This is a genomic window from Georgenia sp. SYP-B2076, from assembly GCF_003991205.1.
Lineage (GTDB): Bacteria > Actinomycetota > Actinomycetes > Actinomycetales > Actinomycetaceae > Georgenia.
In genome coordinates this window covers 113746-215691 of record NZ_RXOZ01000036.1, presented here as the reverse complement: position 1 = coordinate 215691, position 101946 = coordinate 113746, and the positions used below count along the sequence as shown (strand labels likewise).

The following is a 101946-nucleotide window of genomic DNA, read 5'->3' as shown; positions in this document are numbered from 1 at the left end:
GACCGCGAGGAGCGCCCGGACATCGACGCCGTTTCGGGCGCGCCGGCCGAGCCCGACCGGGGCTGACCGGCCGCCGGCCGCACGGCGCGGGCGCCGCACGGCGCGGGCACGCCCCCGTCGTCCGCTCCGCCGTCAGACCAGCGGGCGCACCAGGCGCCAGTACCCCTGCAGCACCTTCTGGAGCGGCTGCGCCGCCGCCGGCAGGTCCATCGCGACGGGGTCGAAGGTGTCCGAGAGCAGCGGCGTCAGCTCCCGGTCGGGCACGGTGCGCTCCGCCTGCACGAACGCCCGGCGACGGCGGATCCAGCCCGGGTGGCGCAGCACCCAGCCCCACGAGCGCAGCTTCTGCCTCGCCCAGCCCTGCGAGGCCGCCACCGCGAGGAGCGCGACCTCGAAGGCGAGCAGCGGCGGGGCCAGCAGCAGCAGCGTCTTGACCTCGTGGCAGGTGAGCAGGAAGAGCAGCCGGTTGCGCTCGACCAGGTACATCTTGAGCGGCGAGCGGCCGAACTCGTAGTGGTGGCGCACCCGCGCGGCGGCCAGGACCTCGACCCGCAGGCCCTGCTGCCAGCACCGCCAGGAGAGCTCCAGGTCCTCGAGGTAGGCGAAGAACTCGTCGGGGAAGCCGCGCAGGTGGGTCCAGACCGAGCGGCGCATCACCAGGGTGGCGCCGCTCGCGGAGGCGACGTCGGCCCGGTCGGGGACGAGGGCGGCGTCCTCGTCCATGCGCCCGGCCCAGCTCAGGCCGAGCACGTGCAGGGGGTTGCCGGCGGAGTTGACCTTGTCGGGCCGGTCGGCGAGGAGGACGAGGGCCCCGGCGATGCCGACGGACTCGTCGGCGGCGCGCTCGACGAGCAGGCGCAGGCAGTCGGGCTCGACCTCCGCGTCGGAGTTCACCATCGCGATGAACGGGGCGCGGCTCTCCCGCGCGCCGAGGTTGACCCCGCCGGCGAAGCCGAGGTTCTTCTCGGGGCGCACGACCCGCACCCCGGGGCGTCCCGTCACGTCGGCGACCGCCGACGTCGTGCACCCGTTGTCGACGAGGACGATCTCCAGCGACACCCCGGTCGAGGCGAGCACGGCGTCGACGGCGGCGCCGAGCCACTCCTCCTCGCCGTAGGCGAGCATGATCACGCTGAGCTGAAGGGTCATCGTTCCTCCGAGGAGTGGCGGCGGGGCGCGCCCGCCCAGCCGCGCATGGTGCGGCGGAGGGCGGCGGCGAAGAAGAGCAGCGCGGCGGCGGAGCCCGTGCACAGGGCGACGGCGACGGTGGTGGTCGTGGCCAGCGGCAGGAAGAGGGTCGCCACGGTGACGGCGATCCCGAGCCCCCAGCCCCACGCGACGAGGGCGTCGACCTGGTGCGCGAGGAGGCCCTGCACGAGGAGCTGGGCGCCCATGAACAGACCGCCGGACAGCGCGATGAGGGTGATGTCGAGGCGGGAGATGTCGAACTCGGGCCCGTAGACCAGCTGCATCGCCCAGCGGCCCAGGACCGCCACGCCGAGCACGCCCGCGCCGCCGAGGGCCGCCGTCGCCAGGGCGCCGGCACGCACGGAGCGGCGGAAGTCCTCGACGCGGCCGGTGGTCACGTGCGCGGCGAGCGAGGGCAGGTAGACGGCCTGCACGGCGGCGAAGAGGAACAGCGGGATCCGGGCGATGGTCACGGCCGCGACGAACTGGCCGGTGGTCGCCTGCTCCGCGGCCGAGGAGATGGCCGCGATCGCCAGCGGCCCGGCGTTGGCGAGGAGTTGACCGCTCACCGAGGTGACGACGAGCGGGGCGAGGGGCTGGCCGGCGGTGCCGGCGGGTGCGCCGCCGTCGGCCGCGGCGGCGGTGCCGGGGGTGCGCTCGGCGGTTCCGGCACCCGCCGAGGCCGCCGCGCCCTGGCCCCGGCCGAGGAGCTCGCGCAGCGGGATGGTGGTGAGCGTCGCGATGAGGGGGCTGGCCACCAGGACGGCGCCGTAGAGCACGGGCGAGGCGGCCGGCGCGAGGAAGACGAGCGCGCTCAGCACGATCCGGGCTCCGCCGTCTACGGCGAGCTGGGTGCTGTACCGGCGGAAGCGGCCGGTGCCCGCGAGGATGCCGCGCGCGTAGTACTCCAGCGCCTGCGCGGCCAGCGCGAGGACGAGGACGACGACGAGTCCGCGGGAGCCGCCGAGGAACGTGTCCGAGATCGGGACGATGCCCACCAGGGCCACGACGGCGAGGGCGAGCACCGCGCCGACGGCGTAGCGGGTCACGCGCGGCAGCGGCGGGCGCCGGAGAGCCCCCCGCGCGCGGGCGGCCGAGATCTGCCGCCCGACCTCCTGCTCGAGGGGCATGAACAGGCCGATGCCGACGGCGTTGAGGATCGTCCAGGCCACCGAGACGGGTGCGGCGAGGGCGGGGCCGAGGTCGCGCCCGGACAGGCCGAGGAAGACGAAGCTGGACAGCCCGAAGATCATGAGGCCGACGGCCACCTTCAGGGCATTGCTGGAGCCGGATGGGGCCTTGGCCTCCGGGTGGTTCACGGGCTGGTCGGGCACGAGGTCGGGATCGGTGGCACTCACGCGTCGTGGTCGAGCAGCCCGAGCAGGTAGGCGCCGTAGCCGGACTTGCGCAGGGGCTCGGCCCGCTCGCGCAGCTCGTCGTCGGTGAGGAACCCCTGGCGCCACGCGACCTCTTCAGGGCAGCCGATTTTCAGGCCCTGCCGCGCCTCGACGGTGCGCACGAACGCGGTGGCGTCGGCGAGGGAGTCGAACGTACCGGTGTCGAGCCACGCGGTGCCGCGGGGCAGGACCTCCACCTGCAGACGGCCCTGCTCGAGGTAGGCGCGGTTGACGTCGGTGATCTCGTACTCCCCGCGGGCCGAGGGCTCGAGGCTCTTGGCGATCTCCACCACGTCATTGTCGTAGAAGTACAGGCCCGGCACGGCGTACGAGCTCCGCGGCTGGGCCGGCTTCTCCTCGAGGGAGACCGCCGTGAAGCTCTCGTCGAACTCGACGACGCCGTACGCCGTCGGGTCGGCGACGTGGTAGGCGAACACCGCCCCGCCGTCGATGTGGCTGAAGCGCCCGAGCGTGGTGCCCATGCCGGGGCCGTAGAAGATGTTGTCCCCGAGCACCAGGGCCGCGGCGTCGTCGCCCACGAAGTCCGCCCCGAGGACGAAGGCCTGGGCCAGGCCGTTGGGCACCTCCTGGACCGTGTAGGAGATGCTGATGCCGAACTGCGAGCCGTCGCCTAGGAGGCGGTGGAACGAGGGGGCGTCGTGCGGGGTGGTGATCACCAGCACGTCGCGGATGCCGGCCAGCATGAGCGTGCTCAGCGGGTAGTAGACCATCGGCTTGTCGTACACGGGCACGAGCTGCTTGCTCACGCCCTGCGTGATCGGGTGCAGCCGCGTGCCGGACCCGCCGGCCAAAATGATTCCGCGCATCCACACAGTCTGGCGCATCTTCAACGTTACGGTTGGGCCCTGGACCAAACGGGAGGTGCGCGTGCACAGGTTGACGGGCGTGGGGCGTGACTACGCATGGGGATCGAGCCGCGCGATCCCGGACCTCATGGGCACTCCCGCGACCGGCCGGCCCGTGGCGGAGCTGTGGTTCGGGGCACACCCGGCGGGCGCCGCGCGGCTGGCGGCGGACGGGTCCGGCGAGGGCGACGAGGTCGGCGAGGGCGCGGACGGCGCCGCGGCGGCCCGGGAGGACTTGACCGCTCACGCGACGAGGGGCGGTGTGCGCGAGGACTTGACCGCTCACGCGACGAGGGGCGGTGTGCGCGAGGACTTGACCGCTCACGCTCGCGGGGCGGGGGGCGCGGCCGGCGGGTCCGCCGTCGGGCTCGCCGAGCACGACCAACCGCCCACCGCCGCGGACCTGCGCGCGCTCATCGCGGCGGACGCGGTGGGCACGCTCGGCGAGGACGTGGTCTCCCGCTTCGGCGCCCACCTGCCCTACCTCCTCAAGCTCATCGCCCCGGAGCGCCCGCTCTCCCTGCAGGTGCACCCGAGCCTGGAGCGCGCGCGGGAGCAGTTCGCCGCCGAGGAGGCCGCCGGGACGCCGCGCGACGCGCCGCACCGCAACTACCGCGACCCCAACCACAAGCCCGAGCTCGTCTACGCCCTCACCACGTTCGAGGCGATGTGCGGGTTCCGGGCGCCGCGCCGCGCGGCCGAGCTCTTCGTCGACCTGGACGTGCCGCTCGCCCGGGAGCTGCACCGCATCCTGCGCTCGGACACGTCGGCGGAGGGCGTGCGGCAGGCGTTCACGACGCTCCTCGCCCCGGCGACCCGCCCGCCGGCCGCGCAGGTGCAGGCCGTCGCCGCCGCCTGCGCCGCCCGGCTGGCCGCCGGCTCGCCGTCCCCGCGCGCGGACGGGACCGTGGTCATGCTCGCCGAGGCCTACCCGGGCGACCCCGGGGTCGTGGCCTCGCTGCTGCTCAACCCCGTGACCCTGCAGCCCGGCGAGGCGCTCTTCATCCCCGCGGGTGGCGTGCACGCCTACCTCTCGGGCGTGGGCGTGGAGATCATGGCCTCCTCGGACAACGTGCTGCGCGCCGGGCTGACGACCAAGCACATCGACGTGGCGGAGATGCTCGAGTGCGTCGACTACGTCGCGGCGCCGCCCATCCGTCCCGCGCCAGAGGTCTTCCACGGGGCCACGCGGGTGTTCTACGCGCCGGTCGACGACTTCGAGCTCTCCATCACCGACCTCGCCGACCTGCCCGACGGCCCCCGGCACCCGCTGCCCGGCCGCGGCCCGCGCATCCTGCTGTGCCTGGACGGCACCGCGGACGTGGCCACCGCCGAGGAGCGCGTCCGGCTCGAGCGCGGGCAGGCCGTCTTCGTCCGCGCCGACGAGGGGCGCGTGTTCGTCCACGGCACCGGAACCCTCGTCCAGGCCGACGTGCCGTAACAGATCGACGATTACCGTCCGTTTTCCTACTACTGTCGTGGTGTGACCGATCATCGGGCAGCGCGCTGGTGGCCCTCCTCTGGGCGGGTCGCGCGACGGCGCTTCATCACCTCCTGCGCCGTGCTCGCGACCGGGCTGCTGATGGCGGTGGGGCCCGCCGGGCCCGCGGCGGGGTCGGCGTCGGCGTCGGCCGAGCTGCCCGCGCCGGCGAGCATCGAGGGTGCCGCGGACACCGAGGGTGCCGCGGACACCGAGGGTGCCGCGGGCACCGCGGGCGCCCTCATGAGCCCCGCCGGTGGCTCGGAGGGCCGGGTGCCCGGCGCGGTGAGCCCGGACCCGGCGCTGACCGAATCCCCGGCACCGAGCGCTGACCCGGCGTCGGGCGGTGACGTCGTGCAGAGCCCTGGTCCGGCGTCGGGCGGCGACGTCGTGCCGAGCCCTGCTCCGGCGTCGGGCGGCGACGTCATGCCGAGCCCTGCTCCGGCGTCGGGCGCTGCCTCGCCCGGGGCCGCCCTGCCCGACGCCACCCCGCCAGCGGCCACCGCGCCCCCCGGCGCAGAGCCGGACCCGAAGGTGAGCGGGCTGATCGTCGCCTACGAGCCGGGCGTCCGGGCGACCGAGGCCAACGGGGCGGTGACCGGCTCGGCGAAGGTGCCGGACGTCGAGCTCGAGCCGGGGGTGTCGCTCGGCCGCGGGCTGCGCACGGTGGAGCTGGCCGAGCCGGTCGCTCTCGGGCGGGCGGAGCAGGTCGCCGCCCAGCTGGCCCGCTCGCCGCTGGTGGCCTGGGCCGAGCCGGACTACGTCGTCACCCTGCCGGAGGACCGCGGCGCCGCCGCCGAGGACGCGCGGCCGCTCTCGCCCGCCGGCACCGTCGGCCTCCAGGCGATCCAGAGCGTGCCGCCGTGGGGCCTGGACCGCATCGACCAGCGGCGCGGCCTCGACGGGCAGTACCGCTACGACACCACCGGCGCCGGCGTCACCGCGTACATCGTGGACACGGGGGTCCGGCCCACCCACGTCGACCTCGCCGGCCGCGTCGTCGGCGGGTTCTCCGCGATCACCGACGGCCGTGGCACCGCCGACTGCGGCGGCCACGGCACCCACATCGCCGGGACCGTCGGGGGCACGACCTACGGCGTCGCCAAGGCCGTCACGCTCGTCCCGGTGCGCGTGCTCGGCTGCGGCGGCGAGGGCACCACCTCCGGGCTCATCGCCGGCCTGAACTGGGTGCTGGCGCACCACCGCGCCGGCGCTCCCGCGGTGGTCAACATCAGCATCATGAGCGAGGCGAGCGCGGCCGTCGACGCCGCCGTGGGCGCCCTCATCGCCGACGGGATCACGGTCGTGGTCGCCTCCGGCAACGACGGCGTCCCGGCGTGCGACGTGAGCCCGGCCCGGGTGCCGGCGGCGATCACGGTCAGCGCGTCCACGCGCGCCGACGCCCCGGCGTCGTTCTCCGACTACGGCGCGTGCGCGGACGTGTACGCCCCCGGCGTGGGCATCGTCTCGGCGTTCGGCGACTCGGACACGGCGCTCGCGGTGGGGGACGGGACGTCGATGGCGGCGCCCCACGTGGCCGGGGCCGTGGCCCGGCTCCTCGACGCGGACCCCGCCCTCACCCCGGCCCAGGTGGCGGGCGCGATCGGCGGCTCGGCCACGACCATCGACTTCCGGCCCGCGGACCCCAGTGACCCGAAGAAGCTGCTGTACACCGCCTCGGCCGCAGGCTCACCCACGCCGGCCGCACCGGACGCGCCGGCCGCACCCGGCGCGCCGGCCGCGCGCGCCGCGCCCGGCGTCCCGGCGGCGCCCGACGCGCCGGGCGTCCCGGCGGCACCGGCGCCGGCGGACACCGGGTTCTTCCTCAACAACAACTTCTCGGGCACCGCCGACGTCCACTTCGCCTACGGCAACGCGGACGACGAGGTCGTCGTCGGCGACTGGGACGGTGACGGCACCGACACCGTGGGGGTGCGGCGCGGGGCGACCTTCTTCCTCCGCAACTCCGCCGGCGGCGGCGTCGCGGACGTCGTCGTCACCTACGGCGACCCGGGGGACGTCGTCCTCGTGGGGGACTGGGACGGTGACGGCGCGGACACGTTCGCGGTGCGCCGCGGCAACCAGTTCCACGTGCGGGACTCGATGACGCCGGGCGTCGCGGACGTCGTCGTCACCTACGGCGACTGGGGTGACGACGTGCTGGTGGGGGACTGGGACGGTGACGGCGCGGACACGTTCGCGGTGCGCCGCGGCAACCAGTTCCACGTGCGGGACTCGATGACGTCCGGCGTCGCGGACGTCGTCGTCACCTACGGCGACTGGGGTGACGACGTGCTGGTGGGGGACTGGGACGGGGGCGGCACGGACACGTTCGCCGTCCGGCGGGGCCACGTGTTCCACCTCCGCAACTCGATGACGTCGGGCGTGGCCGACCTCGTGTTCGGCTACGGGAACCCGGGCGACGAGGTGCTGGTCGGCGACTGGGACGGCGACGGCACGCAGACGCTGGGCGTGCGCCGGCGGTAGCCGGGGCCACGCGCCGACGGCCCAGCTCCGGGCGGCTACCGCCGGCCACGCCGCGGTTGGCTGCCACCACGGGCGGCCGCCGGCGCGAGGTCACCGGTCGTCGTCGAGGTCCTCGTCCCCGTCCACGTCCTCCGCGTCGTCCACGTCGACCTCCACGGCCTCATCGAGGTCGACGTCCTCGGTGAGCACGAGGTCGGGATCGGCGGCGTGGGAGAGCTCGTGGGCCGCGGTCACGAGCGGGCCCCACAGGTCCTCCCCGCCCCGCACACGCTTCGTCTCCTCGTCGATCTCCTCGATGTCCTCGGCCTCGGGGTGGTCGAAGTCGAGCGGGACGACCAGGCGGATCGTCGCCGGTCCGTCGAACCCGTCGACGACGACGTCGAGACCGGTGACCGGGTCGGTGAGGGTCTCGTCGATGATGTCGTCGAACGCCTCGTGCATGTCGCTGTTGAGCATCTCGAGATCAGACATGTACGTCCCCCTTCGCGTTGGCCGGCCGTGGCACCGGCCCGGATCATAGCCTCGCCCACGCGGAAGCCGATCGTCCACCGGCGTCCGCGGGCAATTCTGCCGCCATGTCCGGCGCCGCCGGGGCACTTTCGGACACGTCCGGCACGGGGTTCGGGGACACGGTTTGAGCGGGCTCGGGGGGCTTTCGTTTCTCTCCGGGCGGGATCGGCCTGGGTCTAGCGTCCCGATCTGTAGCGCTGGTGGCCTTTCGGCGGTGCTGGCGGCACGACGACGTGACCCCAGCCGCGACGGCAAGGGAGTGACCGTGACTGACACTCGTGGACGTATCCCCACTTCGCCGCACTCAGCCGGTCGGTGGCGGCGCCGGACCGGAGGGGCTTCCCTGGCCGCCGGCACCCTGCTCGCCGCTCTCGCCGTCGCCGCGCCGGCTCCGGCCGCCCAAGCCCCCGCGGCCCCGGGAGGCGCCCCGGCCGCCCAGGCGCCGGCCGCCCAGGCCCCGGCCGCCGCGGGCGGCGCGCAGGTCGCGGGGCTGATCGTCGCCTACGCGCCCGGCGTCGGCCCGACCGAGGGCCCGGGCGTGGTCACGGGCTCGGCCTTCGTCCAGGACCTCCAGCTCCAGATCGGCCAGGCGATCGGCCTGGGCCTGCGGACGGTGGGGCTCGACGCGCCGATGAGCGCCGAGGCGGCCGAGGCCGTCGCGGCCCAGCTGGAGACCTCACCGTCGGTGCTGTGGGCGGAGCCCGACTACGCCGTCTCCCTGCCGGACGACCTCGGCCCGATGGCGGCGGGCGGCGCCGCGGTCACCGGGGGGCCGCCGGCGGCCGCGCCGGGCGTGGCCTCCGTCCAGGCCGCGGCCCCCTGGGGCCTGGACCGCATCGACCAGCGCAGCGGTCTGAGCACGACGTACGAGTACGACACCACCGGGGACGGCGTCACGGCGTACGTCATCGACACCGGCATCCGCGCCACCCACACCGAGTTCGTGGGCCGCGTGGGCACCGGCTTCTCGGTGGTCACGGACGGCGGCGGCACCAACGACTGCCACGGCCACGGCACCCACGTCGCCGGCACGCTCGGCGGCACCACCTACGGCGTCGCCAAGCAGGTCGAGATCGTGCCGGTGAGGGTCCTGGACTGCAACGGCGCGGGCACGAACGCCGGCGTGATCAGCGGCATCGACTGGGTCGTGAGCAACCACGACGCCGGCACGCCGGCGGTGGCCAACATGAGCATGGGCGGCCCCGCGAGCGACGCCGTCGACGCCGCCGTCCGCACGATGATCGACGACAACATCACGGTCGTCGTGGCGTCGGGCAACGGCGGCACGTCGGCGTGCCAGACCACCCCGGCGCGGACGGCGGAGGCCATCACCGTCAACGCGTCGACGAACGCGGACGCGATCGCGAGCTTCTCCAACAGAGGGTCGTGCACCGACGTGTACGCGCCCGGCGCCGCCGTCCTGTCCGCCTGGGCGACCTCCGACACCGCCAGCCTCGAGGGCAGCGGGACGTCCATGGCGTCCCCGCACGTGGCCGGTGCGGCGGCCAGGATCCTCGAGCGGAACCCGCGCTTCACGCCCGCGCAGGTGTGGACCGCGCTGAGCGCCGCGACGACGGCCGTCGACTTCGTTCCCTCGGACGCGGCGGACCCGAAGAAGCTGCTCTACGCGGCGCCGACGGCGGGGGCCCCCGCCCCGCCCGCGGTCCCCGACGGCGGTGCCACCGGCTTCTTCCTCAACAACAGGTTCACGGGCGCCGCCGACCTCCGCTTCGACTACGGCAACCCCGGCGACCAGGCCCTCATGGGCGACTGGAACGGGGACCGGTCGGACACCCCGGGCGTGCGGCGCGGCGCGACGTTCTACCTGCGCAACTCCAACAGCACGGGGGCGGCGGACGTCGTCGTCGGGTACGGCAACCCCGGTGACGAGGTGCTGGTGGGGGACTGGGACGGCAACCGCACGGACACGTTGGCGGTCCGCCGCGGGAACGTCTTCTACCTGCGCAACGCGCTGACCTCCGGGGTCGCGGACGTGGTGCTGGGCTACGGCAACCCGGGCGACGTGGTCCTGGTGGGGGACTGGGACGGCAACGGCACCGACACGTTGGCGGTCCGCCGTGGGAACCAGTTCTTCCTGCGCAACTCGCTGACGTCGGGGGTTGCGGACGTGGTACTGGGCTACGGCAATCCCGGCGACGAGGTGCTGGTGGGGGACTGGGACGGCAACGGCACGGACACGCTCGCGGTGCGCCGCGGGAACCAGTTCTATCTCCGCAACCTCCTGACGTCGGGGGCCGCGGACCAGGTGCTCGCCTACGGGAACCCCGGCGACGAGGCCCTCACCGGGGACTGGGACGGCAACGGCACGGAGACGCTGGGCGTGCGGCGGTAGGTCTGGCGCGGCGGGCGGCCGGCGAGGGTCCGGCGCGGCCGGCGAAGGTCCGGCGCGGCGGGCGGCCGCCGGCCGCCCGCTGTCGAGCACCCGCGGGCGGCAGCTACCAGCGCAGCTCGACGCGCTCCTCCTCGGCGATCCGCTCGAGCGCATCCGCGGGGGTACCGGGCTCGGCCAGCACGAGGGAGCCGCGCGCCTGCCACACCGCCAGCGCCTGCTCCAGGAGCTTCTCCATGGAGGTGGGGGAGACGAGGACCCGGATCTCCGTGACGTCGTCGTTGTCCTCGACCTCCTGCTCGCCGAGCTCCCCGCTGCCCGCGGACCACGACGCGAGCTCGCCGAAGGTGGCCTCGAGCTCGTCGCTGGTCAGGGCGAGGTCGTCGTCCTCGGGCTCGCTGACGTAGCCGAGGCGGTCCCCGTAGGTCATGAGCTCGGCGGCGGCGTCGACGACGCCGGAAGGCAGGTCCGCGCCGTCCCAGCGCATGGCGAGGGCGGGCAGGGCGACGGCGAGGACCAGGTCGGCCGCGCCGGCGCCGGGCGCCTGGTCCGGGTGCGTCGTGACGACCACGGCGACGTCGTCCTCGACGTCCTCCGCGCCCGGCAGCACCAGCTGGGCCCCGGTGGTCCAGGCCCCGAGCGCCCAGACCAGTGCCCGCCAGTGCACGGGCAGGTCGAGGACCACCTTGGTGCCGGGCTCGGCGTCGGCCTCCTCCACGAGCAGGTTGGCCGCCTTGGTGACCCAGTTGGCCAGGACGCGCCCGGAAAGCTCGGTGCGCTCGCCCCCGACGCCGTACCAGGTCAGGCGGGGGCTGGAGGCGCCGGAACTGAGAAAGGTGTCCAGCAGCTGACCGGGGAGCGTCGCGGGAAAAGTCATGCGCTCGAGCCTATTGGCTGCCCGAGCGACCTTTGGCCGGATGGGGCGTCCGGAGCCCGGCGCGCGGGGTCGAGAGATGCCGGCAGGGGCAGAGTGCGTGGCGACCGGGGCTGCTACACCCGGCTGGCGCCCTGTCCGCGCGAGCGGCGTACCCGGCCCGCGCGCCCGGTGGCCCTGTCCCGCACGAGCAGCGCCCCTGGCGCAGCCGAGTTAGGCGCAAATGCCGGGACGGGGCGTCTGATAAGGGTTCGCAGGCTGCCCTCCTTCGCCATACTGGGCGAAGGCGCTTCAAAAAGGACGCCTCTCCCGTCGCACGTTGACGAGTTTCAGAGCGTCACGGTCCGGACGGCAACGTTGCGAAACCATAACGACACGCCGCACGACACGCCGCAGTGGTGCCCTGGGCCACAATTTCGGCCGGTCTATAGCACTTCCGGGCTTGACTGCCGGGGATGACACGCGTGTAATTCGGTACTAGAGAAATCATGAGGAAGAGGGGGAAACGCCGTGTGGAACATTCTCGGTGAGGGTCCGCTGGTCTCGGGCACGGCCGCCGCCGAGCATGTCGTCGACTCGGACGTCCTGCACCTGCTCCACGCGGTGGACGACGAGGACGAGGGCGTCCTCGGCTGGCAGGAGCGCGCCCTGTGCGCGCAGACGGACCCGGAGGCGTTCTTCCCCGAGAAGGGCGGCTCCACCCGCGAGGCCAAGCGCGTGTGCACCTCCTGCGAGGTACGTTCCGCGTGCCTGGAGTATGCGCTGGCCAACGACGAGCGCTTCGGTATCTGGGGCGGCCTGTCCGAGCGCGAGCGTCGCAAGCTCAAGCGCCGCGCGGTCTGAGGCGCCCGCCCTATGGCGGCACAATTGCCTGTGGCTTCTCCCCTCCCGGTTCATCCCGCACGACCCTCCACGCTCGCCGTGGTGGTCAGCGCCGGCGTCTCCGCCTACCTGCCCCGCACCCTCGCCGGGATCGCGGGGCAGACCCATGCGCCCGACGTCGTCCTCGTGGTCGACGTGGGGGCGCCCGGGCGTGACCTCGGCACCGGCATCCCCGTCCAGGAGGCCGTGACCGACGCGGGCCTGGAGGAGGTCGCCCGCGTGCGGGTGGTGCGGGCGCCCGAGGCGGGCACGTTCGGTGAGGCCGTCCGCCAGGGCCTGGTCGAGTACGCGGCGCTGATCGAGCGCGCGGCCCGCCGGGCGGCGAAGCGGCCGGGCGGCGTCCTGACGGGGTCGCACGGCGGCTCGCTCTTCGGGGCCGGTGCCACCGGTGCGTCGTGGGCCGGGCTGACCGGCGAGCTCTCGCCCATCACCTCCGGGGAGATGCGCGCCGTGGGGGCCCACGGCACGGAGCCGGACCGCCAGGCGCGGCCCGAGTGGCTCTGGCTGCTCCACGACGACTCCGCGCCCGCGCCCGAGGCGCTCGACCGGCTGCTGCACGCCGCCGAGTCCGGCCGATCGGTGGCCATCGCGGGCGCCAAGCAGCGCGATTGGTCCGAGCCCGACCGGCTCCTCGAGGTCGGCCTGCGCACGACCCGCAGCGGGCGCCGCGTGGCGGACATCGAGCCCGGCGAGATCGACCAGGGGCAGCACGATCACCGCGAGGACGTCCTCGCCGTCGGCACCGCGGGCGCCCTGGTGCGCCTGGACGTGTGGACCGAGCTCGGCGGCACCGACCCCGTCCTCGGGCCCTTCGGCGACGGCCTCGACCTCTCCCGCCGCGCGCGCCTGGCCGGGCACCGCGTCGTCGTGGTCCCCACCGCCGTCGTCTTCCACGCCCGGGCCTCCCTCCTGGGCCAGCGCGGCGGCGGGGTGGTCCGCGGCGCGTCCCTCGCACCCGAGGGTCCCGACCCGCGCCGGTCGTTCCCGGCCCGGCGTCGCGCGCAGCTGCACAACGCCCTCGTGGCCGTCCCCGGCGCGCTCATGCCGCTGCTGGTCGTGGCGTTCCTCGTGCTCGCGCCGGTGCGCGCCCTGTCGCGCGTGGCCACCAAGGAGATTGGTCTCGCGGCCGCGGAGCTGACCAGCGTCCTGGCGGTCCTCGGCCGCCCGCGCGCCCTGTGGTCCGCGCGCCGCCGCTCGCGCCAGGCCCGGCGGATCCCCGCCCGCTCCCTCCGGCCGTTGCAGGCCACGTCGGGCGAGATTCGGCGCGCCAAGCGCGACGTCCGCCGCCAGGCCGCCGCCGCGCGCCGCGCCGCCCAGGCGCCTAGCGAGCTCGAGATCGCCGAGCGCGCCGCGCTGGCCCACCGGCGCCGGGTGACCCTGTCGCTGCTGGCCCTCCTCCTTGTCGTCGTCTCGCTGGCGACCTACCTGCCCGTCGTCCTCAGCGGCGCCCTGACCGGTGGGGCGCTGCTGCCCGCCGACGCCACCCTCGCCGACGTGTGGCGCGCCGCCCGCTCCGGCTGGGTCACCGGCGGCGCCGGCAACCCCGGCCCCGCGGACCCGATGATGCAGGTCCTCGCCGTGGCCATGGTGCTGGTCGCACCGTTCGGTGCGACCGCGAACCCCCTGATATCGGCGCTCGTGGTCCTCGCCATCCCGCTCGCCGGGGTCGGCGCCTGGTTCGCGGCCGGCGCGGCGACCCGCTCCGTCGGCCTCCGGGCCTGGGCGGCGCTCGTGTGGGCGCTCGCGCCGGCCCTGCTGCTCGGGACCGGGCAGGGGCGCCTCGGCGCCGTCGTCGCGCACGTGATGCTGCCGTGGGTGGCCCTGGGGATCGCTCGGGCGGTCGGCGTGGACCGGCGCGACATCATCCTGCCCGGGCTCGCCGGCGCGAAGCGCACCGCGCTCGCCCGGAGCCGGGAGCGCGTGGCCGCGCAGGCGGCGGAGCGGGCGCAGGCGGCAGGGGCCGCGGAGGGTGCAGGGGCCGCGCAGACGGCAGGGGCACAGGCCGCGGGGGCACCGGCGGCAGCGGCCGCGCAGGGCGGCGTTGCCCCGCAGGGCGTCGCCACATCGGGAGCGGTAGCCGTCCCCACGCGCGGCGCCGCGCACGGTGCCTCCGCCGTCGGCGATGCCGACGCTCCCGAGCACGAAGCCTCCACGGCCGGCCACGCCGACCTTTCCCGCACCGACCACACCCGCAGCCACGCCGGCTCCATCGCCGCCGCCGCGGGCGCCGGCCTCGCCCTGGCCGTCGCGGCCGCCGGCGCGCCGGTCCTGCTGCCGGCTTCGGTCGTGCTGGTCCTGCTCCTCGCCGTCGCGGTGCCGCGCCGCCGACTCCTCGTCCTCGCCGTCCCGCTCCCCGCGCTGGCGCTGCTGGGCCCGCTGCTCGTCGAGACCCTGCGCGACGTCGGCGCGGGCAGCTGGCGCCTGCTGCTGGCCGACCCCGGGGTCGCCTATGCCTCCGCACCCGGCGCCCCCTGGCTCGCGGTGCTCGGCTGGCCGGCCCGGCCGCCCGCATTCCCCGGCCTCGACGCCAGCGCCGGCGGCTGGCTCGGCTGGGCCGCGCAGCACGGCATGCTCGCCGGCGGCGCCACCCTTGTGCTCGCGGCCCTCGCCGCGATGCTCCGCGGGACCCGCCGTGGGCGCGCCGTCCGCGTCGGCTGGGTGGTCGCCGTCGTCGGGATCGTCGCGGCCCTGGCCGGTGCACGGACCGACGTGGCCGTGGGCACCGGGCTCGCCGCGGCGACCGAGATGGTGCGCGGGTGGGCCGGCCCCGGCGTCAGCCTCGCGGTGCTCGGCCTGCTCGTCGCGGCGGTCAGCGGCGGCGACGGGCTGCGCGGGGCCCTCGGGACCCGCAGCTTCGGCTGGCGCCAGGTCGGCGCCGCGGCGCTCAGCGTGGCGGCGTTCGCGGGCCCGCTCGTCACGGCCGCCGGCTGGCTGGTGGCCGTGCGCCCCGGGTACCACGCGCCCACCGAGCTCCTCAGCGTCCACGCCCGCGCCGCCGAGGCCGTGCCCGCCGTGGCCGCCGAGATGCAAGCCTCCGGCCTGCGCTCGCGCGTGCTCGCGCTCAAGCCCGTCGGCGACACCGTCCGTGCCGAGGTCTGGCGCGGCCCCGGCGCCCAGCTGACCGGGACGTCCGCCGCCGTGGCGGCCCGCGAGCTGGTCGGCGCCCCCACGGCACGCCCGGCCGGCGAGGCGGCCGCCGCGGGCTCCGCAAGCGCTGCGGGCTCCGCGGGCGCCGCAGACGCCGCGGACGCCGAGCTCGCCCAGGCGGTCGCCGGCCTGGCCGTCGGTGCGGCGCAGGACCCCGCCGCCGTCCTCGGCGAGCACGCCGTCGGCATCGTCGTGGTGCCGCCGGAGGCCACCTACGTGCTGGCCGGCGCCGAGCCCACGACGGCCGCGCGCACCGAGCTGATCTCCCGGCTCGACTCCACCGCCGGCCTCGAGCGGATCACCGAGAACGAGTCCGGCGTCATCTGGCGCGTCGCCCGGGGCGAGGGGGAGGACACAGCGAGCTCCGTGGCCCGTGCCCGCGTGGTCGACGCGGAAGGCGCCTGGGTGCAGGACGTCGCCGCCGGCGTCGTGGAGATCGAGACGGTGCTGCCGAGCGGACCCGAGGGCCGCGCGCTGGTCCTCGCCGAGCGGGCGGACGCCGGCTGGCACGCCTGGTACGACGGCCGGCCGCTGCGCGCCACGACCGACGGGTGGCACCAGAGCTTCGAGCTGCCGGCCCACACCGGGACGTTGACCGTGAAGTACGAGCCACCCCTGGGTGCGGCGTGGGCGTGGGCGCAGGGGATCGTCCTCGGGCTGACCCTGCTGCTGGCCCTGCCAGTCCGACGTCGCCGGGAGGTGCACTGATGCGCGAGAACGAACACGATCCCGAGAACCGTACGGATGCTTCGGAGGTTGAGCGCGCCGACGGCGGCCCGGCCGGCGACGGCGACGCACCGGTCGGCGGTGGCTCGGCGGCTGACCTGGCCACCGAGCCCGTCCAGGGCAGAGCGCATGCCGTCGCGGAGCCGGCGCAGGGCGGTGCCCATGCGTCCACCGAGCCGGCGCAGGGGGGTGCCCATGCGTCCACCGAGCCGGCGCAGGGCGGTGCCCACGCGTCCACCGAGCCGGCGCAGGGCGGTGCCCATGCGTCCACCGAGCCGGCGTCCGGCGATGCCGGGGTCTCCGACGCGGCCGCCGAGCCCGCGCACGAGCACACCGCCTCGGTCCCCGACGTGGCCGCGGACATGGGCGCCCACGCGGGTACGCCGACCAACGAGCCGGAGCCGGAGCCTGCCGAGTCCGGCGCCCGCTCGGTAACGTCGACCAACGAGCCGGGGTATGCCGAGGCTGCCGTCGTGACCGAGCAGGCGGAGCCCGAGCCGGCTCACCAGCCCGCCGCGCCGCCCGCCGCGGCGCCCACCCGGCGCCGGGCGGGGCGCCGACACACAGGCGTGCCCGCCGAGATCCCGCACGAGCCCTCGCCCGACGAGCCCGACGACGAGCCGGACGAGCGCGCCGAGCCCGTCGCCCCGCGCCTCGCGCGCGGGCGGACCGTGCTGCGGCGCGTCGGGGCGACCACCTCCGCGCTGGTCGTGCTCGCCGCCGCCGCGGGCGCCGTCGTCGCCGGGCAGTACTTCGCGCCGCCCGAGGCGACCGCGGTCCCGGCCACCCGCGTCGACGTCCCGGCCGGGCCGGTCTCCGCCGTCTGTGCCGCTCCGCCGGCGCTGACCGCCGGCGCGGGCATGTCCGTGGGACCCGAGGTCGACCCGGCCGCGGTCACGCCCGCGACCCGCACCCAGCTGCTCACCCTGCCCCGCGCCGGCGGCAGCCCGGCCGAGGCCACCTACACCCCGCTCGGCGGCGGCGCGCCGCAGGCGCTCGACCGCGCGGGCCAGGTGCGCGCCGCGCTCACCGACCCGGCCGGCGTCGGCGTCCTCACCGCCCAGCCGGTCGACGGCGTCACCGCCCTCATGGCCGGGGCCACCGTCGCACGGACCGACGCGGGCGACCTGCGCGGTCTCACCGCGGCCGCGTGCCAGGCGCCGGCGTCCACGACGTGGCTGGTCGGCGGCGGGACGGAGCCCGGTCAGAGCGCACAGCTGCAGCTCACGAACCCCGGGCAGACCCCGGCCACAGTCGACGTCACCCTGTGGACCTCGCTCGGGCTGGTCGACGCGCCGCGGCTCAGCGACATCGTCGTCGCGCCGCGCAGCAGTACGGCGGTGCTGCTCGAGGGCGCCACGACCGGGGACCCCCGCCTCGCCCTGCGCGTCGAGGCCTCCGGTGGCGAGGTCACCGCCGCCGTGCAGGACCTTCAGCTGAATGGCGTGGTGCCCGCGGGCATCGACGCCGTCACACCCACCCGCGCCCCGGCGCTCCATCTCGCGGTGCCCGGCGTGGTGCTGGGGGAGTCCGGCGTGGACGACGCCGTGACGTCGGCCGTGCGGCTGGTCAACCCGGGGGAGTCCACGGCGACCGCGTCGGTGCGGCTCCTCGGCGCCGACGGGGAGCAGGCCCTGCCCGGCGCGGAGTCGGTCGCGCTCGACCCCGGCGCGGTGATGGACCTCTCGCTCACCGGCGTCGCGCCCGGCGTCTACGCCGTCGAGATCACCGCGGACAATCCGGTCACGGGCGCCGTCGTGCTCGCCCGCACGGGGCAGGCCGGCGCCCTCGACCCGGACGTCGCGCCGGTCGACCGGGCGTGGACCGCCGCGGCCGAGCCCGTGCGCACCGGGACGTTGATGGTGCCCGGGCTGGGGCAGCTGGTCAGCGCCGCGACCGTCGCGCTGACGAACCCCGCTGCGGACGCCACGACGGTGGAGCTGGTGCCGGTCACCGCGCGCGGAGCCGCGGGCGAGGCTGTCCAGATGCGAGTCCCGGCGCGGAGCACGGTCTCCACCGCCGTCGCCCAGCTCGGGCAGGACGTCATCGCCGTGCAGGTCAGCGCCGAGGACGGGGCGGGCGGCTCGACCGGCTCGGCCCCGGCCGCCTCGGCGGCTGGCGTGGTGGCGGCTGTGGTGCTCACCGCCCAGGCGGCCGATGGCGAGCTCATCTCAGTGCTGCCACTCACGACCGATCCGCACGACGCCCGGTCCGTCCGCGTGGATGTGCGGTAGCGATCAGTACGCATTTGGGCCTCAACGCGATCTCGGATGGGTCCGCGGGGTGTGCGGGAGCCATCGCGCCCGGATCGCGCCACAAACGCCGCTCATGGGGGCACATTTGGCGCCGATTTCGCCTCAGCAGCCACTCCGGCATCGCTTTGCGGCGCGATCCGGGCGACGCCCGGTTCGTCCGTGCGGTTGTGCGGTGACGAACCACAGAGATGTCGCCATAACGCGACTTCAGCGGGTTCGCGGGGACGCACGGCATCGATCCGGGCAGTTCCAAGCCGCAAGGCGACCTCGGGTGGGTCCGCTGGGGGTGTGCAGGAGCGATGGCGCGCGGATCGCGCCACAAACGCCGCTCATGGGGGCACATTTGGCGTCGATTTCGCCTCAGCAGCCACTCCGGCACCGCTTTGCGGCGCGATCCGCGCGGGGCCGGACGGACGAGGACCCCGGGCGGCGGACTGAGGGAGGCCGGAGCCAGGGAAGGAGCTGAGAGCGAGCGCCGGATCACCCGCGAGCGCTTGCCCAATACCGCCGAGACACCTTGCACACCCCTACGTCGCCTGGGCTGGCACACCCCTACGTCGCCTGGGCTGGCACACCCCTACGTCGCCTGGCCTGGCACACCCCTACGCCGCCTGTTCGCCCCGCACCCGGGCGAGCACGTCGCGCGCGGCGCGCACCTGGTCGTCGTTCGGAGCCAGGCGGGCCCCGCGGTAGACGCGCAGCTCCACGTCGGCCCCGCGCCGGCGCAGCACGTCGGCGGTCTCCTCGGCGCGCGAGAGGGGGACCCATGGGTCCTCGCGGGAGAGCCCGAGGAAGACGGGCCGCCCGTCCCAGCGGCTGGTCACGGGTGCCGCCGTCCCGTCCGGCCCGAGGTAGCCGCCGCCGAGGAGGACGGCACCGCCGAAAGCCACCCTGGAGGTGACGATGTGGTGCGCCAGGAGGCACGCGCCCTGCGAGAAGCCCAGCAGCACGGTGCGCGCCGGCGCGAAACCCGAGCGCATGATGTGCGTGAGGGTGGCGAGGACGGCTTCGAGCGACTCGTCGAGCTCGGGCTGGTTGACCTCGAACGGCTCGGTGACCCTCTCGGGGAACCAGTGCCCGCCGGGCGCCTGCGGCGCGAAGTAGGCGGCCCCCGGGTCGGCCACCCGCGCAGCGAGGTCGCGCATGTGGCTGGCGTCCTGGCCGGGCCCGTGGACCGCGAGCACAGCGGTGGTGGCGAAGTTCAGCGACGCGCCCCACCGTTCGATGACCGGCTGCGACGGGTCCATCATGGTCGCCTCCCGGGCGGTGTGGCTGTGCACCGATCGCTCGGTGTGACGGAGGGGCTTCTCGGCCTTCCATCCGATCGGACGAAGATTACCCCTGATTAGGACGAGCGCGGAGCGAAAAAAGTCCTCGGTGCCGGTCCGGTCCGGTCAGGCTCGCCGGGTCCGGGCGGCCTCACTCCTCGCCCGGATACTCCGGGTCGATCTCCTCCGGGGCCCGGCCCAGCATGCCCGCGACCTCCTCGACCAGCACGACGCGCACGAGCAGCTCGATCTCCTCCGGGTCCTCGCACCGGGCGAGCACCGGCCGGCGGTAGACGACGATCCGGTGGGTGAGCCCGGACGCGGAGTCGGCGGGGAAGTACCGGCCGAGCGCGACCGTACGGTGCTCCCACGGCGCCGGGTCCGAGGGCGGGACCTCCTCCACGGCGAACTCCACCCCGTCGAGCTGCTTCGCCCACCGCCGCTCGAGGCGGCGCACGGAGCGCAGCACGACGTCGTCGAACTTGTCGCCGCGCGTCTTCCAGCCCGGCAGGTTCGGCGGCAGAAGTGGGCCGCGCAGGCCCCGGCCGTGCCGGTCGCGGCGGCGCGCCGGGCGGCGCACGGGCATCGCGGACGACGGCGTCCCTGGGTCAGTCACGCCCACGAGGCTAGTCGACCGTCGGGCACCCGCAGCCGGGGCGGGACGGCGCGCTGCAGTGAGTCGCGCGTCTCACGGCGCGGAAGCGCGGGTCCGTGCCCACCAGGCGGTAGCCTGAACCGCTGTGAGAGCAGTCCGCCAGTGCAGCAGGTCAGCCTGCTCCCGAGCCGCCGTGGCGACCCTCACCTATGTCTACGGTGACTCCACCGCCGTGCTCGGCCCGTTGTCCACCTCGGCCGAGCCCCACGCGTACGACCTGTGCGAGGTCCACGCCGAGCGCCTGACCGTCCCGCGCGGGTGGGACGTGGTCCGCCTCGCCACCGACTTCGTGCCGGCGAGCCCCTCCGACGACGACCTCGTCGCCCTGGCGGACGCCGTGCGCGAGGCCTCCCGGACGAAGCCGCAGCGGTCCACGCCGGCCATGCGCCCCGGGTCGGCCGCGCCCGTCACCCACCGCCTGCCCGAGTCCGGCGTCGACGGCGAGATCGGGCGCCGCGGGCACCTGCGGGTGCTCCGGGGCGACGGCGAGTAGATCGCAGACCCGCCTGTCTGGACACGGCCGGGATCGCGCCCGCGCGTAGGCTGGCGGCAGACCCCCAGACCTCAGGAGCCACCGGCATGAGCGAACCCTCCCGCACCAGCACCCCGATCCTCTCGATCGACCCGTGGGTGCGCCAGATCCTCCGGTGCCCCGTCACCGGCGCCCCGCTCGTCGACGGCGTCGGCCCGGACGGCGAGCCCGAGCTCGTCTCGACCAGCGAGGTCAACGCCCTCGCCTACCCCGTGCGCGACGGCGTCCCGATCCTGCTGGAGTCCGAGGCGCGGCACGTCGACAAGGTCGTCGAGGGCGACTGACCCGGCGGGCGCCCCGCGGTGCGCCGCCCGGCGGGCGCTGCCACCCGCCGGCCGCCCGGCGGGCGTTGCGCCCCGCCGGCCGCCCGGCGGGGCGCGTCTCACCGATGCCCACTAACCTGTGACGCGGACCTGACGGTTCGTCACATCGAGCACGGGGAGAGCGCATGTCGGCCAGCGGCGGGACCAAGGCGATCATCGCCGCACTGACGGCGAACATCGGGATCGCGGTGGCGAAGTTCGTCGCCTACCTGCTGACGGGCTCGAGCTCCATGCTGGCCGAGTCGATCCACTCCGTCGCCGACTCCGGCAACCAGGTGCTGCTGCTCGTGGGCGGCAAGCGGGCGGCGCGCAAGGCCTCGAGCGTCCACCAGTTCGGGTACGGCCGCTCCCGCTACGTGTACGCCTTCATCGTGTCGATCGTGCTGTTCAGCCTCGGCGGGTGCTTCGCGTTGTACGAGGCATGGCACAAGTTCGCCGAGCCGCACCCGATCGACTCATGGCAGTGGGTGCCCGTGGTGGTGCTGGTCCTCGCGATCGTCCTGGAAAGCCGCTCCTTCATGGTGGCGATCAAGGAGGCCAACGCCGTGCGCGGGAGCCACTCGCTCATGGAGTACGTGCGGGCCTCACGTGCCCCGGAGATCCCCGTCATCCTGCTCGAGGACTTCGGCGCGCTCGTCGGCCTGGTCTTCGGCCTCTTCGGCGTCGGCATGACGCTGGCCACCCACGACGGGCGCTGGGACGCCGTCGGCTCCGCGGCCATCGGCATCCTGCTCGTGGTCATCGCCATCTTCCTCGCGCGCGAGATGGCGTCGATGCTGCTGGGGGAGTCGGCGCTGCCCGCGCACCACGACGCCATCGAGAAGGCCCTGCGGGGCGAGGGCGTGGACGAGGTCATCCACATGCGCACGCTGCACCTGGGCCCCGACGACGTCCTGGTCGCGGCCAAGGTTGCCGTCTCCGCGAACGACTCGGCCGAGCAGATCGCCCGGGCGATCGACGCCGCCGAGGTGCGCGTGCGCGCGGCCGTGCCGCTGCACCTGCAGATCTACATCGAGCCGGATCTCCTACGCGCCGACGGTGCACCCCGGGCGCGCACGGACAGCGCGACGCACTGAGCACGGGGCCGCGCTGAGCACCCGCCCGCGCTGACCGCACGGCCGCACTGAGCACCCGCCCGCGCTGACCGCACGGCTGCGCTGAGCACCCGCCCGCGCTGACCGCACGGCTGCGCTGAGCACCCGCCCGCGCTGACCGCACGGCTGCGCTGAGCACCCGCCCGCGCTGACCGCACGGCTGCGCTGAGCACCCGCCCGCGCTGACCGCACGGCCGCGCTGAGCACCCGCCCGCGCTGACCGCACGGCCGCGCTGAGCACCCGCCCGCGCTGACCGCACGGCCGCGCTGAGCACCCGCCCGCGCTGAATGCCGCGCGCCCCACCGGCCCGCCCGTGCGCGCCACCGAGCGCCCGGAACACGACGACCGCCAGTCCTCGCCCGCACCTGCACACGCCCCTCGACGCGCCCGCCCCCGCGTCCCACACTGGTTCCCATGGCTACCGACGGATCTGCTGGTGGGTCGCCCGACCCCGGGCCCTCTGACGCCTCGCCCCTGGACGCCGCGGCCGAGGCGGTCCCGTCGGTCGGCGGACCCGCGGAGCTGACGCTCGTCGAGGGCAGGTCGTTCGCGATCAGCGGCCGGGCCGGGCAGATGCGCGGGCGCACCCACGGGCTGGTCTACGACGACCGCCGGCACCTGAGCCACCTCATGATCCAGGTCGACGGCGCCCACGTGGAGACCCTCGCATCCAGCACGCCGACGCCGTCCTCGGCGGTCACCGTCATGCGGCTCCTCGACGGAACCACCATGGCGCCGTCGTCGTGCCTGATCGTGCGCAGGCGGCAGCTCGGCGGGGGGATGCTGGACGACCTCGAGCTGCGCGAGACCGGGCGCCACGACCGCGACGTGGTGCTGCGGCTGTTCGTGGCGGCGGACTTCGCCCATGTCTTCGACGTCAAGGCCGGCAAGCACGATCCGCCCGGGCACCTGAGCGCCCACGACGGCGGATGGCAGATCCTGCCCGCCGGGTCCCTCGACCTGAGCACCCGCTTCCGCGCCGAGCCGGCGCCCCATGCCGGTGATCCCGAGACCGGCATGCTCATGTGGCGCCTCCGTGTGCCGGCCCGCGGCTCGGTGCACGTGCGCCTGCACGTCGTCCCCGTCGCCGGTGGCGAGGAGGCCCCGCTGGAGCCAGCGACGTTCCTGCCGCTGGGCGCCACACCCGAGCGCCGGGCACGGCCGGAGGAGCCGAGCGTCGTCTCCGCGGACCCCCGGCTAGCGCCCTCCGTCGCGAGGGCGCTGGACGACCTGGACGCCTTGCGCCTGACCGACGTGGGTCATCCCGGCCGGTCCATGATCGCCGCGGGCGCGCCCTGGTACATGACCCTGTTCGGCCGCGACTCCCTGCTCACCGCGCTCATGGCGCTGCCCTTCCTGCCGGACCTGGCGGGCGGGGTCCTCGCCGAGCTCGCCGAGCTCCAGGGCCGGAGGGACGATCCCCTCTCCGAGGAACAGCCCGGCAAGATCCTCCACGAGGTGCGCAAGCCCGGGGCCTCAGGAGCCTTCGCCGAGCACAGCTGCTACTACGGCACCGTCGACGCCACCCCGCTGTTCGTGGTCCTCGCCGCGGAGGCCGCCCGGTGGGGCGCGCTCGACGACGCGGCGCTGACCGAGCTGGCCCCCGCGCTCGACGCCGCCGTCGGCTGGATCCTGCGCGAGGCGCGCTCCGAGCACGGCTTCATCGGCTACCGCCGCCGCGGCCGGGAGGGGCTGTCCAACCAGGGGTGGAAGGACTCCTGGGACGGCATCACCTTCGTCGACGGCTCGCTGCCCGAGCCGCCGATCTACCTCGTGGAGGTCCAGGCGTACGCCTACGCGGCGCTGCTCGGCGCGGCCGAGCTCGCCGAGCGCGTCCACCTCCAGCAGGAGCCGCGCGTGCTGCGCGAGCGGGCCGAGCGCCTGCGCGACCGGTTCAACAAGGTCTTCTGGGACGCCCGCGGCTGGTTCGCCCTGGGGGTGGACGGCCGCGGGCGCGTCATCGACTCCCTGACCACGAACCCCGGGCACGCCCTGTGGTGCGGCATCGCCGAGCCGGCGCTGGCCAACGCCTACCTCGACCGGCTGCTCACGGACCAGATGTTCAGCGGGTGGGGCCTGCGGACGCTTGCCAGCTCGATGGGCGCCTACGACCCGCTCGCCTACCACAACGGCTCGGTATGGCCCCACGACACTGCCCTGTGCATCGCCGGGGCGGCCCGTTACGGCCGGTGGGACGTGGTCGACCGCCTGGTCGACGGCGCGCTGGAGACCGCCAGGCTCTTCCGCGGCCGCCCGCCCGAGCTCTTCTCCGGGCTCGACCGCGCCGAGGTCCCCACCCCGGTGCCCTACCCGGCGTCCTGCTCCCCGCAGGCCTGGGCGTCGGCGTCGCTGCTGATGAACGTCCGCAGCCTGCTGGGCCTCGAGCCCACGGCCGACGGCGTAGCGGTGCGCCGCACGGACGTCGAGGGCCTGCCGAACCTGAGCGTCGTCGGCCTGCGCGGCCCGCGCGGTCCGGTGGACGTCCAGCTGTTGTTCGGGACGCTCGCCATCGAGCCGCACGGCAGCGTGCCGGTCGCCGCGCCCGACTAGCCAGGGACGGCCAGCTCCGCCACGGCGCAACCAGGACCGCACGTTCTTGGAACGCCTCGCCAACCGCGTGAGCGCAGGGCGAGGACGACTTGCCGGGCGACCTGGCACGGCGTGACCGCGACGTGGAACCATCGATACCGCAGGGTGATCTCCGTCGTGCCGATGAGGACCGCGTTGTCGCGCCAGACGTCCGCCTCGGTGCGTCCGAACGGATGAGCGAGCTGACCATCAAGTTCGACTCTTACGCCGAGCCCCTCGTAGATGCAGTCGGCGCGAAGCCAGAGATGGTCCACGACCTGCCTGACCTGGAGCACCGAGAGCGGCATGCCGTGGGTCCGCTCGATGTGGTGGTAGCGGTACTCCAGGGGCGACTCGATGCCGCGGTCGACCGCGGCGGCGAGGTCAAGCAGCAGGGCGCGGTGGCGTTGCCGCTTCCGCCTCGCGACCTCGGTAAGAATTTCAGCGATGTCGATGTTTTTCTGAACCGCCGCACACACGAGCCCGACGACGTCGTCCTCGGTCGTCGTCTTCAGGCTGGCCAGGTCCAGCACGGTGGCTATTGGTGAGGTAGCCCGCAGGTGGCCCCACGCCGGTGGCATGCGGTCGCGCACGTGGATGCGGAGGCCGCGTTGTGGTCGCACACGCCGGCTCGACGGGACGCAGACGTGGATGAGCTCCCCGGGCCGATCTCGCAGCCCGTGGAGGAACGCGGCGCTGGAGTGGCTCAGCGCCGCGCCGGACCCGGCGTACAGAAGGGCTGCAGTCGCACTGGTCCGCCATCGGACCGTTCCTGTGTGCACCACGTAGACACCGGGAAAAAGGCGCCGCCACCGGCGGTTGCGCACCTGCCGGCTGATCCAGTCCAGCGTCGCACCGGCGGCGAGGAGCTGTTGCCGGGTGATGACGTCGTACTGGTTCGCGGCGGTGCGGGTGATGCTCGCGATGTCGGCGTTGGTCATGACGCGAGCGTGCTGGATAGGGCGGCGCGGAGTCTTTGCCGCTGTGGACCACCGTGGAGGCGCGGGTGCCTGAGTTCGCTGTGGACAGCATGGCCGGGGCGGCCGGGGCGGCGACGACGCCCACGCCATACGCCGAAGAGTTCGTACGGATAATCCGTACGAACTCTTCGGGTTAGCGCGCGGCGCCCTGTTCGGGGTGGTGCTTGGGTCTAGCGGGCGCGGCATCGTCGGCGCTACGCGCGCATGGAGCGCAGGGTCAGCCGGTGATGCCCGCGACGAAGTCGGGGTTCTCCTGCAGCCACTGCTCGACGGCGGCATCGTTGTCCTTGCCGCCCATCTCGTTGAACATGAGGTTCTCAAGCGAGAACAGCTGCTCCGACGTCATCGTGAACTTGCCGATCCAGCCGGCGACCTCGGGATTCTCCTCGGCGAACCCGCCGTGGCCCATGGTCTTGATCTCCTCGGCGGCGCCCAGCGTGCTCTCGGGGTCCTCGAGCGCCTTGATCGGGAAGGCCTCGAAGGCCCAGTGCGGCTGCCACAGGGTCACGGCGACGTTGGCGCCGGCCGAGGTCGCCGACTGCAGCTCGGCGAGCATCGCGGGGGTCGAGGAGATGAGGTACTCCATCTTGTCCAGCCCGTAGGTGGGGATGACCTTGTCCTGCGTGGCGGCCGTCAGTCCCGCGCCCGCCTCGATGCCGACGAGCTTGTTGCCGAAGAGGTCCGCGTTGTCGGCGAGCTCGGCGAGGGAGTCGATCGGGGCGTCCTCGTTCACGGCGATGACGTTCTTGGCCTCGGTGTACCAGGTGCCAAGGTCCTCGAGCTGGTCGCCGTACTGCTCCTGGTAGGAGGCGTGGGTCAACGGCAGCCACGTGTCGAAGTTGAGGTCGTAGTCGCCCTCGGCGAGCGCGGTGAAGACGACGCCGGCGTCGGCGGTCTCGAGCTCGACGTCGTAGCCCTCGTCCTGGAGGATCTTCTTCCAGAGGTGGGACACGGCGATGCCCTCGTCCCAGCCGGAGTGGACGCCGATGCTGATCGTGTCGTCGGCGGCGCCACCGCTGGCCGCGCCGGCGCCGTTCAGCTGGGAGGGGCCGCACGCGGCCAGGGTGACGGCCAGGGCGGCGGCGGTGGCGAGGACGGCCCCGCGGCGCTTCGTGAGCTTCATCAGGTGTTCCTTTCGTGAGCGCACGAACGCGCTCGAGTGTCGGTTGCGGGCTCGGCGACGGTGCGCCGTCGGGCCCGCGGCGTCAGCGGTAGGCGCGGGTCTTCAGCGCCTGGGCTTCTGGGATGCCGGCCCGGCGGCGGTCCGCCGCCGGGCCCGCGGCGTCAGTGCTCGGCGCGGATCTTCAGCGCCCGGGACACGGGCGAGCGGTCGCCCAGGGCCGCGGTGACGCGGTCGAGGAACATCGCCAGGATGACGACGGACAGGCCGGCCTCGACGCCCAGGCCGATGTCGACGCGCTGCAGGGCCTGGACCACGTCCTGGCCGAGGCCGTCGGCGCCGACCATGCCGGAGATGACCACCATCGACAGGGCCAGCATGATCACCTGGTTGACGCCGGCCATGATGGTCGGCATCGCCAGCGGCAGCTGGATCTGGCGCAGGATGCGCCCGGGGGTGGCGCCGAAGGCGTGCCCCGCCTCGACGACCTCGGAGTCGACCTGCCGGATGCCCAGCTCGGTCATGCGCACGCCGGGGGCGATCGCGAAGATCACCGTGGCGACGAGACCGGGGACCACGCCGACGCGGAAGAGCACGACGGCGGGGATGAGGTAGACAAACGCGGGCATCGTCTGCATGAAGTCCAGGACCGGGCGCACGATCGTGGAGACCGCGTGGTTGCGCGCGGCGAGGATGCCGACCGGGATGGCGATGACCAGCGCGATGAGGCTCGCGACGAGCACCAGCGCGAGGGTCGCCATGGCGTTGTCCCACTGGTCGACGCCGTAGATCACGGCGAACCCGACCAGCGAGGCCAGGGCCAGCTTCCAGCCCTTGGCGAAGTAGGCGATCGCGGCGAGCACGATGGCGACGGCCCAGAAGGGCGGGGTGGACAGCACCAGGGCGAGGAAGTCGTAGCCCCACCCGAGGATGAGTCGGACGTAGTCGAACGTGCGCCCGACGTTGGCGGTGAGCCAGTCGACGACCGCGTCGGCCCAGACGCCCACCGGGATGTGGTAAATGGCCTCGGTCATCGTGCGTCTCCCTTCGCGCCGGCGACGACGGAGGCTGTCGTGGCGTCATAGTCGGTGGTCGCGTCGGCGGACATGCCCGCGGCATCGGCCGGGGCCGTGTTCGCGACGAGGTCCACCTCGCCGTCGTCCGGGGTGCCGGCGGAGGCGGCGCTCTCCCCGGCGGGGGCCATCGCCTCCAGCAGCGCCACGCGCGGGACGACGCCGAGCAGCCGGCCGCCGTCGTCGACCACGGCCAGGGGCAGGCGCGCCTCGGCGGCGGGGGCGAACATCTCCGCGAGGGGCGTGTCGGCCTTGACCGCGGAACGGTCGGGGTGGACGAGCCCGTCGAGCGACTCGGCGCCCGAGCGGTGCGCGGTGAGGAGCTCGTCGTCGTACACGGAGCCGTGGAGGACGCGGCGACGGTCGACGACGTAGGCCGCGGAGGCATGGGCGCCGCGCATCTCGCGCAGGGCGAGGGCGGGGCCGCCGGTCAGCGGCACGGTCACGATCGGCCGGTCCATGAGCGAGCCGGCGGTGAGGACCCGGGAGCGGTCGACGTCGGCGACGAACTGTGTCACGTACTCGTCGGCCGGCTCGGTGAGGATCTTCTCCGCGGTGCCGATCTGGACGATCCGGCCGTCGCGCATGACGGCGATGCGGTCGCCGAGGTACATGGCCTCGTTGAGGTCGTGCGTGATGAAGATGATCGTCTTGCCCAGGGTGGTCTGGAGCTCGACGAGCTGTTCCTGCATCTCGCGGCGGATCAGCGGGTCGAGGGCGGAGAACGCCTCGTCCATGAGCAGGATGTCGGTGTCCGCGGCGAGCGCGCGAGCCAGGCCCACGCGCTGGCGCATGCCGCCGGAGAGCTGCGAGGGCAGGGAGTCCTCCCAGCCGGCGAGGCCGGTCAGGCCCAGCGACTCGGCGGCCTTCTTGCGCCGCTCAGCCTTGCCGACGCCCTGGATCTCGAGGGGGTAGGCGGCGTTGTCGAGCACCGTGCGGTGGGGCAGGAGCGCGAAGTGCTGGAAGACCATGGAGATCTTCTTCCGGCGGATGTCGCGCAGCTCGGACGCGGAGACGTTGGAGATGTCTGCGCCGTCGATGCTGATGGTGCCCGCGGTGGGGGGAAGCAGGCCGTTGAGCGTGCGGATAAGGGTGGACTTGCCGGAGCCCGACAGGCCCATGACGACGAAGGTCTCGCCCGAGTTCACCTCGAAGGAGGCGTCGATGACGGCGGCCGTGCCGAACGGCTTGACCTCGTCCCGGCTCTTGCCGGCCCGCAGCCGCTTGATCGCCTCGGCCGGACGACGGCCGAAGACCTTGTAGACGTGCTCTGCGCGTAGTGCGCTCACGTTCACCTCTTGGATCCGATTGAGCGCGTCAGGCGGCGCCGGTACGAGGCGCACTGCCGTCCACGCGGTGATCGCACGACGGGCTCCAAAATGGGGAGCCACACCCGGGACGGGTGCACGTCCCCCGCCGGGCGCGGCGGCTCTGCAGGGCCGCCGGGGCAGGGGTCATGGGCGATCTATGGAAACTGGACACTCCACCATGGCAAACATGTGGTGATCCCGCTAGCCCCCTCTGCCTGCCGTGTTCAGCGGATCGACATGGGGTATTCGCTGCCCTGCCGCGGATAAGTCCGGGTCTGGGAGGTGAACGAATTGTGACCGGTTTGTGATGTAAAAAGCAGGCGCGCCGGTGAGGTTTGTGGATCGGGTCACTCGCTGTCCGGTGTCGCGTGTGCACGCTCACGTGCGGCGCGAGGCGCGCCCTCGTGCGCGCGGGAGGCGCGCACTCGTGCAGGCGGGCGGCGCGGGCGTCCACGTACGCACGCTCACACGCGTTCCGGGCACCTCGCGTTGCACACCGACACGGCGCCCCACGTCCAGGCTCTTCCCAGCCCCGTCCCGGGGCGCGATCATCGACGACAGGGAGACTCGTGCGCGAACGGCAAGGCGGCCGGTCGGACGGGCCCAAGGAAGGGCGCCGGGGCGGTCGCACCGAAGGCGGTCAGGCGGCGCCGGCGGGTACGTCTCGGAGAAGGGTGGGCAGGGCCATGTACGGAGGCGGAATGGGCTGGGGCTGGGGCGCCATCGCGTTCCTTTTCGGGTTGCTGATGATCGCGGGAATCGTCGTGCTGGTCATCGTCGCCGTGCGCATGCTCCGCGGCGGGGGCGGCGGTGGCGCGATGCAGTGGCAGGGCGGGGCGAACCGGTACCCGCAGGGCGGCCCCATGCAGGGCGGCGTCATGCCCGGCGGGCTGAGCGGGGCGCGCCAGATTCTCGACGAGCGCTTCGCACGCGGGGAGATCGGCGCTGAGGAGTACCAGGAGCGCCGCCGGTTCATGGACGGATAGCGCGACGACGTCCCCACCCGATGGGCGAGTTTCCCCACGAGTGGGAGAGGAGTGCACGACTTGCCGGCAGTTCCGTGCCTCATCTGCCACTCCAGCACCGTTTGTGGGGCAAGTGGGGGCCGCGACAGGCCGGGACGTTCGTCCCATCAGTGAGAAGGAGCCAATAAGTACGGTCGAAGCGTGACTAAATGGGGTCCGAGACCAGCCAGGTCTAGCCGGCGCGACCGTCTGAGTGCGCCGCGCCGCGCCGTCCTCGACCTGCTCGTCGAGCGTGACGAGCCCATGACCGTCGCGCGGGTCGCCGAGCTGCTCGCCCAGCACCCCAACACCGTCCGCGAGCACCTCGAGGGGCTCACCGGCGCGGGCCTCGCCCGGCGTGACCACCTGGCCCCGGCGGGCCGCGGCCGACCCGCCTCCGTGTACACCTACTCGCCCGAGGCGTCCTTCGCGAGCCCCGAGTACGCCGTCCTCGCCCAGGTGCTCGTCTCGTACCTCACCGAGGTGCTTCCCGACGGCCCGACGCTGCGCCACCACGCACGCGAGGCAGGGCGTGCCTGGGGGCGCACGATCGTCGCGCGCGACCCGGAGCACGGCGCCGCCACCTCCCGGCGGGCCGGCGGGCGGGCGGTCACGGGTGCCGTCGAGCACCTGCGGCAGCGGCTGGACCGCGTCGGCTTCGAGCCGGAGGTGGACGACGACGGCGCAACGCTGCGCCTGCACCGGTGCCCCGTGCTGGCGCTGGCGCAGGAGCACCCGCACGTGGTGTGCAGCGCGCACCTGGGCATGGCGCGGGAGATCCTCGCCGCCGAGGACGTCGACGCCGACAAGGTCAGCCTCGAGGCGTTCGTCGAGCCCGGGGCGTGCCTCCTCCACGTCGCGCGGCGCCTGCCGGGCACGGACGACGCCGAGGACGGGCTACGGGTCGGGCCGCTCCGCAGCACGATGAGCGCGGGGGCGCGCCAGTGAACACCGGCGCCCGCGCGGCTGACTCCCCCGACGCGCGCCCGGCTGACTCCACCGACGCCCGCGCGGCAGCCCCCGACGCTACCCGCCCCGCGGCCCCCGACAGCACCCGCCGAACGGGCCCCGCCGGGGTGCGGCCGCTGCGCACGCGCACCGGCTTCCGCCTCGCCTTCCTCCTGCCCGGCGGCGTGGCCCTGCTCTTCGGGCTCGACGCGGCGCTCGGACTGCTGGGGCTCCCGCAGTACCTCGCTCCCGCGCTGGGACTCACGGGCCTGCCCGACGTTCATGGCCCGCTCATGGTGCTCGGCTTCGTCGGCACCGTCATCGCCCTGGAGCGGGCGGTCGCGCTCGGGCGGCCCTGGGGCTACGCGGCCCCGGCCGCCTCCGGGCTGGCCGCGGTGGCGCTGATTGCACCGCTGCCACCGGTCGCCGGGCGGGTCCTGCTCGTGCTCGCGCAGGTCCTGCTGCTCCTCGTCTACCGGCAGCTCTTCGCGCGTCAGCCGGCCGCCGCGGTGACGATCCAGGTCCTCGGCGCCGTCATGGCCCTCTGCTCCGCGGTGCTGTGGGCGGGCGGCGTGCCCGTGCCCGACCTCACGCCGTGGCTGGCCGGCTATCTCGTGCTGACCATCTTCGGCGAGCGCCTCGAGCTCTCGCGTCTCGAGGCCCTCTCCGCGGCCGCGACCCGTACGGCGCTGGGTCTCGCCGTCGCGCTCCTGGGCTCCGCCGTCGTCACCCTGCTCGCGCCGGAGGCCGGCTTCACCCTGGTGGGGCTGAGCCTGCTCGCCATCGCCGGCTGGCTCGCGGCCAAGGACGTCGCCCGCCGCACCGTGCACGCCACCGGCCTGCCCCGCTACATCGCAGCCAGCCTGCTCGCCGGCTACGGCTGGCTCGCCGTCGGCGGCGCGGTCTGGGCCCTGGGCGGGGCGGTGACCGCGGGGCCCGGCTACGACGCCGTCCTGCACGCGGTCATGCTCGGCTACGTCATCTCGATGATCATGGCGCACGCGCCGGTGATCCTGCCGGCCGTGCTGCGCCGGCCGCTGCCCTACCACCCCGTCATGTACGCACCGGTGGCACTGCTGCACGCCTCCCTCGTGTTCCGCCTGGCGGTGGGGGACGCCCGTGACCTCACCTGGGCGGTGCAGCTGGGCGGGACGTTCAACATCGTCGCGGTCCTGGGGTTCGTCGGCGTCGCGGCGTGGGCCGTGCTGACGGCGCCGCGCCGCCCGCCGCCCCGCCGGCCCGGTGTCGGGCGCACCTCGCCCCGCGGGCCCGGTGTCGGGCGCGCCTCGCCCCGCCGGCCCGGCCGCCGACCGACCCGTGACCGGAGCCGACTCGTGACCCTCCCCGTCCTCAGCCCCGACAAGCCCCGCCTGAGCCGGCGCACCTGGCACGAACGCGCCAACGCGGTCGTGGTGGCGTGGTTCGTCGCGGCCTTCGTCGTCGCGGTCGCCCACCGGTGGCTCCCGGGCTCCGCCTGGCTGCTCACCCACATGATGCTGCTGGGCGCGGTCGGCTCGGCGATCCTCATCTGGTCCGGGCACTTCGCCGACACGCTCCTGGGCCGCCCGGCCCCGGGCGGGCAGCGCTTCATGGTCGCGCGTCTGGCGGTGTACAACCTCGGCGCCATCGGCGTCGTCGTCGGGATGTCCACCGGCCGGGGGGCCCTCGTGGACGGCGGCGGGGCGCTCGTCGCGCTCGCGGCCCTCGCGCACGGCGCCGTCATCCTCCGCCAGCGCCGCGGCGCGCTCATGGCCCGGTTCGGCGCGCTGTCGCGGTACTACGTCGCCGCCGTCGCCGCCCTGGCGACCGGCGCGGTCCTCGGGATCTTCCTCGCCCGCGCCGCCACGGACGCCGCCACGCAGGGCCAGCTCTACGTCGCGCACGTGGCCACGATGCTCATGGGCTTCGTCGGGCTGACGGTGCTCGGGACCCTCGTCGTGCTCTGGCCGACGATGCTGCGCACGAAGATGGCCCCCGGCGCCCCGCTCGCCGCCGGCCGGGCGATGTGGCCGCTGCTCGCCGGGCTCGTCGTCGTCGACCTCGGCGCGCTGACGACGCTGCGCCCGCTCGTCCTCGCCGGCGCCGTGGCCTACGTGGCCGGCATCGCGGTGCTCGTGCGCCCCATGGTGACGATCGCGCGGGGCAAGCCGCCGCGGTCCTTCGCCACCTTCTCCGCCGCGGCCGCCCTCGGCTGGTTCGCGTTCTGCGTGCTGACGCTCGGCGTGGTCGTCGCCGCCGCGCCGGGCTGGGCCGACGCGGCCGGGTCCCTCGGCGTCCTGCGCGCGCCGTTCGCCGCGGGCTTCGCCGGGCAGGTGCTCGTCGGGGCACTGAGCTACCTCGCGCCGGTCATGCTCGGCGGGGGACCGCGGGTCGTGCGCGCCGTCAACGAGGAGATGGACCGCGCCGCGGCCGCGCGCGTGGTGACGCTCAACCTGTGCCTGATCCTCTTCCTGCTGCCGCTGCCCTCGCTGGTGCGGGTCACGACGTCGATGCTCGGCCTGGCGGCCCTGACCGGCTTCCTCGTGCTTCTGGCCCGGGCCGGCTGGGCCCGCGTGCGCACCGCGCGCGCGGACGACGTCGTCGCGGGGAGTCTGCGCGTGGGGCCGCCGCCGGTGCGCCGCCGGCTCGGGGGCGCCTGGGGCGTGGGCGCCGTGGCGCTCGCCGTCGTCCTCGGCGTGGCCGGCGACCCGGCCGCCGCGGGCCTCGGCGCCTCCGCCGCCTCCGCGGACGTGGCCGCGACCGGGCAGACGACGACGGCCCGGGTGACCGTCGAGGGGATGCGCTTCACCCCGGACGTCATCGAGGTGCCCGTGGGCAACGCGCTCGTCATCGAGCTGACCAACACCGGCACGGACGTGCACGACCTCGTCCTCGAGACCGGTGCGACCACCGGTCGCCTGAGCGTGGGGGAGACGGCGAGCGTCGACGTCGGCGTCGTCGGCCGCGACCTCGACGGCTGGTGCTCCGTCGCCGGGCACCGCCAGATGGGCATGACGCTCCAGGTCGTCGCCGTCGGCGCGGGGGACGACGGCGGAGCCGCGGCGCCGGGCGGCGCGACGTCGGGCGGCGCGACCTCCGGCGACGGGACCGGGACCCGCGACGCGACCGGCATGGCCGGCATGGGCCACTCCGGCGGCTCCGGCACCGCCGGCGCGCCCGCCGCCGACCTGCTCGACCTCCAGGCCGAGCCCGGGGAGGGCTTCGCGGCCCGTGACGCCGCCCTGCCACCCGCCCCCGCCGCCACGGTGCACGAGATGACCCTAACCGTCGGCGAGATCCAGGCCGAGGTGGCGCCCGGCGTCACCCAGGAACGGTGGACCTTGGGCGGCACCGCGCCCGGGCCCACGCTCCGGGGGAAGGTCGGCGACGTCTTCGACATCACCCTCGTCAACGACGGCACGATCGGCCACTCGATCGACTTCCACGCCGGCGCGCTCGCGCCCGATGGGCCGATGCGCACCATCGCGCCGGGGGAGTCCCTGACCTACCGGTTCACCGCCACCCGCAGCGGCATCTGGATGTACCACTGCTCGACCATGCCGATGTCGATGCACATCGCCAACGGCATGTTCGGCGCCGTGATCATCGACCCGCCAGGCATCCCGCCGGTGGACCGCGAGTACGTGCTCGTCCAGTCCGAGATGTACCTCGGCGCGGTGGGCGGCCCCGCGGACGCCGACAAGATCGCCGCCGAGGCGCCGGACCTGACGGTCTTCAACGGGTACGCGAACCAGTACGACCACGCGCCGCTCGCGGCGAGGGTCGGCGAGCGAGTGCGCGTGTGGGTCCTCGACGCCGGGCCCTCCCGCGGCAGCGCCTTTCACGTGGTCGGCGGCCAGTTCGACACGGTCTACACCGAGGGCGCCTACCGCCTCGGCGGCCCGGGGGCGGGTGCCGGCGGCGACCCGACGGGCGGCGCGCAGGTGCTGCCGCTGGTGGCGGCGCAGGGCGGCTTCGTCGAGCTGACCTTCCCCGAGGCCGGCAGCTACCCGTTCGTCTCCCACGCCATGGTCGACGCCGAGCGCGGCGCGCACGGGCTGTTCCGCGTGACCGACTGAGGCGCCGGCCTGGTGAGGACGGCGCCGGCCCGGTGGACGGCGCCGGCCCGGTGGACGGCGCCGGCCCGGTGGACGGCGCCGGCCCGGTGGACGGCGCCGGCCCGGTGGATAACGCCGTGCCGAAATGCCCGCCTCCACCTACTCTCTGGTCATGACCACCACGACCGTCTCTCCACCCAGAGTCGGGTGGGGCGTGGTGACGGCGGCGATCCTGCTCGCGGTCGTTGCGGTGCCCGCGCTGGGCGCGCTGTACCTGGCCTGGTCCGGGTTCACCGGCTGCGTCCTCGAGTGCGCGCAGCCCGACGTCGGCGTCGGCCTGCTGTGGACGGCGGTCACCGTTGGCCTCCTCGCGGTCCCCGGGGTCGCTGGCGTGCTGGTCTGCCGGGTGCGCCCGCGGTTCGCCTGCGCCGTCGTCGGTGCCATGACGGCCATCGTCGTCGCCTTCGGCTTCGCCGCCGGCCTGATGTGAGGGGCGCGGCCGTCGACTTCGCTCGTTGGCCGCCCCCGATGTTCGGACGTTCGACACGTCGTGGTCAGCGCGCCGCCACCCGGCTCTGCCACCGTCTGTCGCGTGGCCGTCCTCGCTCGGCGGCAGGTGCCGCGGATGGCCGCGGCCATCGCGCGTCGGGCGGCACGATTGACCAGCGGATACGTCCAAAAACTTGAGTCCAGGCCCTAAAGTTTCGGTCAACACGAGACAGGAACCGACTGTGACGAACATCCTCGACGCCCCGGCTCGCCCGACGACCGCCCTTCTCGACGCGCTCGCGGAGATCGTCGGCCCCGGCGAGCTCCTCACCGGCCCCGACACCGAGCCGTTCCGCCGCGACCGGTCCGACGGCACCCCGAGCGGCTCCCCGGCCGCGGTGGTCCTCCCGACGAGCACCGAGCAGGTGGCCGCAGTGGTCGCCGTCGCCGCCGCGCACGGCATCGCGATCGTGCCCCAGGGCGCCCGCACCGGGCTCGCCGGCGGCGCGAACCCCGGCGACGGTGACCTCGTCGTGAGCACGAGCCGGATGACGCGCATCCTCGCCGTCGACGCGGCCGACCGGACGGCCACCGTCGAGGCCGGCGTCCTCACGATCGACGTCGACCGTGCGGCGGCCGGCGTCGGACTGTTCTACCCGCCGGACCCGGCGTCGGTGGCCATCTCCACGATCGGCGGCAACGTCGCCACGAACGCCGGCGGCATGCGCTGCGTGAAGTACGGCGTGACCGGGGACTTCGTGCGCCGGCTCACCGTGGTCCTCGCCGACGGCCGGATCGCCCGCACCGGGCACCTCACCACCAAGGGCGTCACCGGCCTGGACCTGACCTCGCTGCTCGTCGGCTCCGAGGGCACGCTCGGCATCATCACCGAGGTGACCGTGGCGCTGCTGCCCAGGCCGGGCTCGGCCTCCGGGGTCCTCGCGGCGTTCCCGAGCACCACCGCCGTGCTCGCCGCCGCCGACGAGATCGCCCTGTCGAGCCGGCGCCCGAGCGTCCTGGAGTACCTCGACGCCGCGAGCGTCGCCGCGATCAAGGCGCACGACCCGGCGTGGTTCCTGCCCGCCGACGCCGAGGCCGTGCTCCTGGTGCAGTCCGACGAGCAGGGGCGCGCCGTCGTCGACGTCGAGGAGTACGCGGCGATCGCGGAGCAGCACGGCGCCACGCTGGTCGAGGTCGCGCACTACGCCGAGGCGCTCGACCGCCTCATGTCCGCCCGCCGGCTCCTGCACCCCGCCCTCCGGGAGCTGCACGGCGCCATCCTGAACGAGGACGTGGCCGTGCCGCGTTCTCAGCTGTCCGCGCTGCTCCGGGGCATCGAGGCGCTCGCCGACGAGCTCGGCGTCACCGTTGCGACCGGCGGCCACCTCGGCGACGGCAACCTGCACCCGTCCATCTGCTACGACCCGTCCGACCCCGCCGCGGAGGCGGCTGCCGTCCGGGCGCACGGGCGCATCATCGAGCTGGCCGTGGCTCTGGGCGGCACGTTGTCGGGGGAGCACGGCATCGGGGTGCTCAAGCGGGACCACGTCGGCGCCGAGCTGGGCGACGTCGTCGTCGGCCTGCAGCAGCAGGTGAAGCGGGCGCTGGACCCGCGCGGCCTGCTCAACCCGGGCAAGAAGCTCTAGCGGCGCTCCTCGCCGGCGGCGACGCGCTCGAGGAGCACGGCGTGCTCGCGCCGTAGCCAGTCGGCGCCGTCGGCGAGGCGCGCGTCGTGGACGGGCCGGCCGGCGCGCACGTCGGCGAGGTAGCGCCGGTCGGCCCGGACCCGGCGGCGCAGCTGGGCGCGGTCGCCGACCGTGCCGTGCCCGGGGACGACGACGTCGAGCGGGCCGGCGTCCAGCAGGTCCGCGATCAGGTCCAGCGCCCGGTCGTAGTCGCCGAGGGGGTCGGCGGCGTCGTGGTCGGGCAGCGGGATCTCGACGTCGGAGACCATGTCGCCGGCGACGAGCGTCCGGGCGTGGGGCACGAGCAGGGCCGCGTGGCCGGGGGCGTGGGCGCGGTGCTCGAGGACCCGCACGGTGGGCCCGTCCCACGGGAGCGTCGTCGGCCCGGCCGGCAGCGCGGCGACGCGGGCCAGCGCGGTGACGTCGGCGTCCGGCGCGGCATCTCGCGCCTGCGCGACGTTCTCCGCCAGGCGGCCCAGCGCCGTCCGCGCGCCGAGGGACGTCGCGTAGCGGGGCGCCTCGCCGAGGGCGGGACGCCACAGCAGGTGGTCCCAGTGCGGGTGGGTGGAGAAGCCGGCCGTGACGCGCCGGCCCAGGGCGGCCAGCTCGGCGGCGAGCGCGTCGATCTCCGCGGCCGTGACGGCCGGGTCGACGACGAGGCAGCCGCCGTCGGCCCCGAGGACCACGGTCGTCGTCGTCGTGCAGAACGGGTGGGTGGCCACGAGGACACCGTCGGCGACCGCGACCAGGGACGTCATGGGGCGCCAGTGTAGGAGGGCCGTGGGTGAAACAGGGGCGCCCGATGAGTCCGGTGGGTCCGGTGGGTCCGGCCCGTCCAGCGAGCCGGTGGGCCGACCGGGCCCGGTGGGCGCGGCCGCCCCCTGCGCGGCCGCGCCCGTCGCCGCTCAGATGCCGAGCCGGTCGGCCAGCGCGCGGTGGTGGAGGTCGGTGACCCCGGGGTGGCTGCGGAACCACATCTTCAGCGCGTTCAGGCCGTAGGTGTCGTAGATCTTGTTGTGGTCCTGGACCTCGACGCCGGGGGCCGCAGCGGCGAGCTCGGCCGGCAGGTCCCACGGGTGGAAGGTCGTGCCGAGGCCGGGGTTGAAGAAGTACGGCACGCTGATGCGGTCGCCGTCGCCGGGGCGCGAGACCACGCGGTGGTTGGTGGCGCGCAGGTACCCGTCCGTGGCGGCCTCGAGCATCTCGCCGATGTTGACGATGAGGGCGTCCTCGAGCGGCTCGGCCTCGATCCAGGCGCCGTCCTTCTCCACCTGCAGCCCGCCCTTGCCGGGCTCGACGAACAACAGCGTCAGGAACCCGAAGTCCTTGTGCTCCCCGACGCCCTGCCCGTGGTCGGTATCCGGCGCCTCGGGATAGCGAACGATCTTCAGGCGGGCGTCGGGGGCGCGGAAGTCGTCGGCGAGCAGGTCCGCGGGCTGGCCGAGGGCGCCCAGCCAGCCGTGCAGGAGCGTCCGGGCCACGCGTTCGTTGTGCCGCGTCCACTCCTCGACGATCCCGCGGAAGTCGGCCGGCTCGGCCGGCCACAGGTTGGGGCCCTCGAGCACCAGCCACGGTTCCTCGGCCGTGGCGGCGCGCGGCTGCGTCTCCGGGCCGACGTCGACCTGCTCGCGCCAGTCCTGCGCGCCCTTGGTCAGCTCGTCGCCGACCCGGCTGTACCCGCGGAAGTGCTGGCTGTTGATCTTCTCGATCGACAGCTTCTTCTCCTCCGGAAGGGCGAAGAACCGGCGCGCCACCGTCACGAGCTCGTCGCTGAGGTCGCGGGGGATGCCGTGCCCGACGAGGTAGAAGAAGCCAAAGTCCCGGGTGGCGGCGCTCAGGCGCTCCTGGAAGCCGAGGGGGTCGGTCTCGACCTCGCGCAGGTCGATGATCGGCAGGGTGCTGGTTGTCATGGTGGTCATGGTCTGTCCTTCGTGTGTGCGGCAGCGTGGTGGGGCTGGCAATGCGGGTGGGCCGGGCGGTGAGCGGTGGCAGGTCGCCGGGAGTGCACGGACGTGCGGTGCGGGGCGGTGTGTGGCGGGAGGGCGCCGGAAGGCCGGACGGGCGCTGCTCGACGGATGCCGGACGGGCGCTGCTCGGCCGTGACCCGACGGGCGCCGCCCAGCGGTAACCCGACGGAGGTCAGGCGGCGCGGGGCTCAGGCGCCGGTCGACGCCGGTCTCGGCACCGTCCGGGAGCCGGGGCTCCGGCGGTGCCGGAGCGTCAGGCTCCGGGGCGCGAGGCGGGACGCGGGCAGGCGGGTCCTACGGTCGGCGGGGGCGTCAGGCCCGACAACACCGACACGTGGCGAGGCAGTCGAAGGAACGCACGGCGACAGTTGCCGTGTTCCGGACGCCAGATGCCTTGCGCATGACGGCGACCGTAGCAGCCCGTGGCCGCGCCGGGAACACCTCGGCGGCGACGTCCCGATACTTGAGACGACAAGGGACGGGGCCGTGAAGGCCCAGGGCGCCGGTCAGCCCTTCACGCCGGTCGAGGCGATGCCCTGGACGAACACCCGCTGGGCGACGAGGAAGACGAGCAGGGTCGGCAGCGAGGCCACGAGCGCCCCCGCGATGACGACGTTCTGGAACTCGAAGCTCATCGTGTACGACATCAGCCGGTTCAGCGTGAGGACCACCGGGTACATCGCCTCGGAGCGGAGGATGGACAGCGGCCAGAGGAAGTTGTTCCAGGCGTAGACGAACATGAACACCGCGAGGGTGACGACCGCCGGCTTGAGCAGGGGGACGACGAACTGCCAGACGATGCGGAACTCGCCGGCGCCGTCGACGCGGGCGGCCTCGAGCAGGTCGTCCGGGAGGTCCATGATGAACTGCCGCATGAGGAAGATGCCGAAGGCGTTCGCCAGCCACGGGAGCATCACGCCGAGGTAGGTGTCGGCCAGGCCCATGTTCGAGACGAGGTAGTACAGCGGCACCAGCGTCACGACGGGCGGCAGGAACATCGTCGCGACGATCCCCCAGAAGAGCACGTCGCGGCCGCGGAACTGGTGCTTGGCGAAGACGTAGCCCGCGAGGACGCTCGTGACCACCACCGAGAGGGTGCAGCCGCCGGCGATGATCACGCTGTTGAGCAGCGAACGGAAGAACGGCACCTGCGTCATCGCCGTGGTGAGCGGGTCGAGGGTCGGCTCCGCGGGGAAGACGGTCGGCGGGATCTGCACGAACTCCGCGGGGGTCTTGAACGCCGAGATCACCAGCCAGTACAGCGGCAGCAGCGGGAGCAGGACGACGCACGCGAGGAGCACGTACAGGATGACCTGCGTGCCGATCTGCCGCGCGGTGCGGGGCCGCCGCTGGAGGGCGCGGGTGCGGACGGCGACGGCGGTACTCACTTGTCCCTGCCCCTCATGAGGATGCCCAGGACGGCCCCGACGACGACGATCATCATGAACAGCGACACCGCGAGGGCGCTGGACTCGCCGGCGAGGCCGTACTGGAACGCGGAGCGCTGGATCTCGAAGGAGACGACGTCGGTCGAGCCGGCGGGACCGCCCTGGGTGAGCAGATAGATGGGGTCGAAGACCTGGATCGAGTTGATGAAGGTCATGAGGACGACGAAGACGAGCGAGCGCCGCAGCAGCGGGATGGTGATCGACCAGGTGCGCCGCGTGAGGCCGGCGCCGTCGATCTTCGCCGCCTCGTAGAGCTCCTCGGGGATCTGGGTGAGCCCGGCGATCAGCAGGATGACGTAGTAGCCGAGCATCTGCCAGACGTTGAAGATCACCAGGGAGACCAGGGCCCAGCTCGGGTCGCTGAGCCAGGCGGGGGAGGGGATGCCGACCGCGCCCAGCATCGCGCTGAGCGGGCCGTACCCCGGCGCGTAGATGTTGCTCCAGATGATGACGATCGCGACCGTCGGGATGACGTACGTGGCGAAGAGGATGACGCGGACGAGGTTCTTGCCTCGCAGCGTCGGGAAGTACAGCAGCATCGACACCAGCAGCGCGAGCGGCACCGTGATGAGGACGCTGAGCCCCACGTACACGGCCGTGTTGCCGATCGCCTGCACCCGGGCGGGGTCGCTGAGCAGGCGGCGGTAGTTGTCCAGGCCGACGAAGGTCATGTCCCCCATCGGGGTGAACATCGACCACTGGTGGAAGCTGATCACGACCGTCATCACCATCGGGACGACGGTGAAGATCCCGATGACGAGGAGGGTCGGGCTCAGGAAGAGCGCCGACCAGCCGGCCTGCGTGCGTCGCTTGTGCCGGGCGCGGCGCGCCGGGGGGAGGCTCCGGACGAGGGAGCCTTCCCCCACGGACTGAAGCGTGGTCACTGCGGTGTCACGTCCTCGGGGGGTGCGTCACTGGGCGGAGGCGAGGGCGGCGTCGACGTCCTTGTTGGCGGCCTCCATGGCGGCCTTGGCGTCGAGCTGGCCGTTGAGCAGCGCCTCGATCTGGCGCTGGAGCGCGTCGGCCGCGGCGGGGCCGCCGATCACCGTGGGGAACGGCGTGGCGGAGCCGAGCGCGTCGACGTAGGGGGTGAGGAAGTCGGACTCGAGGTCTGCCTTGTGCGCCTCGATGTCGGAGGTGCGCGACGGCAGGATGCCCATCGACACGAGGATGTCGCCCATGGCGGAGGAGCCGGCCTTCCCCGAGTCCGGGCCGTTGAGCCAGGTGAGGAACTCCCACGCCGCCTTCTGCTTGGCGTCGTCGGCGTTGCCGTTGACCATCGTCATCCACGAGTAGGAGATCGAGGAGGACGTGGTGCCGCTGGGACCGACCGGGATCGGGGCGGTGGCGACGTCGCTGAACTTCTCGCCCATGGCGTCCTTGAGTGAGCCCTCCCACCAGTTGGCCATGATGATCATGCCGGTCTTGCCGTTGACGAAGTTGTCGAGGTACGGGCCGGTGGTGTTGGCGTTCGCGGTCGACATCGAGGGGTCGGTCAGGCCCTCGTCGACGAGCCGCTGGTACAGCTGGGCCGTCTCGATGGCCTGCGGGCTGGTGAGCTCGGCCGCGGTGCCGTCCTTGTTGAGGAACGTCCCGCCGTCGGAGGCGAGCAGCGAGAGGAAGGGGTGCACGGCGCCGGAGTTCCAGCTGGTGATGAAGCCGATGCCCTGGCGGCCCTGGCCCGTCGCCTTGATCTTCGTGGCCGCGTCGACGAGCGCGTCCCAGTCGGCGGGCGGCGCGGCGACGCCGGCCTCCGCGAAGATCGCCTTGTTGTAGTTGAGCTGGTAGAGGTCCACCTCGTTGGGGATGCCGTGGACGCTGCCCTGCTGGGAGGCGGCGCCGACGATGTTCTCCGGCCAGTTCCCCGTGACCTCGCTCGAGACGTCCTTGGGCGCCTCCGCGGCGAGGCCGTCGCGGGCGAGCTCGGGGAGCCAGGCGTCGTAGATGCCGGCGATGGTCGGGCCGTCGGGCGAGGCGCCCTGCGTGCGCAGCGTGGAGAGCAGGTTGCCGAACGGCACGGCCTGCACGTCCACGGTGACGTCCGGGTTCTCCTTGGTGAACGCGGCGGCCGCATCGTCGAGCATGCTCACCTGGTCCGGGCCCCAGTGGGTGAGGAAGGTGATCTTCTGGGCGCCGTCACCGCCTCCGCTGCTGCTGGACCCGCCGCCGGAGCCGCCCGAGGAGCAGCCGGCGAGGCCCAGCGCGAGGGCGGCCCCCAGGCTCGTGGCCGCGAGAAGTGCCTTCTTGTTCATGGTTCTCCCTTGGCGAGTGAGGTGCGGGGTGGGGTGGTCTGTCACGGTCCGGCGAGGGCGAACTTCTCGTTGCCGGCGGTCTTGAAGGCCGCCGCGCGCTTCTCCCCGACCAGGCAGCCCTTCACTTCCATCAGGGCCGAGTAGTAGTCGATGAAGCGGAACCCGTAGGTCTCGCCGCGGGCGAAGGCGTGCTCCTGGATGCCCTCGCGCCATCGGGCGTAGGCCTCCTCGGGGATCGAGAAGAACGTGTCGGCCTCGAAGCCCGCCATGTCCTCCCAGTTCTCCGCGTGGAGGATGGTGGGCACGGAGTGCCGCTCGGCGTCGACCTCCTCGATCGGGATCGAGGCGAGGAACGCCCCGCGCAGCGCGGCCTGGGCCGCGCGCTCGTGGTCACGGTGCATGCTGCGCACCCAGTGGGTGATGAGGAGGTCGGGCTTCGCCTCCCGGACCACCGTGGCGACCTGCTCGGCGACCGCCTCGTCGTCCGGGAGGAAGCCGTCGGAGTAGCCCAGCGTGACCAGCTCGGCGCCGATCTTCTCGGCGAAGAACCGGGCCTCGTGCCGCTTCTGCGCGCGGTACACGCTCGGCGCGAGCGTGGGGTGGCCCCGCTCGCCGTCGGTGCAGTCGACGATGATGGCCCGCCCGCCCTCGAGCACCACCTTGGCCAGCGTCGGCCCGGCGGTGAGCTCCATGTCGCCGATGTGGCCGCCGACGGCGACGACGGTCTTCGTCATGGGTCGTCCTCTCTGCCGCTCGGGCGCCTAGTCGAGGGGGGCGCGCAGGATCGAGAAGGTGCGGGTGATGCGGAAACCGGTCCGCTCGTACAGCTTCGATGCGGCGGAGCCCTCGTCCGCCCAGAGGAACCAGGCGCTGTGCGCGCCGAGCGCGGTCATGCGCTCGAGGGTGAGGTGCAGCAGTACCTTGCCCAGGCCCGTCCCCCGGCTGGCGGGCAGCACCCCGAACGGTCCGAAGCGCTCGATGACCGCCTCGTAGGTGCCGTGCATCGCCCAGCCGAGCACGTCACCCGCGGGATCCCGGGCGATGAGGATCCGCTCGAGGGGCATGCCGCCCAGCACGCCCTCGCGGATGGCGCGGGCCCAGTCGGAGCTGAAGGACTCCCCGGCGATCCGGATCAGCGGCACGAGGTCGTCGTTGGTCGGCGTGCCGAGGTGCCAGCCCTCGCCGCGCAGGGCGGCGACCCGGGCGCGGACCTCCTCGGGCATCTGGTAGCCGATGAGCGACAGGTCCATGGCGCTGGGACGCTCGACCTCGGCGAAGCCGAGCGCGTGCAGCAGCCGCTCGGCGGCGGGGTAGCGCGCCGCGTCCAGGCCGGGCAGCACGTAGTTCGGCGTGTAGCTCGAGAAGAGCACCTCGCGGGCACCCTGCGCGCGCAACCAGGCCATGGCTGCCTCGACGAGCCGCCGGCCGAGCCCGGTGCCGCGGGCGGAGGGCACGACGAAGAAGTAGGGGATCCAGCCGGTGCCCGCCTGGAGGTCGTCGCCGTGGTGCGCCACGCGGCGGCGCACGGCGTAGGCGGAGCCGACGACGCGGTCACCCTGCTGGGCGACGAACAGGCCGTCGGGGTCGAAGTTGCGGTCGAGGAGGACCAGGTCGCGCAGTCGCCGCTCCGTCATGCCGTCCTGGGGTGCGCCCTCCGTCCATGCCTCGGCCATGGCCCTGGCATCGCCCGCGGCGAAGCTGCGGAGCGTGACGGGGGCGGCGATCCGGGGCACCCGCGTTCCTTTCGCTGGCGGACGGCGGACCTCGTCGTCCGCAGTTGCAGCGACAGTAGTGTCATCCACGTCACACCGGCAAGTTTTTTCACCCACACTCTTTGGGACGGAGTTCGGTTACATGGCGCACTGGGGCTGCGCCGTCGGCCGCGGGCGACGCCGCAGTCGGCGGCCGTGGGCGACGCCGCCGTCGGCCGTGGTGGGCGGCCGGTCGTCGGCTGCCCGCCGGAGACGACGCGCGTCAGACGGCGCGGGCGCCCCGGGTGACCTCGCGGGTGCGTCGCAGGGCCTCCACCGTGGAGTCGTACCGGCGCTGGGCGACCCCCGCGAAGATGCAGTCCACGACGGCGAGCTGGGCGATCCGGCTGACCATGGCGCCGGCCCGGAAGGTCGTCTCGCGGACCTCCGTGAAGAGCGCGAGGTCCGCGAGCCGGGCCAGGCTCGAGCCCTTGGCGCCGGTGATGCCGACCGTGCGCGCGCCGTTGTCGCGGGCGAGGCGCAGGAACTCCAGCGTCTCGTGCGTCTCCCCGACGTGCGAGAAGGCGACCGCGACGACGCCCTCGACCGGGAGGACCGCGGCCGTCCAGGCCTCGTGCGGCTCCGTCGGCGCGAACACGGTGCGCCCGATGCGGAAGAGCTTGACCTGGAGGTCCTCGGCCACGAATCGGCTGGCGCCGACCCCGTAGAGCAGGATGCGGCCCGCCCCGTCGATCGCGTCGACGATGCGCTCGAGCGCCTGATAGTCCAGCCGTGCGATCGTCTCCTCGATCGCGAGGATCTCGAGCGAGGCGATCTTCTGGGCCATCTCGGCGAGCGACTCGCCCTCGGTGATGTCCGCCCCGTAGCTGGTGCCGCCGAACTGTGCCGACTCCTTGCCGAGCTCGGTCGCGAGCATCATCCGCAGCTGGGTGTACCCGCTGAGGCCTATCGCCCGGCAGAACCGCACCACCGACGCGACGGAGGTGCCGCAGGAGTCGGCGAGATCGTTGATGGTGCTGTCGAGGACGATCGCCGGGTTCTCGCGGATCGCGGCGGCGACCCGGCGGAGCGAGGGCGAGAGGGAGCCGATCGTGGCCTCGATCGTCGACTGGACGCTCACGTCGGCCTCCTCCGTGGTCCCTTGCAGTATCCGCGTCGCTGTGATGAAAATACGTTACAGCAGTGAGCGATCTGGTGGATGACCGTTACATCCGCACCGTCAGGAGGGCGGTATGACGCGAGACGAAGGGCTGACCCTCTGCGTCGACGTCGGGAAGACCCGCTGCCGGGTGGGCGCACTCTCCGCCGACGGTGTCGTCGCGACCGTGGAGGACGAGGGGGCCGCGGGCGCAGCGGCCGGCGACGGCGCCGCCCAGATCTCCGGGCGCGTGCTGGCCCTCGTGGCGCGCCTGTCCGTTCCTGCGCCGTCCGCCGTCGGCGTGGGCGCGGCGGGCGTCCTCACCGACCCGGGCGCCGGTAAGCGGATCGCCCGGGAGCTGGCCGAGCGGCTCCGCCTGCCGGTCGCGGTCGCCTCCGACGCCGTCACGGCCCACGTCGGCGCGCTTGGCGGGGAGCCGGGCGTGAGCCTCATCGCCGGCACGGGCGCCGTCGCGCTGGGCGTCTCCAGGACGGGCGAGCTGCGGCGGGTCGACGGCTGGGGCACGGACGTGGGCGACCTCGGCGGCGGCTCGTGGATCGGCCGCGAGGGCATCCGGGCCGTCCTCGGGGCGGCGTGCGGGCTCGGGCCCCCGACCGCCCTGTTCGCCGACCTGCCGGGCGTCATCGCGCCGGAGACGGACGTCGTCCGGTGGGTCTCGGGCGCGCCGGGTGCTGGGCGGCGGCTCGCCATGGTCGCCCCTGCGGTGCTGCGCCGGGCGGAGGGCGGCGACGCCGTCGCGCTGGAGATCGCCGGGCGAGCCGTGACCCACCTGGCGGACACGGCGCACGCCGCCTCGGACGCCGCGGACGCCTCGGACGCCGCGGGGGCCTCGGCCGTGTTGGACGCCGCCGACGCCGCGGACGCCGCGGCGCGGCGGGTCTGCGCACTCGGCGGGCTCACCCGAGATCCCTGGTTCGCGGCACGCCTGGCCGCGGCGCTCCGCGCACGCGGGCTCGTCCCCGCCGACCCCGCCGGCACGGCGCTCGACGGGGCCCGGGCCATCGCCCTCCGCGCCGACCTGCCCCACGAGAGGTACATCCACCGTGCTCAGTGACGAACCGGCACGCCTGGACAGGCTCCTCCACGAGCTGTCGACGCTGACGACCGAGGCCGCCGGCCCGGGCCGCGCGGATCTTGACACCCTCAGCACGATCGACCTCGTGCGGGAGATGAACGCCGAGGACGCCAAGGTCCCCGCCGCCGTCGGGGCACGGGCCACGGCGATCGCCGCCGCCGTCGACGGCATCGTCGAGCGGATGCGCCGGGGTGGGCGCCTGATCTACGTGGGAGCCGGCACCGCCGGCCGCATCGGCATCCTCGACGCGAGCGAGTGCCCGCCGACCTTCGGTACCGACCCCGGCCTCGTCGTCGGGCTCATCGCCGGCGGCCCCGCCGCCATTCAGCGCGCGGTCGAGAACTCCGAGGACGACGGGGAGGCGGCCGCCGCCGGGCTCGCCGGGCTCGGCCTCACCGCGAGCGACGTGGTCGTGGGCATCTCGGCCTCCGGCCGCACCCCGTACGTCGTCGGCGCCCTGCAGCACGCCCGCGCCGTCGGCGCGTTCACGGTGGCGATCGCCCAGAACGCGGGGTCCGCGATCGGCGCCCTCGCCGACGTCCCCATCGAGGTCGTCGTCGGCCCGGAGATCGTGGCGGGATCCACCCGGCTGAAGTCGGGCACCGCACAGAAGCTGGTCGTCAACATGCTCAGCACGCTCAGCATGGTGCGGCTGGGCAAGACCTACCACGGCATCATGGTCGACCTGCAGGCGACCAACGAGAAGCTCAAGGCGCGTTCGGTCCGCACCGTCATGGGGGCCGCCGGGGTGGGCGCCGACGAGGCCGCGCGTGCCCTCGAGGCGGTCGACGGGTCGGTCAAGCGGGCGATCCTCGTGCTGCTCACCGGCATCGCCGTCGAGGAGGCGCCGGCCGCGATCGAGCGCGCCGGCGGCATCCTGCGCGTCGCGATCGAGCAGAACGGCGGGGCGAGGGCCTGAGCGGCCGGGCCGGCGCCCGGCCTGAGCGGCCCGGCGGCGCGGCCCTGAGCGGCTGGACGGCGCGGCCCTGAGCGGCCCGACGCCCGCGTCACGTCAGCCCTGGCTGTGCCGCTCGAGGAACTCGTAGACCTCGGTGTCGTCCACGCCGGGGAACGTCCCGGGCGGGATGGCCGCGAGGAGGTGCGAGTGCGCGCGGGCGCTGGGCCACGCCTGCGACTGCCACCGGGCGGCGAGCTCCGCCGGGGGGCGTCGGCAGCAGGACGGGTCGGGGCAGGAGGACCGGGAGCGCACCGCGGTCTCCCGGCCCTGGAACCACTTCACGTGCGCGAACGGCACGCCGACGTCGATGGCGAAGTCGCCGTCGCCGGTGCGTTCGACATGCGTGGTGCACCAGTACGTCCCGCGGCCCATGTCCGTGTACTGGTAGTGGGTGGCGTACCGGTCGGCGTTGTTGAACACGGCGCGCGAGGCCCAGAACCGGCACACAGTCTGCCCCTCGATGGCGCCGGTGACGTCGGTGGGGAAGGTGACGTCGTCGTTCTCGTAGGCCTTGTAGATCACCCCGTCCTCGCCGACGCGCATGAAGTGCACGGGCAGGTCCAGGTGCTCGGTCGCGAGGTTGGTGAACCGGTGCGCGGCGGTCTCGTAGGAGACGGCGAAGACGTCGCGGAGGTCGTCGATGGCCAGGGCCTTGTTCGCCTTGGCGTCCCGCAGGAAGGCTACCGACGGCCCTTCCGGCATGAGCAGCGCCGCGGCGAAGTAGTTCGCCTCGACCCGCTGGCGTAGGAAGTCGGCGTACCCGGTGGGGTCGGAGTGGTTGAGCGCGAAGTGGCCGAGGGTCTGCAGCACGATCGTGCGCGGGTCGTGGCCGCCGCGGTCCGCGAGCGGCAGGTAGATGCGGCGGTGGCGCAGGTCGGAGACCGACCGGGTGGCCCGGGGCAGGTCCGCCGCCCGGTGCAGCGTGAAGCCCAGGTGCGCCGTCACCGACGCGACGCCCCGCTCCGTCAGCGGCCCCGCGGTGTGCCCGACGGCGGCGGAAATCTCCGTGGCGAGCCGCTCGATCTCGGCGAAGTAGTTGTGCCGCGCCCGCATCTTGTGGCGCAGCTCGGCGTTGGCCCGGCGGGCCTCCTCGGGCGTGGCCGAGCGGATCGTCGCCCGGCGGGCCAGCTCCTCGTGCAGGCCCACGAGCGCCTCGAGCGCCTCGGTGGGCATCTTCGCGCTCGCCCGCACCCGCGGCAGGCCGAGCGCCGTGTAATGCGGGCGCACCTGCGCCTGGGCGAGGGCGATCTCGAGGGCCGCCCGGTGCGAGGGCGCCTCGTCCTTCATCAGGTCCGCGACGGAGACGCCGAGCTCGCGGGCGATGGTGCGCAGCAGCGCGAGGCGGGGCTCCCGCCGGCCGTTCTCCACCTGGGAGAGCAGCGACGGCGCCCGCTCCACCCGCGCCGCCAGCTCCGCGAGCGTCCAGCCCTTCGCCTGGCGGGCGTGCCGGATGCGCCGCCCAAGGGTGGCCAGGTCCGTCGTGGGCTCCGTCTTCGTCAAAGTTCTCTCCTCGTGAAGATCGCCCAATCTTCACCGAGATTAGCAGTGGTTGTGAGATGAGTCACTGCACCAGGGTGAAGTGACACGGAAGTTAACGGGCCGCGGCCCCCCGACGGAGGAGAGCACGATGACCAGCACGCTCGACAACCCGACCACCACGACCCCGCCCCGCACCCCTGCCGAGCGCATCGCCGCCGAGGCCGCCGAGCTCGAGCGGCAGTGGGCCACCGACCCGCGCTGGGCGGGGGTCGAGCGCACCTACACCGCCGAGGACGTGGTGCGCCTGCGCGGCACCGTCCGCGAGGAGTTCACCCTGGCCCGCCGCGGCGCCGAGCGGCTGTGGGAGCTGCTGCACACCACCGACTACGTCCACGCGCTCGGCGCCATCACGGGCAACCAGGCGGTCCAGCAGGTCCGCGCCGGGCTCAAGGCCATCTACCTCTCCGGCTGGCAGGTCGCGGCCGACGGCAACGTCTCGGGCAACACTTACCCCGACCAGTCGCTCTACCCGGTCAACTCGGTGCCCACCGTGGTCCGCCGCATCAACAACGCCCTCCTGCGCGCCGACGAGATCTCCTTCTCCGAGGGCACCGACCCGGGCTTCGACTGGCTCGCCCCGATCGTCGCCGACGCCGAGGCCGGCTTCGGCGGCCCGCTCAACGCCTTCGAGCTCGCCAAGTCCCTCATCGCGGCCGGCGCCGCGGGCGTGCACTACGAGGACCAGCTCGCCTCGGAGAAGAAGTGCGGGCACCTCGGCGGCAAGGTGCTCGTGCCCACCGCCCAGCACGTGCGCACCCTCAACGCGGCGCGGCTGGCCGCGGACGTCATGGGCACCCCGACGATCATCGTCGCCCGCACCGACGCCCTCGGCGCCAACCTCATCACCTCCGACGTCGACGAGCGCGACGCCGCGTTCCTCACCGGCGAGCGCACCCCCGAGGGCTTCTACCGCACCAACCCCGGCGCCGGCCCCGTCATCACCCGGGCCCTGGCCTACGCCCCGTACGCCGACCTGATCTGGGTCGAGACGTCGACGCCGGACATCGGGCTGGCCCGCCAGGTCGCCGACGCGGTCCACGAGCAGTTCCCCGGCAAGATGCTCGCCTACAACTGCTCGCCGTCCTTCAACTGGAAGGCCCACCTGACCGACGAGCAGATCGCCGCCTTCCAGCGCGAGCTCGGCGAGCTGGGCTACACGTTCCAGTTCATCACCCTCGCCGGCTTCCACCAGCTCAACTACGGCATGTTCGAGCTGGCCCGCGGCTACGCCGAGCGCGGCATGAGCGCCTACGTCGAGCTCCAGGAGAAGGAGTTCGCGGCCGAGGCGGACGGCTACACGGCCACCAAGCACCAGCGCGAGGTCGGCACGGGGTACTTCGACCTAGTCTCCACCGCCCTGAACCCGAACAGCGACACCCTGGCGCTGCGCGGGTCCACCGAAGAGCAGCAGTTCCACTGACGCGTGACGGCCCCGAGAGGACCTCAGACCATGACCACCACCCCGCCCCAGACCCGTCCCGCGCCGACCGTCGCCCCACCGCGGCGCGACCCGGGCTCGCCGCTCCGCGTCGTGGCGCCGAGCGCGCCGAGCGCGCCGAGTGCGCCATCGCCGGCGAGCGCGGCGCCGGTGAGCGTCGCGCCGTCGAGCGCCGCGCCGTCGAGCGCCGCACCGGTGAGCGTCGCGCCGGCCGCCGTGCCCAGCGCGCCGTCGTCGCCGGCCACGGCTCCCCGGCCGGCCCGCGTCGAGGTCACCGGCCCGCCCGTCCCCGGGGCGGAGCAGATCCTGACCCCCGCCGCCCTGGACTTCCTCGCCGAGCTCCACCGCCGATTCTCCGGGCGGCGGGCCGAGCTGCTCGCCCGGCGTCAGGCGACGCGCCGCCGCATCGCCGACGGCGCCGACCCCCACTTCCTGCCCGAGACCGCCCACGTCCGCGAGGACCTCACCTGGCAGGTGGCGCCCCCGGCACCTGGGCTAGTCGACCGTCGGGTGGAGATCACCGGGCCGACCGAGCGGAAGATGGCGATCAACGCCCTGAACTCCGGCGCGAAGGTGTGGCTCGCGGATCTCGAGGACGCCAACACCCCGCACTTCGCCAACGTCGTCGCCGGCCAGGTCAACCTCCGGGACGCCGTCCGGCGCACGATCAGCTTCACCAGCCCCGAGGGCAAGGCGTACGCGCTGCGCGGCGGGGACCTCGCCACGATCGTCGTCCGCCCCCGCGGGTGGCACCTGACCGAGAAGCACCTGCGCTTCGGTGAGGAGGTCATGGTCGGCGGGCTCGTCGACTTCGGCCTCTACTTCTTCCACAACGCCGAAGAGCTCCTGGCCCGCGGCTCGGGACCGTACTTCTACCTCGCCAAGCTCGAGAACCACCACGAGGCCCGGCTGTGGAACGACGTCTTCACCTTCGCCGAGGACCACCTCGGGCTCGGCCGCGGCACCATCCGCGCGACCGTCCTCATCGAGACGATCACCGCGGCCTTCGAGATGGAGGAGATCCTCTACGAGCTGCGCGAGCACTCCGCCGGCCTGAACGCCGGGCGGTGGGACTACATCTTCAGCCTCATCAAAAACTTCCGCGGCCGCGGCCCGGCGTTCGTCCTGCCTGACCGGGCGGACGTGACCATGACGGTGCCGTTCATGCGGGCCTACACGGAGCTGCTCGTGCGCACCTGCCACCGCCGCGGCGCCCACGCCATCGGCGGGATGTCGGCCTTCATCCCGTCCAAGGACCCCGAGCGCGACGCGATGGTCGACGCCAAGCTGCGCGAGGACAAGCAGCGCGAGGCGGATGACGGCTTCGACGGCTCGTGGGTGGCGCACCCCGGGATGGTCGGCTCGGTGCGGGAGGTCTTCGACGGGGTGCTGGGGGAGCGGCCCAACCAGCTCTCCCGCCAGCGGGAGGACGTCCGCGTCACCGCCGCCCAGCTCCTGGACGTCGCCGCCACCCCGGGCGCCGTCACCTCGCGCGGGCTGCGCACCAACGTCTCAGTCACGCTGCGCTACCTCGAGGCGTGGCTGGGCGGGCGCGGTGCCGTCGCGATCTTCGGGCTCATGGAGGACGCGGCCACGGCGGAGATCTCCCGGTCGCAGGTGTGGCAGTGGATCCGCCAGGGCACAGTGCTCGACGACGGACGCCGGGTCACCGCCGAGCTGGCTCGAGAGATCCTCGCGGAGGAGCGACGAGCGCTGCTGGCCGAGGCCGGGGCCGACTCCGAGCGGGCGGCCCGCGTCGAGCAGGCCGCCGACCTCTTCGCCGAGGTCGCGCTGGGGGAGGAGTACCCGACGTTCCTGACCGTCCCGGCGTACGCCTGCCGGGTGGAGTAGCCGGCGCCCTCCCGTCCCGGCGAGGTCCCTCCTCGGCGTGATGTCCCCTGACGACGGCCCCGGGTGAGCGCCCGGGGCCGTCGGGCGCGTGCCGAGAGTCGGACCGTCGTCGTGCGGGTCTGTCCCCAGGCGCGGGCGCGATGTCGGTGCCCGCCGGTAGTCTCATACACATGTTCGATGGGCAGCGTGGCCGGGACCGGGGTGCGGGGCATCCCGGTCCCACCCCTGCCCGCCCGACCTCGGTGGACATCGCCCGCTGGCGGGTGGCGGTGGCGGACCTGGACCGGGACGTGCCCGACGCCGAGCGCGTCGACCAGCTCCGGGCGCTGGAGGAGCTCAAGGCCGCCGCCTCGGCGGCGCAGGCGCGGATCGCGGTGGACCTGGACGCCTCCCAGCGCCGGGCGCAGGCCGCGGCCGGGGTGCCGGCGGCCCGGCGCGGCCAGGGGGTGGGCGCGCAGGTGGCGCTGGCCCGCCGGGAGTCGCCGGCCCGGGGCGGGCGGCTGCTGGGCCTGGCGAAGGCGCTGGTCCTGGAGATGCCGCACACCTTCGCCGCCCTGGCGGCCGGGTCGATCAGCGAGTGGCGCGCCACCTTGCTGGTGCGCGAGTCGGCCTGCCTGAGCGTGGCCGACCGGGCGGCGCTCGACGCCGAGCTGTGGGCCGACCCGCAGGGGCTCGAGCGGATGGGGGACCGCCGGCTGGTCGCCCGGGCCCGCGCCGTCGCCTACCGACTCGACGCCGCCGCGGTGGTGCGGCGGGCACGCAAGGCCGAGGGGGAGCGGGGCGTGAGCCTGCGCCCGGCCCCGGACACCATGACCTACCTGACCGGGCTGCTCCCGGTGGCCCAGGGGGTGGGGGTCTACGCTGCGCTGACCCGGGCGGCGGACGCCCTGCGGGCCCAGGGCGACGGGCGCAGCCGGGGACAGCTCATGGCAGACACCCTCGTCGAGCGGGTCACCGGCCAGGCGCGGGCCGCGGATGTCCCGGTCGAGGTCCAGGTCGTCATGACCGAGCGGACCCTGCTCACCGGCGACGACGAGCCCGCCGCCATCCCCGGCTACGGCACCGTCCCGGCCGAGTGGGCCCGCGAGCTCGTGAAGGAGCGCACCGGCACCCCGAAGGGAACCGGCACGCCCGGTCCCGGTGAGGCGAGGGTGTTGTTGTGGCTGCGGCGGCTGTTCACCGCGCCGGGCACCGGACAGCTCGTGGCGATGGACTCCCGGCGCCGGATCGTGCCGCCCGGCCTGGCCCGATTCGTCGGGGTGCGGGACCAGTTGTGCCGGACGCTGTGGTGCGACGCGGCTATCCGCCACCGCGACCACGTCGTGGCCCACGCCGAGGGCGGGGCGACCACCGCCGAGAACCTCCAGGGCACCTGCGAGGGGTGCAACTACGCCAAGGCCGCCCCCGGGTGGAGGGCGCGCATCCTGCCCGCCGCAGACCAGCGCGCCGGCCCGGGCGGCCACGTGGTGGAGACCACCACCCCGACCGGGCACCGCTACGCCTCCCACGCTCCGGCCCTGCCCGGACACACCAGGCCCGCCCCACGCGCTGCATCATTACTCCCGCGCGAGACCGGCAGCGGCGTCGAACGCGCGCTCGCCGACTACCCCTGGACGGCCTGAACCGACGTGCCGCCGTGGCAGGGCACTGCCGGGCCGCGCGGGGGAACCACTCCGCCGTCCGGCGCTCCGTCGGACGACGGACGGCGGGCCGCCGCCGATAAGGTGCGCGTCATGGCTCCTCCCGTTCTCCTCCCGCTCGGGCTGCCGGAACGGCTGAACGCCTGGCTGAACGACCCCGTGGACCCCCTGTGGGAGCGACCCCCGCCCGGCCCGCGACAGCTGCGCAACGATGTCGTCGGCGCGGCGACCTTCGTGGCCCTCGCCCTCCTGATGACCCTGCTGACCAAGAACATGGGACTGCGCGCCGAGGGCGAGGCGGCGTGGCGCGCCTATGTCGCCGTGGGCCTGATGATCCTGCCGCTGGCCCTCCGACGCCGGTTCCCGCTCGGCGTCCTCGTCAGCTCCAGCGCCGCGTTCGTGGCGCTGTCCTACCTCAGCACCGAGGTGGCCGGCCAGATCAGCTTCCAAGTGGCGTACTTCGCGGCGCTGTACGCCGCCGTCGCCTGGGCCCGCGACCGGCGCCTGCTCTGGATCGCGATGGGGTTCGTGCTGCTGGCGATGACGCTGTGGATCGTCATCACGTTCACGGTCACCTCCGGCTACGCCCAGATGCTGAAGTCCTACGAGGAGCCGCGGGGACCGCTGCCGCAGCTGACGGCGGCCGTGCTCTACACCGCCGCCGTCAACCTCCTGTACTTCGGCGGCGCCATCGCCGTGGGCCGGACCTCCTGGCGCGGGGCGCTGCGCCGCGAGCGCATGGCCGCCCAGGCCGAGCGCATCCGCGAGCAGGCGGACGAGCTCGCCCGCCGGGCAGTGGTCGACGAGCGGCTGCGCATCGCCCGCGAGCTGCACGACGTCGTCGCCCACCACGTCTCGGTCATCGGTGTGCAGGCCGGCGCCGCCCGCAAGGTGCTGACCCGCGCGCCCGACGCTGCCGCCGAGGCGCTGCGCACCATCGAGGACGCCAGCCGCACCGCCGTCGGCGAGATGCGCTCGCTCCTCGGGGTGCTGCGCAGCGAGACGGATACGGTGCGCGGCGACGGCGGGCGGGCCCCCGTGCCAAACCTGGCCGAGCTGCGCGGGCTCGTCGCGTCGCACCGGCGCCCGGGTCTTGACGTCGAGCTCGCGGCGGTCGAGCAGCGCCCCGGCGACCTCGCCGGCGTGACGGCTCCGGTCGCGTTGTCGCTGTACCGCACCGCGCAGGAGTCGCTGTCCAACGTCGTGCGGCACAGCACCGCCACCCGCGCGCAGGTGACCGTCCGCACGGGCGGCGCCGACGGCGCCGGGTGGGCCGAGGTGGAGGTCGTCGACAACGGCCAGCCGCGCCCCGGCACCCACGGCTCCGGCTACGGCCTGCGCGGCATCCGCGAACGCGTCCACCTCCACGGCGGCGAGGCCGAGATCGGTCCGCGCGAGCAGGCGGCAGGATGGCGGGTGCGCGTGCGTCTGCCGCTCGGTCGCACGGCGGGCCGCCCGGTCGAGCCTCCGGCGTCCGACCATCGGCCCCACCAGCCGGCCCGCTAGTTCCAGCCAGCCAGCCAGCCCGCCAGCCCGCCCGACAACCCGCCCGCTCGCTCCGGCGCCCCGCCCCGAGCCCGCCCCTGCAGAAGGAAGAACCCGTGCCCGAACCCATCCGCGTCCTGGTCGTCGACGACCACGCCCTCGTCCGCTCGGGCTTCGCCATGGTGCTCTCCGTGGAGGACGACGTCGAGGTGGTCGGGCAGGCGGCGAACGGGCGCGAGGCCCTGGCCGTGCTGGCCGAGCGGCCGGCCGACGTCGTCCTCATGGACGTGCAGATGCCGGTGATGGACGGGATCGAGGCGACCCGCGAGGTGGTGGCCGGCGGGCTCGCGAAGGTCATCATCCTCACCACCTTCGACCGCGAGGACTACCTCTTCGACGCCCTCGCCGCCGGCGCCAGCGGCTTCCTCCTCAAGAACGCCGACCCCGACGATCTCGTCGAGGCGATCCGCGCCGTGGCGGGCGGCCACGCCCTCCTCGCCCCGGAGGTGACGCTCAAGGTCATCTCGCGGCTCGTCGGCCGAGGGGAGACGCCGGGCGGGACGGTTCCTGGCAGGTCGACGAGCATGGTCGACGACGCCCCGCCACGGATGCCCGACGGCGCCGCCCGGGCTGGCGCGGCGTCCGGGACGGGCACCGCCGTCGGGCAGGACCCGCAGGTGGGGCGCGTCGTCGCGTCGCTGACGCCGCGGGAGCGCGAGGTGCTCGCCCTGCTTGCCGACGGCCTCTCTAACGCCGAGATCGCCGGCCGGCTGTACCTGGGGGATGCGACGGTGAAGACGCACGTGTCAAACATCCTTGCCAAGACCGACTCCCGCGACCGGGTCCAAGCGGTCGTCTTCGCCTATCGCGCAGGGCTCGCGGGTCTCGGCTGAGCGGGGTTCCCCCGCCGCGGGCGCGGGCTTGCGCGGCGACTAGCGCGCTGGGGCCCGGTCCTCTACCGCCGGAAAGTGAGCTCGAAGTGGCGGGCGGCCACCCAGCCGGCCACCTCGTGGTGCATGGCGCGCGTGCCGCGACAGCCCAGGTCCGGCTCAGGCCGCCGCTCCATCGCGTGGGGGAGTGGCGGGGCCCGGGAAGTCCGCCGGGCGGGGGAAGCGGCGGAGGCCGACCGATTCCTAGGCTTGGCCGGACGAAACACGAAAGGACGACCGACATGAGCCACCAGCCACCACCCGCGCTAGAGGTGCGGAACCTCACCCGGAGCTTCGGGGACAACACTGCCGTGGACGACGTCTCCTTCGTCGTCGAGCCGGGACGGATGACCGGCTTCGTCGGCGCCAACGGTGCCGGCAAGACGACCACCATGCGCATGATCATGGGCGTCCTCGCCATCCACGGCGGCGAGGTGCTCTGGGGCGGGCGGCCCATCACCGCCCGGGACCGGGCGCGGTTCGGCTACATGCCCGAGGAGCGCGGCCTGTACCCCAAGCAGTCGATCATCGATCAGCTCACCTACCTCGGTCAGCTGCGCGGGATGACCCGGCGCGACGCCGGCGCGGAGGCCACCCGCATGCTGGACCGCTTCGGCCTGGGCGGGCGCCTGAAGAACAAGCTCGAGTCGCTGTCCCTCGGCAACCAGCAGCGGGTGCAGATCGTCGCCTCTCTGCTGCACCACCCGACGGCGCTCGTCCTCGACGAGCCGTTCTCCGGCCTCGACCCGGTCGCGGTGGACTCGATGGTGGACCTGCTGCGCGACCGACTGCGCGAAGGCGTACCCGTCCTCTTCTCCAGCCACCAACTCGACCTCGTGGACCGGCTGTGTGACTCCCTCGTCGTCCTCTCCGACGGCAAGGTCATGGCCGCCGGCACCGGCGACGAGCTGCGGGCACGCGGCTCACGGCAGTTCCGCATCGCCACGGTCCCCGACGCCGGGTGGCTGCGCGAGGAGCCGGGGGTCCGCGTCGTCGACGTCGACGGCGCCCGCGCGATCCTCGAGCTCGACGGCCCGGCGACCCAGGAGCGCGTGCTGGCCCGGGCTGTCGGGCGTGGGCTTACCGAGTTCACGCCGCTCGTCCCGTCCCTGTCCGACATCTACCGAGAGGTCGTCCGATGACCACCACGACCACGCCGCCGGACCACCGTGTGGAGTCGCCAAGCGAGCGCCCGGACGACGCGCCGCGCGTGAAGCACCCGTGGCTGGTGGTGACCGTGCGGGAGATCGTGGTCAAGCTGACGAACCGCAGCTTCATGCTCTCCACCGGCCTCACGCTCGTCATGATCGTCGCAGGCGCGGGCGTCGGCGCCTTCGTCGGGGGCCGGACGACCGACTTCACCGTGGCCGTCACCTCCGCCGAGGGCCGCGCGGCCGTCGATGCCGGCCGGTCCGCGATCGAGTCCGGCGACTCGGGCGACACCCTGGCCGCGGAGGAGTACCCCGACGAGGCCGCGGCCCGCGCGGCGGTGGGTGAGGAGGAGGTCGACGCGGCGCTGATCGCCGGCCCCGACGGGTGGACCGTCATCGGCAACGACGGGGTCAATCGTGCGCTTGCCGGCGCGTTAAGCGACGGCGTCGGAGCGGCCGTGCTCGAGGCGAACGCCGAGGCGGCGGGGACGACCGTCGCCCAGCTCACCGCCGGCACCGAGATCACCACCGAGCTGCTGGTGGGCGAGGACCGCAGCGGCCTGGCCGAGGCGGTGGGATTCGTCTTCGCGTTCCTCTTCTACATGGCGGCCATCGTCTTCGGCATGACGATCGCCAACTCCGTCCTGGAGGAGAAGCAGAACCGGGTGGTGGAGATCCTCGCAACCGCGATCCCGATCCGGCAGCTGCTCTACGGCAAGGTGCTGGGCAACTCCATGCTCGCCTTCGCCCAGATCGCCCTGTACGCGGTGGTCGGCCTCGTTACGGTGAATGTCACGGGCGTGGCAGGCGACATCGGCTGGATCCTCGGTGCGTCCGGCTGGTTCATCGCGTTCTTCGTCGCGGGCTTCGCCGCCTTGGCCTCCGTCTGGGCCGTGCTCGGGTCGCTGGCGAGCCGCAGCGAGGACCTGCAGTCCAACACCGGTCCCGTCATCACGGTGATCATGGTCGCGCTGTTTGCGGGTCTGTTCGCCGACGGCGTCTGGCTCACGGTCGCCTCGTACGTGCCCGTGGTGTCCTCCGTGGCCATGCCGATCCGGGTGCTCGGCGGCGACGTCCCGGTGTGGGAGCCGTTCGCGTCGCTCGTGCTGACTGCCGTCGTGGCGTACCTGCTGCTGCGCCTGGGCGAGCGCATCTACCAGCGCGCCGTCATGCAGTCAGGCACCGCGCTGAGCTGGCGGCAGGCGATGAAGCTGGAGGCCTGAGCCCTGAACGAACGAACGGACGCCGCGTCGCGCGGAGGGATCGGGGCGCGGCGCGGCGGGCCCGGTGGGCGGCGGCGTTCGAGGTGTAGGCGGTGACATTCGCCCCGGTTGCCGCGGCCGGAGTCGCAGTAGCGGCCGGCCGGTCGGATCGCGCCACATAGCCCTCCCTCGGGTCTCGGGCCGACCAGGCCCGGATGAGGCGGTTCCAAGGAAACGCCGCGTCCGGGCCTGGTCGTGGGCCGGCGTGGGCCGGCGTGGGACGGCGGTTGTGGCGCGATCCGATCGCGCATGACCGAGCTGCACGCCGCCGGGGCGGTTATGGTGCCGCGGCGCGCAGCCGCGGACTGATCAGGACGCTGCGCGGCGGGCGCGGTAGGCGGCAACGTTGGCGCGGTTCCCGCAGCCGGAGTCGCAGTAGCGGCGTGAGCGGTTGCGGGACAGGTCGATCACCACGTCCTGGCAGTCCTCGCCCGCGCAGACGCGCAGCCGGTCGAGCTCGCCGCCGCGGACGACATCCGCCAGGGCCATCGCGGCTTCCACGCCCATCCGCGTGGCCAGGGGCGCATCGGGGGCCGTGGCGTGCAGGTGCCAGTCCCACCCGTCGTGCCGCACGAGCTGGGGGAGCGCCCGCGCCTCCGCGAGCAGGGCGTTGGCGCCGGCGGCGACGACATCCGCGTCACCGGACGTCCAGAGCCGGCGCAGGACGGGACGCAGAGCGCGCACGGCCGCTACCTCGGCGGCGTCGTGGGTGCGACTCCCGGTGAACGGCCAGCGCGCCAGGAAGTCGTCGAGGTCGGACTCGGTGACCAGGGTGTCCCCGTCCTCGCCGAGGGTGTTGACGAGGGCCGCGGCGGTCATGAGCGCCTCCTCAGCGTCACGAGCGAAAACCACGTTGACTCCTGACATTGTCGCGGCCTACCGTCATGAGTGTAACGAGTTTCACTCATGACATCTTCCGTCGGGCCGTGTGGCGCCGGCAGTCCGCCCTGGGAGGGACCATGCCACGAGGCCAGGGCCGCGCGCCGGACGGCGTGGGTGCAGGGGACCGTCGCCGCACGGCGGCGCCCCGCCACCAGGGCCCGGCCATCTGGCTGGCGCTGGCCTCCGCGGCGGCCTTCGGGACCTCCGGCTCGCTGGCGAAGTCGCTGCTCGAGACCGGCTGGTCGCCCGGCGCGGCCGTCACCGTGCGGATCAGCGGCGCCGCCTTCGCCCTCCTGGTGCCGGCACTGCTCGCGCTGCGGGGCCGCTGGCACCTCCTGCGCCGCAACGCCGGGCTCATCGTGGCGTACGGCCTGATCTCCATGGCGGCGTGCCAGCTCTTCTTCTTCAACGCCGTGACGACGCTGTCCGTCGGCGTCGCCCTGCTCCTGGAGTACCTCGGCCTGGTGCTCGTCGTCGGCTGGCTGTGGGCACGCCACGGCCAGCGCCCCCGCCGCTGGACCGTCCTCGGGATGGTGCTGGCGGTCGGCGGGCTGATGCTGATCCTCGACGTCACCGGCGGGATGCGGGTCGACCTCGGCGGCGTCCTCTGGGGGCTGGGGGCCGCCGTCGGGCTCGCCGTGTACTTCGTGCTCTCGGCCAGGGAGACCACCGGCCTGCCGCCGCTGGTCCTGGCGGCCGGCGGCATGGTCGTGGCCGCGGCCGCCCTCGCCGGGGCGGGCCTGGTCGGCTTGATGCCGATGACCACCTCCTCGCGTCCCGTCGTCCTCGCCGGGGCCGAGATGCCGTGGCTGGTGCCCGTCGCGGCCCTGTGCCTGGTCGCCGCGGCCTTCGCCTACGCCGCGGGCATCGCGGCCACCCGACGGCTGGGCTCGAAGGTGGCGTCCTTCCTGGGGCTCACCGAGGTGATGTTCTCGGTGCTGTTCGCCTGGCTCATGCTCGGTGAGCTGCCGCTGCCCGTCCAGCTCCTGGGCGGCGTCCTCATCGTCGCGGGCGTCGTGGCGGTGCGCTACGACGAGCTCACCGGCCCACGTCTCGCCGCGCCTGCCGATCGGGCGGCGCCGGCCGGAGACGACGGCGGCGGCCCGGGCGCCGTCGCCGTGGCCCGACGGCCGGCCGGCCGCCGAGAGGCGTACGAGGCCTGAGCGGGGACGGCCCCTGAGCGGAGGGGCGCACGAGGCCGGTGCGGGGACGACCTCCGAGCGGAAGCGGCCGAGGACCCCTGAGCGTCAGGCCTTGCTGCCAGGATGACCGCATGCGCTTCGACACGGTCCCCGTCCGGCGGCTGGGCGAGGACCCGAACAACGTCCTGGACCGGGGCGTCTGGCCGGCCACGCTGGCGCCGGTCGCCCAGGTGCTCGACCAGGGACTGGAGCTCGGGCCGGCGACGGTCTTCGTCGGCGAGAACGGGTCCGGGAAGTCCACGCTCGTCGAGGGCATCGCGCTGGCGTACGGGCTCTCGCCCGAGGGCGGCTCGACGGGGGCGCGACACTCCAGCCGCCCCACCGAGTCGGCGCTGTGGGCCCACCTTAAGCTGCTGCGGAACGCGGGGACCACCAGGCGCGGCTACTTCCTCCGCGCCGAGACGATGCACGGGTTCTTCACCTACCTGGAGCAGAACCCGACTACCTCCGTGCACCGCGAGGACCTGCGCTTCCACGAGATGTCGCACGGGGAGTCGTTCCTCGAGCTGACCATCGACCGCTTCCGGGGGCCGGGCCTGTGGCTGCTGGACGAGCCGGAGTCCGCCCTGTCCTTCTCCGGGTGCCTCGCCCTCGTGGGGCTGCTCAAGGATCTCGTCGCCGAGGGGGACTCCCAGGTCATCATGTCGACGCACTCGCCGCTCCTCGCGGCGCTCCCCGGCGCCGACATCTACGAGGTGGGTGACTGGGGCCTCCGGCCGACCGCCTGGGAGGACCTCGACCTCGTCACCAGCTGGCGGGCGTTCCTCGACGCGCCGGAGAGATACCTGCGGCACCTGTGACCCGCCGCGCCCATGGGCGGGCCATCACCAGCCCGGCACAAGCTCGATGCGTTCGCGGCGCAGCGTCCGGGCCAGGGCCGGGTCCCGCAGCAGCCGGAGCTCCCACAGGCGCTTCTTGCCCTCCGCCGGCGCGAGGCGGCGCGCGGCGCTCTTCGGGGCCGGGTGCAGCACCAGCTCCGAGGTGCCCTCCGGGAGGGCGCGCAGCTGGGCGAGGACCTCGGCGCGCAGCTGGGGGTACCCGAGGATCATCCGGCCGGGCAGCCACGACCCCACCATGACCTCGGGGAGCCGGACGCCGAGGGCGTCGGCCAGGGCGACGGCGCGGGCGTGCTCACGGCGGAACCGGCCGCGCAGGGCCAGGGCGACGACCCGGCTCAGGCGGCGCGGGATGCGCAGGGCAAGGTCGTGCTCGGCGCAGAGCTCCACCGCGACGTCTGCGAACGAGCGCCCGTGCATGCCGTAGAGCGTGCCCGAGTGGGAGTCGAGCGCGCTCGGCCCCAGCCCGGCCGCCCGCATCCAGGCGAGCTGCGCCGTCACTTCGCGGGCGACGTCCCGGGGCGTGCCCGCCCTCTCGACGCGCGCCGGGTCGAGGTGGAAGGCGCCGCTCGGGTCCGTCAGGGACGGCACGTCCGGGGCGAGGGGGTGCCAGGGCGCGAACTCGCGGGCGCCGGTGAGCGTGACGTGCAGGTGGGGGACGGGCAGGCCCGCCGCGAGCACGCGTCGGACGGCGTCGTCGGCGGCCGGGGCCACGGGCATGAGCGTCGTGGCGGACAGGAGGCCGTCGGCGAGCAGCTCGGCGATGGCCTCGTTGGTGTCGGGATCGAGACCGAGATCGTCCGCGGTCACGACCAGCCGGCGTGTCATCGGGGGCTCTCCGGGTGCTCATCCGTGCGGCGCGTCAGCGCGGCTGCTCGGGAGGGTACCGCCGCCCGGAGCGCCGCGCCTCCGGGCGGCCGGCTACCAGGCCGGGACGAGCTCGATGCGTTCGCGGCGCAGCGTCCGGGCCAGGAGCGGGTCCCGCAGGAGCCGCAGCTCCCACACCCGCTTGCGGCCCTCCGCCGGGTGGAGGCGCCGCGCGGCGCTGGGGGGCGCGGGGTGGAGCATGAGCTCCGAGACGCCTTCGGGCAGCCGGCGGAGCTGGGCGAGGACGCTGGCGCGCAGCTGGGCGTAGCTCAGCACCAGCGTGCCCGGCAGCCAGGAGCTGACCATCGTCTCGGGCAGCCGGACCCCGCGGGCCTCCGCACCGGCCACGGCGTCCTCGTAGCGGCGGCGCAGCCGGCGGGGGACGACGCACCCGACGAGGCCGGGCAGCCGGCGCGGCAACCGGAACCCGAGGCCGTGCTCGGCGGAGAAGTCCAGCGCCGCGGAGAGGAACGATCGCCCGCGCACGCCGTACAGGCTGCCCGAGTGCGAGTCCAGCACCGCGGGGCGCAGCGCGGCGGTGTGCATCCAGCGCAGCTGGGCGGCCATCTCACGGACGACGTCGTCGGCCGAGGCCCGCGCCCCGACCCGGGCCGGGGCGATGTGGAAGGCGCCGCTCGCGTCCGTGAGGGAGGCGACGTCGGGCGCGAGCGGCCGCCAGGGGCGGAACTCGCGGGCGCTGGTGAGCGTGACGTGCAGGTTGGGGACCGGGACGTTCGCGGCCAGCACGCGCCGGACGGCGTCGGCGGCCGCGGGCGCGACGGTGATGAGCGTCGTCGCGGTGACGAGGCCCTCGCGCATGAGGCCGACGATCGAGCGGTTCGTGTCGGCGTCGAGGCCGAGGTCGTCGGCGGTGACCACGAGGTGACGCGTCATGGGCGAGGGCGCTCCGGTCTGGCACGAGACATCCCCGGCCGGCGGCCGGGCACACCGGCGGGCCGGCGCGGGGCCGGCCGCGCGCCCCGAGGGCGCGCCGCTGATATGGGATGGGGCGACGGTAATCGCTGCGGCGGCGCAGCGGAACCTTTTCCGGTCAGGGTGCTCAGTGACACACGGGCGACCCGGCGCCCTGAGGCGGCGGCGCGCCGGGGCGCCAGCTGTCCATGTGCCCCACGAGTGGGGCTGGTGGGACGGGTGTGGCGGGTCGGCGCCTGGAGATCGCAACATCAGCCCCAGTCGTGGGGCATTCGAGTCATCCGTGGGGCATTCGGGTCAAGCTCGCGGGAACCTTTCGGCGAGCCGCTGCGAGGACTTGACGTCTCGCGGGTGAGGAACGGCGGCTGCGAGGACTTGACGTCTCGCGGGTGAGGAATGGCCGCTGCGAGGACTTGACGTCTCACGGGTGGGAGGTGCTGTCACGCGCATGACAAGTCAGCGGGAGTCGGGGATGCCGTACGGCAGGCGCTCGATGCGGGCAGCCTCCGCGGCGTCGCGCTCGCGGGCGCGCAGCGCGACGGCGTACTCGCGGTCCCGGCGCGAGACGAGCACCGCGGCGAGGAAGCGTTCGGGAGATGTGCCCCACGGCGCCGGCGGGGAGACGTACGGCTCGACCTGCGCCGCCAGCCGTGTGCCCATCTCCGCCCGTGCCTGCGGCGTCATCCGGGACATCCGGGAGAGGAACTGGCGCGCCGCGAGGCCCAGGCCGTTCGGGAGGGCGCGGATGTCGGCGCCGCGGGCCCAGCCGGCCAGCTCGGGGGGCATCGACAGGGGCTCGTGGCGTCTGGCGCCGCCGCGCACGCGCACGGCGTAGGTGCCGGCCAGGAGGTCACCGAGCCGCTTGCCGCGCCGGTTGACCGCCGCAGAGAGGATCGCCAACGCCCCGCCCGTGAGCCACAGCTCGCCCACGCCCGCCAGCGCGCGCACCAGCGCGTGACGCAACCGGACGGGACCGCCGTCGTCGCGCACGATCCGGATGCCGGCGGCGAGCTTCCCGAGCGACCTGCCGCGGCTGAGCGTCTCGACCAGCGTGGGGCCGATGACCATGACGACCGCGAACGTGCTCACCTGCACGACGCCGAGCTGGGCGGGGTTGAGGGTCTCCAGCAGCCTGGTGGCGGCCAGCAGCAACCCGACGGCGGCCAGGACGTAGACGAGGGCGTCGACCAGGGCGCCGAGGATCCGTACACCCACCGAGGCCGGCCGCAGCTCGAGCGCGACCGCCTCACCGGTGACGATGAGGTCCTCCTGGAGGCGGGCGCGCGCGAGGGTGGCCTCCGGGCCCGTCCGGAAGGTGCTGCTCATGTGTGGCAGGGTAACCCGTGTGGACACCGACGCCTTCGCCGCGGTGCACGCCGCCGAGTGGGAGCGGCTGGAGCACCTGAGCAAGCAGCGCCGCCTGAGCGGGCCCGAGGCCGACGAGCTGGTCCGCCTGTACCAGGCCACGGCCGGGCACCTCTCGGCGGTGCGCACCTCCGCGCCGGACCCGCACCTGGTCGGGCGCCTGTCCGCGCTCCTGGCCCAGGCCCGCGGCCGGGTCGCCGGCGCGCACGAGCTGCGCCTGTCCGACGTCGCCCACTTCCTCACCTCCGCCCTGCCCGCCGCGTTCTACCGGGTGCGGTGGTGGACGGTGGGCGTGATGGTCGTGTGGGTGGCGCTCGCGGTCGCCGTCGGTTGGTGGAACGCCGCGACGCCGGCGGCCGTGGCGCAGCTGGGCCCGCCGCGCGAGCTGCAGCGGTACGCCGACGAGGCCTTCGCCGCGTACTACTCCAACTACCCCGCGCCGGACTTCGCCGCGCAGGTGTGGACGAACAACGCGTGGATCGCCGCCCAGTGCATCGGCCTGGGGATCACCGGCGTCTTCCCGGCGTACGTGCTCTACGCCAACGCCGTCGGTGTGGGGCAGGCCGCGGCGATCATGGCGACCTATGGCGACCTGCGGGTCTTCTTCGGCCTGATCCTGCCGCACGGGCTGATGGAGCTGACGGCGATCTTCGTCGCCGGCGGCACCGGGCTGAAGCTGTTCTGGACGGCGGTGGTGCCCGGGCGGCGCACGCGCTCGCGGGCGCTCGCCGAGGAGGGGCGTTCCCTGATCACCGTCGCGGTCGGGCTCGTGCTCGTGCTGGCGGTCTCGGGCCTGGTGGAGGGGTTCGTCACCCCGTCCGGGCTGCCGACCGCGGCGAAGATCGCCATCGGTGCGCTCGTGCTGGCGGGGTACTGGGCGTACACGCTCGTGCTGGGCCGCCGGGCCGTGGCCGCCGGGGAGACCGGCGACCTCGCGGAGGACCTCGCCGGGCACACGCTCGCGCAGGCGGGCTGAGCCGGGCCGGGGCCGCCGTTCTCAGGGCGTTCCCAGCATGATGGCGCTCTACTAGAGGCATGGTCGCAGGACTTGCGCCGGGCAGCTCCGGCGAAGGTATGCCGGCACCGTTGCTGGAGCACCTGTCGCACCAGCACGGGCTGCTGACGACTCCCGTGCCGGGCACCGTGCTGGTCCTGGCGGCCACCGTGCTCGGCGTCATGCTCCTGCGGCGGTTGCGGCGCGGCCGGCGTCCGCGGCGTCTGGGCCGCCTGCGGCTCACGGTCCGGGTGGTGGGCATCGCCGGCCTCGTGGCGCTGTCCGCCGGCGCCTACGTCAACGCCTACGCCGGCTACCTGCCGACCGTCGGCGCGCTCGAGCAGGCCGTCGGGCTGGCCCCCGCCGGCGCGACGGCGGCCGGTCCCGTGACCGGCGGGCACGTCTCCGTCGTCCGGATCGCGGCCCCCGCGCTCGGCATCGGCGGCGGCACGACCTACGTCTACACCCCGCCGGGCTATGACCGGTCGCCGTCCCGCCGCTACCCGGTGATCTACCTGATCCACGGCTCGCCGGGGACGACGGCGGACTGGTTCCGCAGCGGCCGGGTCGACCTGGTCATGGACGCTCTGAGCGCCGCGCCCGCGAGCCGGCCGGCGATCGTCGTCGCGATGGACTGCGGCGGCGGCCTCACCGGGGACACCGAGAGCCTCGACGTCGTCAGGGGCCCGCAGGTGGAGACGTACTACACCCACGTCGTCGTGCCGTACGTGGACGCGCACTACCGGACGGTCCCGGACCGCCGGGACCGGGTCCTCGGGGGGATGTCCTCCGGCGGCTTCGGCGCCCTCAACGTCGGCCTGCGCCACCAGGACCTGTACGCCACCATCCTGGCCCTCGAGCCCTACGGGGACCCCGGCGTGGGGAACCTGCGCCGGTTGCTGGGAGGCGACGCCGCGAAGTTCCGGGCGAACTCCCCGAGCGTGTACATCCGCACGCTGGCCTTCCCGCAGACGATGAACGTGTTCCTGGACGTCGGCGGGGCGACGGGCCCGGACGTGCGGACGGTCCGGGCGCTCGCCGACGCCTTGACCGCGCGCGGGCAGCACGTCGACTTCCGTGTCGAGGCCGGGCAGCGGCACAGCTGGAGCGAGGCGGTCGCCGGGCTGCCCTACGCCCTGGCCTTCGCGGAGGCCCAGCTGCCGCCGGCCGCGCCATGAGGGCCGAGGACGCCGCGCACTCCGCGCAGGAGCCTGACGTCGATGCGGCCCACCCGGGCCGCCCCACCGGGCCGCCGCGCCAGTCCCCGCGCCCGGTCCGGCCGCCGCGCCCGGGCGTCCGGCGAACCCGGCCGGGCGCACATCAAGCGGGCGACGGCGGACAGGGGGAGTGGCGGCGACGGGACCGCTCACGTCGCTGGGCCACGTACACGGTCGCCGTCCTGGGCGTTGTGGGCCTGCTCTCTGCGGCGTCGCCCCCGCTGCGCGGCCGGGTCGAGACCCTGCTGGAGGTGGTGCCGCTCGTGGTGCCCAAGACGGCGGCCCTGACCCTGGTGTTCGTCTCCTTCGCCCTGCTCCTGACGGCCAGGGGGCTGCGCTCCGGGCACCGGCTGGCCTGGGGCGGCGCCGAGGCGCTGCTCGCCGGCTCGGTGGTGCTGCACGTGACCAAGGGCCTCGACGTCGAGGAGGCCGTCCTCGCCGCGGCCGGGGCCGTGTGGCTGGCGACCCAGCACCGCGCCTTCCCCGTCCTGCCCACCCGCGGGGCCGCCGTCCGCGCCGTGGCGGTGGGCGCCGGTGGCCTGGTCACGGTGCTCGTGGTGGCGCTGGCGCTGGCCCTGCGCACGGCGCCGCACCGCATGGGCGACCTCGACGACTTCGCGGGCGCCGTCGTCGGGCGGCTGGGGGGCTGGGGCCCCGTGCCGCTGCCCTTCGCCGGGCGCTTCGCCCCCGTCGTGCTCGCCGCCGTGGGGCTCGGGCTGCTCGGCAGCGTGGCGTGGCTGCTGCTCGCCCCGCGGGGCCCGGCGCCGCTGACCGGCGAGGCGCACCGCCGCGAGCGGGAGCGGGCGCGGGCGGTCGTGACCCGGTACGGCGGAGGGAGCCTGGACTTCTTCGCGCTCCGGGACGACAAGCAGTGGTTCTTCGCCGGCCGCAGCGTGGTCGCCCACGCCGTCCGGGGCAGCGTGTGCCTCGTCTCGCCCGACCCGATCGGTCCCCAGGAGGAACGGGAGCAGATCTGGGCCGAGTTCATGGCCCACGCGGAGCGCTCGGGCTGGTCGGTGGCGGTGGTCGGCGCCGCCCAGGACTGGTTGAGCATCTACGAGGCCACGGGCCTGCGCGGCGTCTACCTCGGCGACGAGGCGATCGTGGACGCCGCGACCTTCTCGCTCGCCGGTCGCGCGATGCGGGGCCTGCGCGGGGACCACCGGCGGTTGGTCGCCGCGGGCTACACCGCCACCTTCCACGACGTCGCGGCGCTCGACGGCGGAGCCCGCGCCGAGCTGCTCGCCCTGGCCGCGCAGAGCCGCCGGGGCCAGGGCGAGCGGGGCTTCTCGATGACGCTGTCGCGGCTCGTCGACCCGGCCGACGCCGGGGTGCTGGTGGCCGTGGCACGGGACTCCGCCGGGCGCGCCCGGGCCTTCATCCAGTGGGTGCCGGCCCCGCTGCTGCCGGGCTGGTCCCTGGACGTCATGCGCCGCAGCACCGCGCCGGAGGTGCCCAACGGGGTCATCGACTTCCTGGCCATCGAGTCGATCTACCGGGTGCGCGAGGAGGGCGGCGCCGCGCTGGGCCTGAACTTCGCGGTGTGGCGCACGGTGGTCGCGGGCCAGGGCACCAGGGCGCGCAGCCGGCTCGCCCGCGGGGTGCTGCACCGCGCCTCGGAACGGATGCAGATCGAGTCGCTCTGGCGGTTCAACGCCAAGTACCACCCCACCTGGGTGCCCCGCTACGCCGCCGTCGGCGCGGTCGACCTCCTGGCCGCCCAGGGGCTGGCCATCGCTAACGTCGAGGGCATCACCGAGGTGCCCGTGCTGGGGCGCTTCCTCGGGCGGGTGCCGTGACGCTCGGGCTGGCCGCCGCGGTGCTGGGCCGGGTCGCGCCGTGACGCTCGGGCTGGCCGCCGCGCTGCTCGGCACGCTCGGGTACGGCGCCGGCTCCGTGCTCCAGGCCGCGGCGACGGCCCGCGCCAGCGGCCCCGCGGCGCTGCGGCACCCCCTGTACCTCGCCGGGCTGGGCTGCGACCTCGTGGCGTGGCTCGCCTCGCTGCTGGCGCTGCGCTCCCTGCCGCTCTTCGTGGTGCAGGCCCTGCTCGCCGGATCCCTCGCAGTCACCGTGCTCCTCGCGCGGGTCTTCCTCGGCACCCGGATGCGCGGCCGGGACCTCCTGGCCGTGGTGGCCGTCGCGGCCGCGCTCGCGGTCGTGGCTGCGGCAGGCGGGGCGCAGTCCGCCGGCGCGGCGCCGGCCGGCTTCACCGGCGCCGTCCTGGCGGGGCTCGGCGCGTGCGTCCTCGCGCTGCTGGTGCTGTACCGCCGCGGCGGATGGCCAGCGCTCGCCGCGGTCGCGGGCGCCGCCTTCTCGGGCGCGGCGCTGTGCGCCCGCGCGATACAGGGGCCCGGGCCGGCGGGGGCGGGCCCGGTCGGGCTCCTCACGGACCCGCTGGTGTGGGCGATCCCGGCGTTCGGCCTGGTTGGGCTGATGGCCTACGCCAGATCCCTGGAGCGCGGCAACGTCGGCGCGGCCACCGCGGTGCTGTGGGTGGTCGAGATCCTCGTGCCTGCCCTGGTCGGCGTCTGGGCCCTGGGCGACTCGGTCCGGCCCGGCTGGCAGCTCGCCGCCGCGGCCGCCATCGCCCTCGCCGTCGCCGGGTGCGTGACGCTGGCCCTCAGCCCGTCCCAGGCGGCGGAGACGGGCTACCCTCGGCCATGACCTCGTCGGCGGGGCCTCGCGGACCGGGCGCCGCGGCCGGGCTGGGACTCCCGGCGGCCGTGCGGCTCGCCGTGGCGTTCCTGGTGGGGACCGCGTGCGGCCTGGCGGTCGGCGTGCCCGCGAGCTGGCGGGTCGGGCTCCTCGCCGGGTGGATCGCCGGCGGGGTCATCTACGTGGCGTGGATGTGGATGACGATCGGCCCGATGGACGCCGCCGCGACCGCCACGCACGCCGCCCGGGAGGACCCGGGCCGGACGGCCGCACACCTGATCGTGCTCGGGTCCGCCGTGGCCAGCCTCGGCGCCGTGGCACTCCTGCTCGCGCACGGCTCCCCGTCCGACGGCGGCACGGGGGCGCAGGCGTCGCTCAGCGTCGCGAGTGTCGCCGTCGCGTGGACGGCCGTGCACACCACGTTCACCACGCGGTACGCGCGGCTGTTCTACACCGGCGGCGACCGGCCGATCGACTTCGGAGACACACCGCAGCCCCGGTACCTGGACTTCGCTTACCTCGCCTTCACGGTGGGCATGACCTTCCAGGTCAGCGACACGCAGATCCAGACCGGCACGATGCGCGCCAGCGTGCTGCAGCACGCGCTGATCTCGTACGTGCTCGGGGTCGTGGTCATCGCGGCGACGATCAACCTCGTGGCCGGGCTCGGCGGCTGAGCGGGTCGGCTACGCCAGCCGATGCGGCGGCTGAGCGGGCCGCCGCTACGCCATCCGGATGCGGCCCCCGACGTCCGCCGCAGCCGCGACGCGGGCCGCGAGGAAGGCCAGCCCCAGCCCGAGGAGGAACGCCGTCGCGTGCCCCACGTCGGTGAACGTCTGGTTGATCAGCAGGGGAGCGACGAAGTACGCCGCGGCAGCGACGACGTACGGTGCCCGCCAGCGCGCAGGGGCCCGGGAGACGAGGAAGCCGGCCAGGCAGGCAAGCCCGTAGCTCACGCCCACGTCGGAGGCGCGTGCGACGCTGGCCGCGAGGCGGCCGTGGGTGATGCCGGAGGCGATCAGCGCGGCGACGAGCAGGGTCGCCCCGACGTGGCCCAGCGCGGCGACGAAGACGGTCGCCGCTCTCCCGACCCACCGCTGGGCGGCGGTGTAGAGCAGCACGAGGAGCGGGAGCTGCCACAGTCCCTGCAGGCTGGGGATCACGAAGGCGCTGACCACCAGCACGAACACCGGCCGGTCACGCAGGTTGGTCAGGTTGGTGCTGCAGCGCTGCACAACGTCGTCGCGCACGTGGGCGGGCGCAAGTGCGAGCACGACGGCGACGACGGTGACGACGGACGCGTAGGTGATGGCGACGTCGCTGCCCCGGAGGAGGCCCGGGAGCGTGCGCCCGACGCGGCGCAGCCGGGTCCGCGACGCGAGAGCGCGCAGGGACGGAAAGGTTCGCACGGCGGGCGCCGGAGGTCAGCGGGTGCCGGTCACGCGGGCACGGTCGTGCGGGCCGGGGCCGAGCGTGGTGGTGGCCATGCCTCAGTATGCCGCTCGCGCCCCAGGTCCAGGGAGAGGCGCCGATGCGCCGCGCATGCCGTCGCCGGATTACGTGACTGAGGGCTCCGACAGGAGGTCTCAGGGTCTTCTTCTGCCCGGGCTCGCAGTGTGGGTAGTGCCCGAAGTAGACCTCACGAGAAGGACATCCCATGCATCGCAAGACCTTGCTCAGCGGCGTCGCTGCAGCTGTCCTGGGACTGGCAGTCCTGGGCGGCACCGGCACCGCCTTCGCCTCGACCCCGACGACCGCCTTCCACACCTCCGGCAGCGAGTGGGGCAACAGCCACCACGGGGACCGTGAGCGGCCCAACGAGCGTGAGCACGCCAGGAATGACCGCGAGCGCAACAACGAGCGTGAGCACCCGAGGAACGACCGGGAACGTCACGAGCGCGAGCACGTCAGGAAGGAGCACGAGCGCAACAACGAGCGCGAGCACGTCAGGAAGGAGCACGAGCGCTCCAAGGGTGGCCAGTGGTAGCAGAGCTGGACGCCTGATCCAGCGGCGGGCGCCGTGACCACCGAGGTTCGGCGGGCGGACCGGTCGGACATGTCGGCCCACCGGTGAGGTGGGAGGGAGGCGCGTGGGGGGCGGCCGGGGAAGCCCGGCCGCCCCTCGGTGCGTGCCCGAGCCGATGAGGTCAGTGGGGCCCGGTTGATGGAGGCATGGTGCGCGTCTTGGTCGTGGAGGACGAGCGGGCGTTGGCGACGGCGCTGTGGAGGGCTCTCGAGGCGGAGGGGTTCGCCGTGGTGCTGGCCGTGGACGGGGTCGACGGCGACTGGCGGGTCCGTGGAGAGGCCTTCGACGCCGTCGTCCTGGAGGTCGTGCTTCCAGGCCTGTCCGGCTACGAGATCTGCTGGGGCATGCGGGCCCGCGGCGACACGACGCCGGTCCTCTTCCTGACCGCCCAGCACCGCGAGTCGGACGAGGTCGACGCGCTCGACATCGGCGACGACGTCATGTCGAGGCCGTTCTCACACCGCGTCCTCGCGGCCCGGCTGCGGGCACTGGTGCGCCGATGCGACCGGGCGGCCCCGCCCTCGATGCGGGTCGGCACGCTGCGGGTGGACCCGGTGCACGAAAGGGTGTGGCTGGGGGAGGAGGAGCTCCACTTCGCCGCGCGCGAGCTGGCGGTGCTGACGTACCTGATCCGCCGCTGTGACCACGTGGTGGGCAAGATGGAGATCCTCACCCACGTCTGGGGCCCACACCCGATGGGGGATGCCAACCTCGTCGAGGTGTACATCCGACGCCTGCGTCGCAGGCTGGCACCCGCCGACGTCGACATCGTGACAGTCCGCGGCCGTGGTTATCGCCTGAGCGCGAGATCCCGGTGAGGGGCCGGGGCAGGCGGGTCCGGGAACGGGGGGGCGCACGCGCCGCGCCCTCGTCATCATGGATCCGTCACCGTCTCCCGCTGGGGAGCGCGGTCCCCGGGCCGCCGCGGCGCGGGCGCGTCCGCGGAGATGTCCCGCGGCAGCGTGAGGATCATGCGGGTGCCGACGGCGCTCTCGCCCACCCTCAGGTCGCCGCCGTGCGCCCGGGCGATCTCCCGGGCGATCGGCAGGCCCAGGCCGGTGCCCCCCGCCTCGCGGCCACGGCTGTCGTCGAGGCGCACGAACCGGTCGAAGACCTGCTCGCGCCTCTCGGCCGGGATTCCGGGTCCGTCGTCGGCCACCTCGACGACGGCGACCGGCCCCTCCTGGCGCACCGTCAGCGAGACCCGGCCGCGGCCGTGGAGGACGGCGTTGTCGGCGAGGTTGCGGACCACCCGCTGCAGGCGCCGGCCGTCCCCCACCACGCGGACGGGCGGGGCATGGACGGCCACCTCGGTCCCGGCGGTGCGCAGGCGGCGGGCCTCGTCGAGCACGAGGTCGTCGAGGTCGACGTCCTCACGGCGCAGGGTATGGGCGTGCTCGTCGGCCCGGGCGAGGAGGAGCAGGTCGGCGACCAGCTGGTCCAGCCGGTCCGCCTCCTCGAGCACGTCGGCGGACACGGCGTCCCAGTCCACGCCGGCCGGATGCTGCCGGGCGACCTCGAGCTCGGCGCGGATGGTGGCGAGCGGGCTGCGCAGCTCGTGGGAGGCGTCGGCGACGAACCGGCGCTGGACGAGGGACGCCGCCTCCAGGCCGGCGAGCATGTCGTTCATCGTCTCGGCGAGCCGCGTCATCTCGTCGCCGGCGGGGGAGGGCGGCACGCGGGCGGAAAGGTCCGTGCTGGTGATGCCGGCGACGCGGCGGCGCATGCTCTCCACCGGCGCCAACGCCCGCCCGGTGAGCCAGTAAGACGTCGCGGCGACCACGAGCAGAACGGGGAGGTACCCGGCGGCGAAGAGACCGGCCACCACCGAGGTGGACCGTTCGACGGCTTCCAGGCTCTGCGCCGCGAGCACGACCACCGGCCCCTGGGACGTGCTCACGCCCTGCGCGACGACGACGAACTGGTCGTCCTCGTCGATGGGCACCTGGTCGGCGTGCACGGTGGCCGAGGCGCCGGGCCGGGGGCGGGCGGCGACGAGGGCCGGCTTGCCGACCGCCGCGGGGCTGGCCGCCAGGACGCGGCCGTCGGCGTCGACGACCTGGATGAGCGCGCGCTCGCCCGCACCCACGGCGGTCAGCTCGACCTCGGCCGGGCCGACGTCGGCGGCCTCCGCGGCGACGTCGGAGGCCTGCTGCGCGGCCAGCTGCGCCAGGGACGCCTCGAGCTGGTCGCGCTGCAGGGCCACGAACGCGAGGGCGGCGACCGCGAGGGTGGCGGCGACGACCAGGGTGGCGACCAGCGCGGCCTGGACGCGCACGCCCCGCAGCGGCAGGCGCCGACCGCTCGCGCCATGGGCGCGCGGCGGTCCATCCCGCCCGCGGCGTCGTCGCACCATGGGCGCAAGTATCACCGCTCCGGCTGAGAGACGGATGAGCCTGAGCCCACGCAGGGAAGTGGGCCGCGCGCCGACTCGGCCCGTCTCAGCAGCGTCTCAGTGGCCGGCGCGGACCCTGTGATGGTGTCCCTGTGCCCGCCTCGCACCGCCACGCTGACGAGCTTCGCGCGTTCGCTGCACTCCCTGAGCGAGCTGAGCGGTCCGTGCGACGACGCCGAGTGGCAGGCCCTGTTCGCCGGCCAGGCGGGGATGGGCCGGGGCGTCACGGTCCGCGGGGCCGGCGCCGGCTACGGTGACGCGGCGCTCAACAGCGCAGGCGTGGTGGCGCTGACCGGGGCACAGCACCGCGTCGGCCTCGTCGACGCGGTCGCGGGCGTGATGGACGTGGACGCCGGCGCGTCCCTGGGCGCGGTGCTCGCCCGCGCGGTCCCGGTGGGCTGGACCCTGCCGGTGGTGCCGGGGACGGCGCGGGCGAGCGTCGGCGGGGCGGTGGCCGCCGACGTCCACGGCAAGAACCACCCCGGGCGCTCCTCGATCGGCGCGCACGTCGCAGCCCTCGTGCTGCTCACGCCGACCGACGGGCCCCGCACCCTCACCCGCGGGACCGACCCGGGCGCGTTCTGGGCGACCGTCGGCGGCCTCGGTCTGACCGGCGTCATCCGCAGGGTGCGGCTGCGCCTGGAACGCGTTCACAGCGCCTGGCTGCGGTCCACCGACCGCGTCGGCGCCGGCCTTGCAGAGGTCCTCGAGCTCATGGAGGCGTCCGGCGACCAGCACGCGGTCGCCTGGCTCGACGGGCACGCCGCGGGGCGCGCGATCGGCCGCGGCGTCGTCACAACAGGCTCCCCGCTGGCCACGGAGGACCTGCCCGCGCGGCTGGTGGGGCGGGCGCGCGAGTATCCGTCGCCCGGCCGCCCGGGGTGGCCCGGCCGCCCCTGGTGGCCGGGCACCGCGCCCGGCGCGACGGCGTGGCTGCCGAACCTGTTGACCCCGGATGCGCTGCGGGCCGCGAACGCCGCCCGCTACGCCCGGGCGCGGGCGCGTGGCGGCCGGCCCGAGGTGCGTCACCTGCGGGACTTCTTCTTCCCCCTGGACGCGCTTCCGGGCTGGGCCGCCCTGTACGGGCGCCCGGGGTTCATCCAGTACCAGCTCGCCGTGCCGCCAGGACAGGAGGCCGTCCTCGCCGAGGCCCTGCAAGCCCTGCAGGCGACCGGGTGCCCGCCGGCCCTTGTCTCGCTCAAGCGGCTCGGCGCGCCGCCGCCGGGGGCGGCCGCCTGGGGGTCCCTGTCCTTCCCGGTGCCCGGCTGGACCCTCGCGATGGACCTGCCGGTGCCCGGCGGCGGGGGCGCCGGTGCACTCGCCGCCACCCTGGACCACCTGGACGAGCGGGTCGCGACCGCGGGCGGACGGGTTTACCTCGTCAAGGACGCGCGCCTGCGCCCCGACGTCCTGGCCGCGATGTACCCGGGTCTCGCGCGGTGGCGCGAGGAACGGCGGCGGCTCGACCCGGGCGGCGTCATGACCTCGGACCTGGACCGCCGGCTCGGGCTGAGCGCGCCACGCAGGGGAGCGTCGGCATGATGAACGCCCTGGGACAGCCCGGCACGGTGCTGCTCGTGGGCGGCACCTCCGGCATCGCCGGAGCCATCGTCGACGCCCTGCTGCGCTCCCGCCCGTGTGAGGTGGTCCTGGCCGCGCGCCCGGGCCCGCGCCGGGACGCGGTCGCGCGCGCGCTGACGGCCCGGGGTGCGGTGGTCGACGTCGTCGACATCGACGCCGAGGACGTCGATGACCTGGTGGCCGTCCTCGGTGCGGCGCTCGCCGGCCGGGAGGTCGACCTGGCGGTCGTGGCGCACGGCCGGCTGCCCGACCAGGACGCGCTCGAGCGCGACCCCGCCGCCGCGGGGCGGCTCGGGACGGTCAACTTCTCCTCGGCGGTGGCCGTCGGGCTCCTCCTCGCCCAGCTCATGCGCCGGCAGGGGCACGGCGTGATCGTGGCGCTGTCCTCCGTGGCGGCGGTCCGGCCCCGCGCCTCGAACTACGTCTACGGTGCCACCAAGGCCGGCCTCGATGCCTTCTTCGTGGGACTGGGGGAGCGGCTCCGGGGCACGGGCGTGCGGGTTCTCGTCGTCCGCCCCGGGTTCGTGCGCACCCGCATGACCGCCGGACGCGCGGCCGCCCCCTTCGCCGTCGAGCCCGACCAGGTGGCGCACGCGGTGCTCGGGCGCCTCGCGCGCGGCGGGGTGGTCTGGGTCCCCGGAGCCCTCGGGCCGGTCATGACGGCGCTGCTGTGGGTGCCCGCACCGCTGTGGCGGCGGCTGGACCGCTGAGCTCTCAGCGTCCTCTTCGCGCCGCGGAAGCACAGTGAGTGTGGCGGCCGGGGACGGCCACCGCTCCAGGACCGGAGGAGCGCGGACGATGAGCACACACCTCGGCAACCGCGAGAGAGCGAACGGTGCGCCGGGCGGTGCGCCCGGCGGCCATCCAGGACCGATGTTCCCGCCGCCTCCCGGCGCCGCGCCAGTGTTCCCGCCGCCTCCCCGTGGCACCCCACCGGTGTCCCCGCCGCCTCCCCGCGGCGCCCGGCCGCGCCGACGTCGCCGCCGCCTGGCCCCGGTCATGGTGCTGGCGCTGCTCCTGGTGGTTCCCGGGGTCTCCTACGCGCAGGCGCTGACCTATCCCGGCAGCGCGTCCTGGCAGGACCGCACGGTGGAGTGGGTGCGCGACCACGGCGGGGGTGGCGCGGTCAACGCCGTCGAGAACTGGCTCTACAGCCGCCAGGTGCCCTCGCAGGCCGCGCCGGCTCCGGTCCGGCTCCCCGGATGGGACGCGGACCGCCCGGGGGCGGCCCCGGCCTTGCCCGCCCCGACTTCGCGCCCCGCCTCCCGCCGCTCCGGCGTACTCGCTGCGGCGACGGCGCCACCCGCGCTGCCGGTGCTCTCCGCGTGGCGGGCGTTGGCCGGGGAAGGCGTCTGGGTCCCTGGTCGGGTCGATGCCGCCGGACGCCCGGCGCTGTTCACGAGCTACCTGCGCCCCGACCCCCGGTACGCCGGCGTCGTCGTCGGGGTCGCGTGGATCCGCTCCGCCGACACGGTGGCCCACCTGGTGCCCGGCACGCGCGAACCCGGGGGGATCTGGCCCGGGACCGCAAGCGTGCCCGCGGCCGACGTGCCCGGCCTGGTGGCCACGTTCAACTCCGGGTGGCGCACGCGGGACCACCCGGGCGGCTTCTACCTGGACGGCGCCGGCGCCGGGACGCTGCAGGACGGGCTGGCGTCGCTCGTCATCGACCGCTCCGGGCACGTGCGGGTGGGCCAGTGGGGCCGGGACGTGACGATGTCCGCCGACGTGCGCGCCGTCCGGCAGAACCTCCACCTCGTGGTCGACGGCGGAGCGCCCGTGCCGGGTCTGCCCGCCAACGCCGACGACAGATGGGGCAGCCCCTACAACCAGCACCAGTACACGTGGCGTTCCGGGATCGGCACTGACAAGCACGGCAACCTCGTCTATGTCGCCGGCGCGGGCCTGACGCTGGCGACCCTCGCCGACGCGATGACCGCCGCCGGGATCGATCGCGGCATGGAGCTGGACATCCACAAGGGCAAGGTCGCATTCGCCAGCTGGCACCCCGTCGGCGCCGGCGTGGCGGCACCGAAGCGCCTGCTGCCGGACATGCCCTCCCTGCCGGACCGCTATCTCGCGCCGGACCAGCGCGACTTCTTCTACCTCACCCTGGGGCCGTAACGATGTCCCTCGGCCTGGACCGCGCGGACTCCGGGCGGCTCCGGGGACCGCTCCGGCACGGCCTCGGCATCGCCCTGGTCCGGACCGCCCGTCCCGCACAGTGGCCCAAGAACCTCCTCGTGCTGGCCGCGCCCGCCGCCTCCGGCACCCTGCTGGCCCGGGGCGTGCTGGCCCCCGCGCTGGCCGCGGCGGCGGTCTTCACCATCGCGGCCAGCGCCACGTACTTCGTCAACGACGCCGCGGACGTCGACGCCGACCGGGCGCACCCGGAGAAGCGCCACCGGCCGGTGGCGGCGGGGCTCGTCGGCCGGCAGACGGCCTACCGGGTCGGCCTGCTGCTCGCAGCCGTGTCCCTCGCAGCCGCGGCACCCCTGGGGTGGGGGCTCACCGCGGTGGCGGGCGGGTACCTCGCGCTGACCCTGAGCTACAGCAGGTGGCTCAAGGCCGTGCCGGTCGTGGACATCCTCGCGGTGGCCGGCGGGTTCGTCCTGCGCGCCGTCGCCGGAGCCCTGGTCACCGGTCTCGCCCTGTCCGACTGGTTCCTCCTCGTGACGCTGTTCGGCTCCCTGTTCCTCGTCGCCGCCAAGCGTGCCGCCGAGCGACGCCGGAGCGCCGCGGGTGCCGTGGGTGGTGTGGGCGCCGTCGGCACGACGGGTGCAGCGGGTGCCGTGGGTCGCCGCGTGTTGGCGGTGTACCCGCCCGGCTGGCTGGACCAGGTCATGACCGTCGCGCTCACCGGCAGCGTCATCGCCTACGCGGCGTGGGCGTTCCAGTACGTCGGCGCCGACGTGTCCCGGCCCGTCCTGGCCCTGTCGGCCGTCCCGTTCCTGGCCGCGCTCCTGCGTTACAGCCTGCTCACTTTCGCCGGGGGTGGCGAGGCCCCCGAGCACATGCTCACGGACCGCTTCCTCGTGGGTTGCGGCTTGGTCTGGGCGCTGCTCGTCGGCGCCGGCCTTTACCTCACATGAGCGCCCGGCGGCGGGGTGGGTGCGGGCCCCCTCACGGCCTGCGGCGACGCGGGCCCCGAGGGGCGAAGAACGTGCGGTACGCCGTCGTCCTCGGCAAGGCGGTGCGCTGGCTCACCCGCCTGCGGGGCGGCGGCTCGGCGCTCCCCGGCCTGGTGATCGAGAGGCTGGATGGCGGGTTCACACCACGGACGCTCGCGCAGCTCCCGCAGGGCGTCGCGGTCGTCAGCGGCACCAACGGTAAGACGACGACCACGAAGATGGTCGCCGCGCTGCTCGCCAGCCAGGGGCTGAGGGTGTTCACCAACAGGTCCGGCAGCAACTGGTCGCGAGGTGTGGCGGCGGCCCTGCTCGGCGAGGTCGACACCCACGGGAGGCTGGCCGCCGACATCGCCGTCCTCGAGCTCGACGAGGCGCACGCCGTGCCCTTCGTGGCGTCCACCCCGCCTCGCTTCAGCCTCCTGCTGAACGTGGCACGTGACCAGCTCGACCGTTTCGGAGAGGTGGACACGACCGCGAGGCTGCTCGAGCGCACCGCGCGTTCCACCTTCGACACGGTCATCCTGAACCGCGAGGACCCCCGCGTCGCCGTCTTCGCCGATCGGCTTCCAGCCACCACGAAGGTCCGCTTCTTCGGGCTTAGCGACAGTCTTCGCGCCACGTTCCCGAGCGACGACGACCTGTACGCGGCCGTACCGTCCGCCGTCGTCTCCGACCGCCCGGCAGACGTCACGCTCGACGCCTTCGACGAGGAGGCAGCAACGTTCACGGTCGCCGGCCAGCCGTACCGGACCGCGGTGATGCTTCAGGGTGTCTACAACGCCTTCAACGCGGCGGCGGCGCTCAGCCTCGCGCGGGCGGTCCTCGGCGACTCCGCCACGCCCCGTCAGCTCGTCGACGCCCTCGCCGACATCGCCCCGGCCTTCGGTCGTGGCGAGAGGCTCCTCGTCGACGGCCTCCCGCTCGAGCTCGTGCTCGTCAAGAACCCGAGCGGCTTCCGGCTCGGCCTGCAGTCCTTCGCGCCCAAGGGGCACGCCACGATGATCGCCATCAACGACAGCTATCCCGACGGCCGCGACACCAGCTGGCTCTGGGACGTCGAATGCACGGGCCTGCGGGACGGCGGCGTCCTGGAGGTCTCCGGTGTGCGCGCCTACGACATGGCGTTGCGGCTCCAGTACGACGAGGTGGCGGTCGGGCACGTCACGACGGACCTGTCCCGGGGGCTGCGTCACTTCCTCGAGGCCGCCAGGGGGAGACCGAAGTGCGTCTACTGCACGTACACCGCCATGCTCGCGCTACGGCGCGAGCTCGCGAAGCTGACCGAGGTGGAGGCGATCTCATGATCGGTTCCGAGCGCCCGACCGTCCATGTCATCCACCTGTATGCCCACGACATGAACGTCTACGGGGACTGGGGCAACGTGCTCACACTGACCCGCCGCCTGGACTGGCGCGGGTACGACGTCAGACTGACCCGGTACGACACCGGTGACTCGCTCCCGCGGGATCCCGACATCATCGTGGGCGGCGGGGGGCAGGACTCGGGGCAGGAGAAGATCCAGACGGACCTCCTGGCCATCGGCCCGCAGCTGGTCGACCTCGCCGAGCAGGGCGTGCCCATGTTGATGATCTGCGGCCTCTACCAGATGTTCGGGAAGTTTTTCAGGACGGCAGAGGGCCGCACGATCCGGGGCATCGGCATGCTCGACATCGAGACCTCTGCCGGGCCGGAGCGACTGATCGGCAACATCGTCACGCACAACGCTCTCGGTGACGTGGTCGGCTACGAGAACCACAGCGGCCGTACCTTCCTCGGCGACGGCGTGCGACCGTTCGCCACGGTGGTGCGGGGCGCCGGGAACAACGGCCTGGACGCAACCGAGGGCGCCGTGCGCAAGGAGGTCATCGGGTCCTATCTCCATGGTCCCCTCCTCCCGAAGAACCCCGCGGTGGCCGACCAGCTGATCGAGCGTGCCGTCACCCGCAGGTTCGGTGGATGTTCCCCCGTTGCCATCGACGACCGCCTGGCCGCGCTCGCCTCGAGGGTGGCCGCCAGACGGCCGCGATGATGGGGAGCTGGAGGGGGCGGGCGGACGCCGACAGGAACCGCCCTCGTGGCGTCGGCACTCAGGCCCTTCTCAGTGCGACATGCGCATCCTGGCCTCCGGTCGGTGCCCCGGCACATGGAAGGAGTACCGATGTTCGCGTCACTCACGGCATCGCTCGTCGCCGTCATCGAACGCCATGGTCTGGTGGCGGTGATCCTCGGGCGGTGGGTCGGTGTGCTGCGCGCCCTCGTCCCGGCGGTCGCCGGGGTCGCGCGGATGCCCTACCGCCGCTTCCTGCTGGCCAACACTGCGGGCGGGGTGAGCTGGGCGCTCGTGGTGAGCCTGCTCGGCCACGGCGCCGGGACCGCCTGGCCGCAGGTGGAGGCCTGGCTCGGGCGGGGCGGCGACGACGGGCGCGGGTCCACGTCGGGCGTGCCGGGTGACCCGGCGTTGGCCGAGGCCGGCCGATGAGCGCCGAGCACCGCGCGGCCCGACCGGTGGCGAGGCTGTGCGTGGTCATCGTGCTGGCCGTCCTGGCGGCGGTGGCCGCGGGCCTCGTGTGGAGCGCCGTGGCCCACCACGTGGGGCTGGCCCGCTACGACCAAGGCGTCACGAGCTGGGCGGTCGCGCACCGCAGCCCGGTCATGGACGTGGTCATGCGGACCGCCACCTTCCTGGCCGGCACCCCGGCGGTCGTGGTGCTCTCCCTGCTCGCGGCGCTGTGGTTGCGCCGTCGGACCGGTGCGTGGGAGTGGCCGGCCATCGTGCTGGGCGCGGTCGCGGTGCAGGCGGTGCTCGCCGCGGCCCTCAAGTCCCTGACCGCCCGGCCGCGTCCGGCCCTCGCCCTTGAGCTCGGCCCGCCCGCCCGCACCTTCGCGTTCCCGTCAGGGCACACGCTGGCGGGCGGCACCCTCTGCCTCACCCTTGCCCTCGCGGTCGTGATGACCACGACCCGCCGGTCGGTGCGGGTGCTGGCCGCGGCTCTCGCCGTCGTGGCCACCGCGGCGGTGGCGGCTAGCCGCGTCTACCTCGGCTACCACTGGCTCACCGACGTCGCCGCGAGCGGGCTGCTCGCGGTGGCGATCACTGCGCTCGCCGCCACCGTGGCGCTGCTCCTGCCCGCGCGGGCGGCGACCGCCGCGGCCGATCGTGCACGTGCCGGTCATGCGGTGGTCACCGCGGCGGCGGTGGGGCACGCTGAGGGAGATCAGGCAGGGCCGCCGCCGCCGTCGGCGCGCGAGACGGAGACGCGATGAAGGTACTGGTCGTGGAGGACGAGGTGCGGCTCGCGGACACCGTGCGCCGGGGCCTGGTCGCGGAGGGTTTCAACGTCGACGTGATGCACAACGGCGTCGACGGGCTGTGGGCGGCGACCGAGAACGGCTACGACGTCGTCGTCCTCGACATCATGCTGCCCCGGCTCAGCGGCTACCGGGTGGTGGAGGAGATGCGCGCCCGGGGCGTGTGGACGCCCGTGCTGATGCTCACGGCCAAGGACGGCGAGCACGACCAGGCGGACGCCTTCGACCTCGGTGCCGACGACTACCTCACCAAGCCGTTCTCCTTCATCGTGCTGGTCGCGCGCCTGCGGGCGCTGGTGCGACGCGGCGCCCCGGAACGCCCGTCCGTGCTCGTCGCCGGGGACCTCTCCCTCGACCCGGCCCAGCGGCGCGTGCGGCGTGGCCGGACCGAGATCCCGCTGACGCCGCGCGAGTTCGGGCTGCTCGAGTTCCTCATGCGACGCCCCGGCGACGTGGCCACCAAGGCCCAGATCCTCCACGGCGTCTGGGACGCCCACTACGACGGTGACGACAACGTGGTCGAGGTCTACGTGGGCTACCTGCGCCGCAAGATCGACCAGCCGTTCGGCCGCCGCACCATCGAGACCGTCCGCGGCATGGGGTACCGCCTGTCCGCGGACGGCAGCTGATCCGCGCGCCGGGGAGCGCTACACCGAGTGCGCTACACCGAATGCGCCTCGACACGCCGCGTGCGGCAGCTTGTAAGGGGCGCACTCGAGGTGTCGAGCAGCACTCGATGAGGTGGGCGCCCGCCGAGGCGCGGCCGGCATCGTCGTCCACATCTCTCCCAGGTGCCGCGCTTCCCACAAGGCGCCCGGGGCCCCGGGCTTTCGCCGGCCGCGCAGGCCAGTGTGGGCCCGTGGATACGACGGGCAGCCCGATCATCCTGACCAGGCAGCGCACAAATCTCGGTCTCGAGGGCAATGAACGGCGCGGGGCAGCGGAGCCGCGACTGACCCGTGTGCGGCGCGGCGCGTACGTCGACGCCGCAGTCTGGGAACGCTCGCGGCCGGCCGCGCGGTACTGGTTGCTGGTGCAGGCCACCGTCGCGGCCGCCCGGTCCGAGGTGATCCTCTCGCACGAGTCGGCCGCGGCTGCCCTGCGGATACCGGTGGTGGGGCCCTGGCCCCAGCGTGTGCACGTCGTGGGAGAGGTCGCGGGCGGCGGACGGTCGAGCGGCCTCATCGTCCGGCATGGCGTGCGGAGGCTGCCCGCCGTGGTCCTCGTGGGTGGCCAGGCAGTAACCTCGGTAGCGCGGACGGTTCTCGACCTGGCCCGAACCCGGACTTTCGCCTCAGGTCTAGCCAGCGCCGACTACGCCCTCGCCACCGACGCCATCACGCAGGCCGAACTCCTCGCGGAGCTCGAAGGGATGCGGGGAACACGGGGCTATCGGCGCGCACGCCGGGTGGTGGCGATGGCGGACGGCCGGTCGGGATCGGTCGGGGAGTCTTTGAGCAGGGCGCAGATGCATGAGCTGCACCTACCGATACCCGAGCTGCAGCGCCCGTTCTTCGATGAGGACGGTTATGTCGGGCGCACAGATTTCTGGTGGGAAGAGCGCCAGCTCATCGGTGAGTTCGATGGGAAGGCGAAGTACCAGCGTGACGGATATGCCGGCAACACCGACCCGGCGGAGATCGTCTGGCAGGAGAAGCGCAGGGAGGACCGTCTGCGTCTGCTCGCCTCGGGATTGACCCGCTGGACGTGGGCCGACGCGTGGGACCAGGAACGCTTCCGCCTCATCATGGCACGCGCGGGGATCCGCCCCGACGGTGGCGGCCCGTGAGCGTGCTCTCCCCATCCACTGCTGCTCGACACACGGTCTGCGCCAGCTGGCAAGGGGCGCACTCGAGGTGTCGAGCAGCACCCGATGAGAGCACCGGAGGAGGGCGTGGCTACGGGCAGGTGTGCGGGAGCGCGCGGTGCGCGGGCGTGCGAATGAGTGAGCGGTGCGCGTGCGAGCGCGCGGTGCGCGGGTGTGCGGGGCGGGAGGGCTACAGCCGCCCGGCGGCCTTGAGCCGGAGGTAGGTGTCGGCCAGCGCGGGCGCGAGGTCGTCCGGCGCGGCCTCGACCACCTCGACACCGCGCCGCCGCAGGCGCACGGCGACGGCGTCGCGCTCGAGCTCGCCGCGCTCGGCGGCCGCGGCGTCGAAGACCGCGTCGGAGTCGGAGCGGTCGCGGCGGATCGCCTCCACCTCGGGGTCGGAGGCCGAGGCCAGCACCACGGTGTGGTCCCGGGTCAGGGCCCCCGCCACCGGCAGCAGCCCGGACGTCACCGCGGAGGGCTCGAGCGCGGTGAGCAGCACCACCAGGGCGCGCTGGGAGAGTGTGTCGCGCACGACCTGCGTGACGCCCGGCCAGCTGATCTCCACCAGCGACGGCTCCAGCGGCGCCATGGCCGCGGCCAGCGCGCCCATCAGCCGGGGCCCGTGCTCGCCGGCGACCCGAGCGCGGACCTGGTTGTCCACGGCCACGAGGTCCACGCGGTCCCCGGCGCGGGAGGCCAGCGCCGCCAGCAGCAGCGCCGCCTCGATCTGGGCGTCCAGGCGCGGCGCGTCGCCGAGCCGGGCCGCGGACAGGCGGGCGACGTCGAGCACGATGAGCACCCGCCGGTCGCGCTCTGGGCGCCACGTCCGAACGACCACGTCCCCGCCGCGGGCGGTGGCGCGCCAGTCGATGGCGCGGACGTCGTCGCCGAAGACGTACTCGCGCAGCGAGTCGAACTCGGTGCCCTGGCCGCGCACGAGCACCGCGGTGCGGCCGTCCATCTCGCGCAGCCGCGCCAGCCGGGAGGGCAGGTGGCGCCGGGAGGTGAACGCGGGCAGTACCCGCAGCACCGCCGGCGCGGCCAGCGAGGCCTGCCGGGCGGCCAGCCCCAGGGGCCCGAGCGCCCGGACGGTGACGAGGTCCGCGGCCCGGTCGCCGCGGCGGGTGGGCACGAGCGTGGTGCGCACCCGGCGGCGCTCCCCGGCGGGGACGGTGACGCGGTGCCGGTTCGACGCGGCGCTCACCGAGGGCGGCCAGGCGTCGCGCACCAGCGCCCGCAGCGTCCGCGGGCCGGGGTGCGCCACGGTCAGGGTCGACGTCGTCGGCTCGCCCAGGCGCACCGACCCGGCGACGTCCCGGCTCACCGAGACCCGCCTCGGGGACGCGGCCAGGGCGGCGTCCACCACGCAGGCGAGCACGACCAGCGCCGCCCACACGCCCACCGTCAGCGGGCGCGGCCACAGCAGCACCGGCACGACGCCGGCGGCGGCCAGCAGCGCCGCCCGGGTGGTGGGGACCATCAGCGCGGCACCGGCACCGCGGCGAGCACCCCACCCAGGACGGTCTCCGCGGTGACGCCCTCGAGCTCCGCCTCGGCGCGCAGCTGCACGCGGTGGCGCAGCGTCGGGTGGGCCAGGGCCTTGACGTCGTCGGGGGTGACGTAACCGCGCCCCGAGAGCCACGCCCACGCCCGGGAGGTGGCGAGCAGCGCCGTCGCCCCGCGCGGCGAGACGCCGAGCGAGAGCGAGGGGGAGGTCCGCGTGGCGCGCACGAGGTCGACGATGTAGCCGAGCACCTCGGGGGCGACCTGCACGCCGGCCACCTCGGCGCGGGCGGCGGCGATGTCCGCGGCCCCGGCCACGGGCCGGATCCCCGCCCCGGCGAGGTCGCGCGGGTCGAAGGCGTGGCTGTGCCGGTAGAGGACCTCGATCTCGTCGCGGCGCTCGGGCAGGGGGAGGAGGACCTTGAGCAGGAACCGGTCGAGCTGCGCCTCGGGCAGGGGGTAGGTGCCCTCGTACTCCACCGGGTTCTGGGTGGCGACCACCATGAACGGGTCGGGGAGCGGGCGCGGCACGCCGTCGACGGAGACCTGCCGCTCCTCCATGGCCTCGAGCAGGGAGGCCTGGGTCTTGGGGGGCGTGCGGTTGATCTCGTCGGCGAGCATGAGGTTGGTGAACACCGGGCCCTCGCGGAAGGAGAACTCCGCGGTGTGGGCGTCGTAGACGAGCGAGCCGGTGACGTCGCCGGGCATGAGGTCCGGCGTGAACTGCACCCGCTTGGTGCCCAGGTCCAGGCTCGCGGCGAGCGCGCGCACGAGCAGGGTCTTGGCGACGCCGGGCACGCCCTCGAGGAGCACGTGCCCGCCGCACAGCAGCGCGATGACCAGGCCTGTGACGGCCGCGTCCTGCCCGACGACGGCCTTGCCGATCTCGTCGCGCAGCCCGCCGAGCTTCTCGCGCGCCTCGGACGGGGCGGCGACCGGGGCGACGGCGGGGGTGCCCGGCTGGTGGGCGCCGTCCCGGGGACCGCGCTGGTTCGCGCCGGGCTGGTGAGCGCCGGCCGCCGGTCCGCCGTCGTGGCGCGCCTCGGCCCGGTACCGGCCGGGCTCCTGAGTGCCGGGCGGGTACCCACCGGGCTCCGCGCCGGGCCGGTCCTCGCCGGGCCGGTACGCGCCGGGCTGCTGCGTGGCGGGCGGCTGGCCGTACGGGGGATAGCTCACGATCGGTGAACCTCGCTTTCCAGGGTGTCGAGCGCGGTGGACAGCGCCAGCAGTGCGGCGTCGCCGGTGGGGGGTGGTCCGTACAGCAGGGCGCCGAGCTCGTCCGCGCCGCGGCCGGTGGCGCGGGCGACGGCGTCGACGAGGGTCTCGGCGCCCGCGGACCGGGGCAACCCGAGGGCGCCCGCGAGCCGGTTGGCGGCGCCGGCGCGCAGGGCGGCGGCGGCGTGGTCGTACGCGCGGGAGCGCCGGTACAGGCGGCCGCGCCCGCGGGTGGTCTCCGCGGAGCGCACGACGACCGGCATGACCTCGGTGACCACGCGGCCCATCGCCCGCCCGCGCCCCAGGGCCAGCACGGCGACGGCGACGGCGAGCATGAGCAGGACCAGCTGCGCGCGCACCGGGACGCCCGGCACGACGTCGTCGATGCCGGCGGACGCGTCGAGCGCCGACGGCAGGTACCACACGAGGTTCTCGTGGTGGCCGAGCATCCGCAGCGTCAGGGCGGCGTTGCCGTCCTGCGCGAGGTGCTCGTTGGTCATCACGCGGGCGTCGGCGAGGTAGCGCACGGTCTGGTTGCCGTGCTCCCACACCGCGTAGGCGCCCGCGCCCTCCTTGCCCACCGGGAAGCAGACGACGACGCCGGAGCCGGGCTCCGCCGTCACCGAGCCACGGGAGAACGCCAGCCGCGAGGCCGCGTGCGCGTCGGGGTCGGCGCACCGGGCCTGAACGGGGTCGGCGGAGCCGGCGCCGCTCGGCGTGACCGGAGCGCCGAGGCCCTCGAGGGTGCCGTATGTCGCGCCCACGACCACCAGGTCCGCCCCCGTGCCCAGCAGGTCGGCGCGCTGCCCGGCGGACAGCAGCGTCACGTCCGTGACGAGCACGGTGCTCTCCGGGCCGGCGAGCGCGCCGGCCTCCGCGAGGGTGGTCGCCTCCTGAACGCGGACACCCTGCTCGCGCAGGAGGACCGCGGCGGCGCGGGCGCCGGCCGGCTCGGCGTTGTCGGGCGCGAGGGGGCGGGTGGAGGCGCGCCCGGTCACGGCGTAGGCGAGCAGCAGGAGCGCGGCGAAGCCGGCGAGGACCAGGACGGCCATCCGGTGCCGGTGCCACCACGAGCGCCCGCGGCCCCCGCCGGCCGCCCGGTCGCCGGCGGGACCGGCGGCGCCATGGGCGCGCTCGTGTCCGGTGCCTTCGTGGCCGGCGCCGCCGGGCTCGGGCGCGCCGGGGGCGGCCCACGGGGTGCTCGACGTGGTCGCGCTCACGAGTCCCGCCCGTCCGCGCCGCCGCGTGCCTCGGCGCCCGGCTGGGCGCCGACCAGGCGGGCCGCGTCGTGGCCCCCCGGCCCCCCGACGGGGCGGGCGGGCCGGGCGTGGGCGACCTCCGTCGCGAGTCGGCGCAACGCCTCGTCGTCCGGCTGCCCGGGCGTGGTCCGGCCGTACCGGACTCCGTCGAAGAGATCCCCGGCCCAGATCAGGCCGGCGGTGACATCCGGGAGCCGCTCCGCCGCCAGCGTGGTGGCCTCGTGCGCGGTGAGGCCGGGCCGGTCGTCGAGGATCGCGCGCTCGTCGAGGCCGCGGATGATCGAGCGGAAGCGCTCGAGCACGGCGAGGGCGAAGTCACCGCGACGGGCCGCGGCGTCCGCCGTCGCGGCGAGCTCGGCACTGGTGCGGTAGTCCTCGAACAGCGCCGAGGATCCGGCCACCAGATCCGCGGCGCGGCGGCGCCTCGCCCGGCCGCCCAGGGCGAGGGCGAGGGCGACGACCCCGACGAACAGCACCACGAGGATCACCGGCACCAGGGCCGACGGGGTCGCGCCGCCGAGCCGGCCGAGGCCGTCGAGGAGGCTGCCGAGCCAGTCGGCGATGCGGTCGAGGAGGCTGGGGGAGGTGTCGTAGACGGCCTTGGACAGCTCCCGCTCGGCCCAGCGCCGCGCCTCGGCGGCGTCCGGGTCGACCGGCACGCCGCGGGCGAGCGTGAGCCACAGGGTCGGAACCAGCACCTCAGCCGGCCTCGGCCGCCCGGGCCAGCTCGACGTCCAGGCCTTCCTTGCGCATCCGCACATCGACGTAGACCAGGGCCAGCACGGCCGAGAAGAACGGGGTGGTCAGGGCGGAGACGACGGCCGAGAGCACGTACGTGACGATGGCCGACGCGACCACCGCCTGGGGGCCAAGGAAGGCCGTGACGACGCTGATGGGGATCGTGAGCACCGACGTGATGATCGTGACGATGATCGCGGCAAGGGCCAGGGCCCCGAAGATCCGCCAGAAGTTGCCCGACGTGAGGGACCATGAGCGCCGGATGGACGGGATGATGCCCGTGCGCTCGAGCATCAGCGCGGGGGCGGCGATCCCGAGGCGCACCGTGAAGAACGCCGCGACCACAAGGGCCGCCAGCACCAGCAGGAAGCCGACGAGGCCCGCCACGGCGGCCCCCGCCCCGCTCCCCGAGGCGGAGACGCCCGCGATGAGCAGCGCGATCACCACGCCGACGACGGCGACAAGGGCGATGCTCAGGAGCGTCAGCAGCAGCGTCAACCCGATCAGCCGCCAGGCCTGGCCCTTGGCGTGCTCCCAGAGTTCCTTGGCGCTGACCACCCGGCCGATGACGGACTGGCTCACCGAGATGATCAGCAACCCGGTCAGCACCACGGAGGCGATCGAGATGGCCAGGGACGAGAAGAGGTACCCCAGGACGCTGCCGGCGCTGATGGCCCCGAGCGCCTCAGGGGTTGCGGCGCCGCTCAGCAGCGGGAGCGTCTGCTCGAGGGTGGCGCGGAAGGCGATCGCGTCGATGAGGGTCAGGATGCCCATGACCAGCAGGGACAGGCCGAACATCACCTTCGGGTTGGCGCGGATCGACCGGAACGCCCCGTCGAGGATCTCGCCGACGTTGAGGGGCCGCAGCGGGATGATCCCGGGCTGCGGCGCACCGCCGAAGCCGTAGGGCGCGGAGTACTGGGGGACCCCGGAACCGGGCTGGCCGTACTGCCCGTACTGGGGTTGCTGGCCGTACTGCCCGTGCTGCGGCTGACCGGCGGCCGGCTGGCCGTACTGCCCGTACTGCGGCTGACCGGCGCCTGGCTGGCCGTACTGCGGCTGACCGGCGCCTGGCTGGCCGTACTGCCCGTACTGGGGCTGCTGGCCGTACTGGCCAGGCTGCGCCTGCTGGCCGTACTGGGGCTGCTGGCCAGGCTGCGGCTGACCGACCCCCGGCTGGCCGTACTGCCCGTACCTGCCGGGCTGCTCGGGCTGCGGCGGCGTTCCGCCGTCGGGCTGGCTGTACTGCCCGTACCGGGGCTGCTCACCGTAGGACTGCCCGTGCGAGCCGGCGTTCTGGCCCTGCCAGGGGGGCGACGCATGGCCGCGCTGTGCGTTCGGCCCCTGGCCCGGCGCAGGGGTCTGGTCCGGCCCCTGGCCCTGCCAGGGCACGTCCGGTCGGCGCTGCGACTGGTCCGCCTGGTGCGCCGACTGCGGGCCGTCGCCCGTGCCGTGCTCGCCGGTGGCCTGCCGGGCCGGATCGTCCGGTCGGTCGTCCCGGCTCGGGTGGTTGCTCGTCATGACGGCGCCTTCCTCGCAGGTGGGCACCTGCGCCCCGGTGTACGTGCTGGTGCCATCGTCCCACGCCAGCGGGCCACGGGCGGGAACGGTGCGTCCGCGGTGCGGGCCGGCCGGGCGGGCCTGCCGGGTGAGCCTGCCGGGCGGCCCTGCCGGGTGGGCCTCTCGGGCGGCCCGCCCGCCGGACCGCCGGCGCACGTCGGCCACCCCCGCCGAGCATGCCGCGGAGGGTGGTGCCGGGGGTGGCTCCGGGGCCGCCGTCAGCGCGGGTGACGGCGGTGTCCCCGGGAGATGGGAACATAAGCACATGAATTCGCGTCTTCTCGTGGTTGACGACGACACCGCGCTGGCCGAGATGATCGGCATCGTTCTCGAGGCCGAGGGTTTCGAGCCCATCTTCTGCGCGGACGGCGCCCTCGCGCCGGACCTGTTCCGCGCCGAGCAGCCGGACCTCGTCCTCCTCGACCTCATGCTCCCGGGCCTGGACGGCATCCAGATCTGCCGCGCCATCCGCGCCGAGTCCGACGTGCCGATCGTCATGCTCACCGCCAAGTCGGACACGCTCGACGTCGTCGCGGGGCTGGAGGCGGGCGCGGACGACTACATCGCCAAGCCCTTCAAGCCCAAGGAGCTCGTGGCGCGCGTGCGGGCGCGGCTGCGCCGCCAGGACGAGCCGGAGCCCGAGAAGCTCCGCATCGGCGACCTGACCATCGACGTCGCCGGGCATGAGGTCAAGCGCCGCGACCGCGTGATCGCCCTGACGCCGCTGGAGTTCGACCTCCTGGTGGCCCTGGCCCGCAAGCCCTGGCAGGTCTTCAGCCGCGAGGTCCTCCTCGAGCAGGTGTGGGGCTACCGGCACGCCGCCGACACGCGGCTCGTCAACGTGCACGTCCAGCGGCTGCGCTCCAAGGTCGAGCAGGACCCGGAGCACCCCGAGGTCGTCGTCACGGTGCGCGGCGTCGGGTACCGGGCGGGGACCCCCCGGGAGTGAGCTTGGACGCCCCCGTGGTGCCGGGCGGCGACGACCCGGTCCACCTCCTCGGGTCGATGCCGCACCCGCGTGGACCTGCGACGACCTACCGGCCGCGGTCCCGGCGGAGCCTGCGGCTGCGGCTGCGCCGCAAGCTCCTGCGGCTGGCCCGCCGGTGGCGGTCGTCGCTGAGCGTGCGCGTGGTCACGGTCACCGTGGTCGGCGGCATCCTCGCGCTCGCCGTCCTGGGCGGGGTCATCGCGGTGCAGATCCGCGACGGCCTGTACGACCAGCGCGTGACCCAGATGTTGGAGGACGCGGCGCTGCGCACGCGCGACGCCCAGCAGACCTTCGACTCGGCCACGGCCACCACCAGCCCGCAGGTCCAGCTCATTGCCAACGACTGGATCAGCTCGGCGCAGAGCGCCACGTCCGGCGGGATCGGCACCATGCTCTGGCGCTCGCCCAAGGCGACCTCCGCCGTGACCATCGCCGAGCCCGCCACGAACAACGCGCTGCGCGACCTGGTCACCCCGGAGCTGCGCGCCGCCGTGCAGGAGAAGGGCGGGCAGCACTGGCAGGCCGTCGCCGTGCCGGGGATCGACGGCGACGAGCCGGGCATCGTCGTCGGTGCCCCGGTCACCCTGCCCGCCGCCGGCGCCTACGAGCTGTACATGGTCTACACGCTCGAGCCGGAGGAGCAGACCGTCTTCCTGGTCCTGCGGATCCTGTCGGTCGGCGCAGTCGCCGTCGTGGTGCTGTTGGGCGCCATGACGTGGCTGATCACCCGCTGGGTGCTGGCGCCGGTGCGCGAGGCCGCGTTCACGGCGGAACGGCTGGCGGACGGCCTGCTCGACGAACGCATGGAGGTCCAGGGGCACGACGAGCTCGCGCTGCTGGGTGACTCCTTCAACGAGATGGCCGGCTCGCTGCAGAGCCAGATCGAGCAGATGGAAGAGCTCTCACGCCTCGAGCAGCGGTTCGTCTCCGACGTCTCCCACGAGCTGCGGACCCCGCTCACGACGATCCGCATGGCGAGCGAGCTCATCTTCGACGCCCGGGACTCCTTCGACCCGGCCGTGCGCCGCTCCGCCGAGCTCATGCACACCCAGCTCGACCGGTTCGAGTCGATGCTGGCCGACCTGCTCGAGATCTCCCGCTTCGACGCCGGCGCCGCCTCGCTCGACGTGGAGGTGCGGGACATGCGCGACCTCGTGGCCCGGGTGGTGGAGATGAACTCCTTCCTCGCCGAGCAGAAGGGTTCCCAGATCCGGGTGCACGCCCCCGACAGCCCGTGCACCGCCGACGTGGACTCCCGACGGGTCGAGCGGGTGCTGCGCAACCTGTTCAACAACGCCGTCGAGCACGGCGAGGGCCGACCGATCGACATCACCATCGGCTGCAGCGCCAGCGCCGTGAGCGTGCGGGTGCTCGACCATGGGATCGGCATGTCCGAGGAGGACGCCTCGCACGTCTTCGACCGGTTCTGGCGCGCCGACCCCGCCCGCGCGCGCACGACGGGCGGCACGGGCCTGGGCCTGTCCATCTCGATGGAGGACACGCGCCTGCACGGCGGGACCCTGGAGGCCGCCGGGCGCCCCGGCACGGGTGCCTCCTTCCTGCTCACGCTCCCGCGCCGGGCCGGCGCGGTCATCGGCACGCCCCCGGTCCCGCTCGTCCCCGCCCCGGAGCCGACGCCGGAGCTGGCGGCCCAGTCCGGCGGCGGTGTGTCCGGGGCCGGGGAGGAGTCCGGGCCGGCCGACGGCGCACGCGAGGCGGACGGCGCACCCCGGCCCGACCGGGCGCAGGGGCGCCCCACGCGCCCCGGACCCGGACAGGAGGATCGATGAGCACCCCGCCCAACGCGCCGGCCATCACCCGCCATGCGCGCACGGACTCGCCGTCGCCGGACGGCCGGCCGCCCGCGCCCGGCATGACGCGCCTGCGCACCCGCCTCCTCCGCGCCGTCGTCGCCCTGGCCGCGGCCCTCGTCCTCGCCGGGTGCGCGAGCCTGCCCCGCTCCGGGCCCGTGACCGCCTCCGAGCCGGACCTGCCCGCCTCCCAGGGCATCGGTCTGTTCGCCCGCGGGCCGGAGGCCGACGCGTCCCCGCAGGACATCGTCGACGGCTTCCTCACCGCCTCCGCGGCCGGGTACTCCGACGAGTTCCTCGTCGCCCGCCAGTTCCTCGCGGGCACCGCCGTCTCCACGTGGCAGCCGCTGGAGCAGGTCCGCATCTACTCCGACAGCCAGCCGCCCGCGTACTCCCGCGCGCCCGACGGCGGCGTGCGCCTGAGCGTGCCGGCCCAGGCCTCCGTGGACTCGGACGGGCTCTACACCGAGTCCGCCCCGCAGACCATGATCCAGACCGACTTCACGCTCGCGCGCAACGCCGACGGGGAGTGGCGCATCATCGAGCTCGACGACGGGGTACTGCTGCTCGCCGCCAACTTCAGCTCCGTCTACGCCCAGGGCGCGCTGTACTTCCTCACCCCCGACCTCGAGGCCCTCGTGCCGGACGTGCGCTGGTACCCGCGCCACAACCTCGCGACGGCGCTGGTGCGCGGCCTGCTGAACGGCCCGGCGCCGTGGCTCGAGCCCGGCGTCACCACGATGGTCCCGGCGGGCACGCGCATGACCGTCGAGTCGGTGGCCGTCAGCGAGCGGGTGGCACAGGTCGACCTGTCAGCCGACTCCCTGGCGGCGGACCCCGAGCAGCGCGTCCTGCTCTACGCCCAGATCGAGCGGACGCTGCGCGGGGTCGGGGGCGTGCAGCAGGTCCAGATCACGGCGGCGAACGCCCCCTTCGAGATCACCGGGGACATCCCGGACCTCTCCGCCTACCCCTACACCGCGAGCAACCTCGTCGTCATCTCGGACGGGGCGCTCGCCGACGTCGTCGGGGGCGACCTCGCACCCCGCGCGGGGGCACAGCAGATGGCGGGGATGGACCCGCGTCACCCCGCCCTCGGGTACGAGGGCACGGCCTCGACCACGGTGCTCCTCGACGGCCCGGACCGCCTGGTCACGGCGCCCGAGGGCGACGCCCAGCCGTTCCTCCTCGCGCAGGGCACCTCGCTCGTGGCACCCTCCGTCGACCGGCAGGGCTGGGTCTGGACCACCCCCGCGGCCAGCAACGGGCACCTCACCGCCGTGCGGCCCGACGGCACGCGCGCCGACGTCAGCGCGCCGTGGCTGGACGGCGGCACCGTCCGCTCGATCCGGATCTCCCGGGAGGGCGCTCGCGCCGTCATCGTCTGGCAGTCGGCGGGCACCACTGTCGTCGACGTCGCCACCGTGGTGCGCGGGCTCGACGGCACCCCGCGCGGCCTGGGCGAGCCCGCGCGCATCGGGGACCGGCTCACCGACGCCACGCAGGCCGTGTGGGTCGACGAGCAGACCGTGGCGGCGCTGGGCACCTCCGGCGGCGACCCGGCGCCCACGGTTCACCTGATCCCGCTCGGCGGGCCGACCTCGCTGCTGCCCGCCGTGGACGGCACCGTCTCGATCACGGCCGGTCGAGGGGACAGGTCGATTGTGCTGGGCACGGAGTCCGGGCGGCTCTACGAACGCAACGGTGCCGCCTGGCGGCCTGTGCTCGGCAACGTCTACGACCCCGCGCTGCCCGGCTGACGCCGGTCTCGCGCTGCGCGGCTGACGCCGGGCTCGGGCTGCCCGGTGGACGCGGGTCTCGGGCTGCCCGTGGGGTCGCCGCGGTCCACAGCCCCGGCCGTCCACAGGAACTCCGACGTGCGTGCGGCGGCGGGCGGCGCTCCGGCCACACTGACGAGGTGGTGACGGACCGGCTCAGACGGCTGACCGGCGCGCTCGCGGACGCCACCGCCCTCGTGCTGCCGGTGGAGTGCGCGGGGTGCGGGCGCTGGGACGTCGCGCTGTGCCCCGCGTGCCGGGAGCTTTTGGGCGCGGCGCCCACCCGGTGCGAGGCGGACGCCCCCATGATCGCGGGGGAGTGGTCGGGCGCGCCGCTGCCGACCTGGTCGATCGGGCCGTACCGCGGGGCGCTCCGTGCCATCGTGCTGGCCTGGAAGAACCACCAGCGCCGGGACATCGCGCCCGCGATCCTGGCGGCGGCCACCGCCGCCGCCCAGGGCTGGGCGCTCGCTCTCGACCTCCGCGGACCCGAGGCCGACAACGAGGCCGGCGCCGACGTCGCCCACGAGACTGGCACCGCCGCCCCCGCCGCCCCCGCCGCCCCCGCCGCCCCCGCCCCCGCCGCCCCCGCCGCCCCCGCCGCCCCCGCCGCCCCCGCCACTGCCGGCGCCGTCACCGGCGACGTCGTCGCGCCCGGGGTGCCCCCGCGGCGCGACGTCGTGGTGGTGCCGGCACCTTCGGGGTGGCGGCGTCGGCTCCAGCGCCGCCTCGTCGTGGCCGAGCTCGCCGACGCCGTCGGGCAAGGCATTGCCGCCGGCCTGCAGGCGGCGCGGACGGGCGCCGCACCCGAGCCCGGCATCTCCCGGGTCCTGGTCGTCGATGTCCTGCGGCGACGCCGGGGCGGCGAGCACCAGTCGGGGCTCGGCGCCCGGGGCAGGGCGACGAACCGGCGCGGCAGCGTGGCCGTGCTGACCGGGCTCCCCGCCGGCGCCGTCGTCGTCCTGGTGGACGACGTGGTCACGACCGGCGCCACGCTCGCCGCCTGCCGGGCGGCGCTGGAGGCACGTGGGAACCGGGTGGCCGGAGCCTTCGTGCTGGCGTCGACGCCGGCACCCGCCGTGAGGCCCGTCCCAGATGGTGGGACCTTGGTGGGTCACCGGCACGTGTGATGCGACTAACGTAAGTGCATGGAGCACAGGCCGTGGCAGCTGGTGGAGCGCAGGAGAGCGCGAACCGCGCCCGGCCGGGTCCCGGAGGAGGTGGTTACCACCCCTACCGCTCGCCCGTGAGTCCGGCGAGCCCGCACCACACACGCACCAGTCCGGGGCCCCAGAGCCCCGTCAACGACCTATGGAGGTCACCATGGAGATCGTCGTCAAGGGTCGCAACACCGAGATCGCCGACCGCTTCCGCACCCACGTGGAGGACAAGCTCGCCAAGATCGAGCAGCTTGCCCCACGCGCGCAGCGGGTGGACGTCGAGCTCACGCACGAGCGCAACCCACGCCAGAGCGACCAGGCGGAACGCGTCGAGATCACCGTGCGTGACAAGGGCCCAGTCATCCGGGCCGAGGCGAAGGCCTCCGACCGCTACGGCGCACTCGACATGGCCGCCGGCAAGCTGCTCGAGCGGCTGCGCAGGTCCCGGGATCGCCGCAAGGACCACCACCGCTACGCCACGCCGCCCGCGGACGCCCTGGTGCCCACGCCCGAGGGGCAGCCGACCGACGACATGCCCGACCACCCGGTCGCGCCGACCGAGCCGGGCCAGAGCGTGGAGGCCCAGCTGGGCGACTCCCCCGTCATCGTGCGCCAGAAGCTGCACGAGGCGACCCCCATGACCGTGGACCAGGCCCTGTACGAGATGGAGCTCGTCGGGCACCCGTTCTACCTCTTCATCGACGACGAGACCGGCCAGCCGTGCGTGGCGTACCACCGCCACGGGTGGACGTACGGCGTGATCCGCCTCAACACGGTCGTCGCCGACATGACCGAGTCCCCAGACGGAACCCTGGACCACGTGACCGCGCCCGTGGCCGAACGCGTCTGACCTTCGAGCAGGAGAACGGCAGGGCCCACCGCCTCACCGGCGGTGGGCCCCGTCGTTTGCCGCGCCGGCCCGCGGCGCCCCGCGCCAGCCCGCGCCGCAGTCCCGACCGCCGCCTACAGTGACGAGGCATGGCCCTCGTCCACGTCGGTATCTCCGGATGGCGGTACGCACCCTGGCGGGGGAACTTCTACCCCCGCGGCCTGCCGCAGCGCCTCGAGCTGGACTACGTCGCAGGCCGCCTCGCGACCGTCGAGATCAACGGGTCGTTCTACTCCCTCCAGGCGCCGGCGAGCTACCAGGCGTGGGCCGCGCACACGCCGCCCGGTTTCGTCTTCGCCGTCAAGGGCGGCCGCTTCATCACGCACCTGAAGAAGCTCAACGACGTCGCGGTGCCGCTGGCCAACTTCTTCGCCTCCGGCGTGCTCGCGCTGGGCGAGAAGCTCGGGCCGGTGCTCTGGCAGCTGCCGCCGCAGCTGCCGTTCGACGCGGGTCGGCTCGACGCCTTCCTCGCCTCGCTCCCACGCACCACGGCCGCCGCGGCGGAGATCGCCGCCGGCCACGACCAGCGCGTGAAGGACCCGGCGTGGACCACCACGGACGCCGACCGGCCGCTGCGCCACGCCCTGGAGGTGCGCCACGAGAGCTACCGCGACCCAACCTGCCTCGCCCTGCTGCGCGAGCACGGCGTCGCCTGCGTCGTCGCGGACACCGCGGGCCGGTGGCCGCTGCTCGAGGAAGTGACCTCCGACGTCGTGTACGTGCGGCTGCACGGGGACGAGGAGCTCTACGTCAGCGGGTACAGCGACGAGGCCCTCGACGCCTGGGCCGGGAAGATCCGCCGCTGGCACGCCGACGGCCGAGACGTGTACGTCTACTTCGACAACGACGTCAAGGTCCGTGCGCCGGTCGACGCCATGGCGCTGGCCGCGCGTCTGGGCGACATCGCGGCACGGCCCGCGGGCGCGCGCCCCGCCTGGGCGGGGGCGCCCGGCGCCGTGCTCACGGAGGAGGAGTAGGTGGCCAGGTCGGGGCAGGAGGCGCGGCGCCCGGGCGCGCAGCGGTGGGTGCCGCCGGAAGGGACGTCGACACTTCAGGTTCGCCCCGCGCGGCAAGCGCCGCATCCACAAGAGCCCCGGCGCCGCGCACATCGCCGCCTGCCTGCCCTGGCTCGAGGCCGAGCTCGCCGCCGTCCGCCCCGGCGTCGTGGTCTGCCTGGGCGCGAGGGCCGGGCGCGCGGTCCTCGGCCGCGAGGTGCGCGTCACCGCCGAGCGCGGGAAGGTCCAGAGCCACCCGGGGCCGGCCGGCGAGATGCGGGTGCTCATCACGACCCACCCCTCGGCGGTGCTGCGCCTGCGGGGCAAGCCGGGGTGGGACGAGGCCTTCGACGGCCTCGTCGCCGACCCGCGCGCCGCAGTGGCGTGACCCCGCCGCCCGCCGCCCGCTGCCCGACCCACCGCCCGCCGCGCGGATCGCGCCGCAAAGCGGTGCTGGAGTGACGGAAGTTGTCCGCGGCTGGCCCTCCCTCGTGGTCTCCTACGCCGGTTGTGGCGCGATCCGTTCGATCAGGCGCCCCGGACGGTCGGCGCGGCCTGCGGCGTGACGCTCGGCCCGGCGCAGACCGGGCCGTCCGGCGTCCAGTCCAGCCGGTCCAGGCACATGCGCCGGGCGGTGCCGTCCGGGTCCCAGGCGTGGTAGACGAGCCAGTCCACCCCGGCGTCGTCGGTCACGACGCTCGCGTGCCCGGGCCCGTGCGCCAGGCCCGGCCGGGTCCGGATCACCGCGGGCCCCTCGCCCGGCGCCTCGGTCCACGGGCCCAGGGGGTGCGGCGCGGACGCGGCGGAGACTCCGTAGGAGGGCTGCTGCCAGTTCCCGCCCGAGTACAGGCACCAGTAGCGGCCCCCGCGGCGGACCACGAACGGGCCCTCGCAGGTGTGCCAGTCGTACACGGCGTCGTACATGGGCCGGCCCGCGTGGAAGAGCTGCCAGTCCGCCGACGGCACGATGACCGGCCGGGGGTCGCCGGCGAGCCGGTCCCGGGCCACCATCCGGTCCACCACGATGGCGGTGCCCGCCCGGTCGGAGTCCAGGCGGTCGACGGCGTAGAACAGGTACCAGGTGCCGTCGGCGTCACGGAAGGGGTGCGGGTCGATGGCGAACGGCTCTCCCGGCGCGAGCTGCGCCCCGAGGTCGCGGTAGGGCCCCTCGGCGCGCGGGCTCGACGCTGCGCGCAGGCGGTGGCCCTTGTCCTCCACGCCCGCCGAGTAGTACATGACGTACCCGCCGTCCACCTCGGCCACCTCGGGCGCCCACAGGTGCGTGGCCGGGCCGGTGACCGCGTCCGGGGCGAGGACCGCCCCGAGGTCCCGCCAGCTGACGAGGTCCTCGGACACCAGGCCCACCAGCGACTGCGACGCGGTCCCCGTCCCCGTCCCGAACGCGTAGTAGCGGGACTGCGCCGCCATCACGAACGGGTCGGCGAAGTAGCCCGGCCAGACGGGGTTCGTGTAGGTGCTGCTCATCCCTTGAGCCCGGCCCGGCCCACGCCCTCGACGATGTAGCGCTGCGCCGCGAAGTACATGAGCAGCACGGGCACGCTGGCGATGACGGCCCCGGCCATGAGCAGGTCGTAGCGCACCGCGTTGGCGTTCTGCAGCGTGGACAGCCCCGCGGGCAGCGTCTGGTTCTCGGGCGAGAAGAGCACGTACACGGGCCAGAGGAAGTCGTTCCAGTTCGTCAGGAACGAGAGCAGGGCGAGGGTGACCAGCGCGGGACGCGACAGCGGCAGGATGATCTGCCGGAACGTCCGCCAGCGGGTGGCGCCGTCGATGCGGGCGGCCTCCTCAAGCTCCAGCGGCAGGCCGAGGAAGAACTGGCGCAGGAAGAACACGCCGAAGGCCCCGGCGGCGCCGGGGAGGATGACGGCGAGCAGCGTGTCCAGCCAGCCGAGCCGGCCCACCACGAGGTAGTTGGGGATCAGCAGGATGACCGGCGGGACGAACAGCGTCGCGATGATGATGCCGAAGACGATCCGCTTGCCGCGGAAGTCGATGCGCGCCAGCGCGTAGCCCGCCATCGAGGCGGTCACGAGGATGAGTACCGTCTGGAGCGTCGCCGCCAGGATGCTGTTGACGAGCCAGCGCACCACGGGCGTGCCGCTCGTGGTGAAGATGGACTCGTAGGCGTGCAGGGTGGGCTCGATCGGGATCCACTGTGGGCTCGGCGCCGCCGCCCCGGCCGTCGTCTTGAACGACGTGGAGAGCATGTACAGCAGGGGCGAGATGAAGATCAGCGTGAGGATCGCCAGAAGCGCGTAGAGCAGGCCGCGGCGTGGGCTGCGGCGCCGGCCCGACACGTCGGAGGTGCGCGGGGCGATGGTGGTGCGCATCAGTGCTTCCCTCCGTCGGGCCCGCGGGCGTCACGCTCGCGGAAGATGAAGAAGACGATCACGCTGACCAGGGCCAGGAAGACGGTGAAGATCATCGACATGGCCGAGGCGACGCCGGAGTTGAAGCTGGTCAGCCCGGTCTCGGCGATCTGGTAGATCGCCGTGCGGCTCTCCTGCCCCGGGGCGCCCTGGGTCATGAGGTAGGACTGCCCGAACATGTTCACCGAGGCGATGATCGTCACGGACGTGACGAAGAGCAGCACCGGCCGCAGCCCCGGGAGGGTGATGTTGCGGAAGCGCTGCCACGCGTTCGCGCCGTCCATCTTCGCGGCCTCGTACAGCTCGGGGGAGATGTCCTGGAGGGCCGCGAGGTAGATCACCGTGTTGAACCCCAGCGTCCACCACACCGTCACCCCGACGAGGGAGACCCAGACCCACGGCAGCTGGGTCAGCCACGGCGCGGCGCCCGAGAGCCCGAGCTGCTCGAGGTAGTAGTTGACCAGCCCGATGTTGGTGTCGAGCAGGTAGCGCCAGAGCACCGCGACGACCGCGACGCCCAGGACGTAGGGCGCGAAGTACATGGCCCGGAAGAAGTTGCGCCCGCGGAACCTCAGGTTCATGGCCAGCGCCACCAGGAGCGGGAGCACGAGCAGGAGCGGGACGGTGAAGACGGTGAAGATGGCCGTCGCCCGGATGCCCTGCCAGAACGGGCCCGCGAAGGGCGAGGACCCGGTGATCAGGCCGGAGTAGTTCTCCAGCCCGACCCAGGGCTTGTCGGGGAGGGTGTAGTCGTACTCGTGCAGGCTGATCCAGATGCCCAGGATCGTCGGCAGGATCACGAAGACCGTGAACAGCACCAGGTACGGGGCCAGGAAGAGCCAGCCGTCCCGGTTGTCCTTGGCGGCGCTCGCCGTCCGCGGGCGGGCGTCGAGCGCGCCGCGGCCGGTCCCGGGTGCGGCGCCGACGGTGGCCGCCCTGCCGAGCACTGTTTCGGTCATTGGAGCACTCCTTCGAACTTGCGCAGGTTGCTCTGCATGATCGCGGTCGCCTGCTTGGCCGCGGCGCTCAGCGCGGCCTGCGGCTCGGCCGCGCCCAGGACCGCGTTGGATACGGCGGTCTCGAGGGTCTGCGCCTGGACCTCGCCGACCGCGGCGATCGGCGGCAGGAAGCGCATCGATCCGATGGCCTCGGCGATCGCGGCCTGCGGGCTGGCCCGGAAGTCGGGGTCCTCGCGTGCCTGCGACCGCGCCGGGATCATCCCCGCGCCCGCCCAGGCCGCCGAGTTCTCCACGAGGAACTTCAGGAACTCCTTGCTCGCCAGCAGCCGGTTGTCGTCGGGCCGGCGGCTGCGGAACAGCACCAGGTGGTGGGAGTTCGCCCA

The 101946-nt window shown here is 74.4% G+C and carries 86 protein-coding genes (1 of these 86 only partly in view); 50 read left to right on the top strand and 36 right to left on the bottom strand.

The features are described 5' to 3' along the window. Positions 1 to 132 precede the first annotated feature (132 nt). Genes EJK16_RS18355 through rfbA form a run of 3 tightly spaced genes read right to left on the bottom strand, consistent with a single transcriptional unit; the run spans position 133 to position 3412 of the window. Complete coding sequence (locus tag EJK16_RS18355) at positions 133 to 1149, bottom strand: glycosyltransferase family 2 protein (protein ID WP_127131961.1); 1017 nt, start codon at positions 1147 to 1149, stop codon at positions 133 to 135. Beyond that, positions 1146 to 2546 (bottom strand): lipopolysaccharide biosynthesis protein, encoded by a 1401-nt coding sequence (locus EJK16_RS18350; protein WP_127131959.1) that lies wholly within the window; start codon positions 2544 to 2546, stop codon positions 1146 to 1148. Before EJK16_RS18350 ends, EJK16_RS18355 begins: the two co-directional genes overlap by 4 nt. Then, a complete protein-coding gene (gene rfbA / locus EJK16_RS18345) occupies positions 2543 to 3412 on the bottom strand; it encodes a glucose-1-phosphate thymidylyltransferase RfbA (RefSeq protein WP_127131957.1) in 870 nt (289 codons plus the stop codon). Before rfbA ends, EJK16_RS18350 begins: the two co-directional genes overlap by 4 nt. A 61-nt stretch (positions 3413 to 3473) precedes the next feature. Between rfbA and manA the strand changes: the two genes are divergently transcribed. Both manA and EJK16_RS18335 read left to right on the top strand, forming a co-directional pair. Further along, complete coding sequence (gene manA / locus EJK16_RS18340) at positions 3474 to 4892, top strand: mannose-6-phosphate isomerase, class I (RefSeq protein WP_240646158.1); 1419 nt, start codon at positions 3474 to 3476, stop codon at positions 4890 to 4892. A 42-nt stretch (positions 4893 to 4934) separates the two neighbouring features. After that, positions 4935 to 7418, top strand: a complete 2484-nt coding sequence (locus tag EJK16_RS18335) for a S8 family serine peptidase (RefSeq protein WP_127131955.1) — start codon at positions 4935 to 4937, stop codon at positions 7416 to 7418. A gap of 90 nt (positions 7419 to 7508) precedes the next feature. On the opposite strand, the gene EJK16_RS18330 is transcribed toward EJK16_RS18335, so the two are convergent. Beyond that, entirely contained in the window at positions 7509 to 7889 is a 381-nt protein-coding gene (locus tag EJK16_RS18330; protein ID WP_127131953.1) for a hypothetical protein, read from the bottom strand. Positions 7890 to 8193: 304 nt separating this feature from the next. Here EJK16_RS18330 and EJK16_RS18325 point away from each other — a divergent pair, with 304 nt between their 5' ends. Continuing rightward, positions 8194 to 10281: a S8 family peptidase gene (locus EJK16_RS18325; RefSeq protein ID WP_205739839.1), complete on the top strand. Its 2088-nt coding sequence runs from the start codon at positions 8194 to 8196 to the stop codon at positions 10279 to 10281. A 103-nt stretch (positions 10282 to 10384) separates the two neighbouring features. Here EJK16_RS18325 and EJK16_RS18320 read toward each other — a convergent pair whose 3' ends face one another. Then, positions 10385 to 11155 carry a TIGR03089 family protein gene (locus EJK16_RS18320; RefSeq protein WP_127131951.1) on the bottom strand — a complete coding sequence of 257 codons (771 nt, stop codon included), beginning with the start codon at positions 11153 to 11155 and terminating at the stop codon, positions 10385 to 10387. Positions 11156 to 11737: 582 nt separating this feature from the next. On the opposite strand from EJK16_RS18320, the gene EJK16_RS18315 reads away from it, so the two are divergent. From EJK16_RS18315 to EJK16_RS18305, 3 genes are read left to right on the top strand one after another with little or no spacing between them, the layout of a single operon-like run. Then, entirely contained in the window at positions 11738 to 11995 is a 258-nt protein-coding gene (locus tag EJK16_RS18315; RefSeq protein WP_205739844.1) for a WhiB family transcriptional regulator, read from the top strand. A 30-nt stretch (positions 11996 to 12025) separates the two neighbouring features. Continuing rightward, positions 12026 to 15889 carry a glycosyltransferase gene (locus tag EJK16_RS18310; protein WP_127131949.1) on the top strand — a complete coding sequence of 1288 codons (3864 nt, stop codon included), beginning with the start codon at positions 12026 to 12028 and terminating at the stop codon, positions 15887 to 15889. After that, positions 15889 to 18141 carry a DUF5719 family protein gene (locus EJK16_RS18305; protein WP_127131947.1) on the top strand — a complete coding sequence of 751 codons (2253 nt, stop codon included), beginning with the start codon at positions 15889 to 15891 and terminating at the stop codon, positions 18139 to 18141. Before EJK16_RS18310 ends, EJK16_RS18305 begins: the two co-directional genes overlap by 1 nt. A 623-nt stretch (positions 18142 to 18764) precedes the next feature. Here the strand turns inward: EJK16_RS18305 and EJK16_RS18300 are convergent. Beyond that, positions 18765 to 19442, bottom strand: a complete 678-nt coding sequence (locus EJK16_RS18300) for an alpha/beta hydrolase (protein ID WP_127131945.1) — start codon at positions 19440 to 19442, stop codon at positions 18765 to 18767. A 139-nt stretch (positions 19443 to 19581) separates the two neighbouring features. Beyond that, positions 19582 to 20046: a metallopeptidase family protein gene (locus tag EJK16_RS18295; protein ID WP_240646157.1), complete on the bottom strand. Its 465-nt coding sequence runs from the start codon at positions 20044 to 20046 to the stop codon at positions 19582 to 19584. A 124-nt stretch (positions 20047 to 20170) separates the two neighbouring features. Here EJK16_RS18295 and EJK16_RS18290 point away from each other — a divergent pair, with 124 nt between their 5' ends. The 4 genes from EJK16_RS18290 (at position 20171) to EJK16_RS18275 (ending at position 24585) form a co-directional block, all read left to right on the top strand. Next, positions 20171 to 20578 (top strand): DUF3499 domain-containing protein, encoded by a 408-nt coding sequence (locus EJK16_RS18290; RefSeq protein WP_127131943.1) that lies wholly within the window; start codon positions 20171 to 20173, stop codon positions 20576 to 20578. Positions 20579 to 20664: 86 nt separating this feature from the next. After that, entirely contained in the window at positions 20665 to 20901 is a 237-nt protein-coding gene (locus EJK16_RS18285; protein ID WP_127131941.1) for a Trm112 family protein, read from the top strand. Positions 20902 to 21065: 164 nt separating this feature from the next. After that, positions 21066 to 22016 (top strand): cation diffusion facilitator family transporter, encoded by a 951-nt coding sequence (locus EJK16_RS18280; protein WP_127131939.1) that lies wholly within the window; start codon positions 21066 to 21068, stop codon positions 22014 to 22016. Between the two features lie 433 nt (positions 22017 to 22449). Then, complete coding sequence (locus EJK16_RS18275) at positions 22450 to 24585, top strand: glycogen debranching N-terminal domain-containing protein (protein ID WP_127131937.1); 2136 nt, start codon at positions 22450 to 22452, stop codon at positions 24583 to 24585. Here EJK16_RS18275 and EJK16_RS18270 read toward each other — a convergent pair. The 4 genes from EJK16_RS18270 to EJK16_RS18255 all read right to left on the bottom strand — a co-directional run bounded on the left by EJK16_RS18270 (position 24582) and on the right by EJK16_RS18255 (position 29071). Further along, positions 24582 to 25544, bottom strand: a complete 963-nt coding sequence (locus EJK16_RS18270) for a hypothetical protein (RefSeq protein WP_127131935.1) — start codon at positions 25542 to 25544, stop codon at positions 24582 to 24584. The genes EJK16_RS18275 and EJK16_RS18270 overlap by 4 nt on opposite strands. A 256-nt stretch (positions 25545 to 25800) precedes the next feature. Then, a complete protein-coding gene (locus EJK16_RS18265) occupies positions 25801 to 26706 on the bottom strand; it encodes a glycine betaine ABC transporter substrate-binding protein (protein WP_127131933.1) in 906 nt (301 codons plus the stop codon). Positions 26707 to 26867: 161 nt separating this feature from the next. Further along, the gene (locus EJK16_RS18260) at positions 26868 to 27737 is read right to left on the bottom strand and encodes a proline/glycine betaine ABC transporter permease (RefSeq protein WP_127131931.1); all 870 of its coding nucleotides are present in this window, start codon (positions 27735 to 27737) and stop codon (positions 26868 to 26870) included. After that, on the bottom strand, positions 27734 to 29071 hold the full coding sequence (locus tag EJK16_RS18255) for a glycine betaine/L-proline ABC transporter ATP-binding protein (protein ID WP_127131929.1): 1338 nt from the start codon (positions 29069 to 29071) through the stop codon (positions 27734 to 27736). Before EJK16_RS18255 ends, EJK16_RS18260 begins: the two co-directional genes overlap by 4 nt. Before the next feature lie 701 nt (positions 29072 to 29772). On the opposite strand from EJK16_RS18255, the gene EJK16_RS18250 reads away from it, so the two are divergent. The 5 genes from EJK16_RS18250 to EJK16_RS18230 all read left to right on the top strand — a co-directional run bounded on the left by EJK16_RS18250 (position 29773) and on the right by EJK16_RS18230 (position 37210). After that, a complete protein-coding gene (locus tag EJK16_RS18250) occupies positions 29773 to 30072 on the top strand; it encodes an SHOCT domain-containing protein (RefSeq protein ID WP_127131927.1) in 300 nt (99 codons plus the stop codon). Between the two features lie 180 nt (positions 30073 to 30252). After that, positions 30253 to 31038: a metalloregulator ArsR/SmtB family transcription factor gene (locus EJK16_RS18245; RefSeq protein ID WP_127131925.1), complete on the top strand. Its 786-nt coding sequence runs from the start codon at positions 30253 to 30255 to the stop codon at positions 31036 to 31038. After that, on the top strand, positions 31035 to 35096 hold the full coding sequence (locus EJK16_RS18240) for a multicopper oxidase domain-containing protein (protein ID WP_240646156.1): 4062 nt from the start codon (positions 31035 to 31037) through the stop codon (positions 35094 to 35096). Before EJK16_RS18245 ends, EJK16_RS18240 begins: the two co-directional genes overlap by 4 nt. A gap of 151 nt (positions 35097 to 35247) precedes the next feature. Next, entirely contained in the window at positions 35248 to 35565 is a 318-nt protein-coding gene (locus EJK16_RS18235) for a hypothetical protein (RefSeq protein WP_127131923.1), read from the top strand. Between the two features lie 241 nt (positions 35566 to 35806). Further along, positions 35807 to 37210 carry an FAD-binding oxidoreductase gene (locus EJK16_RS18230; RefSeq protein ID WP_240646155.1) on the top strand — a complete coding sequence of 468 codons (1404 nt, stop codon included), beginning with the start codon at positions 35807 to 35809 and terminating at the stop codon, positions 37208 to 37210. Here the strand turns inward: EJK16_RS18230 and EJK16_RS18225 are convergent. From EJK16_RS18225 to EJK16_RS18190, 8 genes are all read right to left on the bottom strand, one after another. After that, positions 37207 to 38007, bottom strand: coding sequence for an MBL fold metallo-hydrolase (locus EJK16_RS18225; RefSeq protein WP_127131921.1), 801 nt, complete (start codon positions 38005 to 38007; stop codon positions 37207 to 37209). The two genes, EJK16_RS18230 and EJK16_RS18225, sit on opposite strands and share 4 nt — an antisense overlap. 147 nt (positions 38008 to 38154) lie before the next feature. Continuing rightward, positions 38155 to 39168 (bottom strand): isopenicillin N synthase family dioxygenase, encoded by a 1014-nt coding sequence (locus EJK16_RS18220; RefSeq protein WP_370276094.1) that lies wholly within the window; start codon positions 39166 to 39168, stop codon positions 38155 to 38157. A 554-nt stretch (positions 39169 to 39722) separates the two neighbouring features. Beyond that, entirely contained in the window at positions 39723 to 40604 is an 882-nt protein-coding gene (locus tag EJK16_RS18215) for a carbohydrate ABC transporter permease (protein ID WP_205739838.1), read from the bottom strand. Beyond that, on the bottom strand, positions 40601 to 41548 hold the full coding sequence (locus tag EJK16_RS18210; protein WP_127131919.1) for a carbohydrate ABC transporter permease: 948 nt from the start codon (positions 41546 to 41548) through the stop codon (positions 40601 to 40603). The genes EJK16_RS18215 and EJK16_RS18210 overlap by 4 nt, the downstream gene beginning before the upstream one ends. Before the next feature lie 27 nt (positions 41549 to 41575). Then, a complete protein-coding gene (locus tag EJK16_RS18205) occupies positions 41576 to 42916 on the bottom strand; it encodes an extracellular solute-binding protein (RefSeq protein ID WP_127131917.1) in 1341 nt (446 codons plus the stop codon). Positions 42917 to 42957: 41 nt separating this feature from the next. Then, positions 42958 to 43650, bottom strand: coding sequence for a PIG-L deacetylase family protein (locus EJK16_RS18200; protein ID WP_127131915.1), 693 nt, complete (start codon positions 43648 to 43650; stop codon positions 42958 to 42960). Positions 43651 to 43677: 27 nt separating this feature from the next. After that, positions 43678 to 44649, bottom strand: a complete 972-nt coding sequence (locus tag EJK16_RS18195; protein ID WP_205739837.1) for a GNAT family N-acetyltransferase — start codon at positions 44647 to 44649, stop codon at positions 43678 to 43680. Positions 44650 to 44890: 241 nt separating this feature from the next. After that, a complete protein-coding gene (locus EJK16_RS18190; RefSeq protein ID WP_127131913.1) occupies positions 44891 to 45748 on the bottom strand; it encodes a MurR/RpiR family transcriptional regulator in 858 nt (285 codons plus the stop codon). 112 nt (positions 45749 to 45860) lie between these two features. Between EJK16_RS18190 and EJK16_RS19730 the strand changes: the two genes are divergently transcribed. Together EJK16_RS19730 and murQ are read left to right on the top strand one after the other, a co-directional pair. Next, a complete protein-coding gene (locus EJK16_RS19730) occupies positions 45861 to 46841 on the top strand; it encodes a BadF/BadG/BcrA/BcrD ATPase family protein (protein ID WP_164737411.1) in 981 nt (326 codons plus the stop codon). Then, a complete protein-coding gene (gene murQ / locus EJK16_RS18180) occupies positions 46831 to 47781 on the top strand; it encodes an N-acetylmuramic acid 6-phosphate etherase (RefSeq protein WP_127131911.1) in 951 nt (316 codons plus the stop codon). Before EJK16_RS19730 ends, murQ begins: the two co-directional genes overlap by 11 nt. Positions 47782 to 47874: 93 nt before the next feature. On the opposite strand, the gene EJK16_RS18175 is transcribed toward murQ, so the two are convergent. Next, positions 47875 to 49320, bottom strand: coding sequence for an XRE family transcriptional regulator (locus tag EJK16_RS18175; RefSeq protein WP_127131909.1), 1446 nt, complete (start codon positions 49318 to 49320; stop codon positions 47875 to 47877). Positions 49321 to 49447: 127 nt separating this feature from the next. Here EJK16_RS18175 and aceA point away from each other — a divergent pair, with 127 nt between their 5' ends. After that, positions 49448 to 50779, top strand: a complete 1332-nt coding sequence (aceA, locus tag EJK16_RS18170; protein ID WP_127131907.1) for an isocitrate lyase — start codon at positions 49448 to 49450, stop codon at positions 50777 to 50779. A 23-nt stretch (positions 50780 to 50802) separates the two neighbouring features. Here the strand turns inward: aceA and EJK16_RS20370 are convergent, their stop codons facing one another. Then, positions 50803 to 51042, bottom strand: coding sequence for a hypothetical protein (locus EJK16_RS20370; protein ID WP_240646154.1), 240 nt, complete (start codon positions 51040 to 51042; stop codon positions 50803 to 50805). Here EJK16_RS20370 and aceB point away from each other — a divergent pair. The 6 genes from aceB (at position 51014) to EJK16_RS18140 (ending at position 59076) form a co-directional block, all read left to right on the top strand. Continuing rightward, entirely contained in the window at positions 51014 to 52648 is a 1635-nt protein-coding gene (aceB, locus tag EJK16_RS18165; protein WP_240646153.1) for a malate synthase A, read from the top strand. The two genes, EJK16_RS20370 and aceB, sit on opposite strands and share 29 nt — an antisense overlap. Before the next feature lie 170 nt (positions 52649 to 52818). Continuing rightward, entirely contained in the window at positions 52819 to 54270 is a 1452-nt protein-coding gene (locus EJK16_RS18160) for a DUF222 domain-containing protein (protein WP_127131903.1), read from the top strand. A 111-nt stretch (positions 54271 to 54381) separates the two neighbouring features. Next, complete coding sequence (locus tag EJK16_RS18155) at positions 54382 to 55794, top strand: sensor histidine kinase (protein WP_127131901.1); 1413 nt, start codon at positions 54382 to 54384, stop codon at positions 55792 to 55794. Positions 55795 to 55952: 158 nt separating this feature from the next. Then, positions 55953 to 56666 carry a response regulator transcription factor gene (locus EJK16_RS18150; RefSeq protein WP_240646163.1) on the top strand — a complete coding sequence of 238 codons (714 nt, stop codon included), beginning with the start codon at positions 55953 to 55955 and terminating at the stop codon, positions 56664 to 56666. 278 nt (positions 56667 to 56944) lie between these two features. Then, positions 56945 to 57844 (top strand): ABC transporter ATP-binding protein, encoded by a 900-nt coding sequence (locus EJK16_RS18145; protein WP_127131897.1) that lies wholly within the window; start codon positions 56945 to 56947, stop codon positions 57842 to 57844. Next, the gene (locus EJK16_RS18140) at positions 57841 to 59076 is read left to right on the top strand and encodes an ABC transporter permease (RefSeq protein WP_127131895.1); all 1236 of its coding nucleotides are present in this window, start codon (positions 57841 to 57843) and stop codon (positions 59074 to 59076) included. The genes EJK16_RS18145 and EJK16_RS18140 overlap by 4 nt, the downstream gene beginning before the upstream one ends. A 348-nt stretch (positions 59077 to 59424) precedes the next feature. Here the strand turns inward: EJK16_RS18140 and EJK16_RS18135 are convergent, their stop codons facing one another. Continuing rightward, positions 59425 to 59967 (bottom strand): CGNR zinc finger domain-containing protein, encoded by a 543-nt coding sequence (locus tag EJK16_RS18135; protein WP_127131893.1) that lies wholly within the window; start codon positions 59965 to 59967, stop codon positions 59425 to 59427. A 107-nt stretch (positions 59968 to 60074) separates the two neighbouring features. Between EJK16_RS18135 and EJK16_RS18130 the strand changes: the two genes are divergently transcribed. Both EJK16_RS18130 and EJK16_RS18125 read left to right on the top strand, forming a co-directional pair. After that, positions 60075 to 61160: a DMT family transporter gene (locus tag EJK16_RS18130; RefSeq protein WP_127131891.1), complete on the top strand. Its 1086-nt coding sequence runs from the start codon at positions 60075 to 60077 to the stop codon at positions 61158 to 61160. 110 nt (positions 61161 to 61270) lie between these two features. Next, positions 61271 to 61999, top strand: a complete 729-nt coding sequence (locus tag EJK16_RS18125) for an ATP-binding cassette domain-containing protein (protein ID WP_127131889.1) — start codon at positions 61271 to 61273, stop codon at positions 61997 to 61999. A 24-nt stretch (positions 62000 to 62023) separates the two neighbouring features. Here EJK16_RS18125 and EJK16_RS18120 read toward each other — a convergent pair whose 3' ends face one another. The 3 genes from EJK16_RS18120 to EJK16_RS18110 all read right to left on the bottom strand — a co-directional run bounded on the left by EJK16_RS18120 (position 62024) and on the right by EJK16_RS18110 (position 65161). Then, entirely contained in the window at positions 62024 to 62863 is an 840-nt protein-coding gene (locus tag EJK16_RS18120; protein ID WP_127131887.1) for a carbohydrate deacetylase, read from the bottom strand. 93 nt (positions 62864 to 62956) lie between these two features. After that, a complete protein-coding gene (locus EJK16_RS18115; RefSeq protein WP_164737409.1) occupies positions 62957 to 63796 on the bottom strand; it encodes a ChbG/HpnK family deacetylase in 840 nt (279 codons plus the stop codon). 495 nt (positions 63797 to 64291) lie between these two features. Continuing rightward, positions 64292 to 65161: an RDD family protein gene (locus EJK16_RS18110; RefSeq protein WP_127131883.1), complete on the bottom strand. Its 870-nt coding sequence runs from the start codon at positions 65159 to 65161 to the stop codon at positions 64292 to 64294. Positions 65162 to 65180: 19 nt separating this feature from the next. Between EJK16_RS18110 and EJK16_RS18105 the strand changes: the two genes are divergently transcribed. From EJK16_RS18105 to EJK16_RS18085, 5 genes are all read left to right on the top strand, one after another. Further along, complete coding sequence (locus EJK16_RS18105) at positions 65181 to 66176, top strand: stage II sporulation protein M (protein ID WP_127131881.1); 996 nt, start codon at positions 65181 to 65183, stop codon at positions 66174 to 66176. Positions 66177 to 66235: 59 nt separating this feature from the next. Then, positions 66236 to 67372 carry an esterase family protein gene (locus EJK16_RS18100; RefSeq protein ID WP_127131879.1) on the top strand — a complete coding sequence of 379 codons (1137 nt, stop codon included), beginning with the start codon at positions 66236 to 66238 and terminating at the stop codon, positions 67370 to 67372. Positions 67373 to 67602: 230 nt separating this feature from the next. Then, a complete protein-coding gene (locus EJK16_RS18095) occupies positions 67603 to 69210 on the top strand; it encodes a bifunctional lysylphosphatidylglycerol flippase/synthetase MprF (protein ID WP_164737408.1) in 1608 nt (535 codons plus the stop codon). 40 nt (positions 69211 to 69250) lie between these two features. Continuing rightward, a complete protein-coding gene (locus EJK16_RS18090; RefSeq protein ID WP_127131876.1) occupies positions 69251 to 70075 on the top strand; it encodes a hypothetical protein in 825 nt (274 codons plus the stop codon). After that, on the top strand, positions 70072 to 70743 hold the full coding sequence (locus tag EJK16_RS18085) for a DUF1345 domain-containing protein (protein WP_240646152.1): 672 nt from the start codon (positions 70072 to 70074) through the stop codon (positions 70741 to 70743). The genes EJK16_RS18090 and EJK16_RS18085 overlap by 4 nt, the downstream gene beginning before the upstream one ends. Positions 70744 to 70788: 45 nt before the next feature. Here the strand turns inward: EJK16_RS18085 and EJK16_RS18080 are convergent, their stop codons facing one another. Then, positions 70789 to 71475: a rhomboid-like protein gene (locus EJK16_RS18080; protein WP_127131874.1), complete on the bottom strand. Its 687-nt coding sequence runs from the start codon at positions 71473 to 71475 to the stop codon at positions 70789 to 70791. A 248-nt stretch (positions 71476 to 71723) separates the two neighbouring features. On the opposite strand from EJK16_RS18080, the gene EJK16_RS18075 reads away from it, so the two are divergent. Together EJK16_RS18075 and EJK16_RS18070 are read left to right on the top strand one after the other, a co-directional pair. Next, a complete protein-coding gene (locus EJK16_RS18075) occupies positions 71724 to 72053 on the top strand; it encodes a hypothetical protein (protein WP_127131872.1) in 330 nt (109 codons plus the stop codon). 185 nt (positions 72054 to 72238) lie between these two features. Beyond that, positions 72239 to 72910 carry a response regulator transcription factor gene (locus tag EJK16_RS18070; RefSeq protein WP_240646151.1) on the top strand — a complete coding sequence of 224 codons (672 nt, stop codon included), beginning with the start codon at positions 72239 to 72241 and terminating at the stop codon, positions 72908 to 72910. 56 nt (positions 72911 to 72966) lie between these two features. On the opposite strand, the gene EJK16_RS18065 is transcribed toward EJK16_RS18070, so the two are convergent. Further along, the gene (locus tag EJK16_RS18065) at positions 72967 to 74448 is read right to left on the bottom strand and encodes a cell wall metabolism sensor histidine kinase WalK (protein ID WP_127131870.1); all 1482 of its coding nucleotides are present in this window, start codon (positions 74446 to 74448) and stop codon (positions 72967 to 72969) included. A gap of 120 nt (positions 74449 to 74568) precedes the next feature. Here EJK16_RS18065 and EJK16_RS18060 point away from each other — a divergent pair, with 120 nt between their 5' ends. The 10 genes from EJK16_RS18060 (at position 74569) to EJK16_RS18015 (ending at position 84297) form a co-directional block, all read left to right on the top strand. After that, positions 74569 to 76029 carry an FAD-binding protein gene (locus EJK16_RS18060; protein WP_127131868.1) on the top strand — a complete coding sequence of 487 codons (1461 nt, stop codon included), beginning with the start codon at positions 74569 to 74571 and terminating at the stop codon, positions 76027 to 76029. After that, positions 76026 to 76778, top strand: a complete 753-nt coding sequence (locus EJK16_RS18055; RefSeq protein WP_127131866.1) for a decaprenylphospho-beta-D-erythro-pentofuranosid-2-ulose 2-reductase — start codon at positions 76026 to 76028, stop codon at positions 76776 to 76778. The genes EJK16_RS18060 and EJK16_RS18055 overlap by 4 nt, the downstream gene beginning before the upstream one ends. A 289-nt stretch (positions 76779 to 77067) precedes the next feature. Beyond that, the gene (locus tag EJK16_RS18050; RefSeq protein WP_127131864.1) at positions 77068 to 78192 is read left to right on the top strand and encodes a phosphodiester glycosidase family protein; all 1125 of its coding nucleotides are present in this window, start codon (positions 77068 to 77070) and stop codon (positions 78190 to 78192) included. Positions 78193 to 78194: 2 nt separating this feature from the next. Next, the gene (locus EJK16_RS18045) at positions 78195 to 79160 is read left to right on the top strand and encodes a decaprenyl-phosphate phosphoribosyltransferase (protein ID WP_127131862.1); all 966 of its coding nucleotides are present in this window, start codon (positions 78195 to 78197) and stop codon (positions 79158 to 79160) included. 71 nt (positions 79161 to 79231) lie between these two features. Then, positions 79232 to 80503, top strand: a complete 1272-nt coding sequence (locus EJK16_RS18040) for a Mur ligase family protein (RefSeq protein WP_240646150.1) — start codon at positions 79232 to 79234, stop codon at positions 80501 to 80503. After that, positions 80500 to 81228, top strand: coding sequence for a type 1 glutamine amidotransferase (locus EJK16_RS18035; RefSeq protein WP_127131859.1), 729 nt, complete (start codon positions 80500 to 80502; stop codon positions 81226 to 81228). Before EJK16_RS18040 ends, EJK16_RS18035 begins: the two co-directional genes overlap by 4 nt. 129 nt (positions 81229 to 81357) lie before the next feature. Continuing rightward, positions 81358 to 81678: a DedA family protein gene (locus EJK16_RS18030; protein WP_164737407.1), complete on the top strand. Its 321-nt coding sequence runs from the start codon at positions 81358 to 81360 to the stop codon at positions 81676 to 81678. Then, the gene (locus EJK16_RS18025) at positions 81675 to 82463 is read left to right on the top strand and encodes a phosphatase PAP2 family protein (protein ID WP_127131855.1); all 789 of its coding nucleotides are present in this window, start codon (positions 81675 to 81677) and stop codon (positions 82461 to 82463) included. Before EJK16_RS18030 ends, EJK16_RS18025 begins: the two co-directional genes overlap by 4 nt. Next, on the top strand, positions 82460 to 83137 hold the full coding sequence (locus tag EJK16_RS18020; RefSeq protein WP_127131853.1) for a response regulator transcription factor: 678 nt from the start codon (positions 82460 to 82462) through the stop codon (positions 83135 to 83137). The genes EJK16_RS18025 and EJK16_RS18020 overlap by 4 nt, the downstream gene beginning before the upstream one ends. Before the next feature lie 230 nt (positions 83138 to 83367). After that, the gene (locus EJK16_RS18015; protein ID WP_127131851.1) at positions 83368 to 84297 is read left to right on the top strand and encodes a hypothetical protein; all 930 of its coding nucleotides are present in this window, start codon (positions 83368 to 83370) and stop codon (positions 84295 to 84297) included. Between the two features lie 208 nt (positions 84298 to 84505). On the opposite strand, the gene EJK16_RS18010 is transcribed toward EJK16_RS18015, so the two are convergent. The 5 genes from EJK16_RS18010 to EJK16_RS17990 are packed head-to-tail and all read right to left on the bottom strand — an operon-like array spanning position 84506 to position 90554. Continuing rightward, on the bottom strand, positions 84506 to 85798 hold the full coding sequence (locus EJK16_RS18010) for a DUF58 domain-containing protein (protein ID WP_127131849.1): 1293 nt from the start codon (positions 85796 to 85798) through the stop codon (positions 84506 to 84508). After that, the gene (locus EJK16_RS18005) at positions 85798 to 86997 is read right to left on the bottom strand and encodes a MoxR family ATPase (RefSeq protein WP_240646149.1); all 1200 of its coding nucleotides are present in this window, start codon (positions 86995 to 86997) and stop codon (positions 85798 to 85800) included. The genes EJK16_RS18010 and EJK16_RS18005 overlap by 1 nt, the downstream gene beginning before the upstream one ends. Then, positions 86994 to 88256 (bottom strand): DUF4350 domain-containing protein, encoded by a 1263-nt coding sequence (locus tag EJK16_RS18000; protein ID WP_127131847.1) that lies wholly within the window; start codon positions 88254 to 88256, stop codon positions 86994 to 86996. The genes EJK16_RS18005 and EJK16_RS18000 overlap by 4 nt, the downstream gene beginning before the upstream one ends. Beyond that, positions 88253 to 88993: a DUF4129 domain-containing protein gene (locus EJK16_RS17995; RefSeq protein WP_205739835.1), complete on the bottom strand. Its 741-nt coding sequence runs from the start codon at positions 88991 to 88993 to the stop codon at positions 88253 to 88255. Before EJK16_RS17995 ends, EJK16_RS18000 begins: the two co-directional genes overlap by 4 nt. 1 nt (position 88994) lies before the next feature. Next, on the bottom strand, positions 88995 to 90554 hold the full coding sequence (locus EJK16_RS17990; protein ID WP_127131845.1) for a glycerophosphoryl diester phosphodiesterase membrane domain-containing protein: 1560 nt from the start codon (positions 90552 to 90554) through the stop codon (positions 88995 to 88997). Between the two features lie 304 nt (positions 90555 to 90858). Between EJK16_RS17990 and mtrA the strand changes: the two genes are divergently transcribed. The 7 genes from mtrA (at position 90859) to EJK16_RS17955 (ending at position 98602) form a co-directional block, all read left to right on the top strand. Further along, complete coding sequence (gene mtrA, locus EJK16_RS17985) at positions 90859 to 91542, top strand: MtrAB system response regulator MtrA (RefSeq protein ID WP_127131843.1); 684 nt, start codon at positions 90859 to 90861, stop codon at positions 91540 to 91542. A gap of 2 nt (positions 91543 to 91544) precedes the next feature. Then, positions 91545 to 93371: an MtrAB system histidine kinase MtrB gene (gene mtrB / locus EJK16_RS17980; RefSeq protein WP_240646148.1), complete on the top strand. Its 1827-nt coding sequence runs from the start codon at positions 91545 to 91547 to the stop codon at positions 93369 to 93371. Then, entirely contained in the window at positions 93368 to 95152 is a 1785-nt protein-coding gene (locus tag EJK16_RS17975; RefSeq protein ID WP_127131841.1) for an LpqB family beta-propeller domain-containing protein, read from the top strand. The genes mtrB and EJK16_RS17975 overlap by 4 nt, the downstream gene beginning before the upstream one ends. A gap of 158 nt (positions 95153 to 95310) precedes the next feature. After that, positions 95311 to 96300: a ComF family protein gene (locus EJK16_RS17970; RefSeq protein WP_127131839.1), complete on the top strand. Its 990-nt coding sequence runs from the start codon at positions 95311 to 95313 to the stop codon at positions 96298 to 96300. Positions 96301 to 96493: 193 nt separating this feature from the next. After that, positions 96494 to 97180, top strand: a complete 687-nt coding sequence (gene hpf, locus EJK16_RS17965; RefSeq protein WP_127131837.1) for a ribosome hibernation-promoting factor, HPF/YfiA family — start codon at positions 96494 to 96496, stop codon at positions 97178 to 97180. 128 nt (positions 97181 to 97308) lie between these two features. After that, positions 97309 to 98196, top strand: coding sequence for a DUF72 domain-containing protein (locus EJK16_RS17960; RefSeq protein WP_127131835.1), 888 nt, complete (start codon positions 97309 to 97311; stop codon positions 98194 to 98196). Then, positions 98078 to 98602: a uracil-DNA glycosylase family protein gene (locus EJK16_RS17955; RefSeq protein WP_127131833.1), complete on the top strand. Its 525-nt coding sequence runs from the start codon at positions 98078 to 98080 to the stop codon at positions 98600 to 98602. Before EJK16_RS17960 ends, EJK16_RS17955 begins: the two co-directional genes overlap by 119 nt. A 140-nt stretch (positions 98603 to 98742) precedes the next feature. On the opposite strand, the gene EJK16_RS17950 is transcribed toward EJK16_RS17955, so the two are convergent. The 4 genes in view from EJK16_RS17950 to EJK16_RS17935 are tightly spaced (each overlapping or abutting the next) and all read right to left on the bottom strand, a layout consistent with a single transcriptional unit that may run on beyond the window. Beyond that, complete coding sequence (locus tag EJK16_RS17950) at positions 98743 to 99699, bottom strand: glycoside hydrolase family 43 protein (protein WP_127131831.1); 957 nt, start codon at positions 99697 to 99699, stop codon at positions 98743 to 98745. After that, a complete protein-coding gene (locus EJK16_RS17945) occupies positions 99696 to 100565 on the bottom strand; it encodes a carbohydrate ABC transporter permease (RefSeq protein WP_127131829.1) in 870 nt (289 codons plus the stop codon). The genes EJK16_RS17950 and EJK16_RS17945 overlap by 4 nt, the downstream gene beginning before the upstream one ends. Then, positions 100565 to 101563 carry a carbohydrate ABC transporter permease gene (locus EJK16_RS17940; RefSeq protein ID WP_127131827.1) on the bottom strand — a complete coding sequence of 333 codons (999 nt, stop codon included), beginning with the start codon at positions 101561 to 101563 and terminating at the stop codon, positions 100565 to 100567. The genes EJK16_RS17945 and EJK16_RS17940 overlap by 1 nt, the downstream gene beginning before the upstream one ends. Continuing rightward, a protein-coding gene (locus EJK16_RS17935; RefSeq protein ID WP_164737406.1) for an ABC transporter substrate-binding protein crosses the window boundary here: on the bottom strand, positions 101560 to 101946 show its 3' end. 909 nt of this gene lie beyond the right edge of the window; only the last 387 of its 1296 coding nucleotides appear in the window; its start codon lies off the right edge, out of view — the gene reads right to left on this strand; it ends in the stop codon at positions 101560 to 101562. The genes EJK16_RS17940 and EJK16_RS17935 overlap by 4 nt, the downstream gene beginning before the upstream one ends.

What these genes read in the sequence shown, in the direction of transcription:
- EJK16_RS18355 (WP_127131961.1), bottom strand. Translation starts at nt 1,149, where the DNA reads ATGACCCTTCAGCTCAGCGTGATCATGCTCGCCTACGGCGAGGAGGAG.
- rfbA (WP_127131957.1), bottom strand. Translation starts at nt 3,412, where the DNA reads ATGCGCGGAATCATTTTGGCCGGCGGGTCCGGCACGCGGCTGCACCCG.
- EJK16_RS18330 (WP_127131953.1), bottom strand. Translation starts at nt 7,889, where the DNA reads ATGTCTGATCTCGAGATGCTCAACAGCGACATGCACGAGGCGTTCGAC.
- EJK16_RS18320 (WP_127131951.1), bottom strand. Translation starts at nt 11,155, where the DNA reads ATGACTTTTCCCGCGACGCTCCCCGGTCAGCTGCTGGACACCTTTCTC.
- EJK16_RS18305 (WP_127131947.1), top strand. Translation starts at nt 15,889, where the DNA reads ATGCGCGAGAACGAACACGATCCCGAGAACCGTACGGATGCTTCGGAG.
- EJK16_RS18285 (WP_127131941.1), top strand. Translation starts at nt 20,665, where the DNA reads ATGAGCGAACCCTCCCGCACCAGCACCCCGATCCTCTCGATCGACCCG.
- EJK16_RS18280 (WP_127131939.1), top strand. Translation starts at nt 21,066, where the DNA reads ATGTCGGCCAGCGGCGGGACCAAGGCGATCATCGCCGCACTGACGGCG.
- EJK16_RS18275 (WP_127131937.1), top strand. Translation starts at nt 22,450, where the DNA reads ATGGCTACCGACGGATCTGCTGGTGGGTCGCCCGACCCCGGGCCCTCT.
- EJK16_RS18270 (WP_127131935.1), bottom strand. Translation starts at nt 25,544, where the DNA reads ATGACCAACGCCGACATCGCGAGCATCACCCGCACCGCCGCGAACCAG.
- EJK16_RS18265 (WP_127131933.1), bottom strand. Translation starts at nt 26,706, where the DNA reads ATGAAGCTCACGAAGCGCCGCGGGGCCGTCCTCGCCACCGCCGCCGCC.
- EJK16_RS18260 (WP_127131931.1), bottom strand. Translation starts at nt 27,737, where the DNA reads ATGACCGAGGCCATTTACCACATCCCGGTGGGCGTCTGGGCCGACGCG.
- EJK16_RS18250 (WP_127131927.1), top strand. Translation starts at nt 29,773, where the DNA reads ATGTACGGAGGCGGAATGGGCTGGGGCTGGGGCGCCATCGCGTTCCTT.
- EJK16_RS18235 (WP_127131923.1), top strand. Translation starts at nt 35,248, where the DNA reads ATGACCACCACGACCGTCTCTCCACCCAGAGTCGGGTGGGGCGTGGTG.
- EJK16_RS18225 (WP_127131921.1), bottom strand. Translation starts at nt 38,007, where the DNA reads ATGACGTCCCTGGTCGCGGTCGCCGACGGTGTCCTCGTGGCCACCCAC.
- EJK16_RS18220 (WP_370276094.1), bottom strand. Translation starts at nt 39,168, where the DNA reads ATGACCACCATGACAACCAGCACCCTGCCGATCATCGACCTGCGCGAG.
- EJK16_RS18205 (WP_127131917.1), bottom strand. Translation starts at nt 42,916, where the DNA reads ATGAACAAGAAGGCACTTCTCGCGGCCACGAGCCTGGGGGCCGCCCTC.
- EJK16_RS18200 (WP_127131915.1), bottom strand. Translation starts at nt 43,650, where the DNA reads ATGACGAAGACCGTCGTCGCCGTCGGCGGCCACATCGGCGACATGGAG.
- EJK16_RS19730 (WP_164737411.1), top strand. Translation starts at nt 45,861, where the DNA reads ATGACGCGAGACGAAGGGCTGACCCTCTGCGTCGACGTCGGGAAGACC.
- aceA (WP_127131907.1), top strand. Translation starts at nt 49,448, where the DNA reads ATGACCAGCACGCTCGACAACCCGACCACCACGACCCCGCCCCGCACC.
- EJK16_RS18160 (WP_127131903.1), top strand. Translation starts at nt 52,819, where the DNA reads ATGTTCGATGGGCAGCGTGGCCGGGACCGGGGTGCGGGGCATCCCGGT.
- EJK16_RS18155 (WP_127131901.1), top strand. Translation starts at nt 54,382, where the DNA reads ATGGCTCCTCCCGTTCTCCTCCCGCTCGGGCTGCCGGAACGGCTGAAC.
- EJK16_RS18150 (WP_240646163.1), top strand. Translation starts at nt 55,953, where the DNA reads ATGGTGCTCTCCGTGGAGGACGACGTCGAGGTGGTCGGGCAGGCGGCG.
- EJK16_RS18145 (WP_127131897.1), top strand. Translation starts at nt 56,945, where the DNA reads ATGAGCCACCAGCCACCACCCGCGCTAGAGGTGCGGAACCTCACCCGG.
- EJK16_RS18140 (WP_127131895.1), top strand. Translation starts at nt 57,841, where the DNA reads ATGACCACCACGACCACGCCGCCGGACCACCGTGTGGAGTCGCCAAGC.
- EJK16_RS18130 (WP_127131891.1), top strand. Translation starts at nt 60,075, where the DNA reads ATGCCACGAGGCCAGGGCCGCGCGCCGGACGGCGTGGGTGCAGGGGAC.
- EJK16_RS18125 (WP_127131889.1), top strand. Translation starts at nt 61,271, where the DNA reads ATGCGCTTCGACACGGTCCCCGTCCGGCGGCTGGGCGAGGACCCGAAC.
- EJK16_RS18120 (WP_127131887.1), bottom strand. Translation starts at nt 62,863, where the DNA reads ATGACACGCCGGCTGGTCGTGACCGCGGACGATCTCGGTCTCGATCCC.
- EJK16_RS18115 (WP_164737409.1), bottom strand. Translation starts at nt 63,796, where the DNA reads ATGACGCGTCACCTCGTGGTCACCGCCGACGACCTCGGCCTCGACGCC.
- EJK16_RS18110 (WP_127131883.1), bottom strand. Translation starts at nt 65,161, where the DNA reads ATGAGCAGCACCTTCCGGACGGGCCCGGAGGCCACCCTCGCGCGCGCC.
- EJK16_RS18100 (WP_127131879.1), top strand. Translation starts at nt 66,236, where the DNA reads ATGGTCGCAGGACTTGCGCCGGGCAGCTCCGGCGAAGGTATGCCGGCA.
- EJK16_RS18085 (WP_240646152.1), top strand. Translation starts at nt 70,072, where the DNA reads ATGACCTCGTCGGCGGGGCCTCGCGGACCGGGCGCCGCGGCCGGGCTG.
- EJK16_RS18075 (WP_127131872.1), top strand. Translation starts at nt 71,724, where the DNA reads ATGCATCGCAAGACCTTGCTCAGCGGCGTCGCTGCAGCTGTCCTGGGA.
- EJK16_RS18070 (WP_240646151.1), top strand. Translation starts at nt 72,239, where the DNA reads ATGGTGCGCGTCTTGGTCGTGGAGGACGAGCGGGCGTTGGCGACGGCG.
- EJK16_RS18065 (WP_127131870.1), bottom strand. Translation starts at nt 74,448, where the DNA reads ATGGTGCGACGACGCCGCGGGCGGGATGGACCGCCGCGCGCCCATGGC.
- EJK16_RS18060 (WP_127131868.1), top strand. Translation starts at nt 74,569, where the DNA reads ATGGTGTCCCTGTGCCCGCCTCGCACCGCCACGCTGACGAGCTTCGCG.
- EJK16_RS18055 (WP_127131866.1), top strand. Translation starts at nt 76,026, where the DNA reads ATGATGAACGCCCTGGGACAGCCCGGCACGGTGCTGCTCGTGGGCGGC.
- EJK16_RS18050 (WP_127131864.1), top strand. Translation starts at nt 77,068, where the DNA reads ATGGTGCTGGCGCTGCTCCTGGTGGTTCCCGGGGTCTCCTACGCGCAG.
- EJK16_RS18045 (WP_127131862.1), top strand. Translation starts at nt 78,195, where the DNA reads ATGTCCCTCGGCCTGGACCGCGCGGACTCCGGGCGGCTCCGGGGACCG.
- EJK16_RS18035 (WP_127131859.1), top strand. Translation starts at nt 80,500, where the DNA reads ATGATCGGTTCCGAGCGCCCGACCGTCCATGTCATCCACCTGTATGCC.
- EJK16_RS18030 (WP_164737407.1), top strand. Translation starts at nt 81,358, where the DNA reads ATGTTCGCGTCACTCACGGCATCGCTCGTCGCCGTCATCGAACGCCAT.
- EJK16_RS18025 (WP_127131855.1), top strand. Translation starts at nt 81,675, where the DNA reads ATGAGCGCCGAGCACCGCGCGGCCCGACCGGTGGCGAGGCTGTGCGTG.
- EJK16_RS18020 (WP_127131853.1), top strand. Translation starts at nt 82,460, where the DNA reads ATGAAGGTACTGGTCGTGGAGGACGAGGTGCGGCTCGCGGACACCGTG.
- EJK16_RS18010 (WP_127131849.1), bottom strand. Translation starts at nt 85,798, where the DNA reads ATGGTCCCCACCACCCGGGCGGCGCTGCTGGCCGCCGCCGGCGTCGTG.
- EJK16_RS17990 (WP_127131845.1), bottom strand. Translation starts at nt 90,554, where the DNA reads ATGACGAGCAACCACCCGAGCCGGGACGACCGACCGGACGATCCGGCC.
- mtrA (WP_127131843.1), top strand. Translation starts at nt 90,859, where the DNA reads ATGAATTCGCGTCTTCTCGTGGTTGACGACGACACCGCGCTGGCCGAG.
- EJK16_RS17975 (WP_127131841.1), top strand. Translation starts at nt 93,368, where the DNA reads ATGAGCACCCCGCCCAACGCGCCGGCCATCACCCGCCATGCGCGCACG.
- hpf (WP_127131837.1), top strand. Translation starts at nt 96,494, where the DNA reads ATGGAGATCGTCGTCAAGGGTCGCAACACCGAGATCGCCGACCGCTTC.
- EJK16_RS17960 (WP_127131835.1), top strand. Translation starts at nt 97,309, where the DNA reads ATGGCCCTCGTCCACGTCGGTATCTCCGGATGGCGGTACGCACCCTGG.
- EJK16_RS17950 (WP_127131831.1), bottom strand. Translation starts at nt 99,699, where the DNA reads ATGAGCAGCACCTACACGAACCCCGTCTGGCCGGGCTACTTCGCCGAC.
- EJK16_RS17945 (WP_127131829.1), bottom strand. Translation starts at nt 100,565, where the DNA reads ATGCGCACCACCATCGCCCCGCGCACCTCCGACGTGTCGGGCCGGCGC.
- EJK16_RS17940 (WP_127131827.1), bottom strand. Translation starts at nt 101,563, where the DNA reads ATGACCGAAACAGTGCTCGGCAGGGCGGCCACCGTCGGCGCCGCACCC.